At 68.0% G+C, this 111216-nt stretch carries 114 protein-coding genes, 4 tRNA genes and 1 other RNA gene (2 of these 119 running past the window's edge); 51 read left to right on the forward strand and 68 right to left on the reverse strand.

Annotation, left to right across the window (positions count from 1 at the left end):
* The 4 genes from HSO01S_RS00260 to HSO01S_RS00275 all read left to right on the forward strand — a co-directional run.
* Positions 1-71, forward strand: the 3' portion of a protein-coding gene (locus HSO01S_RS00260) for a GAP family protein (RefSeq protein WP_066038589.1). Its footprint begins 598 nt before the window's first position; only the last 71 of its 669 coding nucleotides appear in the window; the start codon falls outside the window, past its left edge; it ends in the stop codon at positions 69-71.
* 106 nt (positions 72-177) lie between these two features.
* Positions 178-927: a DNA repair protein RecO gene (gene recO, locus HSO01S_RS00265; RefSeq protein WP_066038590.1), complete on the forward strand. Its 750-nt coding sequence runs from the start codon at positions 178-180 to the stop codon at positions 925-927.
* Between the two features lie 25 nt (positions 928-952).
* Positions 953-1744, forward strand: coding sequence for an isoprenyl transferase (locus tag HSO01S_RS00270; RefSeq protein WP_066038591.1), 792 nt, complete (start codon positions 953-955; stop codon positions 1742-1744).
* 56 nt (positions 1745-1800) lie between these two features.
* Positions 1801-2472 (forward strand): DsbA family oxidoreductase, encoded by a 672-nt coding sequence (locus HSO01S_RS00275; protein ID WP_066038592.1) that lies wholly within the window; start codon positions 1801-1803, stop codon positions 2470-2472.
* 204 nt (positions 2473-2676) lie between these two features.
* On the opposite strand, the gene HSO01S_RS00280 is transcribed toward HSO01S_RS00275, so the two are convergent.
* Positions 2677-3198, reverse strand: coding sequence for an aminoacyl-tRNA deacylase (locus HSO01S_RS00280; protein WP_066038593.1), 522 nt, complete (start codon positions 3196-3198; stop codon positions 2677-2679).
* Positions 3199-3279: 81 nt separating this feature from the next.
* On the opposite strand from HSO01S_RS00280, the gene dusB reads away from it, so the two are divergent.
* The 6 genes from dusB to HSO01S_RS00310 all read left to right on the forward strand — a co-directional run bounded on the left by dusB (position 3280) and on the right by HSO01S_RS00310 (position 10015).
* A complete protein-coding gene (gene dusB / locus HSO01S_RS00285) occupies positions 3280-4473 on the forward strand; it encodes a tRNA dihydrouridine synthase DusB (protein ID WP_066038594.1) in 1194 nt (397 codons plus the stop codon).
* A 16-nt stretch (positions 4474-4489) separates the two neighbouring features.
* Positions 4490-5779 (forward strand): deoxyguanosinetriphosphate triphosphohydrolase, encoded by a 1290-nt coding sequence (locus tag HSO01S_RS00290; protein ID WP_066039093.1) that lies wholly within the window; start codon positions 4490-4492, stop codon positions 5777-5779.
* Positions 5780-5783: 4 nt separating this feature from the next.
* On the forward strand, positions 5784-7838 hold the full coding sequence (gene dnaG, locus HSO01S_RS00295) for a DNA primase (RefSeq protein ID WP_066038595.1): 2055 nt from the start codon (positions 5784-5786) through the stop codon (positions 7836-7838).
* Positions 7839-7915: 77 nt separating this feature from the next.
* Positions 7916-8905 (forward strand): ATP-binding cassette domain-containing protein, encoded by a 990-nt coding sequence (locus HSO01S_RS00300; RefSeq protein WP_066038596.1) that lies wholly within the window; start codon positions 7916-7918, stop codon positions 8903-8905.
* The gene (locus HSO01S_RS00305) at positions 8902-9891 is read left to right on the forward strand and encodes a D-isomer specific 2-hydroxyacid dehydrogenase family protein (protein WP_084361178.1); all 990 of its coding nucleotides are present in this window, start codon (positions 8902-8904) and stop codon (positions 9889-9891) included. Before HSO01S_RS00300 ends, HSO01S_RS00305 begins: the two co-directional genes overlap by 4 nt.
* Positions 9892-9942: 51 nt before the next feature.
* Positions 9943-10015, forward strand: a tRNA-Asn gene (locus HSO01S_RS00310).
* Between the two features lie 66 nt (positions 10016-10081).
* Here HSO01S_RS00310 and HSO01S_RS00315 read toward each other — a convergent pair.
* The gene (locus HSO01S_RS00315; RefSeq protein ID WP_157078817.1) at positions 10082-10309 is read right to left on the reverse strand and encodes a hypothetical protein; all 228 of its coding nucleotides are present in this window, start codon (positions 10307-10309) and stop codon (positions 10082-10084) included.
* A 130-nt stretch (positions 10310-10439) separates the two neighbouring features.
* Here HSO01S_RS00315 and HSO01S_RS00320 point away from each other — a divergent pair, with 130 nt between their 5' ends.
* On the forward strand, positions 10440-11156 hold the full coding sequence (locus HSO01S_RS00320) for an AzlC family ABC transporter permease (RefSeq protein ID WP_066038598.1): 717 nt from the start codon (positions 10440-10442) through the stop codon (positions 11154-11156).
* The gene (locus HSO01S_RS00325; RefSeq protein ID WP_066038599.1) at positions 11153-11458 is read left to right on the forward strand and encodes an AzlD domain-containing protein; all 306 of its coding nucleotides are present in this window, start codon (positions 11153-11155) and stop codon (positions 11456-11458) included. The genes HSO01S_RS00320 and HSO01S_RS00325 overlap by 4 nt, the downstream gene beginning before the upstream one ends.
* Positions 11459-11540: 82 nt before the next feature.
* Here the strand turns inward: HSO01S_RS00325 and def are convergent, their stop codons facing one another.
* Entirely contained in the window at positions 11541-12107 is a 567-nt protein-coding gene (gene def / locus HSO01S_RS00330; RefSeq protein WP_066038600.1) for a peptide deformylase, read from the reverse strand.
* A gap of 42 nt (positions 12108-12149) precedes the next feature.
* Between def and HSO01S_RS00335 the strand changes: the two genes are divergently transcribed.
* The 3 genes from HSO01S_RS00335 (at position 12150) to HSO01S_RS00345 (ending at position 14600) form a co-directional block, all read left to right on the forward strand.
* Positions 12150-13064, forward strand: coding sequence for a DMT family transporter (locus HSO01S_RS00335; RefSeq protein WP_066038601.1), 915 nt, complete (start codon positions 12150-12152; stop codon positions 13062-13064).
* Between the two features lie 74 nt (positions 13065-13138).
* Entirely contained in the window at positions 13139-14422 is a 1284-nt protein-coding gene (locus HSO01S_RS00340; RefSeq protein ID WP_373280195.1) for a glycosyltransferase, read from the forward strand.
* A 104-nt stretch (positions 14423-14526) separates the two neighbouring features.
* Positions 14527-14600: transfer RNA gene (locus tag HSO01S_RS00345), tRNA-Ile, on the forward strand.
* A gap of 15 nt (positions 14601-14615) precedes the next feature.
* On the opposite strand, the gene HSO01S_RS00350 is transcribed toward HSO01S_RS00345, so the two are convergent.
* Complete coding sequence (locus HSO01S_RS00350; RefSeq protein WP_066038602.1) at positions 14616-15389, reverse strand: potassium channel family protein; 774 nt, start codon at positions 15387-15389, stop codon at positions 14616-14618.
* 119 nt (positions 15390-15508) lie between these two features.
* Here HSO01S_RS00350 and HSO01S_RS00355 point away from each other — a divergent pair, with 119 nt between their 5' ends.
* The 6 genes from HSO01S_RS00355 (at position 15509) to HSO01S_RS00380 (ending at position 22027) form a co-directional block, all read left to right on the forward strand.
* Positions 15509-16018: a hypothetical protein gene (locus tag HSO01S_RS00355; protein WP_066038603.1), complete on the forward strand. Its 510-nt coding sequence runs from the start codon at positions 15509-15511 to the stop codon at positions 16016-16018.
* 23 nt (positions 16019-16041) lie between these two features.
* Positions 16042-16770: a DUF6199 family natural product biosynthesis protein gene (locus HSO01S_RS00360; RefSeq protein WP_505688196.1), complete on the forward strand. Its 729-nt coding sequence runs from the start codon at positions 16042-16044 to the stop codon at positions 16768-16770.
* A gap of 137 nt (positions 16771-16907) precedes the next feature.
* Positions 16908-17309 carry a hypothetical protein gene (locus HSO01S_RS00365; protein ID WP_066038605.1) on the forward strand — a complete coding sequence of 134 codons (402 nt, stop codon included), beginning with the start codon at positions 16908-16910 and terminating at the stop codon, positions 17307-17309.
* Entirely contained in the window at positions 17306-18316 is a 1011-nt protein-coding gene (locus HSO01S_RS00370; protein WP_066038606.1) for an AAA family ATPase, read from the forward strand. Before HSO01S_RS00365 ends, HSO01S_RS00370 begins: the two co-directional genes overlap by 4 nt.
* Before the next feature lie 106 nt (positions 18317-18422).
* Positions 18423-19670, forward strand: coding sequence for a DUF58 domain-containing protein (locus HSO01S_RS00375; protein WP_157078819.1), 1248 nt, complete (start codon positions 18423-18425; stop codon positions 19668-19670).
* Positions 19667-22027, forward strand: coding sequence for a transglutaminase TgpA family protein (locus tag HSO01S_RS00380; RefSeq protein WP_066038608.1), 2361 nt, complete (start codon positions 19667-19669; stop codon positions 22025-22027). The genes HSO01S_RS00375 and HSO01S_RS00380 overlap by 4 nt, the downstream gene beginning before the upstream one ends.
* Here the strand turns inward: HSO01S_RS00380 and HSO01S_RS00385 are convergent.
* Positions 21983-22534 carry a PadR family transcriptional regulator gene (locus tag HSO01S_RS00385; RefSeq protein WP_066038609.1) on the reverse strand — a complete coding sequence of 184 codons (552 nt, stop codon included), beginning with the start codon at positions 22532-22534 and terminating at the stop codon, positions 21983-21985. The genes HSO01S_RS00380 and HSO01S_RS00385 overlap by 45 nt on opposite strands.
* Before the next feature lie 186 nt (positions 22535-22720).
* Between HSO01S_RS00385 and HSO01S_RS00390 the strand changes: the two genes are divergently transcribed.
* Positions 22721-23227, forward strand: a complete 507-nt coding sequence (locus HSO01S_RS00390) for a DUF3145 domain-containing protein (RefSeq protein WP_066038610.1) — start codon at positions 22721-22723, stop codon at positions 23225-23227.
* A gap of 117 nt (positions 23228-23344) precedes the next feature.
* Here the strand turns inward: HSO01S_RS00390 and HSO01S_RS00395 are convergent, their stop codons facing one another.
* The 6 genes from HSO01S_RS00395 to aceE all read right to left on the reverse strand — a co-directional run bounded on the left by HSO01S_RS00395 (position 23345) and on the right by aceE (position 31089).
* Entirely contained in the window at positions 23345-24583 is a 1239-nt protein-coding gene (locus HSO01S_RS00395) for a beta-ketoacyl-[acyl-carrier-protein] synthase family protein (RefSeq protein WP_066038611.1), read from the reverse strand.
* A gap of 112 nt (positions 24584-24695) precedes the next feature.
* On the reverse strand, positions 24696-24944 hold the full coding sequence (locus tag HSO01S_RS00400) for an acyl carrier protein (RefSeq protein ID WP_066038612.1): 249 nt from the start codon (positions 24942-24944) through the stop codon (positions 24696-24698).
* 74 nt (positions 24945-25018) lie between these two features.
* Complete coding sequence (locus HSO01S_RS00405) at positions 25019-26023, reverse strand: beta-ketoacyl-ACP synthase III (RefSeq protein WP_066038613.1); 1005 nt, start codon at positions 26021-26023, stop codon at positions 25019-25021.
* 47 nt (positions 26024-26070) lie between these two features.
* Positions 26071-26988 (reverse strand): ACP S-malonyltransferase, encoded by a 918-nt coding sequence (locus HSO01S_RS00410; RefSeq protein WP_066038614.1) that lies wholly within the window; start codon positions 26986-26988, stop codon positions 26071-26073.
* 87 nt (positions 26989-27075) lie between these two features.
* Positions 27076-28317: a PucR family transcriptional regulator gene (locus HSO01S_RS00415; RefSeq protein ID WP_245635836.1), complete on the reverse strand. Its 1242-nt coding sequence runs from the start codon at positions 28315-28317 to the stop codon at positions 27076-27078.
* A gap of 45 nt (positions 28318-28362) precedes the next feature.
* Complete coding sequence (gene aceE / locus HSO01S_RS00420; protein WP_066038616.1) at positions 28363-31089, reverse strand: pyruvate dehydrogenase (acetyl-transferring), homodimeric type; 2727 nt, start codon at positions 31087-31089, stop codon at positions 28363-28365.
* 205 nt (positions 31090-31294) lie between these two features.
* Between aceE and HSO01S_RS00425 the strand changes: the two genes are divergently transcribed.
* Positions 31295-31768: a peroxiredoxin gene (locus HSO01S_RS00425; RefSeq protein ID WP_066038617.1), complete on the forward strand. Its 474-nt coding sequence runs from the start codon at positions 31295-31297 to the stop codon at positions 31766-31768.
* Between the two features lie 76 nt (positions 31769-31844).
* Here HSO01S_RS00425 and HSO01S_RS00430 read toward each other — a convergent pair whose 3' ends face one another.
* Positions 31845-32549, reverse strand: a complete 705-nt coding sequence (locus HSO01S_RS00430; protein WP_066038618.1) for a hypothetical protein — start codon at positions 32547-32549, stop codon at positions 31845-31847.
* Between the two features lie 46 nt (positions 32550-32595).
* Between HSO01S_RS00430 and HSO01S_RS00435 the strand changes: the two genes are divergently transcribed.
* Positions 32596-32668, forward strand: a tRNA-Val gene (locus HSO01S_RS00435).
* Between the two features lie 36 nt (positions 32669-32704).
* The gene (locus HSO01S_RS00440; protein ID WP_066038619.1) at positions 32705-33562 is read left to right on the forward strand and encodes an SDR family NAD(P)-dependent oxidoreductase; all 858 of its coding nucleotides are present in this window, start codon (positions 32705-32707) and stop codon (positions 33560-33562) included.
* A 76-nt stretch (positions 33563-33638) separates the two neighbouring features.
* On the opposite strand, the gene HSO01S_RS00445 is transcribed toward HSO01S_RS00440, so the two are convergent.
* Positions 33639-34925 carry an ATP-binding protein gene (locus HSO01S_RS00445; protein WP_066038620.1) on the reverse strand — a complete coding sequence of 429 codons (1287 nt, stop codon included), beginning with the start codon at positions 34923-34925 and terminating at the stop codon, positions 33639-33641.
* Positions 34926-35113: 188 nt separating this feature from the next.
* Here HSO01S_RS00445 and HSO01S_RS00450 point away from each other — a divergent pair, with 188 nt between their 5' ends.
* From HSO01S_RS00450 to rnpB, 5 genes are all read left to right on the forward strand, one after another.
* Positions 35114-35671 carry a hypothetical protein gene (locus HSO01S_RS00450; RefSeq protein WP_066038621.1) on the forward strand — a complete coding sequence of 186 codons (558 nt, stop codon included), beginning with the start codon at positions 35114-35116 and terminating at the stop codon, positions 35669-35671.
* Between the two features lie 62 nt (positions 35672-35733).
* Positions 35734-36651: an SDR family NAD(P)-dependent oxidoreductase gene (locus tag HSO01S_RS00455; RefSeq protein WP_066038622.1), complete on the forward strand. Its 918-nt coding sequence runs from the start codon at positions 35734-35736 to the stop codon at positions 36649-36651.
* Positions 36652-36660: 9 nt separating this feature from the next.
* Positions 36661-37479, forward strand: coding sequence for a Nif3-like dinuclear metal center hexameric protein (locus tag HSO01S_RS00460; protein ID WP_066038623.1), 819 nt, complete (start codon positions 36661-36663; stop codon positions 37477-37479).
* 85 nt (positions 37480-37564) lie between these two features.
* Complete coding sequence (locus HSO01S_RS00465) at positions 37565-38299, forward strand: zinc ribbon domain-containing protein (RefSeq protein ID WP_066038624.1); 735 nt, start codon at positions 37565-37567, stop codon at positions 38297-38299.
* A gap of 57 nt (positions 38300-38356) precedes the next feature.
* Positions 38357-38716: RNase P RNA component class A (rnpB, locus tag HSO01S_RS00470), an RNA gene on the forward strand.
* A 100-nt stretch (positions 38717-38816) separates the two neighbouring features.
* On the opposite strand, the gene ppgK is transcribed toward rnpB, so the two are convergent.
* From ppgK to panB, 3 genes are all read right to left on the reverse strand, one after another.
* Positions 38817-39596 (reverse strand): polyphosphate--glucose phosphotransferase, encoded by a 780-nt coding sequence (gene ppgK / locus HSO01S_RS00475; protein WP_066038625.1) that lies wholly within the window; start codon positions 39594-39596, stop codon positions 38817-38819.
* Positions 39593-39787: a hypothetical protein gene (locus HSO01S_RS00480; protein WP_066038626.1), complete on the reverse strand. Its 195-nt coding sequence runs from the start codon at positions 39785-39787 to the stop codon at positions 39593-39595. Before HSO01S_RS00480 ends, ppgK begins: the two co-directional genes overlap by 4 nt.
* A 112-nt stretch (positions 39788-39899) precedes the next feature.
* Complete coding sequence (gene panB, locus HSO01S_RS00485; protein WP_066038627.1) at positions 39900-40733, reverse strand: 3-methyl-2-oxobutanoate hydroxymethyltransferase; 834 nt, start codon at positions 40731-40733, stop codon at positions 39900-39902.
* 137 nt (positions 40734-40870) lie between these two features.
* Here panB and HSO01S_RS00490 point away from each other — a divergent pair, with 137 nt between their 5' ends.
* Positions 40871-42760 (forward strand): alpha/beta hydrolase, encoded by a 1890-nt coding sequence (locus HSO01S_RS00490; protein WP_218003753.1) that lies wholly within the window; start codon positions 40871-40873, stop codon positions 42758-42760.
* 287 nt (positions 42761-43047) lie between these two features.
* On the opposite strand, the gene HSO01S_RS00495 is transcribed toward HSO01S_RS00490, so the two are convergent.
* Positions 43048-44805, reverse strand: a complete 1758-nt coding sequence (locus HSO01S_RS00495; protein ID WP_066038629.1) for an NAD+ synthase — start codon at positions 44803-44805, stop codon at positions 43048-43050.
* A gap of 56 nt (positions 44806-44861) precedes the next feature.
* On the opposite strand from HSO01S_RS00495, the gene HSO01S_RS00500 reads away from it, so the two are divergent.
* Together HSO01S_RS00500 and HSO01S_RS00505 are read left to right on the forward strand one after the other, a co-directional pair.
* Positions 44862-46199 carry a glutamine synthetase family protein gene (locus tag HSO01S_RS00500; protein ID WP_066038630.1) on the forward strand — a complete coding sequence of 446 codons (1338 nt, stop codon included), beginning with the start codon at positions 44862-44864 and terminating at the stop codon, positions 46197-46199.
* Positions 46200-46296: 97 nt separating this feature from the next.
* Positions 46297-49302, forward strand: coding sequence for a bifunctional [glutamine synthetase] adenylyltransferase/[glutamine synthetase]-adenylyl-L-tyrosine phosphorylase (locus HSO01S_RS00505; protein ID WP_066038631.1), 3006 nt, complete (start codon positions 46297-46299; stop codon positions 49300-49302).
* 527 nt (positions 49303-49829) lie between these two features.
* Here HSO01S_RS00505 and HSO01S_RS18090 read toward each other — a convergent pair.
* On the reverse strand, positions 49830-51110 hold the full coding sequence (locus tag HSO01S_RS18090) for a tyrosine-type recombinase/integrase (protein ID WP_084361179.1): 1281 nt from the start codon (positions 51108-51110) through the stop codon (positions 49830-49832).
* Positions 51111-51383: 273 nt separating this feature from the next.
* Between HSO01S_RS18090 and HSO01S_RS18525 the strand changes: the two genes are divergently transcribed.
* From HSO01S_RS18525 to HSO01S_RS00525, 5 genes are all read left to right on the forward strand, one after another.
* A complete protein-coding gene (locus HSO01S_RS18525; RefSeq protein WP_157078820.1) occupies positions 51384-51674 on the forward strand; it encodes a hypothetical protein in 291 nt (96 codons plus the stop codon).
* Positions 51675-51838: 164 nt separating this feature from the next.
* Positions 51839-52189 carry a hypothetical protein gene (locus HSO01S_RS00515; protein WP_066038633.1) on the forward strand — a complete coding sequence of 117 codons (351 nt, stop codon included), beginning with the start codon at positions 51839-51841 and terminating at the stop codon, positions 52187-52189.
* A 138-nt stretch (positions 52190-52327) separates the two neighbouring features.
* Complete coding sequence (locus HSO01S_RS00520; protein ID WP_066038634.1) at positions 52328-52597, forward strand: hypothetical protein; 270 nt, start codon at positions 52328-52330, stop codon at positions 52595-52597.
* The gene (locus HSO01S_RS18530; protein ID WP_169799911.1) at positions 52594-52761 is read left to right on the forward strand and encodes a hypothetical protein; all 168 of its coding nucleotides are present in this window, start codon (positions 52594-52596) and stop codon (positions 52759-52761) included. The genes HSO01S_RS00520 and HSO01S_RS18530 overlap by 4 nt, the downstream gene beginning before the upstream one ends.
* 1 nt (position 52762) lies before the next feature.
* Complete coding sequence (locus HSO01S_RS00525) at positions 52763-52984, forward strand: hypothetical protein (RefSeq protein ID WP_066038635.1); 222 nt, start codon at positions 52763-52765, stop codon at positions 52982-52984.
* Between the two features lie 123 nt (positions 52985-53107).
* Here HSO01S_RS00525 and HSO01S_RS18935 read toward each other — a convergent pair whose 3' ends face one another.
* The 4 genes from HSO01S_RS18935 to HSO01S_RS18535 form a co-directional block, all read right to left on the reverse strand.
* Positions 53108-53791, reverse strand: a complete 684-nt coding sequence (locus HSO01S_RS18935) for a DUF3800 domain-containing protein (RefSeq protein ID WP_169799916.1) — start codon at positions 53789-53791, stop codon at positions 53108-53110.
* A 73-nt stretch (positions 53792-53864) separates the two neighbouring features.
* Positions 53865-54086, reverse strand: coding sequence for a hypothetical protein (locus HSO01S_RS00535; protein WP_157078822.1), 222 nt, complete (start codon positions 54084-54086; stop codon positions 53865-53867).
* A 224-nt stretch (positions 54087-54310) separates the two neighbouring features.
* Complete coding sequence (locus tag HSO01S_RS00540) at positions 54311-55141, reverse strand: hypothetical protein (RefSeq protein WP_157078823.1); 831 nt, start codon at positions 55139-55141, stop codon at positions 54311-54313.
* A complete protein-coding gene (locus tag HSO01S_RS18535) occupies positions 55138-55287 on the reverse strand; it encodes a hypothetical protein (protein WP_157078824.1) in 150 nt (49 codons plus the stop codon). The genes HSO01S_RS00540 and HSO01S_RS18535 overlap by 4 nt, the downstream gene beginning before the upstream one ends.
* 1409 nt (positions 55288-56696) lie before the next feature.
* Between HSO01S_RS18535 and HSO01S_RS00550 the strand changes: the two genes are divergently transcribed.
* Positions 56697-56876: a hypothetical protein gene (locus HSO01S_RS00550; protein WP_157078825.1), complete on the forward strand. Its 180-nt coding sequence runs from the start codon at positions 56697-56699 to the stop codon at positions 56874-56876.
* 132 nt (positions 56877-57008) lie between these two features.
* Here HSO01S_RS00550 and HSO01S_RS00555 read toward each other — a convergent pair whose 3' ends face one another.
* Together HSO01S_RS00555 and HSO01S_RS00560 are read right to left on the reverse strand one after the other, a co-directional pair.
* Positions 57009-58247: a Fic family protein gene (locus tag HSO01S_RS00555; RefSeq protein ID WP_066038641.1), complete on the reverse strand. Its 1239-nt coding sequence runs from the start codon at positions 58245-58247 to the stop codon at positions 57009-57011.
* Positions 58248-58468: 221 nt separating this feature from the next.
* Positions 58469-58966, reverse strand: coding sequence for a hypothetical protein (locus HSO01S_RS00560; RefSeq protein ID WP_066038642.1), 498 nt, complete (start codon positions 58964-58966; stop codon positions 58469-58471).
* Positions 58967-59097: 131 nt separating this feature from the next.
* Here HSO01S_RS00560 and HSO01S_RS00565 point away from each other — a divergent pair, with 131 nt between their 5' ends.
* A complete protein-coding gene (locus HSO01S_RS00565) occupies positions 59098-59733 on the forward strand; it encodes a hypothetical protein (RefSeq protein WP_157078826.1) in 636 nt (211 codons plus the stop codon).
* Between the two features lie 13 nt (positions 59734-59746).
* Here HSO01S_RS00565 and HSO01S_RS00570 read toward each other — a convergent pair whose 3' ends face one another.
* From HSO01S_RS00570 to HSO01S_RS00705, 28 genes are all read right to left on the reverse strand, one after another.
* Positions 59747-62392, reverse strand: coding sequence for a fibronectin type III domain-containing protein (locus HSO01S_RS00570; RefSeq protein ID WP_066038644.1), 2646 nt, complete (start codon positions 62390-62392; stop codon positions 59747-59749).
* 31 nt (positions 62393-62423) lie between these two features.
* Positions 62424-62744: a hypothetical protein gene (locus tag HSO01S_RS00575; RefSeq protein WP_066038645.1), complete on the reverse strand. Its 321-nt coding sequence runs from the start codon at positions 62742-62744 to the stop codon at positions 62424-62426.
* A gap of 3 nt (positions 62745-62747) precedes the next feature.
* Entirely contained in the window at positions 62748-63110 is a 363-nt protein-coding gene (locus tag HSO01S_RS00580; protein WP_066038646.1) for a hypothetical protein, read from the reverse strand.
* Positions 63107-63562 (reverse strand): hypothetical protein, encoded by a 456-nt coding sequence (locus HSO01S_RS00585; protein WP_066038647.1) that lies wholly within the window; start codon positions 63560-63562, stop codon positions 63107-63109. The genes HSO01S_RS00580 and HSO01S_RS00585 overlap by 4 nt, the downstream gene beginning before the upstream one ends.
* 28 nt (positions 63563-63590) lie before the next feature.
* Positions 63591-64394: a hypothetical protein gene (locus tag HSO01S_RS00590; RefSeq protein ID WP_066038648.1), complete on the reverse strand. Its 804-nt coding sequence runs from the start codon at positions 64392-64394 to the stop codon at positions 63591-63593.
* A gap of 25 nt (positions 64395-64419) precedes the next feature.
* The gene (locus tag HSO01S_RS00595) at positions 64420-64899 is read right to left on the reverse strand and encodes a hypothetical protein (protein WP_066038649.1); all 480 of its coding nucleotides are present in this window, start codon (positions 64897-64899) and stop codon (positions 64420-64422) included.
* Positions 64900-64909: 10 nt separating this feature from the next.
* Positions 64910-65779 (reverse strand): hypothetical protein, encoded by an 870-nt coding sequence (locus HSO01S_RS00600; protein ID WP_157078827.1) that lies wholly within the window; start codon positions 65777-65779, stop codon positions 64910-64912.
* The gene (locus HSO01S_RS00605; protein WP_066038651.1) at positions 65776-66903 is read right to left on the reverse strand and encodes a hypothetical protein; all 1128 of its coding nucleotides are present in this window, start codon (positions 66901-66903) and stop codon (positions 65776-65778) included. The genes HSO01S_RS00600 and HSO01S_RS00605 overlap by 4 nt, the downstream gene beginning before the upstream one ends.
* Before the next feature lies 1 nt (position 66904).
* Positions 66905-67705 (reverse strand): hypothetical protein, encoded by an 801-nt coding sequence (locus HSO01S_RS00610; RefSeq protein WP_157078828.1) that lies wholly within the window; start codon positions 67703-67705, stop codon positions 66905-66907.
* On the reverse strand, positions 67698-70574 hold the full coding sequence (locus HSO01S_RS00615) for a phage tail tape measure protein (RefSeq protein ID WP_066038653.1): 2877 nt from the start codon (positions 70572-70574) through the stop codon (positions 67698-67700). Before HSO01S_RS00615 ends, HSO01S_RS00610 begins: the two co-directional genes overlap by 8 nt.
* A 31-nt stretch (positions 70575-70605) precedes the next feature.
* On the reverse strand, positions 70606-70935 hold the full coding sequence (locus HSO01S_RS00620) for a hypothetical protein (RefSeq protein WP_066038654.1): 330 nt from the start codon (positions 70933-70935) through the stop codon (positions 70606-70608).
* A 32-nt stretch (positions 70936-70967) separates the two neighbouring features.
* A complete protein-coding gene (locus tag HSO01S_RS00625) occupies positions 70968-71441 on the reverse strand; it encodes a hypothetical protein (RefSeq protein WP_066038655.1) in 474 nt (157 codons plus the stop codon).
* An 87-nt stretch (positions 71442-71528) separates the two neighbouring features.
* Complete coding sequence (locus tag HSO01S_RS00630) at positions 71529-72029, reverse strand: phage tail tube protein (RefSeq protein ID WP_066038656.1); 501 nt, start codon at positions 72027-72029, stop codon at positions 71529-71531.
* Complete coding sequence (locus HSO01S_RS00635) at positions 72026-72418, reverse strand: hypothetical protein (protein WP_066038657.1); 393 nt, start codon at positions 72416-72418, stop codon at positions 72026-72028. Before HSO01S_RS00635 ends, HSO01S_RS00630 begins: the two co-directional genes overlap by 4 nt.
* Positions 72415-72834 (reverse strand): PDZ domain-containing protein, encoded by a 420-nt coding sequence (locus HSO01S_RS00640; RefSeq protein ID WP_066038658.1) that lies wholly within the window; start codon positions 72832-72834, stop codon positions 72415-72417. Before HSO01S_RS00640 ends, HSO01S_RS00635 begins: the two co-directional genes overlap by 4 nt.
* Complete coding sequence (locus HSO01S_RS00645; protein WP_066038659.1) at positions 72831-73271, reverse strand: hypothetical protein; 441 nt, start codon at positions 73269-73271, stop codon at positions 72831-72833. Before HSO01S_RS00645 ends, HSO01S_RS00640 begins: the two co-directional genes overlap by 4 nt.
* A 9-nt stretch (positions 73272-73280) precedes the next feature.
* Positions 73281-73685 (reverse strand): DUF6093 family protein, encoded by a 405-nt coding sequence (locus tag HSO01S_RS00650; RefSeq protein ID WP_066038660.1) that lies wholly within the window; start codon positions 73683-73685, stop codon positions 73281-73283.
* Complete coding sequence (locus tag HSO01S_RS00655; RefSeq protein WP_066038661.1) at positions 73685-74077, reverse strand: Gp19/Gp15/Gp42 family protein; 393 nt, start codon at positions 74075-74077, stop codon at positions 73685-73687. Before HSO01S_RS00655 ends, HSO01S_RS00650 begins: the two co-directional genes overlap by 1 nt.
* Positions 74078-74095: 18 nt before the next feature.
* Positions 74096-74449 carry a hypothetical protein gene (locus tag HSO01S_RS00660; protein ID WP_066038662.1) on the reverse strand — a complete coding sequence of 118 codons (354 nt, stop codon included), beginning with the start codon at positions 74447-74449 and terminating at the stop codon, positions 74096-74098.
* Between the two features lie 17 nt (positions 74450-74466).
* Entirely contained in the window at positions 74467-75423 is a 957-nt protein-coding gene (locus tag HSO01S_RS00665) for a major capsid protein (protein ID WP_066038663.1), read from the reverse strand.
* A 49-nt stretch (positions 75424-75472) separates the two neighbouring features.
* On the reverse strand, positions 75473-76192 hold the full coding sequence (locus tag HSO01S_RS00670) for a hypothetical protein (RefSeq protein WP_066038664.1): 720 nt from the start codon (positions 76190-76192) through the stop codon (positions 75473-75475).
* A gap of 70 nt (positions 76193-76262) precedes the next feature.
* Positions 76263-77549, reverse strand: coding sequence for a VG15 protein (locus tag HSO01S_RS00675; RefSeq protein ID WP_066038665.1), 1287 nt, complete (start codon positions 77547-77549; stop codon positions 76263-76265).
* Positions 77524-79044 carry a phage portal protein gene (locus tag HSO01S_RS00680; RefSeq protein WP_066038666.1) on the reverse strand — a complete coding sequence of 507 codons (1521 nt, stop codon included), beginning with the start codon at positions 79042-79044 and terminating at the stop codon, positions 77524-77526. Before HSO01S_RS00680 ends, HSO01S_RS00675 begins: the two co-directional genes overlap by 26 nt.
* 14 nt (positions 79045-79058) lie before the next feature.
* Positions 79059-80675, reverse strand: a complete 1617-nt coding sequence (locus HSO01S_RS00685; protein WP_066038667.1) for a hypothetical protein — start codon at positions 80673-80675, stop codon at positions 79059-79061.
* Positions 80675-81049 (reverse strand): hypothetical protein, encoded by a 375-nt coding sequence (locus HSO01S_RS00690; RefSeq protein WP_157078830.1) that lies wholly within the window; start codon positions 81047-81049, stop codon positions 80675-80677. The genes HSO01S_RS00685 and HSO01S_RS00690 overlap by 1 nt, the downstream gene beginning before the upstream one ends.
* Positions 81050-81869: 820 nt before the next feature.
* On the reverse strand, positions 81870-82268 hold the full coding sequence (locus tag HSO01S_RS00695; RefSeq protein ID WP_066038669.1) for a hypothetical protein: 399 nt from the start codon (positions 82266-82268) through the stop codon (positions 81870-81872).
* An 8-nt stretch (positions 82269-82276) separates the two neighbouring features.
* Positions 82277-82672: a DUF3307 domain-containing protein gene (locus tag HSO01S_RS00700; protein WP_066038670.1), complete on the reverse strand. Its 396-nt coding sequence runs from the start codon at positions 82670-82672 to the stop codon at positions 82277-82279.
* 375 nt (positions 82673-83047) lie between these two features.
* Positions 83048-83120 (reverse strand) — tRNA-Trp (locus tag HSO01S_RS00705).
* 369 nt (positions 83121-83489) lie between these two features.
* On the opposite strand from HSO01S_RS00705, the gene HSO01S_RS00710 reads away from it, so the two are divergent.
* Entirely contained in the window at positions 83490-84359 is an 870-nt protein-coding gene (locus tag HSO01S_RS00710) for a hypothetical protein (protein WP_157078831.1), read from the forward strand.
* A gap of 86 nt (positions 84360-84445) precedes the next feature.
* On the opposite strand, the gene HSO01S_RS19695 is transcribed toward HSO01S_RS00710, so the two are convergent.
* The 7 genes from HSO01S_RS19695 to HSO01S_RS00730 form a co-directional block, all read right to left on the reverse strand.
* Positions 84446-84673 carry a helix-turn-helix domain-containing protein gene (locus HSO01S_RS19695; RefSeq protein WP_373280196.1) on the reverse strand — a complete coding sequence of 76 codons (228 nt, stop codon included), beginning with the start codon at positions 84671-84673 and terminating at the stop codon, positions 84446-84448.
* Positions 84639-85379 carry a hypothetical protein gene (locus HSO01S_RS00715; RefSeq protein ID WP_157078832.1) on the reverse strand — a complete coding sequence of 247 codons (741 nt, stop codon included), beginning with the start codon at positions 85377-85379 and terminating at the stop codon, positions 84639-84641. The genes HSO01S_RS19695 and HSO01S_RS00715 overlap by 35 nt, the downstream gene beginning before the upstream one ends.
* A gap of 75 nt (positions 85380-85454) precedes the next feature.
* Complete coding sequence (locus tag HSO01S_RS18540; RefSeq protein WP_157078833.1) at positions 85455-85958, reverse strand: hypothetical protein; 504 nt, start codon at positions 85956-85958, stop codon at positions 85455-85457.
* Positions 85959-86014: 56 nt separating this feature from the next.
* On the reverse strand, positions 86015-86245 hold the full coding sequence (locus HSO01S_RS00720; RefSeq protein ID WP_066038673.1) for a hypothetical protein: 231 nt from the start codon (positions 86243-86245) through the stop codon (positions 86015-86017).
* Positions 86245-86418 carry a hypothetical protein gene (locus HSO01S_RS18545; RefSeq protein WP_157078834.1) on the reverse strand — a complete coding sequence of 58 codons (174 nt, stop codon included), beginning with the start codon at positions 86416-86418 and terminating at the stop codon, positions 86245-86247. The genes HSO01S_RS00720 and HSO01S_RS18545 overlap by 1 nt, the downstream gene beginning before the upstream one ends.
* The gene (locus HSO01S_RS00725) at positions 86418-87185 is read right to left on the reverse strand and encodes a hypothetical protein (RefSeq protein WP_157078835.1); all 768 of its coding nucleotides are present in this window, start codon (positions 87183-87185) and stop codon (positions 86418-86420) included. Before HSO01S_RS00725 ends, HSO01S_RS18545 begins: the two co-directional genes overlap by 1 nt.
* Complete coding sequence (locus HSO01S_RS00730; protein ID WP_245635837.1) at positions 87182-87382, reverse strand: helix-turn-helix transcriptional regulator; 201 nt, start codon at positions 87380-87382, stop codon at positions 87182-87184. The genes HSO01S_RS00725 and HSO01S_RS00730 overlap by 4 nt, the downstream gene beginning before the upstream one ends.
* A gap of 98 nt (positions 87383-87480) precedes the next feature.
* Here HSO01S_RS00730 and HSO01S_RS00735 point away from each other — a divergent pair, with 98 nt between their 5' ends.
* On the forward strand, positions 87481-88128 hold the full coding sequence (locus HSO01S_RS00735; RefSeq protein WP_066038675.1) for a helix-turn-helix domain-containing protein: 648 nt from the start codon (positions 87481-87483) through the stop codon (positions 88126-88128).
* Entirely contained in the window at positions 88103-89191 is a 1089-nt protein-coding gene (locus HSO01S_RS00740) for a tyrosine-type recombinase/integrase (RefSeq protein WP_066038676.1), read from the forward strand. Before HSO01S_RS00735 ends, HSO01S_RS00740 begins: the two co-directional genes overlap by 26 nt.
* Positions 89192-89206: 15 nt before the next feature.
* On the opposite strand, the gene glnA is transcribed toward HSO01S_RS00740, so the two are convergent.
* The 3 genes from glnA to HSO01S_RS00755 all read right to left on the reverse strand — a co-directional run bounded on the left by glnA (position 89207) and on the right by HSO01S_RS00755 (position 91960).
* A complete protein-coding gene (glnA, locus tag HSO01S_RS00745; protein ID WP_066038677.1) occupies positions 89207-90631 on the reverse strand; it encodes a type I glutamate--ammonia ligase in 1425 nt (474 codons plus the stop codon).
* Between the two features lie 187 nt (positions 90632-90818).
* A complete protein-coding gene (locus tag HSO01S_RS00750; protein ID WP_245635839.1) occupies positions 90819-91229 on the reverse strand; it encodes an RDD family protein in 411 nt (136 codons plus the stop codon).
* An 8-nt stretch (positions 91230-91237) separates the two neighbouring features.
* Entirely contained in the window at positions 91238-91960 is a 723-nt protein-coding gene (locus tag HSO01S_RS00755) for a DUF4191 domain-containing protein (protein ID WP_066038679.1), read from the reverse strand.
* A gap of 156 nt (positions 91961-92116) precedes the next feature.
* Here HSO01S_RS00755 and HSO01S_RS00760 point away from each other — a divergent pair, with 156 nt between their 5' ends.
* A complete protein-coding gene (locus tag HSO01S_RS00760) occupies positions 92117-93595 on the forward strand; it encodes a hypothetical protein (protein ID WP_066038680.1) in 1479 nt (492 codons plus the stop codon).
* Between the two features lie 32 nt (positions 93596-93627).
* Here HSO01S_RS00760 and sucB read toward each other — a convergent pair whose 3' ends face one another.
* The 3 genes from sucB to HSO01S_RS00775 form a co-directional block, all read right to left on the reverse strand.
* The gene (sucB, locus tag HSO01S_RS00765; RefSeq protein WP_066038681.1) at positions 93628-95154 is read right to left on the reverse strand and encodes a 2-oxoglutarate dehydrogenase, E2 component, dihydrolipoamide succinyltransferase; all 1527 of its coding nucleotides are present in this window, start codon (positions 95152-95154) and stop codon (positions 93628-93630) included.
* An 84-nt stretch (positions 95155-95238) separates the two neighbouring features.
* Positions 95239-96612 (reverse strand): dihydrolipoyl dehydrogenase, encoded by a 1374-nt coding sequence (lpdA, locus tag HSO01S_RS00770; RefSeq protein WP_066038682.1) that lies wholly within the window; start codon positions 96610-96612, stop codon positions 95239-95241.
* 90 nt (positions 96613-96702) lie between these two features.
* Positions 96703-98256 carry a leucyl aminopeptidase gene (locus HSO01S_RS00775; protein WP_066038683.1) on the reverse strand — a complete coding sequence of 518 codons (1554 nt, stop codon included), beginning with the start codon at positions 98254-98256 and terminating at the stop codon, positions 96703-96705.
* 202 nt (positions 98257-98458) lie between these two features.
* Between HSO01S_RS00775 and HSO01S_RS00780 the strand changes: the two genes are divergently transcribed.
* From HSO01S_RS00780 to HSO01S_RS00800, 5 genes are all read left to right on the forward strand, one after another.
* Positions 98459-99394 (forward strand): proteasome assembly chaperone family protein, encoded by a 936-nt coding sequence (locus HSO01S_RS00780; RefSeq protein ID WP_066038684.1) that lies wholly within the window; start codon positions 98459-98461, stop codon positions 99392-99394.
* A 125-nt stretch (positions 99395-99519) separates the two neighbouring features.
* A complete protein-coding gene (locus HSO01S_RS00785) occupies positions 99520-100872 on the forward strand; it encodes an MFS transporter (protein ID WP_066038685.1) in 1353 nt (450 codons plus the stop codon).
* 182 nt (positions 100873-101054) lie between these two features.
* Positions 101055-102374, forward strand: coding sequence for an RNA polymerase sigma factor (locus HSO01S_RS00790; protein WP_066038686.1), 1320 nt, complete (start codon positions 101055-101057; stop codon positions 102372-102374).
* A gap of 4 nt (positions 102375-102378) precedes the next feature.
* Complete coding sequence (locus HSO01S_RS00795) at positions 102379-103701, forward strand: MurT ligase domain-containing protein (RefSeq protein WP_245635840.1); 1323 nt, start codon at positions 102379-102381, stop codon at positions 103699-103701.
* Entirely contained in the window at positions 103698-104441 is a 744-nt protein-coding gene (locus tag HSO01S_RS00800; protein ID WP_066038688.1) for a type 1 glutamine amidotransferase, read from the forward strand. The genes HSO01S_RS00795 and HSO01S_RS00800 overlap by 4 nt, the downstream gene beginning before the upstream one ends.
* Positions 104442-104480: 39 nt before the next feature.
* On the opposite strand, the gene HSO01S_RS00805 is transcribed toward HSO01S_RS00800, so the two are convergent.
* Together HSO01S_RS00805 and HSO01S_RS00810 are read right to left on the reverse strand one after the other, a co-directional pair.
* Positions 104481-105377 carry a cell wall-binding repeat-containing protein gene (locus HSO01S_RS00805; protein ID WP_066038689.1) on the reverse strand — a complete coding sequence of 299 codons (897 nt, stop codon included), beginning with the start codon at positions 105375-105377 and terminating at the stop codon, positions 104481-104483.
* 385 nt (positions 105378-105762) lie between these two features.
* Complete coding sequence (locus tag HSO01S_RS00810) at positions 105763-107850, reverse strand: DNA gyrase/topoisomerase IV subunit B (RefSeq protein WP_066038690.1); 2088 nt, start codon at positions 107848-107850, stop codon at positions 105763-105765.
* 206 nt (positions 107851-108056) lie between these two features.
* On the opposite strand from HSO01S_RS00810, the gene HSO01S_RS00815 reads away from it, so the two are divergent.
* Positions 108057-108287 (forward strand): DUF7455 domain-containing protein, encoded by a 231-nt coding sequence (locus HSO01S_RS00815; RefSeq protein WP_066038691.1) that lies wholly within the window; start codon positions 108057-108059, stop codon positions 108285-108287.
* Positions 108288-108356: 69 nt separating this feature from the next.
* Here the strand turns inward: HSO01S_RS00815 and HSO01S_RS00820 are convergent, their stop codons facing one another.
* Positions 108357-110861 carry a DNA gyrase/topoisomerase IV subunit A gene (locus tag HSO01S_RS00820; RefSeq protein ID WP_066038692.1) on the reverse strand — a complete coding sequence of 835 codons (2505 nt, stop codon included), beginning with the start codon at positions 110859-110861 and terminating at the stop codon, positions 108357-108359.
* A gap of 84 nt (positions 110862-110945) precedes the next feature.
* Between HSO01S_RS00820 and HSO01S_RS00825 the strand changes: the two genes are divergently transcribed.
* On the forward strand, positions 110946-111216 hold the 5' portion of the coding sequence (locus tag HSO01S_RS00825) for an alkaline phosphatase family protein (RefSeq protein WP_066038693.1). Its footprint extends 878 nt past the window's final position; 271 of the gene's 1149 nt are visible here — the first part of the coding sequence; the start codon lies at positions 110946-110948; its stop codon lies off the right edge, out of view.

Below are 111216 nucleotides of genomic sequence, written 5' to 3' on the forward strand. Positions count from 1 at the left end.
CGCTGATCATGGTGGTGCTGTTCGTCATCCTGGGCGCGCTGCAGCTGGGGAAGGCCTTCGAGGCGTTCTGAGCGGAGGCGTTCTGAGCCGCGGCGTTCTGAGCGGCGGTGCTCAGGGCCGGCGTTCTGAGCCGCGGCGTTCAGCCGGCGTGGTGTTCACGCGGGGGATACTTGAGGGGTGCCCACCTACCGAGACGAAGCCGTGGTGCTCCGCACCCACAAGCTCGGTGAGGCCGACCGCATCGTGACGATGCTCACGCGTCAGCACGGCAAGGTGCGCGCGGTCGCCCGGGGGGTCCGGCGTACGGGCTCGAAGTTCGGCGCCCGGCTCGAGCCGTTCATGGTGGCCGACGTGCAGTTCTACGAGGGCCGCTCGCTCGACACCATCACCCAGGCGGTGACGATCGGCTCCTACGGCGCCGAGATCTCGGCCGACTATGCCAGCTACACCGCCGCGACCGCGATGGTCGAGACCGCCGACAAGCTCACCGAGGAGGAGCCCTCCCTGCAGCAGTACCTGCTGCTGGTCGGAGCCCTGCGCTCGCTCTCCCGCGGAGAGCACGGCTCGACGCTGACGCTCGACTCCTACCTCCTCCGCGCACTGTCGATGGCGGGCTGGGCGCCGAGCTTCCACGACTGCGCGGTCACCGGCGAGGCCGGACCGCACTCGGCCTTCGTCGTGCAACTGGGCGGGGTGGTCAGCGACGACGTCGCGCCCCCCGGCACTCCGCGGCTCGACGTCAGCACGCTCGAACTGCTCTCGGCTCTGCTGACCGGCGACTGGGCGGTGGCCGACGCGAGCGATTCGGCGATCCGCTCCCGGGCCAGCGGTATCGTGGCCGCGTACACCCAATGGCACCTGGAACGCGGGCTCCGCTCCCTCGAGCACGTCGAACGGTCGCAGAAGACGAAGCCCCAGTCCCCGTGAAAGCAGTGAAGGCAGTGCACTCCTCGTGAAGACCCCCGCCGAACCGTTCCGCCCGCTCGACTGGACCGGGCTCCAGCCCCCCGCCGTGCCGCTCGCCGCCGTGCCCGAGCACGTCGCGATCGTCATGGACGGCAACGGCCGCTGGGCGAACCAGCGCGGGCTCACCCGGGTGGAGGGCCACCGGGCCGGCGAGGCGGCGCTCTTGGACGTGGTGGCCGGCGCCATCCAGATCGGGGTGAAGCACATCTCGGTCTACGCCTTCTCGACCGAGAACTGGAAGCGTTCGCCCGACGAGGTGCGCTTCTTGATGGGGTTCAACCGTGAGGTGCTGCACCGCAGGCGCGACCAGCTGAACGAGTGGGGCGTGCGCATCCGCTGGGCCGGTCGGAAGCCCCGCCTCTGGGCCTCGGTGATAAAAGAACTGCAGTTCGCCGAGCGGATGACCGCGGCCAACTCGACCCTGACCCTCACGATGTGCGTCAACTACGGCGGCCGCAACGAGATCACGGATGCGGTGCGCGCGATCGCCGACGAGGTGGCGGCCGGGCGCCTCCGCCCCTCCGCAGTCTCGGAGAAGCTGATCCAGCGCCACCTCTACGTTCCCGAGCTGCCCGACGTCGACCTCTTCGTGCGGAGCTCGGGGGAGCAGCGGACCAGCAACTTCCTGCCCTGGCAGTCGGTGTACGCCGAGATGGTGTTTCTCGACCGGCTCTGGCCCGACTTCACCCGGGTCGACCTCTGGCAGGCGATCGAGCACTACGCGGGGCGCAACCGGCGGTTCGGCGGGGCGGTCGACACGCCGACGGCTGCGGAGTAGACGCAGCGACGTAAGCGCATGGAATAACCGGGCTCGTTCTGCGTGTTGTCCTCTTCGTGAGTGAATCCATCAAGATCGACGTGTGGTCCGACGTCGCCTGCCCCTGGTGCTACATCGGCAAGCGCAAACTCGAGAACGGCCTGGCGGCGTACGCCACCGGCGAGAACGCGCTGGAGGTCGAGGTCGAGTACCACTCCTTCGAGCTGTCGCCGGACACCCCGGTCGACTTCGAGGGCACCACCACCTCCTACCTCGCCGAGCGCAAGGGGATGCCCGTCGCCCAGGTCGAGCAGATGCTCGAGCGGGTCACCGGGATCGCGTCGGACGTCGGTCTCGACTACGACTTCGGCCACGTCAAGCACACCAACACGGTCAAGGCGCACCAGCTGATCCACTACGCCAAGGCGCACGGGGTGCAGCTCGAGGCCAAGGAGCGGCTGCTCAAGGCCTACTTCGTCGAGGGCCGGCACGTCGGACGGGTCGAGGACCTCGCCGACCTGGCCGCCGAGATGGGCCTGGACCGCGACGACGTCGTGCGGTCGCTGAACGCCGACGAGTACCTGCCCGCGGTGCACGCCGACCAGCAGCAGGCCGTGGCCTACGGGATCCAGGGCGTGCCGTTCTTCGTGATCGACGGCCGCTACGGCGTCTCGGGCGCGCAGGAGGCCGCGGCCTTCGTGCAGGTGCTCGAGCAGGTCGGCTCCGAGCGCGTCGAGGTCGGGCAGTGACGGCGGATACGGGCGCCACTGTGTCCGCGCCGATGAGCGGTGGCCTGACCCTGCTCGGCGCTCAGGGGGTCGTCTGCGAGGGCGACGTCTGCGCGGTCCCGGGTGCCGAGGACGTCAGCGCCGAGTAGCTGCGCTGCTCGGGTATTCGCGGTGTCGTCAGCGCCGAGTAGCTGCGCGGCTCGGGCGGTCGCCGTCGCGGGCTCCTCAGCGCGGAGTGATCGGCTCCGAGATGTCGGCCACGACCGCCCCGAGCTTGTCCGCGAGCACGTCGGCGTCGACGTAGGCGCTGTGCCCGTGGGCCCCCGCGCCCATCGCCACCCGGCGGCCGGAGAACGCCGCATCCTGGTAGACCGGCCACGCGGTCGTGCTGCCGAGCGGCGTGATCGTGCCGCGCTCGTAGCCCGTGGCCTCCTTGGCCACGTCCTGGTGCGGCATCGAGAGCTTGTTCACGCCGACCAGGGCTCGCAGCTTCGGCCAGCTGATCTGCCGGTCGCCCGGGATCAGCGCGAACAGGAAGCCGCCGTCGTGGCGCTTGACCACGAGGCTCTTCATCACGTCGCCGGGCTCGAGGTCGAGAAGGCGTGCGGCTTCCTCGAGGGAGCCGGCCGCCGGCCGCTCCACGATCTCCACAGGAATGCCGCGCGCGGCGGCGTCGCGCCGCACCCGCTCGGTGCCCTCGGCTTCGCCCGCTGTCTCGTCGGTCCGCGCATTCGTCTCGTCGCTCACAGGACCATTGAACCCGATCCTTGTCCACAGGATTCCCGCGGCTGACCACCGCGCCCCATCCGTCTGGGAGAATTGACCACGATGTCCATTACAGCCCCCGTCGTCCAGGCCCCGCCGAAGCTCTCGATCGGCCCCATCGGGCTCGACGTGCCCGTCGTCCTCGCGCCCATGGCCGGGATCACGAACACCGCGTTCCGCCGCCTCTGCCGCGAGTTCGGCGCCGGCCTCTACGTGAGCGAGATGATCACGAGCCGCGCGCTGGTCGAGCGCACGCCCGAGACCATGCGGCTGATCCAGCACCACCCCTCCGAGACCCCGCGCTCGATCCAGCTCTACGGCGTCGACCCGGCGACCATGGCCGCCGCAGCGCGCATCCTGGTCGAGGAGGACCGCACCGACCACATCGACATGAACTTCGGCTGCCCGGTTCCCAAGGTCACCCGCAAGGGCGGGGGAGCCGCGCTGCCCTGGAAGCTCGACCTGTTCCGCGAGATCGTCGAACAGGTGGTCGAGGCGGCGGGCCCCGTGCCCGTCACGGTCAAGATGCGCAAGGGCATCGACTCCGACCACCTCACCTACCTCGAGGCCGCCAAGGCGGCCGAGGGCGCCGGTGCCGCCGCCATCGCGCTGCACGCGCGCACGGCCGCCGACTTCTACAGCGGCCAGGCCGACTGGTCGGCGATCACCCGCCTGAAGGAGACGATCTCGAGCATCCCGGTGCTCGGCAACGGCGACATCTGGTCCGGCGAGGACGGGGTGCGGATGATGGACGAGACGGGCTGCGACGGCGTCGTCGTCGGTCGCGGCTGCCTCGGCCGGCCCTGGCTGTTCGGCGATCTGTCAGCGGCGTTCCGGGTGCGCTCGGGCGAACTCTCGGCTGCGGAGGCCGAGACGCTCCGGGCTGCTCCCTCGCTCGGCGACGTGGCGAAGACGCTCCGGCGGCACACCGAGCTGCTGGTCGAGTTCTTCGGCGACGAGGATCGCGCGTGCCGCGACATCCGCAAGCACGTCGCCTGGTACCTCAAGGGCTACCCCGCGGGGCACGAGGTGCGTGCCGCGCTCAGCACGGTCACGAGCCTGGCGGCGATGGACGAGATCCTCGCCTCCCTCGACTGGTCGCTGCCCTACCCGGGTGTCGACGCCGAGGGCCCGCGCGGTCGCGCCGGCAGCCCGAAGAACCCGTCGCTGCCCGAGCACTGGCTCGAGTCCCGCACCCTCGCCGGGGCCGGCCGCGCCGACCTGGCGGATGCAGAACTGAGCCACAGCGGTGGCTGAGGCGTTCGAGAACCTGATGACCTTCGCGCCGACGAAGGGGTACACCGACTCCGACGCGGAGCGGCTGCTGCCGGAGGAGCACTACACCAGACGCAGCGACTTCGCGCGCGACCGCGCGCGCATCCTGCACTCCTCGTCGCTCCGCCGGCTCGCGGCGAAGACGCAGGTACTGAGCCCTACGGTCGTCGCCGACTTCGCGCGCAACCGGCTCACGCACTCGCTCGAGGTCGCACAGGTCGGACGCGAGCTCGCGACCAGCCTCGATCTCGACCCGGATGTCGTCGACTCGGCCTGCCTCGCCCACGACCTCGGCCATCCGCCGTTCGGTCACAACGGCGAGCGCGCGCTCAACGACTGGGCCGCCGACATCGGCGGGTTCGAGGGCAACGCCCAGAGCCTCCGCATCCTCAGCCGGCTCGAGCCCAAGGTCATCTCGGCCGACGGCGCGAGCTACGGCCTCAACCTCACCCGGGCGAGCCTGGATGCCAGTTGCAAGTACCCGTGGACGGCGGACAGCCCGGTCGCCGATCCCTCGGGCCGGCTGAAGTACGGGGTCTACGCCGACGACGTCCCGGTCTTCGAGTGGCTCCGCCGCGGGGCTCCGGAGCGGAAGCTCTGCGTCGAGGCCCAGGTGATGGATCTGTCGGACGACATCGCCTACTCGGTGCACGACTTCGAAGACGCTGTGCTGAACGGCTACATCGACGTCGAGGTGCTGGGGGCGCGCGTCGATCACGCGGCACTGGTGCGCAGCATCCACGCCCGGGCCGGCGGCGGCTACGACCTCGACGAGCTGACCGAGGCCTTCGACCGCCTCGACTCGTTGCAGGTCTGGCTCTCGGAGTGGGACGACTCGCGCGCCGACCACGCGCGGCTGAAGAACCTGACCAGTCAGCTGATCGGCCGGTTCGCCGGTGCGGCCACGCGGGCGACGCGGGCGGCCTTCCCGGCGCCGAGCATCACCCGGTACGGCGCCGATGTCGTGGTGCCGCGAGAGGTGCAGGCCGAGATCGCGACGCTCAAGGGCATCGTGTCGGTGTTCGTGATGTCCAACGACGCACGGAAGCCGATCTACCAGCGCCAGCGCAGCCTGCTGCTCGAGCTCGCCGACGCCCTCTGGGAGTCGGACGGGCGGGCGCTCGACACGGCCTTCGCGAGCGACTGGCGCGGCGCGGCCGATGGCACCGAGCGCAAGCGGATCGTCGTCGACCAGGTCGCGAGCCTGACCGATCAGACCGCCCTCGCCTGGCACGCCCGCCTGTGTTCGGATGCGCGTGCCGAGGCGCCCGCGCGGAACGTATCCTGAGACCATGGCAGGACTGATCCGTCGGAGCGACATCGACGAAGTCCGCTCCCGAATCAACATCGCCGACGTCGTCGGAGACTTCGTCACCCTGAAGAGCGCCGGCGTCGGGTCGATGAAGGGGCTGTGCCCCTTCCACGACGAGCGGTCGCCGAGCTTCCACGTGCGTCCCCAGGTCGGCTACTACCATTGCTTCGGCTGTGGCGAGGGCGGCGACGTCTTCACCTTCCTGCAGAAGATGGACCACGTCACCTTCTCCGAGGCGGTCGAGCGCCTGGCGGCGAAGATCGGCTACCAGCTTCACTACGAAGACGGCGGAGCCGCCGCCGACCAGGGCAACCGGGCCCGACTGCTGGCCGCCAACGAGGCCGCCCGGGAGTACTTCGCCGAGCAGCTCACCGCCCCGGGTGCGGACGCGGGCCGCCAGTTCCTCGGCGAGCGGGGCTTCGACGCCTCGGTCGCGGCCCACTTCGGGGTCGGCTACGCACCGCAGGGCTGGGACAACCTGGGCAAGCATCTCAAGGGCCGCGGCTTCACCGAGCAGGAGCTGACGGCCGCGGGGCTGCTGAGCTCCGGCGACCGGGGCACCTACGACCGGTTCCGCGGGCGGCTGATCTGGCCGATCCGCGACCAGACCGGGCTGACCGTCGGCTTCGGAGCGCGGCGGCTGTTCGACGACGACAAGGGCCCGAAGTACCTCAACACCCCCGAGACGACCGTGTACCACAAGGCGCAGGTGCTCTACGGGCTCGATCTGGCCAAGCGTGACATCGCGCGGAGCCGCCAGGTCGTCGTGGTCGAGGGCTACACCGACGTGATGGCCTGCCACCTCGCGGGCGTGACCACCGCGGTCGCGACCTGCGGCACCTCCTTCGGCGTCGATCACATCAAGATCATGCGCCGCGTGCTGTCGGACGACTCGGCCGGCCTCGGCGAGGTGATCTTCACCTTCGATCCGGATGCGGCCGGCCAGAAGGCCGCCCTCCGCGCCTTCAGCGAGGAGCAGCGGTTCGCCGCCCAGACCTACGTCGCGGTGGCTCCCGACGGCCTCGACCCGTGCGACCTGCGGCTCGCGAAGGGCGACGACGCCGTGCGCCGGCTGGTCAAGGGCAAGAAGCCGATGTTCGAGTTCGTGATCAAGCAGAAGCTGTCCAACTACGACCTCGAGACCGTCGAGGGCCGGGCGGCCGCACTCCGGGAGGCCGCGCCGATCGTGGCCGACATCCGCGACCCCGCCATCCGACCCGGGTACACCCGGCAGCTGGCCCGGATGCTGGGCCTCGAGCTCGGCGAGGTGCAGCGCGCGGTCGCCGCCCGCGGGGGGTCGAACGGCTCGAACGGTTCGAACGGTTCGGGCAGCTCGAACGGTTCCGGCCACTCGAACGGCGCGAACGGTGCCAGCTACTCGAACGGCTCGGGCCACAACTCCGGCAGCTCGCAGGGCGGGCGTGGATCCCAGGCGGCGCCCGGCTCGCAGGGCGCGACCGCTGTCGTCGCCGGCCGCGGCCAGGTCTCCTCGATCACCGACGTCGCGCCTCCCGTCGGCATCGCCGGCCCGGGGGAGTCGGTCGAGCTCGCCCGCCCGAGCGTCTCGATCACCCAGCTGCCGTCGACCACGGCGGTGCGCACCGAGCGCGACGCGCTGATGGCGCAGCTGCAGGCGCCGACCGTGATCGGTCGCGAGCTGCTCGTCCAGGCGAGCGCCTGCGGTTTCAGCCATCCCGCCCTGGCCGCCATCCGCGACTCGATCGGCCGCAACGTCGACGCGTTCGAGCGCCAGGACTGGGTGATGGTCGTGCAGGCGGACGTGCCCGAGGAGTACCGGTCGCTGGTCGAGCAGTTGGCCGTCGCGCCACTGCCGGAGCGGCCGGAACGGCAGCCCGAGCTGTACCTGAAGCGCATCACCAGCTCCCTCATCCAGCGCCACCTGTCCCGCCGCAAGGAGGAGCTGCTCGGTCGCCTGCAGCGCACCGACGCGGTCGCCGACCCGGAGGCGTACCGCGAGGTGCAGCGCCAGCTCGTGCAGGTCGAGGCCGATCGGCGGATCCTGCTGCAGGAGTGACCGCGCTCCGCCCGGAGTGACCGCCACACGCGGGCGGCTCACAGCCGGATCCAGGACTCCGGTTTAGGCTCGCAGCGATGGCTACCCGAAACGTGCTGACCGCGTCCGACGTGACGATCGAATACCCCTCCCACAGCGTGAGCGCTGCGCACACGGCGGTGAAGGGCTTCACCCTCACCATCGAGCCGGGGGAGATCGTGGGGCTGGTGGGGTCCAGCGGCTCCGGCAAGTCGACGATCGCGCAGGTCGCCTCCGGCCAGGCGGCGATCCGGGCGTCGAAGGACGGCTCGCCCCGCATCATCGGGGGCAGCCTCGAGGTTCTCGGCTACGAGATGCGCGGCATCCGGCGCTCGAAGCTGAACACCTTCACCCTGGGTGTCGGGTACGTGGCTCAGGATGCGGGGTCGAACCTCACCTCGAACATGACGGTCGCCGAGCTGGTCGCCGAACCGCTCTTCCTCCGCGACAAGCGCTACGACCGGCGTGAGGCCGGGCTCAAGGCCGCCACCCTCGTCGACGCCCTGCTGCTGCCCGTCGGCACGATGCTGAAGCAACCCCACGAACTCTCCAGCGGCCAGCGGCAGCGGGTCGCGATCGCGCGCGGCCTCATCCTCGACCCCGTCCTCCTGATCGCCGACGAGCCGACGGCGGGCGTGGACGTGTCCGTGCGCGGCGCGGTCATCGACGTCATCGCCGGGGTGCAGCGCGCCCGTGGCGCGGGAGCCCTGATCGTCAGCCACGACCTGGATGCGCTCCGCCGCACGGTCGACCGCATCGCGGTCATCCACGAGGGGGTGGTCGTGGGGCTGGGGACGATCGACGAGGTCCTCGGCGACCCGCGGCATCCGTATGTCAGGAGCCTGGCCCGGGAGGTGCTGGGTGAGGAGCTCGAGGACGACGACGAATTCGAGGATGACGAGGCCGAGGACGACGAGGCCGAGGACGAGTTCGAGGAAGAGCTCGCCGACGAGCGAGAGGATCGACTCGACCGCGAGGCGGACAGCGCGGCAGGCGGCGCGGCAGAAACCGTCTCCGGCACCGAGCTCGACGAGGAGACGGCCCGATGACCGCCCGCCACCGCGAGGTTCTCGCGACGCCCCCCACGGCCGTTCCCGTGGCTGAGCGGCCGGAGTCCGGCCCCATCGCGGTGCTCCCGCGCGAGAAGCCGCTGTTCGTCGAGGCCGTCGAGGGCGCCGGGGGCACCGTCGCCCCGCTCTCGGACGAGACGCGCGGCCTGATCTGGCTGAGCAGCGGCCGTGCCGACGAGTTCGAGCGCATCCTGGAGGACCACCCGCGGATCGGCTGGATCCAGCTGCCGTTCGCCGGTGTCGACGCGTTCCGCGAGGTGCTCGTGCGCCAGGCCCGCCCCGGGCGGCTCTGGACGAGCGCGAAGGGCGCGTACGCGCAGCCCGTCGCCGAACACGCACTCACCCTCGCTCTGGCTCTCCTGCGCGTCCTGCCGACCCGGATCGCCGCCCGGAGCTGGGGCGAGAAGGCCGGCACCTCGCTCTACGGCCTGCACGTCGTGATCATCGGCGCCGGCGGGATCGCGCTGGAGTTGCTGCGGCTCCTGGAGCCGTTCGGCGTGCGGACGACGGTCGTCCGCCGCCGGGCCGAGCCGGTCGCCGCCGCCACGCAGACCGTCCCGGTCTCCGTGCTGCGGCATGTTCTGCCCGAGGCAGACCTGGTCGTGGTGGCCGCGGCGCTCACCGAGGGCACCTCGCGGCTGATCGGTGCCGCCGAGCTGGCACTCATGCCCGAGACGGCATACCTCGTCAACATCGCCCGCGGCGGCCTCGTCGACTCCGACGCGCTCGACGCCGCGCTCCGCTCCGGAACGATCGCCGGGGCCGGTCTGGACGTCACCGACCCGGAGCCTCTTCCGGACGGTCATCCGCTCTGGACGGCTCCGAACATGATCATCACCCCGCACACCGCCGACACGCCCGAGATGACCGCGCCGTTGCTGGCCGAGCGCATCCGTCACAACGTGCGCGCCTTCCGGGAATCGGGGGATTTCGCGGGTCTGGTCGACCCCGACGCGGGCTACTGATCGAAGCGGTGCCAAATCGGTGATAGTCTTTTCAAGCTGTTTCCGCAGTAATCCTCGATAGCTCAATTGGCAGAGCAGCCGGCTGTTAACCGGCAGGTTCTTGGTTCGAGTCCAAGTCGGGGAGCGAAGGCCTCGCGGCTCCACCCGCGGGGCCTTTCTTCTTTGTAGGGCGTCTTCCTCTACTGCCGTCTCAGGGCCGCGCCGTGCTCGTCTCCACCACGGTGATCGAGAATCCGCTCCCCGGGCCGATCAGCAGCAGATCGACGCCCGAGCTGTGCAGCAGCGGGACGAGCTCGGTGTCGCCGCGAGCGATGATGTCGCGGGCGTGGGCGGCGAAGATGTCCGCCATCGTCGTGGTCGCCCGGAAGGTGCGGCCGCCATGGTGCACCACCCGCCTGTATTCGTAGTCAATCGCCATTGATCGTCAACTCCATCAGTCGTGATCCGCACCCTACGCCCGCGGGTTCGCGGCGCACAGGGCTTGCGCGGGACGCGTGCGTGGGTGGCCGGACGGGGCCGGCACCGTGACGCTCTGCCATGATCGAAGGATGGCCCGAGCCCGTAGCCCCGAGGAATCCGCGGCCCTCCGTGCGGCCTGGGCGGTGGGCCTCGCGACCGCCGTCTACGGGGTCTCGTTCGGCGCGCTGGCGGTGCTCTCCGGGCTCGACATCTGGCAGACGATGTTCCTCAGCCTGGTGATGTTCACCGGCGGCTCGCAGTTCGCCCTGATCGGCGTGCTCGCCTCCGGCGGGCTCGCGGCCGGGGGAGCGGCGATCACGAGCGCCGCTCTCCTCGGCACGCGCAACGTGTTCTACGCCATCCGGATGTCGCCGGTGATCGGCCCCGGGTTCCTCCGCCGCGCAGCCGCCGCACACCTGACGATCGACGAGTCGGTCGCCGTCTCGGCCGCGCAGCCGACGCCGGCCGCCCAACGGCTGGGGTTCTGGGCCACCGGCATCCTGATCTACCTGGGCTGGAACCTCACGACCCTGATCGGGGCGCTGATCGGAGACCTGATCGGCGACGTGAGCGCCTACGGGCTGGATGCGGCGGCCGCGGCCGCCTTCCTCGGACTGCTGTGGCCGCGGCTGAAGGCCCGGCAGACCCAGGCCGTCGCGGTGGCCGCCGCAGTGGTCGCGACGCTCCTGACACCCGTGCTCGTGCCGGGCCTGCCGGTTCTCGTGGCCGGCGCCGTGGCGGTGGTGGTCGGCGGTTTCGACCTCTTCGGGACGAGCCGGAAGCGCGCCGAGGGAGGAGCCGCATGAACGCCTGGACCGTGATCATCACCGCTTCGGTGATCTGCCTGGCGCTCAAGGTCTCGGGCTATCTCATCCCGGCGCGCGCGTTCGAGCATCCGACGGTCGCCCGCACGGCGAACCTGCTCACGGTCGCCCTGCTGGCCGCGCTGATCGCGGTGCAGACCCTCGGGGCCGGCCAGGCCGTGCAGGTGGATGCGCGGTTGCCCGCGCTGGTCGTGGCCGCGGGGCTCTACGCGCTGCGTGTGCCGTTCGTCGTCGTCGTGATCGCGGCCGCGGGGGTGGCGGCGCTCATCCGCGCCGTGACCTGACTCCGGCGGCGCTCATCCGCGCCGTGACCTGACTCCGGCGGCGCTCATCCGGGCCGTCACCTGAGTCCGGCGGCGGAGGTCGTCAGGGCTCGACGTCGTCCTGTCCCGGCACCCAGGCCAGTCCGGGAACACCCCAGCCCTTCTTGCGCTCGATCTTCGCCGCGACCTTGCCGTAGACCCGGTCGATCCGGTCGACGTAGAGCAGCCCGTCGAGGTGGTCGAACTCGTGCTGGAAGATGCGGGCGAGCCATCCGCTGGTCTGGATCTCGTACGGCTCGCCGTCGAGATCGGTGGCCCGGAGGATGGCGGACTCGCCGCGCACGAGCGGGAAGCGCTCGCCCGGGAACGACAGGCAGCCCTCGGACTCCGTGTCGGGATCGGCGGGCTCGACCGAGGTCGGCGTGATGAAGAGCTCGGGATTGATCGCGACACCCCGGTACTCCACGTCGTCGTCGTCGGTGTAGCCGTAGACGAAGAGGCGAAGCGGGACGCCGACCTGAGGTCCGGCGAGCCCGACGCCCGGGGCGGCATCCATGGTCTCGAACATGTCGGCCACGAGCGTGCGGAGCTCGTCGTCGATCGTCTGGACGGGGGCGGCGGGGGTGTGGAGCACCGGATCCCCGGAGATCCGAATCGGGAGAACGGCCATTCGCTAAGCCTAACGGCGGGGGCTGCGGGGTAATGTCGACGGGTGCCACCTGAACTCCTGCAGCTCGGCGACCCGGTCGCTCTCGATCCCAAGCAGTTCATCGGCATCCCGATCGCACTCGTGGGCGCCGTCTTCCTGAGCTTCGGCGCGCAGTTCCAGCACCGCGGCGTGGCCAAGGTCGAGGCGAACACGCACGCGGCCCAGAAGGGCCTGAACGTCCGTCAGCTGCTGGCGCTGCTCAGCCGCCCGTCCTGGGTGATCGGCACGCTGATGCTGGGGCTCGCGATCGTCTTCCAGCTCACCAGCCTCGGCTTCTCGCCGATCATCGTGGTGCAGCCGCTCGGCGCTGTCGCCCTGGTGATCACCGCGGTGCTGAACTCCCGGGTCAGCAAGATGTCGCTGAACCGCAGCTCGGTCATCTCGATCACGCTGTGCGTCGGCGGTGTCGCCGCCTTCGTGCTGGTCGCCGCGTTCACCGCGGTGGACAAGCCGGTCACCGCGGAAGACCTGGTCATCATCCTGATCATCCTCGCCGTGGTGCTGGTGCTGTTCGGGCTGACCTTCGCGTTCTTCGGCCGCACCTTCAAGGCGATCGCGTACATCGTCGGCACCGGCGTGCTCTACGGCTTCGTCGCCACCCTGGCCAAGGTCGTGATCAGCCGGGTGTTCCAGTCGGAGATCGACTTCCTCACGGTGCTCGCGCTGATCGGCCTGCTCGCGGCCGCCGCGCTCGGCGGGTACTTCGTGCAGAACGCCTACGCTTCGGGGCCACCGGATCTCGTGATCGCCGGACTCACCGTGATCGACCCGCTCGTCGCGGTCGGCATCGGCATCCTGGTGCTCGGCGAGGCCTCGCAGGCTCCGCCGTGGGCCATGTTCGCGTACCTCGCGTTCGGGGTCGTGGCGATCCTGGGAGTGTTCGGGCTGGCGCGTTACCACCCTCAGGCCCAGCGCTAAGCTAGTTTGTTCTCAATCGACGACCATCCAGTCGACGATCCCGACGCAGTCGATGACCACAGAAAGACGACGGTTTGACCAACTCGCACGATCCGCACCCCGGCGACGCCGACGCGACCACCGGCGACGGGACGGCCCGGCCGCTGCGCATCCTGATCGGTGCCGACACCTTCACCCCCGACGTCAATGGCTCGGCGCGGTTCGCCGAGCACCTCGCCTCGGGCCTCGCCGGCCGTGGTCATGAGGTGCACGTCGTCGTGCCCTCGGCGAAGCTCCCCGTAGGCACGCGCACGGAGGTGTTCGACGGCCAGGAGGTCATCGTGCACCGCCTGTACAGCTGGCGCTGGTACCCGCACGACTGGCTGACCTTCGCCCTGCCGTGGCGCATCAAGCAGAACAGCGCGCGCATCATCGACGAGGTGAAGCCCGACGTGGTGCACTTCCAGTCGCACATCATCGTGGGCCGCGGTGTCTCGACCGAGGCCGAGAAGCGTGGCATCCGCATCGTGGGCACCAACCACGTCATGCCCGAGAACATGCTCGCCTTCACCGGTATCCCGAAGTTCCTGCAGAACTGGGCGATCGGGCTGGCCTGGGCCGCCGCGCGCCGCTCCTTCATCCGGGCGGATGCGGTCACCGCGCCCACCCGGCGCGCCGCCGACTTCTTCGAGGAGGCGACCGGGATCGGCAACGTCTACGCGATCTCCTGCGGCATCAACGCCTCGAGCTACACGCCGGACTTCGAGCCGCGGAAAGAGAACCGCGTGCTCTTCGTCGGCCGTGTCGCCGGTGAGAAGCACATCGACGTGCTGCTGAAGGCGATCGCGCTGCTGCCGGCCGACCTCGACACCAAGGTCGAGATCGTCGGCGGGGGAGACCAGCTGAAGAACCTGCAGGCCATGGCCCAGCAGCTCGGCCTGGGCGATCGCGCCACCTTCACCGGCTACGTCACCGAGGAGGAGTTGCGGAAGGCCTACACGCGCTCGACCGTCTTCGCGATGCCGTCGATCGCCGAGCTGCAGTCGATCGCGACGATGGAGGCCATGGCGAGCGGTCTGCCCGTCGTCGCGGCCGACGCGATGGCGCTGCCGCACCTGGTGCACGACGGCGAGAACGGCTTCCTCTTCCGCCCGGGAGAGGAGCGCGACCTCGCCGACAAGCTCGAGCGAGTGCTGCGGATGCCCCAGGACGAGCTGGCCCGCTTCAAGAACGAGTCCCTCGCGATCGTCGCGGCGCACGACATCGACCGCACCCTCACCACCTTCGAGCACATCTACCGCGGGGAGCCCGTGACCGACCCGCTGGTCGTGCCCCATGCGAAGGTGCCCGACCGCGGTCAGGGCGACTCGGCCGCCTGAGGTCCTGCGGCGCGGTCTCTGCTCGTGTCGTGGTCAGGCGCGGGGGACCGCGCCGCCGAGGCGGTATCGTGGTGACGCGGTCGCTCCGGTGCGCCCGTCGTTTCGGGGCGGTAGCTCAGCTGGTTAGAGCAGCGGACTCATAATCCGTCGGTCACGGGTTCAAGTCCCGTCCGCCCTACAATGAAAGCCCTGATCAGAAGGACACTTCGGTTTCCTCGCGTCCGGGCTTTTCCCTTGCGTGGGGCAAATGTGGGGCTGCATCCATTCGAGATTCGAGCAGCGCCCGAAGTTCGGAGATCTCTGCGGTGAGTGCGCGCATGTCTCGACGGGTGACGGCGGCGTCCTCCTCGTCGCGGTGGGCGACCTTCTCGACAATCCATGATGCGATCGTCGCCGTGACCACACCGAGGAGAGCGATGCCACCGAGCATGAGGCCTACCGCGATAAGGCGGCCCTCGAAGGTCACGGGGAAGTAGTCGCCGTACCCGACTGTGGTCACCGTCACGAACGCCCACCAAAGAGCGTCACCAAACGTGTTGATGATGGAGCCGGGGGAGCCGCGTTCGGCGTCGAGCATGGCGAGCGACGCGACGAACACGAGCAGCGCCGATGCACCAGCCACGTACACGACGACGCGGCCTCGGAAGGCTCTCCCTGCGGTCCTATTCAGGATCGTCAGGAGAGTGACAAGCCTGAGCAGTCGAAGCGGCCTCAGCATCGGCAGCACCACGATCAGGAGGTCGAAGATGTGCCTGGAAAACCAGCGCCATCGGTTGTCTGCCAGGACGAGGTTGACGACGTAGTCGACTAAGAAGATCAGCCAGGTCGCAGTGATGAGCGTGTCCGTAAGTTGCTCCGCGGGACCGGTGAGGTCGGCGATGATCTCCCAGGCATAGGCGATCAGGAACAGGAGAGCGATCCCGGCCAGCGGCCATTCCGTGAGACTGCGCCATCGTTCTTGCGTCATGCGGGAACTTTAGCGGCCCTGTGCGGGACCCTCCCTACTTCGGGGTCGCGGGCGGATGGGGGGCGGATGGGGAGGGGTCCCCATCGCCCGCTTCCTCGTCAGACCCTAGGGTCGGGAGCATGACCACGAGAACACGCGGGGCCCGCACGGTCGGGGGGATCCTCCTGGCGCTGGGCGTGGTCGGGGTGATCGGCGCTGCGGTGCTCGCGATGGCCCCGGGACTAGGACTCCCGGCGGCCGAGCGCTTCGGTTCCGCCCTCACCGTCGACCTGCCGGCTGGCGAGCACGCTGTGTACGTCACACCTTCCGACGAGTGGGGGTCGATCTCGTGTACCGGCTCGATCGACGAGGGCGAGGAGCTTCGGCTTCGCACGGGCATGACGCAGCAGGGTCTGTTCGTGCCCGAGCGATGGGATGCCCAGGGCAGCTTCGCGATGCAGGAGGCCGGAACCCTCGTGCTTTCCTGCGACGGCCCCGTGGCCGAGGGCCGCTTCACCATCGGACCGGTCGTCGGGCTCGTCGGCTTGGTCGGCCCGGTGCTGCTCGCGGTGCTGTCGATCGTCGTGCTCACCGGAGGAATCGTGCTGCTCGTCGTCGCGGCGAACCGCCGCCGACCGTCGAACAAATAGGCCGCTGAGAAATAGGGGGAATGATGCTGTTGGTCTTTGCTGTGCTTGCCGGGTTGGCGGGGGTGTGGTGCCTCGTGGCGCCGCCCCGCGCGATGCTGTTCGGATCGCGCTGGCAGCTGCGCGACGGACAGGATGCGGAGCCCAGCCGGCTGTGGGTGCTCGTCAACCGGGGCTCGGGCGTGGTCTGGCTGGTGATCGCGGCGGTCCTGGTGACGGTGCACTTCGTCACCCAGGGCCAGGGCGACAGCCGGGAATCGCTGAAGGAGGCCTGGGGCATCGGGCGGTACCTGCCGGGCGACGAGCTCGCGATCGACCTCGACCCCGAGGTGCAGCCGGTCGCCGACGTCGAGTCGACCCTCGCCGGGTACTCGGGGATCGAGCAGGGCCTGACGGTGTGGCGCGCCGCGGTCGCCGGCGAGGACCCCGTGGGGGATCTGGGCGGCGACGTGGCCGACGGCGACGTCGTGTTGGCGGTGTGGGCGGGTGGTTGCCGGCCCGGCCCCGTCCTGGTCGAGGAGACGGATTCGACGGTCACCGTCTCGGTCACCGGCGTGGGCTTCGAGGTCTCGGGGAGCCCGGTGGTCTGCGGGAGCGCCGCATCCCGGTACGGCGAGCCGAAGGCCGAGGACCTCTTGATCGTGCGCGTACCGCTCTCGGCTCCGCTCGGCGATCGCAAGCTGATCACCCCGGATCCGCCCGTGCGCGAACGCGACCCGGCACCGATCCCGGGTCTGCCCGCCACGAACGGGTAGTCGTCGGGCGCGCGCCGAGCGGGCCCCGGCACGGCCGCCGATCGCATGCAGATGCTGGGAGTCGGCGCGACGGGTCGCGCATGTCGGACGCTGCGCTTATCGTGGGTCTACGTCAACGACGCGACCCGAGGAGCAGTGTGCGCGGCAACAACGATTCTCAATTCGACTCCCGGTTCGATGCGGCCTTCCAACCCGGCTTCGAACACGCCCCGAGCGATGCGGCGTTGTATGACGCCTTCGCCCAACTCGGGTCGACCGATCCGGATGCGGATGTGCGCGCCGAGACGGCCCCGTACCGCGTGCGGCCCCTGATCGACCGCTTCGTGGTCGCGCTCTGGATCGTGGGGGCGGGCTTGCTCGCGCTGGGCCTCGCCATCAGCCTCTCCGGCAACTCGATCTACTCGGGCAGCTTCTCCTCCGCCCCGAGCGAACTCCTGATCGCCCTCTCGCAGCTCTCGCAGTGGATGGTGCCCATCGGCCTGGCCACGCTGGTCGGCACCCTGTTCCTCCTGGCCGGCCGATGGGAGCGACGCCGATGAGCACTCCTCCCGCCACCGCCGCCGACGCGCCCCTGTCCCTCGCCGAGTTCGAGGAGCACACCGGCGCGATCCTCCGCAACCTCGAGTCCGTCATCGACGGCAAGACCGAGGCCGCGACCCTCGCCCTGATCGTGCTGATCGCCGAAGGCCACCTCCTGGTCGAGGACGTGCCGGGCGTCGGCAAGACGACGCTCGCGAAGGCTCTGGCGACCAGCATCGGCTGCTCGGTCGCGCGCATCCAGTTCACGCCCGACCTCCTTCCGTCGGATGTGACCGGGGTCTCGATCTACAACCAGGTCGACCACGCCTTCGAGTTCAAGCGCGGAGCGGTCTTCGCGAACATCGTGATCGCCGACGAGATCAACCGCGCCTCGCCCAAGACCCAGTCCGCCCTGCTCGAGTGCATGGAGGAGGGGCAGGTGTCGGTCGACGGCACCACGCATCCACTCGACGCGCCGTTCATCGTCGTCGCGACGCAGAACCCGATCGAGATGGAGGGCACCTACGCCCTGCCCGAGGCGCAGCGCGACCGCTTCATGGCCCGCATCTCGATGGGGTACCCGGATGCGCAGGCCGAGTTGCAGATGCTGCACCACCGCGAGAACGGCAGCCCGCTCGACGCCCTGCGACCGGTGGTCGACAAGCAGCAGCTCGCCGAGCTGATCGCGACGGCGCGCTCGATCTACGTCAGCCGTGCGGTCGAGTCGTACGTCGTCTCGCTCGTGCAGGCGACCCGCGGCCACCCGGAGTTCCGCCTGGGCGCGAGCCCGCGCGGCACCCTGCACCTGGTGCGCGCTGCGAAGGTGCTGGCGGCGCTCAGCGGGCGTGAGTTCGTGGTGCCCGACGACGTGAACCAGCTCGTCGTGCCGATCCTGGCGCACCGGATCGTGGCGACGCGGCGCGCCGCGAGCGACGCCCGGGGCGGCGGCTCGGAGGCGATCGCCACGGCGCTCCGCGCGATCGTGGCGGCGACCCCGGTTCCGCTCAGCAGGACGCGGCAGTCTTGACCGTGTCCTCTCGCTGCACGGTGCCCGGCCGCGCCATCGGTCTTGGCAACCCCGGCGGCGCCGACGATCTCGGCAACCCCGAGCGCGGGGCCGGCCGACCGTGAGCGTGCCCCGCAGCCGAAGCCGCCTCCCGCGCCCCACGGTGCGCGGCTCGGGGCTGCTGATCGCCGCGGTGGTCGCGTTCGTGCTCGTCCCGATCGTCCGCCGTCAGGAGGTCGCGTACCTGGCCTGCTTCCTGCTCGCCGTGCCGGTCTTCTCGCTGCTCTGGGTCGCCTTCCGGCCCTTCGCCCTGTCGGTGCGGCGTCGGTTCACCCCCGAATCCGGAACGGTCGGCGAGACCGTGGAGGCGACGATCTTCGTGCAGAACCAGGGGTCGTTCCGCACCCCCGCCACCGTGTGGGTCGACCGCGCCTCCGCACCGCTCTCCTCGAGCGAGCCGGCGACACTGCCTCCCCTCCCGGGCACCGGTTCGGCGCTCATCGACGACGCGCCGATCGAACGGATCCGGTACCGCATCGACACCAGCCGGCGAGGGGCGCACGAGATCGGTCCGTTCGAGCTCAGCGTCACCGACCCCTTCGGCTGCGCCACCCGGAAGCGCGAGTTCGGCGGCACGGACACGCTGCTCGTCACGCCGATGGTCTTCGAGCTCGCGCGGATCGACCTGCGGCTCGCGACCGGCGACGGCGCCGAACAGGTCTCCCGACGGCTCGTCGGCGCGGGGGAGCAGGACGTCATCGCCCGAAAGTACCTCCCCGGCGACTCCATGCGCCGGGTGCACTGGCCCGCCACCGCCAAGCACGGCGAACTGATGGTGCGGCAGGACGACCAGCGCAACGACCAGGATGCGGTGCTGCTGCTGGACGCCGCCTCCTTCCAGGAGGGCCCCGCGTTCGAGTGGGCGGTCAGCGCGATCGCCTCGGCGGCCCTGCACCTGATGAACGAGGGCTTCGGCGTGCGCCTGGTCGGCCACGCGCGGCCCGGCTCCGGGCTGCCGGGCGACGAGGTCTTCACGGCACCGTTCGGGGCCTCGCGCGTCGTCCGCGACCTGGCGCTGGCGACCACGGCCGGGGTACATGATCCGGCCGATTTCCGCCTCGCCGTCGACGAGGCCGCTCTCACGTCACCGGATGCGCCGCCGGTCTTCGCGGTCGTCTCGGCGACCGCGGGAGGCGCGGATCGCATCCGTCCGCTCGCGGGCATGTCGTCGCATCCGATCGCCTTCGTGGTGGGAGAGCCTTCGGGCACCGCCGCCGAGCTGCGTCAGGCGGGCTGGACCACGGTCGAGTGCTCGTGGACCGACCATCTGCCCTCGCTCTGGAAGGCCATCGGCGACGCGAGGGGGATCGGATGAGCCCGTCGCTCCGCGTCACCGCCCGCCGTGCCGGCAAGACCGGTGCGTGGAAGAGCACGCTCGCCGTCGCCGTCTGCATCGGCGCGGCCCTGCTCGGTCTCGCGCCGATGCTGCAGGGCGCCGGCTGGTGGTTCCAGACCATGACCATGGTGACCGTGCTGCTGGCCTCGATGGCGGTGCTCCGCGCCCGCGGAGCCGCCGAGGTCACGGTCGTCGCCGTCTCCGCGATCATCTGGGGCGCGCTCGTCGTGCTGCTCTACGCCGGGGACTCGCTCTGGTTCGGGCTTCCGACCCTCGCGACGATCGGCGACATCTCCAACGACCTGGCCGCGGCTCGCGAGTCGATCGCGGTGCAGGAGATCCCGGCGATCGCCGACGGCCCGATCACCCAGTTGATCGTGATGGCGGTCGGGCTGATCGCCGTCATCACCGACGAGCTCGCCACCGGCCTCCGCACGCCGGTGCTCTCGGGCATCGGCCCGCTCGCCGTGCTCTCGATCGCCCCTTTGGTGCGCCGCACCGAACCCGACGTTCCGGTCTACGTGCTGGCCGCCGTCGCGTTCCTCGGCGTGATCTGGTTCAGTTCGCGGATCGGCGGGCGCTCCTTCGGGGCCGAGACCCGGCCGGACGGCGCGCGATCCCCGGCGCTGCCCGTCGCGTCTCCGGTCTCGAAAGGCACCGGCCGCAATCCCGGCCTCGCGATCGCGCTCGGCGCCGCCGCGGTCGCCGCGATGGTCGTGCTGCCGCTCGTCACCCCCGGTCTCACCGCGAAGTCCCTCGCCGACGACCCCGCGGCCAACCGCTTCCCGTCGGTCTACGCCACGGGCGTCGACCCCACGATCCAGCTCGGCCGCGATCTCCGCCGCAGCGACGCCGTGCTCTCCCTGACCTACTCGACGGATGCTCCCGACGGCCTGTACCTGAAGATGGTCACCCTCGGCGACTTCACGACCGGAACCTGGGAGCCCGAGAGCGCCTACGACGGCGTCGGCTACGACGGGCAGGATTTCGGGACGCCGCCCGGCCTCGCCGCCGACGTGCCCACCGAGGATTCGACCACCAGCATCTCGATCGCGGGCCTCCGCAGCGACTGGCTGCCGATGCCGTACCCGACCCGTCAGGTCGACGAGCTGAGCGGCGACTGGCTGCTCACCCCCTCGACCTTCACCATGACCGACCTGCAGGGCGACACCCGTGGCCTCAACTACCGGACCACGAGTCTCCAGGTCAGCCCCACGGCCGAGCAGCTCGCGGCGGCCGGGGCGGTGGTTCCGGATGCGGTGCGCGACTTCCTGCAGGTGCCCGCCGACCTGCCTCCCGTGATCGCGCAGACCGCGGCGGAAGTCACCAAGGGCGCCGCCACGAACTACGACCAAGCCGTCGCGCTGCAGGAGTACTTCCGTTCGCCGCAGTTCCGGTACTCGCTCTCCGCACCCGAGTCGGGAGGCTACGACGGCGACAACGCGCAGATGATCGCGGCGTTCCTCCAGGCGAAGGAGGGGTACTGCGTGCACTTCGCGGCCTCGATGGCGGTGATGGCCCGCACCCTCGGGATCCCGTCGCGGATCGCGGTCGGCTACTCACCCGGCCAGAACGCCGACAGCACCGCCGACGGCCTCCCGGTCTACGAGGTCTACACCGACCAGCTGCATGCCTGGCCCGAGCTGTACTTCGACGGCATCGGCTGGCTGCCCTTCGAGCCGACGCCGGGCCTGGACATCACCCCGCCCGACTACAGCCTCCCCGACTACGCCAAGGCGGGGGCCGCCGGAGCCGCGAACGTCCCGCTCCCGTCGATCACCGCGACCGGCACCGCCAACCAGGATCGCGCCGACACCGACGGCGGGCCGGCCGCTGCCACCGGTCAGGCGGCCGTCCTCGAACAGGTCCGGGGGTGGGGCGTGTTCGCCCTTATCCTCGGGCTGGCGACGGCGATCGTGCTGCTGCCCTGGGCCGTCCGGTCCGGGATCCGGCGGTCCCGGTTCCGGCGGCTGGCCACCGACCCGCTGCCGGGCACCCTGGCCTGGTCCGAGTTCGAGGCAGCGCTCGACGACCACCGCATCCATCGATCGGCCGGCGAGACCGTGGCCGACGTGGAGCGGCGCCTGCTCGCCGACCTGATGCTCCCGGCCGAACCGCTCGAGCGGCTCCGTCGTCAGGTCGAGTTCGAGCAGTACGCGCCCGAGCTCGGGGTCGACGACGAGACCCGGCAGCGGTTGGCCGCCGAACTGCGCGAACTGCTCAGCTCGCTCGACGCGCAGTCGGAGTCCGGGACGCGGCTCCGCGCCAGGATGCTGCCGGCCTCGCTCTGGTCACGCCGACGGACGCCGGCCGCGGCGGGGACGCTCGTTCCGTAGCGGGCGCGCCAGAGCGGCCAGGCCGCCGGGGAGCGACTCGAGGTCGTCGAGCCAGCCGAGGGCCGCGACGGCGAGCCGGGCTTGCGCCCGGGTCGCCGCATCTACACCCTCACCCTCGCCTTCATCGGCGGAAGCGGCCTCGGTCAGCCAGGTGTCGCGGTAGCGCTGGACGAGGGGCATGGCTCCGTCGCCGCGCAGGCTCGTCGCGAGCAGGAGCTTGAAGGTCATGTCGGTCCAGGGCGTGAGCGACCCGGCTTCCGGGAACGCCAGCCACTCTTCAGCCTCGGAGACACCGGCGGGGGAGAGGCCGTAGAGGGGAAGACCGTCGTCGGTGCTGCCGGAGACCTCGACGAGCCCGGCCGTGCAGAGCCGGTCGAGGGTCGAGTAGATCTGGCCGACGTTGATCCGCCCGGCGCGGTCGGTGCGCTCCTCGAGCTCGGAGTGCAGCTGGAGGCCGTAGGCCTCGGAAGCGGTCAGGACGGCGAGGATGCCCGCTCGAATCGACATCCGCTGCCCGCCTCTCAATTACTCGCTCAGTATAGGTCTGGGAGTCTCCGAAACAGGGATGACACGGTTGTTATTCAGACCTCCCCTCGGTCATAATGGGGACACAACTGCATAACATCTGTCGCCAGACAGCACTCCCGTTCACAGGTCGTTGGGGAAGACGTACCTCACGAATAGGAGAGAAAAATGGCGGCAACCGTTGCACGCGGGGTGGTCTACGTCCACTCCGCGCCCCGCGCGCTCTGCCCCCACGTCGAGTGGGCCGCAGGTCGCGCTATCGGTCGTGCAGTGAACTTCGACTGGATCGAGCAGCCCGTGCTGCGCGGATCCCAGCGGGCGGACTTCTTCTGGGAGGGCGCACCCGGGACGGGTGCTGCCATCGCCTCCGCGCTGCGCGGCTGGGAGCATCTCCGCTACGAGGTCACCGAGGATGCCAGTGAGCAGCACGACGGCGGCCGGTGGATGCACACCCCCGACCTCGGGATCTTTTACGCCCAGCTCGACTCCGCGGGCAACACAGTCATCCCGGAGGACCGCATCCGGAACGCCATGGAGACCGCCGGCACCAACGCCCTCGAGCTGCACCGCGAGCTCCGCCTCGCCCTCGGCCAGGCCTGGGACGACGAGCTCGAGCCCTTCCGCTACGCCTCCGACATGTCCCCCGTCATCTACCTCCACCGCGGCGTGGGCTAACCCACCCCACACCCACCTCCTCACCGAGAAGTCAAAAAAACGTCCAAACCCGTGAGTTTGGACGTTTTTCTGACTTCTCGACGAAGTGGGCGTGGGGTGGTGAGGGGGGTGGGGGTGTCAGGCCGTTTTGAACGCCACGACGGCGTTGTGACCGCCGAAGCCGAACGAGTTGCTGATCGCCAGGAGGTCGCCCGCCGGCAGCTCGCGCGGCGAACGGACCACGTCGAGCGGGATGTCCGGGTCCTGCTCCGAGAGGTTGATCGTCGGCGGCGCCACACGCTCGTGCAGGGCGAGGATGGTGAAGATCGCCTCGATGCCGCCCGCGCCACCCAGCAGGTGACCGGTGGAGGCCTTGGTGGCCGAGACCGGGATGTCGTGCAGGCGGTCACCGAAGGTGTGCAGTAGCGCCTTGTACTCCGCGATGTCGCCGACCGGGGTCGACGTGGCGTGGGCGTTGATGTGCGCGACGTCGTCGAGCGAGAAGCCGGCGTTCGCGACGGCGCCGATCATGGCGCGCGCGGCGGCCGAACCCTCGGGGTCCGGAGCGGTGATGTGGTACGCGTCGCTGGTCACGGCGCCGCCGAGCACCTCGGCGTAGATCTTCGCACCGCGGGCCTTGGCGTGCTCCTCGGTCTCGAGCACGAGCGCCGCACCACCCTCGCCGAGCACGAAGCCGTCACGGGTGAGGTCGTAGGGGCGGGATGCCGTGGCCGGGTCGTCGTTGCGCTTGGACAGCGCCTGCATGGCCGCGAAGGCGGCGATGGGCAGCGGGTGGATGGCCGCCTCGGAGCCGCCGGCGATGATGATGTCGGCGAAACCGGCCTGGAGGTGGTCGTAGGCGTTGACGATCGACTCGGTGCTCGAGGCGCAGGCCGAGACGACCGTGCGGGCGCCGGCGCGGGCGCCGAGCGACATCTCGATGGCGGCCGCGGGGCCGTTCGGCATGAGCATCGGCACCGTCATCGGGAGCACCCGGCGCGGGCCCTTCTCGCGGAGGGTGTCCCAGGCGTCGAGCAGGGTCCAGACCCCGCCGATCCCGGTGGCCCAGTCGACGCCGAAGCGCTCGGGAACCACCTCGGGGGAACCGGCATCCGCCCACGCCTCGCGAGCCGCGATCAGCGCGAACTGACTGGAGGGGTCGAGCCGCTTGGTCTCGATGCGCTCGAGCACATCCGTGGCGTGCACCCGGGCCTGAGCCGCGAAAGTCACCGGCAGTTCGAGCTCGGAGACCCAGGGCTGCTCCAGCGTGGTCGCTCCCGACTCACCGGCCAGCAGGTTCTTCCAGCTCTCGACGGCGGTGCCGCCGAGGGGTGAGGTGGCACCGATACCGGTGACGACGATCTTCTTCGTGCTCATGGTGAAACTTTCTGTGGGTGGTCAGTCCAGGTGCGCCCGGATGGCGCAGTTCGGCCGACAGGATCGTGAGCGTGGTCGCGATCCTGCCGACCTGCCGCGGGTGGGGAGGGCCTCAGCCCTGTGCTGCGACGATGAAGGTGACGGCGTCGCCGACGGTCTTGAGGTTCTTGACCTCTTCGTCGGGGATCTTGACGTCGAACTTCTCCTCGGCGTTGACGACGATGGTCATCATCGAGATCGAGTCGATGTCCAGGTCGTCGGTGAAGGACTTGTCCAGCTCGACAGTGTCGGTCGCGATGCCGGTCTCGTCGTTGATGAGCTCAGCCAGTCCGGCCAGTACTTCTTCGGTGGACAATGCCATTGTTCTCTCCTTGGGGGTGTCGTGTGACCGAGACTTAGTTTAGTCGGGCCGGGGATGTCGATTCGTGCGACCCGCTAGGGCAGGACGACGACCTGGGCGCCGAAGACGAGTCCGGCTCCGAAGCCGATCTGCAGGGCGAGACCGCCCGAGAGCTCGGGCTGCTCCTCGAGCAGTCGGTGGGTGGCGAGGGGGATGGAGGCGGCCGAGGTGTTGCCGGTGGTCGCGATGTCGCGGCCGATGGCGACCGACTCCGGCAGCTTCAGCTGCTTGGCGAACTCGTCGATGATGCGCATGTTCGCCTGGTGCGGCACGAAGGCGGCGAGGTCGTCGACCGTGACGCCGGCGGCCTCGAGGGCCTGGTTGGCGACCTTGACCATCTCCCAGACGGCCCAGCGGAACACGGCCTGGCCGTTCTGGCGGAGCGTCGGCCACTCGGACTCCTGGTCGCGGAACGCGATCGACGTGCCGGTCATGTAGATCTCTTCGCGCTTGGTCGCGTCCGAGCCCCAGATGGTGGGGCCGATGCCGACGGTGTCGCTCGGGCCGACGATCGCGGCTCCCGCGCCGTCGCCGAGCAGGAAGGAGATCGAGCGATCGGCCGGGTCGACGTACTCGGAGAGCTTCTCGGCTCCCACGACGAGCACGTACTCCGCGAGCCCGGCGCGCACGAGCGAGTCGGCCTGGCCGATGCCGTAGGCATAGCCCGCGCAGGCGGCGCTGATGTCGTAGGCCGCGGCCTCGGGGGCACCGATCCGGGCGGCAAGCAGGGTGGCGAGCGACGGGGTGATGACCGGGTTGCTGATCGTCGAGACCAGGATGGCACCGATCTGCGAGGGCAGGATGCCGGCGCCCTCGATCGCCTCGAGCGACGCGGCCTCGGCCAGGTCGACGGCGAAGACGTCGTGCGAGGCGCGCATCCGGGTGATGATCCCGGTGCGCTGCCGGATCCACTCGTCGGAGGAGTCGATCGGGCCGACCAGGTCGTCGTTGGGTACGGTCAGGTCGCCGCGGGCGGCGCCGATCGCGTGGATGCGCGTGTACTGCGCACCGGTGGACTGCTTCAGGGTGGGCTGGGTCATGGGTGTCCGAGGGCCTTCCGGAGGGATGCGGGGTGGTCGGCGGTCGCTCAGGCGGCCTGGTCGAGGAGTTCGAGTGCGGCGGGCAGGTCGTCCGGGGTCTTCACGGCGACCGCGGGCACACCCTTGAGGCCGCGCTTGGCGAGCCCGGTCAGCGCACCGGCGGGGGCGACCTCGATCAGCCCGGTGACACCGGCGGCGGCGAAGGCCTCCATGTCGAGGTCCCAGCGCACGGGGGACGAGACCTGGCCGACGAGCAGCTCGACGAAGCGCGAGCCGCTGTCGACCAGCGAGCCGTCCTTGTTCGTCCAGATCGGCAGCGTCGGGTCTGCGGGCTCGAGCGTGGAGGCCACAGCGGCGAGACGCTCGACGGCCGGGGTCATGTACTGGGTGTGGAAGGCGCCGGCGACCTGCAGCGGGATGACCCGCACGCCGCGCGGGGCGCTCTCGGCGAGGCGGGCCAGTGCATCCGGAGCCCCCGCGACCACGATCTGGCCGCCGCCGTTGTAGTTGGCCGGCACGACGCCGACCTCCTCGAAGAGGGCGAGCAGCTCGGTCTGGTCGCCGCCCACCACGGCGCTCATGCCGGTGGGGGTGAGTGCTGCCGCATCCGCCATCGCCCGGCCCCGCTCGCCGACGAAGCGCAGGGCCTCGTCGTCGGTCAGGATGCCGGCTCCCGCGGCCGCGGTGATCTCGCCCACGGAGTGCCCGGCGATGCCGCCGACCCGCTCGCGACGACCGTCGGCGAACAGGGCGCGGAGGGTGAGGATGCCGGCCGCCACGATCAGCGGCTGCGCGATCGCGGTGTCGCGGATCGTGTCGGCGTCGCTGAGGGTGCCGTGCTGCACGAGGTCGACCCCGGCGGCGGCGCTCATGCCTTCGAGCAGCTCGCGACCCGAGAAGTCGATCCAGGGGCTGAGGAAGCCCGGGGTCTGCGACCCCTGGCCGGGGCAAACGACGACGATCATTAGTTCAGTCTCCCAAGAGTTCGGTCGGCGGTGGTGTCGAACGCGCTCAACAGATGAGCGAATTCGTTGTGAGATGTCAACAGCGGGTCAGCGGCGATGGCCCGGGTTGTCGTGGTCGTTCATCGAGCCCAGGATGAGCGCCGACTGCAGGATGAGGGCCTCGCGCGCGCCGGTCGCGTCCCAGCCGATCACCTGGGTGACCCGCTTCAGGCGGTAGCGCACGGTGTTCGGGTGCACGAACAGCTCGCGGGCCGTGGCCTCGAGCGAGCGGCCGTTGTCGAGGTAGCACCAGAGCGTCGTCATCAGTTCGGGCGACTGATCCTGGAGCGGCCGGTAGACCCGGTTGACGAGGGTGGAGCGGGCGAGCGGATCCCCGGCCAGCGCGCGTTCGGGCAGCAGGTCGTCGGCCAGCATCGGCCGAGGCGCGTTGCGCCAGGCCTTGGCCACGGCGAAGCCGGCGAGGGCGGCCTTGGCGCTGCGGGAGGCGTCGACCAGGCTCGGCACCTCGTGACCGAGCACCAGGTAGCCGGGGCCGAAGCCCGGCTCGAGCTTCGTGGCGATCTCGAGGAAGGAGAGGACCTCGTCGGGGGCGACGACGGCCTCGTCGGGGGAGACCGAGGGGTCGGCCGCATCCACGGGAGGCCCGCCGATGCCGTTGACCGGATGCGCGCGCCCGATCACGAGCACGAGCCGGCCGCCCTGCACGCCGATCAGCAGGTCGGCGTTGAGGTGCCGGGCTGTGCGGCGCAGCTGGTCGACGTCGAGCTGGCGCGGGGTGGTGCCCACGAGCACGCTCACCTCGCCGTGGCCGTGCCAGCCGAGCGCCGCGATGCGGCTCGGCAGCTCGTCGTCGTACTCGCCGCTCAGGATGCTGTCGACCACGAGGGCTTCGAGCCGTGCGTCCCACAGACCCCGAGCCTCGGCGGCCCGCGCGTAGACGTCGGCCGCGGCGAACGCGATCTCGCGGGAGTAGAGCAGGATGCCCTCGCGGAGCGACTGGTCGCCGCCGGCCACCCGCTCCTCGACCACCTCGACCACGACCCGGATCAGCTGCAGCGTCTGCTGGAGGCTCACCGAGCGGAGGAGCTCCCGGGGTGCGGAGCCGAACACGTCGGCCGCGATCCACGTGGTCGTCGTGGGGTCGTCGTACCACTGGATGAACGACTTGATGCCCGCTTGGGCGACGAGGCCCACGGCCGAGCGCCGCCCTGGCGGCATGTCGCCGTACCAGGGCAGCGTCGCATCCAGTTTCTTGATCGTCGCGGTCGAGAGCTCGCCCTGGATGGTACGGAGCCACGCCAGGGTCTGCGCCTTGGTCTTAGCGGGCACCAGTGCCCCCGACCGCGATCAATCGAGTGGTCATTGCGACCGGATTCAGCTCTCGCCGCCCGCCGAGCCGGAGGTGCCGGCCGTGACGTCGTAGAGACGGTACTTCTCGATCGCCCACGAGGGGGCGTTCTGGTCGACCTCGCCGCGGGCGGCGAGCTGCTCCAGGACGCGGACGACGACCGAGGGGCCGTCGATCTTGAAGAACCGGCGCGCGGCGGGCCGCGTGTCCGAGAAGCCGAAGTCGTCGGCGCCGAGCGTCGCGAACTCGCCGGGCACGAACTGACGGATCTGGTCCGGCACCGCGTGCATGTAGTCGGTGACCGCGACGAACGGACCCGGTGCATCCTGGAGCTTCGTGGTGACGTAGGGCACCTGACGCTCCTCGGTGGGGTGCAGGAAGTTGTGCGACTCGGCGTTCAGGCCGTCGCGACGCAACTCGGTCCACGACGTCACCGACCAGACGTCGGCCGACACACCCCAGTCGTTCGCCAGCAGCTCCTGCGCCTCGAGCGCCCACGGCACCGCGACGCCGGAGGACAGGATCTGCGCCTTCGGGCCTTCGATGGTGCCGGACTTCAGGCGGTAGATGCCGCGCACGACGCCGTCGACGTCGAGACCCTCGGGCTCGGCCGGCTGCACGTGCGGCTCGTTGTACACCGTGAGGTAGTACATGACATTCGGGTCGGGGTGCGTGCCGCCGTACATCCGCTCGAGGCCCGAGCGCACGATGTGGTTGAGCTCGTACCCGTAGGCCGAGTCGTAGGTGACCACGGCGGGGTTGGTCGAGGCCAGGAGCAGCGAGTGCCCGTCGGCGTGCTGCAGGCCCTCACCGGTCAGCGTGGTGCGGCCTGCAGTGGCGCCGATCACGAAGCCACGCGCCATCTGGTCGCCCGCCGCCCACAGGGCGTCGCCCGTGCGCTGGAAGCCGAACATCGAGTAGAACACGTAGATCGGGATGAGTGGCTCGCCCTGGGTGGAGTAGCTCGTGCCCACCGCGGTGAACGCCGCGAGCGCACCGGCCTCGTTGATGCCGACGTGGATGATCTGGCCCTGGGGGCTCTCCTTGTACGCCAGCAGCAGCTCGCGGTCGACGGAGGTGTAGGTCTGGCCCTTGGGGTTGTAGATCTTGTTCGACGGGAAGAACGCGTCCATGCCGAAGGTGCGCGCCTCGTCCGGGATGATCGGGACGACGCGGTTGCCGAAGTCCTTCGCCCGGGTGAGGTCTTTCAGCAGTCGCACGAAGGCCATCGTGGTGGCGATCTCCTGGTTGCCCGACCCCTTCTTCAGGGTCTGGTACGAGGAGTCGTCCGGCAGCGTGAAGTCGGTGTACTTCGTGCGGCGCTCGGGCAGGTAGCCGCCGAGCGCACGACGGCGCTCCTGCAGATACTGGATCGCCTCGTCCTGCTCGCCGGGGTTGTAGTACGGCGGGAGGTAGGGGTTCTCCTCGAGCTGCGCATCCGAGATCGGGATGTGCATCTGGTCGCGGAAGGTCTTCAGGTTGTCGAGGGTCATCTTCTTCATCTGGTGCGTGGCGTTGCGGCCCTCGAAGGCCGGGCCGAGGCCGTAGCCCTTGATGGTGTGCGCCAGGATGACCGTCGGCTGGCCCTTGTGCTCGGAGGCCGCCTTGAAGGCCGCGTAGACCTTGCGGTAGTCGTGGCCGCCGCGCTTGAGGTTCCAGATGTCGTCGTCGGAGTACTCCTTGACGAGCTCGAGGGCGCGCGGGTCGCGGCCGAAGAAGTTCTCGCGCACGTAGGCGCCGGACTCGGCCTTGTAGGTCTGGAAGTCGCCGTCCGGAACCGTGTTCATCAGGTTGAGCAGGGCGCCGTCGGTGTCGCGGGCGAGCAGCTCGTCCCACTCGCGGCCCCAGACGACCTTGATGACGTTCCAGCCCGCACCGCGGAAGAAGCTCTCGAGCTCCTGGATGATCTTGCCGTTTCCGCGGACCGGGCCGTCGAGGCGCTGCAGGTTGCAGTTGATCACGAAGTTCAGGTTGTCGAGGCCGTCGTTGGCCGCCACCTGAAGCTGACCGCGGCTCTCCACCTCGTCCATCTCGCCGTCGCCGAGGAAGGCCCAGACCTGCTGGTCCGACGCATCCTTGATGCCGCGGCTGGTGATGTACTTGTTCAGCTGCGCCTGGTAGATCGCGTTGATCGGGCCGAGACCCATCGAGACCGTGGGGAACTGCCAGAACTCGGGCATGAGCCGCGGGTGCGGGTAGGAGCTGAGGCCGCCGCCCGGGTGCGACTTCTCCTGGCGGAAGCCGTCGAGCTGGTCGGTGGTGAGCCGGCCCTCGAGGAATGCGCGGGCGTAGGTGCCGGGGGAGGCGTGGCCCTGGATGAAGATCTGGTCGCCGCCGGACGGGTGGTCCTGGCCGCGGAAGAAGTGGTTGAAGCCCACCTCGTAGAGCGCTGCGCTCGAAGCGTAGGTGGAGATGTGGCCGCCGACCGCGATGCCGGGCCGCTGTGCCCGGTGGACGGTCATGGCCGCGTTCCAGCGGATCCACGCACGGTACTTGCGCTCGAGGGCCTCGTCGCCCGGGAACTCCGGCTCGTTCTCGGGAGCGATCGTGTTGATGTAGTCGGTGGTGGGCACCATGGGCACGCCGAGATGCAGCTCTTTGGAGCGCTTCAGCAGGCTGAGCATGATGTCGCGGGCCCGGCCGTGACCCTGGGCCGCGACGAGCGCGTCGAGCGACTCGTTCCATTCCGCGGTCTCTTCGGGATCGGAGTCGGTGTGTCCTGCGGAATACGGATCCTGGTCGTTGACAGTCACGGCGACCTCTCTTCTGTTGTTTACAGATCGTTTCGTGTCGTGCGCCCGTGCGGTGGTGGGCCCGGAACGCCAGGGACAAGCCTAGTGAGTTAAACCGTGAGTCCGCGCTCGGCGTGACAACCCGGCGCGGTTGATGTACCGCGTATGGGGGACTAAGATTGCTACGTTTGCCCGGCAGACGACCGGCAGTGAAAGGAAGCCACTCATGGCTTTGGAGAACGACACCCTCGCTCCCGACTTCGACCTCCCGAACCAGTACGGGGAGCGCGTGCGACTCAGTCAGTTCCAGGGCAAGAAGCCCGTCGCGCTCGTCTTCTTCCCGCTCGCCTTCTCGGGGGTGTGCACGAGTGAGCTCTGCGCCCTCGAGGACAACCTCGCACTTTTCAAGGCCGCCGACGTCGAGCTCATCGGCATCTCGGTCGACTCCAAGGCGACGCTGCGTGCCTGGAGCGAGAAGGAGGGCTACGACTTCTCGCTCGTCGCCGACTTCTGGCCGCACGGCGACGTCGCCAAGGACTACGGCGTCTTCCTCGAGGAGAAGGGGTTCGCGAACCGCGCCACCTTCCTGATCGACCAGAACCGGATCATCCGCGCCTCCTTCATCACGGCGCCCGGTGAGGCGCGGTCGATCGCCGCGTATCGGGCGGCGCTGGAAGAACTGCAGCCCGCGCGGGTCTGAGCTTTCTTGCTCGGCGGCTCGGCGGCTCGGGGGCTCGGGGCTCGGCCGTGTCTCGTTCGAGGCCGGGTCCTGCCGTCTAACCCAGCAGGCTCACGCCGCGCGCGATGACGAGCGCGAGCAGCGCGAAGCCGGCGAAGGCCTCCAGGCCCATCAGCAGCTTGGTGCGGTGGGTCAGCGGCATCACATCGGTGGGACTGAACGCCATCGAGTTCGACAGCGAGAAGTAGAGGTAGTCGACGAAGCCCGGCCGCCAGTTGCTGCGGATGGACGAGTGCACCGAGACCTCGCTGACGGCGTCGTGGTCCTCATCCTGCGGGAAGCGGAAGTCGGCCGGCGGCAGATCACGCCGGCGGCGCTGGGTGCGGGCGACGGGGCCGCCGCGATCGAGCTCCCAATAGAGCAGGGCGAAGCCGATCACATTGGTGAGCCAGATCTGCAGGGCGCCCAGCAGGAGCGTCGGGCCGTCCTCGGTGTTCTCGACGAGTTTCAGGATGAGCACCACCAGCAACACCTGGTTCGTCGCGCCGATCACGAGCACGAGCATCATGCCGAACCGGCGGGACCAGACGGTCTGCTTCACGAGGCGATGCGGGTTGATCACGATGACGGCCAGCAGCAGCGCCAGGCACACCGGGATGACCAGGTAGCGGGTGAAGCCGAGCAGGCTGTCCGGCAGCAGGGCGTAGCTGGCGATGATCGCCAGGACCCCGACGGCGGCGGGCCATCGATGCTCGGCCTGGGCCTTCTCTTCGGCGACGCTCTCGCCCTCGTCCTCCGACACCAGAGCAGTCTAGGCCGGTATGCTGGTGTCGCCTCGTGCGGCACGAGGGCCTTTAGCTCAGTTGGTAGAGCGCCACGTTTACACCGTGGATGTCATCGGTTCGAGCCCGGTAGGGCCCACAGGTGAGTGTCGGGGGCGCCGGGCAGGATGGGCAGATGGAAACTTCTGCCTCGCCCCGCGTCCTGCTCGTCACCGGAACCTCGTCGGGGATCGGGCTCTCCGTCGCTGTCGCCGCTGCCGCGGCGGGCTGGACGACGGTCGCCACGATGCGCGACACCGGGCGCGCTCAGGCGCTCCGGGCGGCCGCCGAGGCCGCGGGGGTCGAGCTCGACGTCCTGGCGCTCGACGTGACGGACACCGCGTCGGTCGGCGCCGCCGTCGCGACCGTCCAGGAGCGGTACGGACGGCTCGACGCCCTCGTCAACAACGCGGGCGCCGCGATGGTGGGCACGCTGGAGACGCTGGAGGTCGACGACTTCCGGCGGGCGATGGAGATCAACTTCTTCGGTGTGGTGCAGCTGACGCGGGCGGTGATGCCGCTGCTGCGTGCATCCGGTGGTCGCGTGGTCACCGTGTCGAGCGTCGGGGGCATCGTGGGTCAGCCGTTCAACGACGCCTACTGTGCCGCGAAGTTCGCGGTCGAGGGGTTCCTCGAGAGCCTGCAGCCGGTCGCCCGCACGGTGGGCGTCTCGGTGTGCGTGGTGGAACCCGGCGCGGTGGCGACCGAGTTCGTCGCGAACGCCAAGATCGACCCGGCCGAGGCTCTCGCCGAGGCGGGGCCCTACGCTCCGGCGCTCGGGGCGTACCTCGAGCGCACCCGCACGGCCTTCGACCCGGCGAACGCCCAGACGCCCGAGCAGGTCGCGCGGGTGATCGTCGAGCTGCTCGACGCCGAGGAACCGCCGTTCCGGGTGCAGACCTCGGAGTCGGCCGGCGCGTTCGTGGGGATCAAGCTCGCCGATCTCGACGGTTCGGCGGTGACCGGGCTGACCGCGGGGTGGGTCGCGAGCTGAGCCACGGCCACGGACGCGGGGGCTACGGACACGGGGGCTACGGACGCGGGGGCTACGGCCAGCCCAGGAGCAAGCCTCAGAGCCGGGCGATGAGGTCGATGTCCTCGAGGAACGCCCCTGCCACCTCGGGCGAGACGGTGGCCCGGGTGTCGGCGATGGCGGCCCGGTAGTCGTCGGTGCGCGGACCCTCGGGCGCGCTCCCGGCGCCCTCCGCATCCACCGCCTGCTCGAGCGCCCGCTGCGAGGCCTTCTGAGCCGCGTACTCGATGTCGGCGGGGGAGAAGCCGGCCGTCGCGGCGACCAGGGCCTCGACGTCGATCCGGTCGAGCACCGCATCCGGGATGTAGCGCGACCAGATCGACCGCCGGGCCTCCTCATCCGGCAACCCGATCGGGATGACGTAGTCGAAGCGGCCGTGGCGGAGGAACGCCGAGTCCAGCGACCGGATGAAGTTGGTCGCGCAGACGAGCAGGCGGTTCGGCTGGTCGCGGAAGGTCGGGATGATCTTCAGCAGCTCGTTCGTCACCCCTTGCATCGCCGACGGCGGTTCGCCCCCGCGCTGCACCGCGATCTCCTCGACCTCGTCGATGAAGACCACGGCGTGCTCGAGGTCGGCGATCTTGAGGAACGTCTCGCGCAGCGCCCCGGCCAGCCCCGCCGGATCCGACGCCAGCCGCGACGGGAACACCTCGACGAACGACCACTCGAGCCGCGAGGCGATGGCCCGGGCGAACGTCGTCTTGCCCGTGCCGGGCGGCCCGAAGAGCACGACGGCGCTGGGGGCCACGACGCCGAAGCGCTCGGCGAGATCGGAGCGGGCGAGCGGCATCACGAGGCGGCGCTCCAGCAGCTCCTTCTCGCGCTGCATCCCGCCGATCGACTCCCAGAGCCCTCGGGGCAGCACCCGGCCGCCGAGCTCGCTCAGCGCGTTCAGCTCGTCGCGCTGCACGGGGATGCGGCGCTCGAAGTAGAGCAGGTTCTTCTTGGCCGTGAAGCCCTGCTCGGCGAAGGCGTCGACCGGCAGCCCGGTCTCCGGCAGCAGCACCGAGAGCTTCGTCAGCCCGAGCGGCGCCATCCGCTTCTCCAGGGCGGCGAGCAGACGCCCGCCGACCCCCTGACGCCGGCTGCTCCCGGTGGTGGCGAGGAAGACGATCCAGCCCTGGGCGTGCGCGGCCCGGCCCACCGCCGCACCCACCACCCGGTCGTCCTGCACGGCGACCACGGCGTGATCCTGCTGGCAGGAGGCGAGCACCTCCGAGAGCCCGTAGACCGGCTCGGCCTGCGTCGACCGCATCTCCTCCCAGAGGTGCAGGATGTCGTCGATGTCATCGGGGTGGAAGTCGCGGATGCGGAGCTGTGCCATGGGGTCGCCTGTCGGTCGACGGATCTCGTCGTTCCTTCGACTCTCGCGTCCCAGATGGCCCCGCGGGGCAGGTCAGCGGTCAGAAGAAGCCGCGTATTTCTGATCCTGGCGAATTTCCCCTCCCATTACCACCGGGGCGGGAATCGTGCTCGGACCGGGCTTCCACGTTCAGTGCCTAGGGTCTCGGGATGACACGCACGAAGACGAACGGAATCCGGATCACGGTCCTCGCCGCCTGCGCCGCCGCCGCTCTCGCGGTCAGCGGATGCACCGCCTCCGACGCCGAATCGGCGCCCTCCGCGGGCCCGACCGAGACCGTCAGCCCGACACCCACGCCCGACCCGACGGCAGCTGCCGAGGCCGCGGCTGCGGCCGATGCGGCACTGCTGCCCATCCCGGCCGACGACATCACCGCCTGGGCCAAGCAGGCCGTGCCCGGAAGCGAGGTCGAGGGCTACCTGGGGACGTTCTCGGGCTGGATCAGCGAGAGGTCCTCGCCATCGCAATACAGCACCTTCAGCAAAGCCGAGCCGGGGGAGTACGTGATCACGATCGCGTGCCGCGGCGAGGGAACGCTCACGCTCTCGATCCGTTCGGTCGACGATCAGCCCATCGGGGATGCCGTCGAGTGCACAAACAGCACGATCGCCTTCGACCGCCAGTCGACTGGCGACGGTGTGGGCTTCCGCCTCACGGGGGTGGGGGCACCGAGCATCTACGCGATCTCGTTCCAGCGGGTTCCCTAGGGCAGAGCCGCGCCGCGCATCCACCCCTGCCCGCGCCGCGCGGGCCCGCCTAGGCTGAGGCCATGAGCGAGAACGCACGCACTGTCGTCATCACGGGAGCGAGCTCGGGCATCGGAGCGGTCGCCGCCCAGCACTTCGCCGAGCAGGGCGACCGGGTGGTCGTCGTGGGCCGCAACGCCGAGCGCACGAAGGCCGTTGCCGACCGGATCGGCGCCGAGCATCTGCTGGCCGACTACGCCCGGCTCGATGATGTGCGCGCCCTCGCGACCGCGATCCTCGACCGGCACGAGCGCGTCGACGTGCTGCTGAACAACGCGGGCGGGCTCGTCTCGAAGCGCACGATCACGGTCGACGGCCACGACCTCACGATGCAGAGCAACCACCTCGCGCCCTATCTGCTCACCCGGCTGCTCCTGCCCGCCCTCGAGCGCTCGGCCCAGGGCGGGGGTACTGCCCGCGTGGTGTCGACCGCGAGCGCCGCCAACCTCGTCGGGCACCTCGACCTCTCCGACCTCGACGGCTCCCGGAAGCGGTGGAACGGCGGTTGGCGCGCCTACGGCACCTCGAAGCTCGCCGTGATCCTCTTCATCCGCGAATTCGCCCGCCGGGCCGCCGCCGAGGGGACCGGCGTCGACGCCTTCTCCGTTCATCCCGGGGCCGTCGTCACCGGGTTCGGCCGCAGCTCGGCCTTCATCCGCATCGCCACCACCCTCAGCGGCGGCCGCTGGGGCGCCACGGCCGAGGTGGGCGCCGCGCCACTGATCGCCCTCGGTTCGCCTACGCCGATGCCCGCCGCGAGCGGCGCGTACTTCGACCGGATGCGCCCCAACGGGCGGATCGCCCGGCAGGCGCACGACGAGCACCTGCAGCGCGGCCTCTGGGCCGAGTCGGCCCGCCTCACCGGGCTGCCCGAGGACGATTCGCCGGCCTCCGGCCCGCACGATCCCGCGGCCGAGAGCGCCGGGCAGGCGGGGAAGTAGGCTGGAGCCGTGCCTCTCACGCTCTCCGAGTTCAACGCCGTCGTCGAAGACCTCTGGCCCACCGGTTCCGCCGAGGGCTGGGACGCACCCGGAATGCTGAGCGGCGCGGGCGACGACCCCGTCCGGCGCGTGCTGCTCGCCGTGGACGCCGTCGCGGCCACGGTCGACGAGGCGGTGGCGGCCGACGCCGACGTGCTCCTGGTGCACCATCCGCTACTCCTCCGCGGCGTCACGAGCGTCGCCGAGTCGGGCTACAAGGGCCGGCTCCTCGCCGGCCTGATCCGCGCCCGTTGCGCCCTCATCGCCGCGCACACCAACGCCGACATCGTCGAGGAGGGCACCTCGGCCGTGATCGCGGCCCGGCTCGGGCTCCAGGATGCGCGGCCGATCGAACCGGGAGACCGGGACGGCACGGGCATCGGCCGCGTCGGGAGGCTGCCCGAACCGATCGCACTCGGGCGGCTCGCGCTCGCCCTCGGTGAGCTACTGCCCGCGACGGCCGGCGGCATCCGTGTCTCGGGCGACTACGACCAGCCGATCTCAACCGTCGCGCTCTGCGGCGGCGCGGGCGACTCGCTGCTCTCGTCACCCGCCGTCCGCGGAGCCGACGTGTACATCACCTCGGACCTCCGCCACCATCCGGCCTCCGAATCGCGCGAGCAGTCGCTCGCCGGTGGCGGGCCCGCCCTGATCGACGTGTCACACTGGGCCAGCGAGTGGCTCTGGCTCGACATCGCGGCCCGGCAGCTCGCCGAACGCCTGCCCGGCGTGGAGTTCGTGGTGAGTGAGCTCCGCACCGATCCGTGGGACTTCGTGATCACGCAGTGAGCAGTGCCCGGCGAACGAGCCGGGCCCGCCCACGGCACGACGCCGAATCTCCCGCGACCATCCGCATCCGACCGAAGGAACACCGATGAAGGCTCCCGCCCTCGAACAGCGCAAGCTCCTCGATCTCCAGGCCGCCGACAACCGCGTGGCGCAGATCCAGCACTCGCTGCGCACGCTGCCGCAGGAGACGCGGCTCGCCGAGCTGCAGCGCGACTCCGCCGCTGCCCGCCAGGAGTTCGGTGGCGTCAACGGCGAGCTCGAGGATGCGAAGGCCGAGATCGCGCGGGTCGAGGGCGACATCGACACGGTCTCCGCCCGCGAGAAGCGCGACCGCGAGCGCTTGCAGGCGAGCTCGTCGTCGAAGGACATCCAGGGGCTCGAGCACGAGCTCGCCTCCCTCGCGGTGCGTCGGTCGAACCTCGAGGACATCGAGCTCGCCGTGATGGAGCGGGTCGAGGAGATCGAGGTGCGGCTCGCCGCGATCACCGCCCGCCGGGACGACATCGCCACCGAGGAGCGACTGCTCGCTGCTCAGCGCGACGAGCAGAAGGGGCGGCTGCTCGCCCAGCTCGAGGTCGCCCGCTCGGAGCGTTCGGCGATCGCCGGCGGCATCACGCCCGAGCTCCTCGCCCTCTACGAGCGCCAGCGCGAGCGCTACGGCGTCGGAGCGGCGCTGCTCCAGCGCGGGGTGTCGATGGGCACGAACGTGGCGCTCACCGAGTCCGACCTCGCGCAGATCCGCGCGGCCGACCCGGACGAGGTGCTGATGGACCCGGAGGGGAACTGCATCCTCATCCGGACGGACGAGTCCGGGCTCTGAGTCGTCAGGCCCTGAGTAACTCGGCCTCCCCGGTTTCGCGTAAGCTTGGCCCCGTGAATGGGCCGGCAGACGGTCGCGTCGTCGCGCAAGCGGCGCCGAGGAACGTCCGGGCTCCACAGAGCAGGGCGGTGGGTAACACCCACCCGGGGCAACCCGCGAGACAGTGCCACAGAAAGCAGACCGCCACGGGCTCCGGCCCGCGGTAAGGGTGAAACGGTGGTGTAAGAGACCACCAGAGGCTGCGGCGACGCAGTCGGCTCGGTAAACCTCGCCCGGAGCAAGGTCAGACAGGAAGCGTTAACGCTGCTCGCTCAGTTTCCGGGTAGACCGCTCGAGGGCTGCGGCAACGCAGCTCCTAGATAGATGGCCGTCAGGGAGCGATCCCGACAGAACCCGGCGTATCGCCGGCCCATTCACACAGCCGGCCCACCGCATCCATCGGCCTTCGCCGACGCGCCGGCCACAGCATCCGCCGGGCCACCGCATCCGCCCCGAACAGAGCGGATGCGGTACCGGGCTACTGCAGGAAGGTCGCCCGCATCGTCGACAGGCTCGCCGCGCCCAGGATGCCCGCGTTGTTGCGCAGGGTGGCCGGCACGATCGGCGTGTCCAGCTTCAGCAGCGGCAGGAAGTCCTCGTAGTTCTTCGACACGCCGCCGCCGACGATGAACTCGTCGGGGGAGAACAGGCGCTCGAGGGTCTCGTAGTAGACCTGGAGCCGCTCGGTCCACTTCTTCCAGCTCAGGTCTTCGCGCTCCTTGGCGGAGTACGCGGCTTTCGTCTCGTAGTCCACGCCGTCGATCTCGAGGTGCCCGAGCTCCGCGTTCGGGATGAGCACGCCGTCGTTGATCAGCGCGGTGCCGATGCCGGTGCCGAGCGTCGTGACGATGATCAGCCCGCCCTTGCCCTTCGCGGCGCCGTACTTGACCTCGCCGAAGCCGGCCGCATCCGCGTCGTTGACGAAGGTGATGTCGCGGCCCAGCGTCTTCTCGAAGAGCTTCTCGGCCTCGAAGCCGATCCACTTCTTCGACACGTTCGCCGCCGACATGGTGACGCCGTGGCGCACGACGGCGGGGAAGCAGATGCCCACGGTGGCGCCCCCCGGGATCTCGCCGAGCGAGCCCACGAGCTCGAGCACCGTCGCCGCGATGTCGTCGGGCTTGCCGCCGGCGGGCGTCGGGATCTTCTTGCGGTCGGTGAGCAACTCGCCCGCCGTGACGTCGACGATGGCGCCCTTGATGCCGGTGCCGCCGATGTCGATGCCGACAGCGACGGTGTTCGGGGTGTTCGCCGTCATCGGTCGCGCTCGTCGGAGGCGTCGTCCTCGGCCCACTTCGCGCTGTTCGCGCGGAGGGTCTCGAGAGCGTGCTCGGCCTCCTCGTGCGTGGCGAACGGTCCGACGCGGTCGACGACCGACGACACGTAGCCCTTCTCGACCTGGCCGGTCTTCATGTTGTACCAATACTGGGTCGACGGGTCTTCGCTCATGGTTCCTCCGTGATCTCGTGCACGTGCGCGGCTGTATCCGCACACGATCCTATTGCGGTGGCCCGTCGCCGTGCGGTGGCTGCGGGGCCCTGGCAGGTCCGGGTCCGGACCGTCACTCGTAGCTGTGCTCGGGACCGGGGTAGCTGCCGGCCTCGACGTCGTCGCGGAACGCGGTGACCGCGCCCGTGAGCACTCCGCGCAGGTCGGCGTACTGCTTGACGAACTTCGGGATGCGCCCGGTCGAGAACCCGGCGAAATCGGTCCAGACCAGGAGCTGGCCGTCGACGTGGGGGCCGGCTCCGACCCCGATGGTCGGGATGCGGAGCGCTTCTGTGACGCGGGCGGCCGCTTCGGAAGGCACCAGCTCCAGCACGACCGCGAAGGCTCCGGCCTCCTCGACCGCCTTGGCGTCGGCCAGGAGGGCGGCCTCGCCCTCGCCCCGGCCCTGGATGATGTGGCCGCCCAGGCCGTGCTCGCTCTGCGGCGTGAAGCCGATGTGCGCCATGACCGGGATCCCGGCGTCGACGATGCGGCGGATCTTGTCGGCGCTGCGCACCCCGCCCTCGAGCTTCACGGCGTGGGCGCGCGTCTCCTTCATGAACCGCACTGCCGTGTGCAGGGCCTCCTCGGCACTGTTCTCGTAGGAGCCGAACGGCATGTCGGCGACCACGAAGGCCCGCTTGACGGCACCCGCGACGCCACGGGCGAGCGGAATGAGCTCATCCACCGTCACCGGCAGGGTCGTGTCGTAGCCGAGCACGTTGTTGCCGGCCGAATCGCCGACGAGCAGGAAGTCGATGCCCGCCTCGTCGAAGATCTGGGCCGAGAGCATGTCGTAGCTGGTCAGGCCCGTGATACGGATGCCGTTGTCTTTCGCGTTCTGGAAATGCCGGGTGCGGACCCGCTTCGGAACGGCATTGTCGGACGTCGGCGTCGGCTCTGGCATGTCACCAGTCTAGTTCCGCGGTCGGATGCGGGGGATGCGTTAGGTTGGGGGCACGTCACACCCGAAGTGCGTGAATCGTGACCCCGAATCGAAGGGACGTCGTGGGCCGTCGAACAATTGCGCAATGGGCGATGGGTGTGGCCGTTGTCGGCCTCCTGGTCGCCGGGCAGGCGCCGATCGCGAATGCCGCCACCACTGCCGAGCGGTCCTGCGCCGAAGGGCTCCCGGCCACGGCCGTGTGCGGCACCCTCACCGTCCCCGAGAGCCGAACCGTGGGCGGCGGTCGCACGATCGACCTTCCGTACACGATCATCCCGGCCTCGACGCAGCCCGCGACCGGCACCCCGATCGTCACGATGGCGGGGGGTCCCGGCCAGGTGACTAGCCGGGTCGCCGAGACCCTCGCCGCCGACCCGCGGATCGGCGCATCCCGTGACGTCGTCGTGCTGAGCCAGCGCGGGGGAGCCGACACGAGCACCTCGCTCGACTGCCCCGGCGCCACCTCGGCCTACGTCGACACCTTCACCACCGACACCTCGCCCGCGGGGGAGATGTCGGCCGTGGGCCTGGCCCTCAAGAACTGCCTCGCCGACTTCGCGTCCGGGGGCGGAGACGCCACGGCGTACACGAAGACCGACACGGCGCTCGACGTCATCGACCTCCGCCAGACCCTCGGGTACCTGTCGTGGACGCTGTACGGCGACAGCTGGTCGACGAAGGTCATGCAGATCGCCGCGAATCGCGACCCCCAGGGCGTGGACGCCGTGGTGCTAGATGCGTTCACCCCGGTCGACCGCAACATCAAGGGCGATGCCTACCAGGCGCTCTACGACACGCTCGGCGTGGTTTCGGCGCGATCCGAGGGTGCGTACCCGGATCTCAACGCCGACCTCGCGACGGCCACCGACCTCTTCAACGACAAGCCCGGACACGGCCTCCTGACGAACCCGGTCACGGGTCAGCAGCGGTACTACTCGCTTACCGGTTCCGACGTGGTCACGATCGTGCAGCAGGCGCTCTACGACCCCGCCACCGCTCCGGCCGTCCCTTTCCTCCTGCACCAGCTGGCCGCCGGGAAGATGGATGCGATCAGCACGTTCATCCCGGATGCGCTGAAGCACCTCACCGACACCAGCCTCGGCCAGTACTGGGTCGAGATGTGCCGCGACGAGAAGCCGTACTGGTCGCCCGACCCGGTCCTCCCGACCCCGGAGGGATCGGATGTGTCCGTTCCCACCCCGCTGCCGGTTCTCACCTACTTCACGGCCGCCGACGAGCTCTGCGACGTCGCGGGCATCCCGGCGTCGAGCCCGGACACGCGGCAGTTCCAGCCGCAGGGGATGCCGGCACTGATCTTCGCGAGCGACACCGACCCGCTCATCCCGCTCGCCGCCGTGCAGAGCGGTGGCCCGGCCTTCCCGAACAACCAGCTGGTCACGATGCAGTCGGCGGGCCGCGGCGGGGTCGTCTCCGACCCGTGCGCGCTCGACCAGCTCGCCACCTGGCTCGCGGCACCCGGTGCCGGCGTGCAGGCGGTCTGCTCGGATCTCACGAGTACGTACCCCGTGCCGGCGCCGGACCAGGTGCATCCGAGTTCGCGGTTCTCCTCGGTCGTGTCGGCCGTGGATGACCGCAACCTGTTCGAGCTCACGATCCCGCTGATCTTCGGTGCGTTCGTGGTGCTCTGGCTGGTCGGCTGGCTGATCGCGGTGCTCGTGCAGGTGCTGCGCCGGGAGCCCTTCGGGCTGCTGATCGCGAGCGGCATCGCGCCCGTCACCGGCGCGGTGTTCCTCCTCGTCGCCTGGCTCATGGTCAGTGCCACGCTCGCGCAGTACCCCGGCTTCACGCTCGTGGGCGTGCCGCCCATGCTGCCCTGGGTCGGCATCCTGCTCGGAGTCGGCTTCCTCGGCCTCATCCCCGTCTGGCGCCTCGGCAACCGCCCCGCGGCGGCCCTGGCGGCGGCGGCCACCCTCGTCTGGCTCGCCATGATCGTCTGGTTCGTCTGGATCGCGGTGCTGCCCAGCTAGTTGCCGCGCCGGTCCCTGCCCGGCGCGGGCGACATGCGCCGGTGCGGTTGCGGATCCCGGCCTGCGGTCGTGATCCGCGGCCACGCCGGCGCCTTGGGTCGTCGAAAAAGGCCCCTTACGTTTGCAGATCACTCCGGCCGTCCCAGGCTGTGCGGGACGGGGATGCGCGCTGCAGGCCGCGCTCGACGACCCAGCGCGGGGGCGCGGCCGGGGCTCGCGACCGCAGGCCGCGAGTCACGACCGCACCCACGCATGTCGCCCGCGCCGCAGAGGCGGCGGCGCGGCAGCTAAACAGCGCTGGGGCGGTAGGTGATCGGCAGGCGGCGGTCGCGACCGAAAGCCGTGCGGGAGATCTTCGGGCCGATGGCCGACTGGCGGCGCTTCCACTCGGCACGGTCGACGAGGGTCGTGATGCGGGTGACGGTGGGCTCGTCGAAGCCGAGCGCCACGATCTCGGAGATGCTCAGGCCGCCGTTGATGTAGGCCTCGAGGATGGCGTCGAGCACGTCGTAGTCGGGCAGGGAGTCCTGGTCGGTCTGGTCGGGCCGCAGTTCGGCCGAGGGCGGCTTCGAGATCGAGTTCTCCGGGATCGGCGCCACCTCGCCCCGCCGCTCGGCGAAGGAGTTGCGCCAGCGGGCCAGCTCCCAGACGAGCATCTTCGGAACGTCCTTCAGCGGACCGAACCCGCCGACCGAGTCGCCGTAGATCGTCGAGTACCCGACCGCCAGCTCGCTCTTGTTGCCGGTGGTCAGCACGAGGTGCCCCTCCTGGTTCGACAGCCCCATCAGGATGACGCCACGCGCTCGCGCCTGCAGGTTCTCGGCGGCGATCTCGGTGAGCCCGAGCTGCGTCTCGAACGGGATGACCAGGTCGGCGATGGCCTCGGTGCGGTAGTGCAGGCCGATCCGCTCGGCGAGGTCGTCGGCGTCCGACCGCGAGTGGTCGGAGGAGTACCGCGAGGGCATCGAGACCCCGAAGACCCGGTCGGCCCCGATCGCGTCCGCCGAGATCGCGGCGCAGACCGCCGAGTCGATGCCGCCGGAGAGCCCGAGGATGACCGACGGAAACCGATTCTTCTCCACGTAGTCGCGGAGTGCCAGCACGAGCGCGTTCCAGATCTGCTCGAGGTCGTCCGGCAGCTGCGCGATATCAGCCGCAATCGGTGCTTTCTCGGCCACCGCAGCGGCATGGTCGGCCGGCACGTCGAGCTCGATGCGCTGCACGTCCGGCGGCAGCGGGGTGTCGGTCGCGCCCTCGGCGTCGACGTCGACGTCGACGAAGAGCAGGTGCTCGGTGAACTGCGGCGCCCGGGCGAGGATCGCGCCGTCGCGGTCGACCACGACGCTGTCGCCGTCGAAGACCAGGTCGTCCTGACCGCCGACGAGGTTGACGTACGCCACGATCGTGTCGGTCTCGGTCGCGCGCCGGGTCACCAGCGGCAGCCTGACCTCGTCCTTGTCGCGCTCGTAGGGCGAGCCGTTGATGACGACCAGCAGCCCCGCATCCGCGTGCAGCACCCGTCCGACGGGCCCGCCGTCGCGCCACAGGTCTTCGCAGATGATCAGGGCCACGTCGACCCCGTTCATCCGCAGCACGAGCAGTTCGTCGCCCGGGATGAAGATGCGGTACTCGTCGAAGACGGAGTAGTTCGGCAGGTGGTGCTTCGCGTAGCGCGCGACGACCCGGCCGCCCTGCAGCACGCTCGCGGCGTTCTGGGCGATCGCCGTCGGGGCGTTGCTCGTGCCGAACAGCCGCGGCTCGAACGGGCCGTCGGGGTGGCCGACGATCACGGGCACGTCGCCGAGCCCGGCCTCGGCCAGTTCGGCGGCCAGCCGCTCGATCCGCTCGTGCGCGGCGGCGAGGAAACTCGGCCTGAGCGCCAGGTCTTCGATCGGGTATCCGGAGATCGCCATCTCGCCGAACGCGACCAGATCGGCGCCCCCGGCCACGGCATCCCGGACCCAGTGGATGATCGACCGGGCGTTGCCGTCCAGGTCGCCCAGAACGGGGTTGGTTTGGGCCAACGCTAAGCGAAGTCTCGGCATAGCCACTAGCCTAATAGGGGCATGAAGCAATGCCGGAGAGAGGGTCTGTTCCACCGATGGATAAGCAAAGGGACTTCGTTCTCCGCACGATCGAAGAGCGGGGCATCAAGTTCGTGCGGCTGTGGTTCACAGACGTCGTGGGCACCCTGAAATCCGTCGCCATCGCCCCCGCCGAGGTCGAGGGGGCCTTCGCCGAGGGCCTCGGTTTCGACGGCTCGGCCATCGAGGGCCTGACCCGCTCGTTCGAGGCCGACGTGCTCGCGCATCCCGACCCGACGACCTTCCAGATCCTGCCCTGGCGGGGCGAGATCGACCCCACCGCCCGCATGTTCTGCGACATCACCACGCCCGACGGCCAGCCCGCCGTCGCCGACCCGCGCAACGTGCTGAAGCGCACCCTCGCGAAGGCGGCCGACCGCGGCTTCACCTTCTACACGCACCCCGAGATCGAGTTCTACCTGCTCAAGTCGTCGCACTACGGGCCGGACGGGCCCGAGCCCGTCGACTCGGCCGGCTACTTCGACAACGTCCCCGGCGGCACGGCGCACGATTTCCGCCGCCGCTCGGTGCGCATGCTCGAAGACCTCGGCATCTCGGTCGAGTTCAGCCACCACGAGGCCGGCCCCGGCCAGAACGAGATCGACCTCCGCTACGCCGACGCGTTGACGACGGCCGACAACATCATGACCTTCCGCACGGTGATCAAGGAGGTGGCGATCGAGCAGGGCGTGTACGCGACCTTCATGCCGAAGCCGCTCTCCGGCCACCCGGGCTCGGGCATGCACACGCACCTCTCGCTCTTCGAGGGGGATGCGAACGCCTTCTACGAGGCCGGCGCCGAGTACCAGCTCTCCAAGATCGGCCGCAACTTCATCGCCGGTCTGCTGCGGCACGCTCCCGAGATCACCGCGGTCACGAACCAGTTCGTGAACTCGTACAAGCGTCTCTGGGGCGGCGACGAGGCCCCGAGCTTCGTCTGCTGGGGCCACAACAACCGCTCGGCGCTCGTGCGCGTGCCGCTGTACAAGCCCAACAAGGGCCAGTCCTCGCGCATCGAGTACCGCGCGATCGACTCGGCGGCGAACCCGTACCTGTCGTACTCGCTGCTGCTCGCCGCGGGCCTCAAGGGCATCGAGGAGAACTACGAGCTGCCGCCCGAGGCGGAGGACAACGTCTGGAGCCTCACCGACGCCGAGCGCAAGGCCCTGGGCTACGACCCGCTGCCCGCGTCGCTCGACCGCGCCATCTCGCTGATGGAGGAGTCGGAGCTCGTCGCCGAGACCCTCGGCGAGCAGGTCTTCAACTACGTGCTGCTGAACAAGCGGCAGGAGTGGAAGGCCTACCGCGCGCAGGTCACGCCGTTCGAGTTGCAGTCGAACCTGGAGATGCTCTGAGCTGACGGGACTGCGTTGACGGTCCGGCCTGCGGCCGGCACCTAGTCCCGTCGTTCTGTCGGCCCGTCGTCCCGCCGAAAGATGATCTGGTAGCACCATGCCGCGTTCGCAGAACTCCCTCACCGAGCTCGCCCGGGTCGGCTTCGCCCGGCTCGGCTGGGCCGCGGACGAGCTGCGCGCGCTGACCGAGTCGACCGGGGTCGGGACGGATGCGCTGCTGGGGTCGTTCCAGACCGCAGCCGACCCCGACCTGGCGCTGGCCGGCATCCTGAAGCTGCAGCAGCGGTCGCCCGAGGTCGCGCTGACGACCCTGCAGGACGACGCCCTGCGCACCCGCGTCGCCCGGGTGTTCGGCGCCTCGGAGGGTCTCGCCGACTTCTTCTGCCGCCATCCGCGTCAGCTGGCCGAGCTCGGAACCGATCGCCTCGAACTGCCGACCGCCGAAGGCGCCCGGGACGAGATGCTCGACTCGGTCGGTGCGGTCGACGGCTTCTCGACCCTCGTCGGTGAGGATGCCTGGACCGCGCTGCGTGTGCGGTACCGCACCCTGCTGGCCGTCGTGACCGCGTTCGACCTCGAGCAGGGCAATCCGGTCGCCGGGCTCGACGGCGTGGCGCTGGCCCTCGCCGATCTCGCCGCCGCGGCTCTCGAGGCGAGCCTGGCCGTCGCCCGCACCCAGCTCTCGACCAAGGGCCACGGCCTCTGGCACTTCCCGGTCGCCGAGGTCGCGGCGACGCGCTTCGCCGTGATCGGCATGGGGAAGGCGGGGGCGGGCGAGCTCAACTACGTCAGCGACGTCGACGTCATCTTCGTGGCGGAGGGGTCAGAGGGCGTGGGGGATGCGGAGGGACTTCCCTCCAGCACCGCGATCGAGATCGGCACCCGCCTCGCGATGGTGCTGATGCGCGGGATCAGCGAATCCGGGATCGAGCCCGGCCTCTGGGAGGTCGACCCGAACCTCCGGCCCGAGGGCAAGGCGGGGGCGCTCGTGCGATCGCTCGAGTCGCACGCCGCCTACTACGACCGGTGGGCGAAGAACTGGGAGTTCCAGGCGCTGCTCAAGGCACGGCCGATGGCCGGCGACCTCGCGCTCGGCGAGGACTACACGCGGATCGTCGCCCCGAAGGTCTGGTCGAGCGCCTCGCGCGAGAACTTCGTCGAGTCGGTGCAGCGGATGCGCGAGCGCGTCACCTCGAACATCAAGGCCTCAGACGTGGAGTACCAGCTGAAGCTCGGCCCCGGCGGCCTCCGCGACATCGAGTTCACGGTGCAGCTGCTGCAGCTCGTGCACGGCCAGGTGGATGAGACGGTTCGGCAGCGCGGCACCCTCGCCGCCCTGGGCGCGCTGGCCGACGGCGGGTACATCGGCCGGGTCGAGTCGGTGGAGTTCGCCCAGGACTACCGCGTGCTGCGCCTGCTCGAGCACCGGATGCAGCTGCGGCACCTGACCCGCACGCACCTGATGCCGCGCGACGAGTCGGAGCAGCGCGTGCTGGCCCGGGGGAGCGGCCTCGCCTCCAGCGCCCAGGACCTCATCACGCGCTGGAGCGACATCAAGGTGCGGGTGCGGAGCCTGCACGAGCGGCTGTTCTACCGCCCGCTCCTGGCTGCGGTCGCCGCGCTCTCGCCGGACGAGCAGGCGCTGACCAGTGCGCAGGCCGAGGCTCGGCTCGCGGCGATCGGCTTCCTCAACCCGGCCGGGGCGCTCAACCACATCCGGGCGATGACCGCGGGGGTCTCCCGGCGGGCCGCCATCCAGCGCACCCTGCTCCCCGTGATGCTGCAATGGTTCGCGAACGGCGCCGACCCCGACTACGGGCTGCTGGCGTTCCGGCGGCTCTCGGACACGCTGGGCGAGACCTACTGGTTCCTGCGGATGCTCCGCGACTCCTCGGGTGCCGCCGCACGCCTGACGCAGGTGCTGTCGGGCTCGCGGTTCGTGGGGGAGCTGCTGGAGCGCATCCCGGAGGCCGCCGCCTGGCTCGAGAACGACGAGGAGCTGCGGCCGCGCGCCCTGGCCGTGCTCGAGGACGAGACGCGCGCGATCGTCGCCCGGCACGAGTCGCCGGATGCTGCGGCGATGGCCCTCCGCACGGCCCGCCGCCGCGAGGTGCTGCGGCTGGCGATCTCGTCGATCCTCGGGATGTGCACCGTCGAGGAGCTCGGCCTCGCGCTCACCGACATCACGACCGTGCACCTGCAGGGCACGCTCAGCGTCATCCGTCAGTCGGCCGCGCCCGCCTCGGGCGACGGCATCGAGTTCGCGATCATCGGCATGGGGCGGTACGGCGGCGGCGAGCTCGGCTTCGGGTCGGACGCCGACGTGCTCTACGTCTACCGCGCCGTGCGGGTCGACAAGGCGACCGCCCAGTCGGTGGCGCAGTTCATCGTGAACGAGCTGAACCGCCTGACCGAGGATGCGCGCCTGCCGCTCGACCTCGACATCGACCTGCGGCCCGAGGGCAAGAACGGCCCGGCCGTGCGCTCGCTCGAGTCGTACGCGAACTACTACGAGCGCTGGTCGCTGACCTGGGAGGCGCAGGCGCTGCTCCGTGCGAACGGGGTGGCCGGCGACCGAGCCCTGATCGAGGATTTCCACGCCCTGGCCGACACCGTGCGGTACCCGGCGGCCATCTCGGAGACCGAGGTGCGCGAGGTCAAGCGGATCAAGGCGCGCGTCGAGAAGGAGCGCCTGCCTCAGGGCGCAGACCCGGCGCGGCACCTGAAGCTCGGCCGTGGGTCGCTGAGCGACGTCGAGTGGTACGTGCAATTGCTGCAGCTGCAGTACGCCCTGCGCATCCCGGGACTCCGCACGACGTCGACGCTCGACGCCCTCGCGGCGGCCGAGGATGCGGGCCTGATCAACCACGACGACGCCCGCAAGCTGCGGGAGGCCTGGCTCTTCGCCTCGCGCGCCCGGTCGGCGATGACGCTCTGGACCAACAAGACCTCGGACGTGCTGCCCGCGGACCGCCGCCAGCTCGAAGGGGTGGCGCGCCTGCTCGAGTACCCGCCCGGCTCGGCCACCCGCCTCGAGGAGGACTACCTCGGCGTCACCCGTCGCTCCCGCACGGTCTTCGACCGCCTCTTCTACGGGCAGTAGTTGTTTCCGCGCCGCCGCCTCTGCGGCGCGGGCGACATGTTCGCGTGCCGTCGCGAGGCCCGGCCTGCGGTCGCGCCTCGCGGCGACGCGCTCACCCTGGGTCGTGTCACGTACAGCCCGTCACCTCCCAGCCAGTCCCGCGAGCCGTCACAAATCGCCCCATAGAGTGGGCGGAAGGGCGGTTTGTGACGGCTCACCCGAGACGGGCCGTGCTCGAGACGACCCAGGGTGAGTGCGCGGCCGCGTGAGCGACCGCACGAGAACATGTGGCCCGCGCCGCAGAGGCGGCGGCGCGGACGCAGAAGGCCGCATCCCCGTCGGGGATACGGCCTTTTGCGCGACTAACAGCTACACGCCGTAGTAGAGCTCGTACTGATGAGGTCTACCCGTGAGCGCTTGTAGATGAGCGCCTCCCTTGTGATTGCTGGGATCTGGTGACTGTAAGAGATTGGCCGTCGTCGTCGGGTTTCGGGGATTCTGCGGACTTTTTGCGGACCTGGCGGGGTCTTGGTCTAAGGACCAACATGTCACCCGGCGCTTTGGGCCTCTCCCACGAGCGTGAGGTCAGGACGGACTTGAGGCACCTCCAGCCGGGTGGCAGATCTCTTCATCGCGGCCTCCATTCTTGTCCTGCTGTCGCGGCTCTTGTAGACGCGGGTCATTTCGAAGGACGAATGTCCGACCATCTCGCGGATTAGGTCTTCAGGGACGTCAGCTTCGTACAGCATGTCGACCGCCGTGTGGCGAGCGTCGTGGAAGCGAACCTGACGAACGCCAGCCCGGTCGAGTAGCTCGTGCCACATGTCGGAGTGCACCCGGGGGTCGATGGGGGAGCCGTCTGATCGATGCCACACGAGATCATGGGGATTGTCCCCGCAATCTCGCGCGATGTGTTCATCGAGAAGTTCGCCGAATCGTCCGACTGCTGGAACTAAGCGCCAGCCCGCCCGCGACTTGGGGCGGCTGAGCCATAGGCCTCCAGTCAGATTGTGCGATTCCCAGTCGGCCGGGGCGGGGACCTTCCGCTGCGGGCACTCTGCACCTCGAGTTGCGCCGCAGTGTGTGTCGCAGCCGTGTCGCCAAGAGAGTCTTTGCAACTGCCACGAGATCTCGATAAACCCGTGGTCTACGAAGCCGCGTTGCAGCCCGAGCAATTCGCCTTGCCGAGCGCCTGTGAACAGAGCCGCGTACCAGAGCGAAGCAAGATCACTATGTTCGGCCTCGCGTAACACCTGGTGACACTCTGGAAGCGTTAGAGCTTGCTGAGGGCTCCGAGACTTACGTGGCGCTGGCACTAGCTTTGCCACGTTCACATCGACCAGTTCGTCTCGCTGCGCTGCCGTGAGCGCCACGGACAGCACCCGGTGAGCTTGATTTGCTGTAGTAGCGGAGAGCCCCGACTTGACTATGGCCGTGGCCATCCCTCTCACGTCTCGAGCTCGAAGATTTCGCAGTGGGATGTGCCCAATCGCCGGCACGATTTGGCGCGCAACCACGCTCGAATATCCCGAGAAAGTCTTCGGCCGCACGACCTCAGATGCAATGTCAGATAGCCACTCAGAAAGCCAGTCTTCGACCGTCAGTGCCGCAAGCTCTTCCCGGAAGGGGCGGTGGACTCTTTGTACCGGCGAGACGATTGGGTTCTCGCGCAGATAGTTGCGCACTTTCGCGAGGGCGGTGTCTCTATCCTTCGATCTGAATACCTTCCGTTGACGTTGTCCATCTCTTGAGGGCAGTTCAAACACCGCAGTCCAGAGACCTCGTGAATTCAAAAAAATCGACCCCGTGCCGCGCTCTCTTCTAGTCATGGCGCCGACGCTATGTGCCCTGCATTCACGGGGCAAGAGGCTATTTCGAGCCCGCAACCCCGTATGGCTTGCGGTTCTGGCCGTACGGCGTTAGGCCGGCCGCGCGCGCAGCGCGCGCTCCGAGAAGAGGAGCACCGTGGGCGGCCTGGGGGTGCCGGCGGCGAACGTGAGGCCTGCGGCGCGCTGATCTGCGCGAGCGGATGCGCGGTTGTCTCTTTAGACGTGCGGTCTAGGAGTAGACGCCGACCATTCGACCCGCACTATGCTCGACGGATGCGTAAGGTTGCCCGCCGGGGGCTAATTCCACTCGTCATCGTCGCTTCTCTCGCGGGGTGCGCCTCGCAGAGCCCCTACGTATCGGAGGTGCGTTCGTCATTGAACGTGCCCGCGTCCGTCACAGACGATCAACTAGAGCAGGCACGCACGACCATCTGTGATGCAGTCTCGGAAGGCACCTCGACCGGGGACATGGGCACCTACCTTGACGCTGTCGGCAACTTCGCGGAGCCGTTCGACGATGAGGGCAAGGTTCTGGACGTCGCGCAACACCACTGCGACGATTAGAAAAGAGTGGGGCGGGAGAGGCAATCCCCGGCGCGGCCGCCCAGTGACGAGTTCACACCTCCAAGTGCCAGGTTGTCGCATTCAGCGAACGCTCCGGTCACCGCGCTTTGGGTGAAGCGGACTGTGCGAGGATCACGGCAGGTCTGCTGCAATAAGCTTCCGGCATGCCTAGCGCTGACGAGACACGCCCCGAGCTCCCAGAGCAATACGAGGTTCCCGCTGCTCGCTTCGACGCTCAGCACAAGCAAGACGCCAAGCTCGCCCGCGGCCCGCTGAGCCGTGGCGCGCGATACAGCATCGCCATATTGGTGGCGGCCGTCCTAAGCGGGACCGGGTTCTTCCTCAGCAACCAATTTGCGTTGCTGACTCGATTCTGCGTCGGTAGCTCGTTCGAATGCGTAGGAATCCAGGAGACGCCCGCCTCCAACCTATTCGCGGGAGTCGGCTACGTGGGCCTGGCCGTCGTGACCGCCATGATCATTGCTTACATTGTTCGGTCCGGGCGTGACCGATGAGCATTCGGCTTCCCGCTGCATTCGTTGGTGACTCAGTCGGTCTCATAGCCCCCCTGTGACAACCGTTTGGCGTGTTGTCGGTCGTCCTGCTTACGATCGTCCTGCGCGGGCCGGCGCGCTCCTGAGAGAGGAGCACCCGTGGCCGACTGGCACCCCATCCACACCGTCCGCGCGCACTCCTGGATCTTCCCGAGGCCTGGCACCGACGAGCCCCTCGCCGAGATCCGCCACCTCCCCGTGAAGGTCGGCGACCGCCGCGTGTGGACCTTCAGAGCGGTCACCTGGGCTGAGCCGCGCGAGCTCATCGGCGCCGGGTACTTCGACACCCTCCGCGACGCGGCATTCGCCTGCCATCGCTACGCCCTTCACGTCGCGATTCGGCCGCAGCTAAACGAGACGATCCGGTGAGTAGAGTCGAGCGCATGATCGTGCGCGGCGTGACCCAGAAGGACGGCGAAGAGGAGCCGTTCGTCGAGATCGTCGTCGAAGCGGCGGACTACTTCGCGGGCAAGGCCGAGGTCCTTCGACGGCTCCCGGAAGGCTGGACCCTCATCCACCACCGGAAGGAGTGACGTGCTGTTCCTCGCGCGCGGCATCGAAGACGACCACTACTGGGTCGTGCGCGAGATCGACGGGGCCCTCGTCGAGACGCCGTGGCGAGTCGAGCACGAGACAGCCGGCTACGTCCTGAGCCACGCCGACGACGCCTCGCAGTCGCGGCGTGGGTTCGAGCTGGGCGCGTTCGAGACTGCGGAGCAAGCCATCGCCGCCCTAAAGGACAGCGGCTTGTTCTAGCAGAAGAGCAGGGAACTCGCGGTCGACCAGTGGGCCGAGGTGTGTTAATGTCGGGCTAAAGGTCCCACCCCGCTGATAAGAACCCCTGGGTTCTGCCGAGAGGCTAGGCGGGGTGGTCATTTTCTACCAGTAGCGTGTGTGCCCGCGCTGGAAGATGTCGAACGTCGTGTGCTTGCCGGGCAGCTTCTTCAGCCAGGAATCGTCCTTCGACTCGAGGCTCCTAAATAGAGACCAGGCGTAGTAATCGGCGATCTGCCCGTTGAGGTCCTCCTTGACCGGTTTGAACATGATGTAGTGAGAACGTCCTATCGCGTTCAGCGACGGCTTCACGGCCTTGATGAACGCGGACCTGTGCTTCGCCGACAAGGCCGAATCAAACATCAGGATGATGGGCTCCGCCATGGGATTCACTGCCTTCAGCAGGTACTTCGCCAACGCCCCGCCTATCAGGGAGTAGAAGACTTCCGGCGCATGCTTGGAAGGGTGAGCAAGGTGCTTGTCGGCGTAAATGCTGTGCACCTGGCATCCGTGCCCATTGCAAAGCGATTCGATTACACGGTTGCGTGTTCCCGCGGAGTTCTGGGTGGCGTGGAACGGGATCTGATCAGCGAGTCCTCGTCCGAGGAACTCGTATTTGAGTGCAGCCAGCCTGGACGCACACTCGGCGGGGTCGACCGTCAGGAAGGCTGAAAGGACGTAATGGTCCGTGCCGGACCCGGTGAAGTCGAGGTTCCCTGACTCGTCGATGAAGACGTACAGGGGAAGCGTGGGATGGATCGGTGAGCCCTTCTCGACAGCAGTGAACAGATACTATTCGACGCACGACGAAAGAGCCCCCGCGACCCTCTCCGAAGAGACGGCCACAGGGGCTTGGCTTAGGTCACCGCCAGTCGGTAGAGCCGGCCTTCGGCTCGAGGTGACGCGCGAGATCGACGACGGCCTCGGAGAATCGTGACTCACCGGTGGTGATTCGATTGAGCTCTTGCCCGATCGACAGCAAGGCGTAGACCTTCGCCGCTTCGATCTTCTGATCAACCGTCACGATGTCTTCGTCGCGGGGCATCATGTCTCCGGCTGCGTGCCAGGGGTATTCCATGCTCACTACTCACTCCTCTTATCCGTCCCGCCGAGCCGACGGGTGGACCTACCGTATCTGCACCGGCCGACATCCTCGGAACGACGAAAGACCCCCTCGAAGCCGACCCGAAGGCCAGCCCCGAGGGGGTCACTATTGCAGTTCCGCACCGACATGATGCGCCCGGGGTAGGGAAGAATCCATTATCCGCCTGGGTGCGGATGCCCGGTGGTTAGTGTCGCTGGCTCCGATCAGATAACCGCAGCGAGCCCGTCCGGAGTGATTGAGGCTGAAGAGATGTAGAACTCCGAAAACGTCGGCCCAAGCGGAGGCCGGCCTCGGAGCTCGAATAGGCGATCCTGGTCGGATGACCGCATCCCGTGCGCCCACATGAAAAGACTCGCGCCCGCTGGTCGGGCCGCGAGAACCATAGCGTCTTGATTGACAGGGCGGTCGCTGAGATGGCGCAAGATGGAGGGACTTCCGACCCCAGGAGAGTCTGCAAGTTGCAGACGCTCGAGGCCGACAACGGTGGCCGTGACTACTGCTTCAAGCGAGTCAGCATCTTCGGGAGCTACGACCCCCACCGACGCGTCGATGGGTGCCCAAACACAGTTCTGTTGGGCTTCTACCGCCACACCAATCATGAAGGGTTGCGCTTGGCGCAGGATCGCGTCGTAGATGGCGTGGTGGAAACGAATCTGATTCGAGGTCATCCCCGTCACGAGGCGCGCGTAGTAGGCCCCGTCGTCGTTCTTCCCTAACGGCGTCCGCGATGCGATGAGCAGACCGGCAAGGTACTCCTGCTGGACGTCATCCGATATCCAGGAACCTTCGTTGAGTACCTCGTAGAACACCCGAGGCGGCACGCTCTGACCGTCGTCGGGTGCGTCCGCCCCTACGCGACGGGCCACCTTCTCTCCGATGGAGAGCACGTTGTCCATGCGGCTTTTCGTCCACTCGCCGAATGACGCCCCGACCGCTTTTATGGCGGGGCCTGCGACCCAATAGAGGCCGAGGGCCCCTGCTCCGAATGTGAGGTTGTCGCCAGCCATTCCGAGCAGTTCGAGGCCGTCGCTCAACGGTTTTCCAGGTGAGTGCGGGCCCGCTGCATGGCGCTGCGTAGACGGTCGAGGTGGCGCTGGTGCAGCTTGTGAAGCCGTTCAGCACGCCACGCGTGCCAGCGGATAGAGACTTCCGCGTCGATCCAAGATGTGAGCATGCTCATGAGAGAAGTATTCACCCCCTCTGCAAAGAATGAAGACCCTCGATGAGGGCACCTGGCCGGCACCCGTTCTGAAGCTATGCAGCTAGACCGAGGGCAGTAAGATCGTAGATCGTTGGCAGAGCCAGGTCATAGGTGCCCACGACAGCCGGAACAATCGCCTGTAGTTGACCGTTCGTTGCGCCGGCGGGAACCGTGAAGTACACGAGCTGAGTCGAGTCCGGGATCTGAGGACCCGTCCCGGACGGGCCCTTCAGGGGGATGGTCAGATCGACAACGTTCGCGCCGTGGTACGTCGAGTAGATCAAGCGGAATGCCCCACCGCCCTGCCCCGTGCGGGAGCGGAGGACGCACATCATCTTGTGTCCGGGCACCACGAGTTACATGTTGTTCGAGTAGTAGAGCGTGGTTGCTGCGGTTGATGAGACGGTCCAGCGCTGCCAGTTGAATCCGCTGCCGCTGTCGAGTAATCCCGATGGGACGATGCTGGCGGCCGCGGATGTGGCGGTGAGGCCAACGGCAAGTCCTGAAGATGGGGTGCCGCCCCATACTTCCGTCGGTCGCATCTCGGTATGTACCGTGCTGTTGAGCGCTCTGAAGCACGAAGAAGCCCCCGCAGCACTCCGTGAAGGCGACGGGGATGGTTGGCCGACAGTGATTTGGATGGAGTGGGAAGCAATCGAGTAGCCACTCCGACAGGTAGGCATGCTACCCAGGTAGGACAGACTGGCCGGTATTCGTCCAGGCACGCGATGCATGCGTGTGCAAGCTTCGTGGTCGCCCATCCCGTCGAGCCCCGGAAACAGACTCAACTCGATATTCGATGAGGTCGGCGTGCTGAGCGGAGTCCAGAATCACCGCTGGCATCGGGAATTCAAGCACTCCGCCCGGCTGTACGACGACAGGCAGCGCTGGGTACTCGATGACCCGCCCACCCAGAATCACCAAACCCGTTGGATACAAGAGGAGGCCTGCCCGATTGATCGCGCCGGCTCTCGTAAGGCATAGCGGGAGTCTTCCCACGTTGTAGACGACTAGTACGTGCCCGTAGGCCTCGTCGCCAGGCCCGGCAGATTCATAGACGTCAAGCACCGGTTTCGCGCGTGCGGAAAGTGAATGGACCAGTGCAACCAGAGCCACCGCAAGCGCGCCTGCTGAAAGCCCGACTGTCACGATCTCCAATGAACTCACCCCTTTGATTACGCGGGAACGTATCTGCTGGTCCCGTTTCTAGTTTGCCGGCGTCGGGCACGTCAATTCTGGCCTAGTGGGACACTGCCACAGACCGTCTGCCATGGCGTTGTCATCAGTCGTCACCACACACAAGCCGCCCATATCCTATTGATGCCCCGGTTCCATTCACCCCTGACCAAGCAGTCGGGCCCGACAACAACATGAATTTTGCAGTGCAAATGCCAGGCGAGATCGACGGCACCCTCGTCGAGACACCCTGGCGTGTCGAGCACGAAGCCGACGGGTGCAGGCTCAGCCACGCCGACGACGCTGACGAGACGCGGCAGGTTTACGCGCTCGGGGCGTTCCTCACCGCCGAGGACGCCGTCGACGCTCTGCGGCGCGCTTTCGACCTCTGAGCGCGCACATGCAGCATCGTGGCGGGCTACCCGACCGAGACGAGCTGAGAAGCGCGCTCCGCAGGCTCTTCTCTTCCATAACGTAGAGCCCCAGGCCGGCCAGTGAAGGCCGAACCTGGGGCTCAAGGGTCGCTACTCTTCCCCAAGCTTCTCGAGCACGGGGAAATAGGCACCAAACTCTGGTCGCGGGGTGAATGCATCCATCCGCCAGATCGACGATTCAAACTTATTTCCGCCCACGTCGGTGATGAGTTCAAGCTCCAAGAGCTTGTTCATGTCGCGACGGAAGAGCCGATCGGTGGTGCCGTCGTACATCTCTGCGATCGCGGGGGTGAGATACCGGATCTCCTTGCGGGTGAGCGGCTTGGAATCCGGCATCGCGAGCACGACCGCGCGACGTCGACGCGCGATGTCGGTGGATGGTTCGGCTTGGAACCTCTCGTGGACGTAATTGATCCAGGCGACGCGACGCTGTTGCGCTTGCACGGTGCGGACCTGCTCGCGCAGCTGATCACGGAACCCGAGAGCGCTATAGGCGATGAATCCCGCCACGTCATTCGCCTTCGAGGCAGCGTCGAGGCGCTCGTAGTAGCGAGTTCTGGTCCGGTTGTAGTAGTCCGACAGGAGATTGGTGCTGATCCACGGGACAAGCCCGCTGTGGGCGAGGATCGCGCACTCGATGAGTCGAGCTGCGCGGCCATTGCCATCGCCAAACGGGTGAATCCATGCGATGTACAGATGAGAGAGAGTGGCCGCGAAGAAGGTGAGAAAGAATGCTTCGTCGGTGCTGGTTACGGCTGCGCGGCGTGCGTCGGACATGATCTCGTTGACCCACCGGCAAAGTTCCTCCATGAGGTACGGAACGTCTTCTGCTGGGGCGCCGCGATAATTTCCAACCACGATCGGAATGTCTCGGTATTCGCCCGGTGAAACGTGGTCCGGAACCTCGAGGTCTTTGAGCAGCGCGGCGTGCTTCGCTTTGATCCATTCGGGCGTGAGCTCGAAATCGTCGCCTCTACCTTCGTTGACCTCCTGACGGATAGTTTGCAATGCATCGAGTACGTTGCGCACCTCTTGCTCGAGGTACTGCTGAGACTCGGGCAGACGACGCTTATTGACAAAGATCTCTTCTACTTCATCTTCACTGAGCGTGTTGCCCTCGATAGCAGCCGATGCCAGGGCTCCGCGTCGCATGTAAACGCCAGCAAGATCCCAAGCAACACGCGGCTGAAGAGGAGTTCCGACCAGATGCTGACACTTCGAATATGCCTCGCCGAGATGAGCCCAAGTGATGTGTCGGAGAGCGTCCGTCTGGAAGTTGTAGGTAAGCCAAGGGTGGGAGTCCACATATGTGCGGTCAGTGGTGAACATAGCCGAACCATACACTAAATACCCCCTTGTTTTGTCCAAGAGATTGTCCGGTACGCTGTCCGCGTAGTGCAACCAGAAGAAGCCCCCGCGGCCTTCTTCTTTGAGAGGGCGACGGGGGCTTGCTGTTGCAGTTCCGCACCGACATGATGCGCCCGGGGTTGGGATGAATCCAGTATCCGCCCGCGGGAGTGGTGGTGCACTTACCTTGTTGATGGTGACGTTCAGTCACCATCGAGCGTGGCGCGGATCTGACCACGTTTGCTGTAGACCCGCTTTCCGGTGGCGAGGTCAACGAAGACACGGAGCTCTCGCACGTCTTTGCCCTTCGCATGCTGAGCGATCGCTGCAGATCGCACGTAGAAGGTCGCCCTTGTTCCCGCTTCCAGCATGTGCGGCAGCGCCGGGTTCGGCATGTGGGGATCGGGGGCGACGCCGACGAGCTTGCCGCCATCGGGTAGCTCAACGGCCCAGCCTGTCACCTGCACGGGTGCCGCGCCCGTGTTGCGGACCTCAATGCCTACGTACGGCCCGAGTGCCGCTTCATCCGTGAAGCGCCACATGCCCGAAGCTGCCGTCACCCGCACCCGGTGGGCGCCCCGCGTGCGGACAACGATCTGCCAGACCAGCGCCGCGATTCCAGTAGCGGCACCGATGGCGGCGACCACGAGGCTCACGATCGAAAGGATGAACGCCGGCAGCGCGTAGGGGTCGGGTTCCATGGCGAGACTCTACCAACGACGAAAGACCCCCTCGAAGCCGACCCGAAGGCCAGCCCCGAGGGGGTCTGAGGTGGTGCAGTATTCCGGTCTTTAGTTGCGTGTGCACCGCCCACTTGGCCAGACTCGTGGTCATGTCACGAGAGCCCAGCTCAGAAGAGGTGAAGCGCTACTCAGAGATCCTCGCGGACGTAAAGGTGCGGCTGCGCCTCGCCGCGATCTTCTTCGACGCGATCGAACCGGACCGGCTCAACGTCGAGGTAGCGGCGCTCCAGCTGCGGATTGCCCTTGAGAGCATCGCGCTTGGCTCGCTCGTGTCGAATGCCTCCATGATGGACGAAATGCGGGGTGCTATCGAGAAGAAGGACCCGGAGCAGGCTCGCAAGTTGCTGCGGAAGGTGAACCGTCACTACTGGCCGACCCCGGTCACGAAGACCTACATAGGCCCCGGCACATCGTCCAGCCGACTTGAGGATGTGCCAGAAGGCTTCGTGCGCGAGGAGGACTACGGACGATGGCTCGGCAAGACCAGCGAGTGGCTTCACGGGCGAAGCACCTGGAAGCCCCCGCTCGATGTGAGCCGGGGCATCTCGGATATGCGGCAGCTCCACAACCAACTCGTTCGACTCCTCGACAACCACATCGTTCGCCTGGCGAACTCGACGTGGATGATGACGGGGCAAATGGATAGTTCGCCTACAGGCTTGCACGCGCAGGGAGAGGGCACAGTCCAAGTTGCTCTATTCGAGCGACGAGGCGATGCCCCCTAACCGCGTGTTTCTCTCAGGGCGTTTCGTAGTACGTCTTCTGGTTGGCCTCACCAGCGTGCCGCGCCGTATCGCTGAGCGCGCCCGGGAAGATGACGAGCTCGGCGATGTTCCCCGGCGCGCTGCTCCCCGCAGAGCCCGCGAAGGCGAAGAACGACGACAGGCCGCCGCTTCGGCTGACTGCGCCGATCGCGCCTACGTCCGGGTTTAGCGTCCCCGTGCGGGTGTAGCTGTTCGACTGCCCCGCGGCCGCGTCGACGTACGTAGCGAACGCTGATCCTGTGTCCACGGCGGAGAACTGATGCTGAACTGGGCTGAGTGAAGCATCGAACCCGGCCGGACCAGCAGTGCTCACGTTGATGATCGTGGCGTTCGCCGCGTTTCGAATGAAGCGGGTGAGGACGCCGGAACCAGCCACGAGCGGCGAGTACTGCGAGGCGGTCTCATCGCTCCTGTTCTCGGAGAAGATCCGGCCCTGACCACCGTTGGCGACCAGCAGGTAGGTGGCCGATCCGAGAGCGTAAGCGAGGGCGGCGCCCACGAGCGCGCGCGTGCCGTCGAACTGCGGCCCCTTCGTAATGAGCGCCCCGGCCGTAAACAGCGGCGGCTGAGCGGCAGCGGTAGGGGCGGTGAAGTGGTGCGCGCCGGCGGACTGGTCGTACCACTTCACGACATACCCGCCCGCACCAGCAAGCCAGGCGATGGCGGTCGCGTCGTCGGGGTTGCTCCCTACGAAGCCGATGTCCATTTCTGCGTTGTCGCTCGAGCGGCGGAGCCGGTACGCGGGTCCGCTGTAGCCGGCGACAACCTTCCGTCGGGAGAACGCCAGCGCCGGAGCTACACCGACTGCAGTGGACAGCAGCGGGGATGCGATGGTGCTGATCGTCTGGGTGGCAGAGTAGGCGCCGGTCCCGATCGCGTTGACGGCGGCGATCTGCACGTCATACTGGGTCCCATCGGCAAGGGAGGCGATCGTGGCCGTGAGCAACGCGGTGGCTGGCCCTGTGAGCCATGCGGTGTCGCCGGTCTTCCGGTAGCGCATCTGGTAGCTGATCGCGCCGGTGGACGGGTTCCACGCGGCGTCCGCGGTGCTCTTGGTCGCGTTCGACAGGGCGAGCCCGGTCGGCGCGGCTGGCACCGTGTCGGCTGCGGGGGGAAGCCAGCCGAGTTCGATCATCCGCTCGTAGATCAGGCGCGCGTAGATGCCGAGTGCTGCGGTCGTGAGGTGGATGCCGTCGATGCGGAGCTGGTGCGGGATGTTCCCGGCTGCGATGTCGGAGAGGTCTTCCGCGTCGGGGGTGAGTCCGGCGTCGGCGAGGCCGTAGCTGATCAGGTAGGAGCGGACGTCGATGACTCGGCGTCCGTAGGTGGCGATCAGCTGGCCGATCAGCGCGGTCTTCGCGGCCGAGGGAGACCCGACCGGGGTGGTGATCAGGAACCGCTTGGACGCCGAGGTGAGCGCGTTCTCGGCGGCCTTGAGGTCGGCGAGCCCGCGAGTGGTCCACCACGTCTCGGAGATGTAGTTCTCGAGGAAGTCCCACACCTGGATGTCGTTCTTGTCCGCGTCGGCGGTCGCCCAGTAGAACGCGGACGGTCGTGTCGCGGCGATGGCCGTGCCGGCGGTGGTGCGGGTGAAGGTGTAGTAGTCGTCCGAGAGGTGCGTGGTCGGGTTGCCGGACGGCTTCACGATCGCGAGAGTGCCCGGGATGCGCTTCGCACCGACCACCAACGTTCCGGTCACAGACGTCGGACCCTGAAGAAGGGGCCAAGAGAACCCATCGCCGATCACCGAGAGCGCGACCGTCACGGGCGTCGCAGTGGCCGAGATCTCGCCGCCTGCCGGGAGCGCCTGGTAAGGGAGCCCGCCCTGGCGAGCGACGATCCCGATAGAGGATTCTCCGCCGATCCCTCGGTTCTTGACCGTGCGCCCGGAGAGAGCGGACAGTTGCGCCGGCCACGGGGTCTGACCGCCGACTCCCTGAGTGATGGAGGTGCCGTAAGGAGTGATCGCTGGCCCGGCAGTGATCAGGCCAGATGCCGCAGCGGCCACCGCGTCATCCACTCGAGCGACGATGGTGCTGTCGTTCGCGATTGCCTCGGAAACAAGTGGCCCGACCGACTGCTGAATCGTGGAGTTAAGTGCATCTCGTGAGGGCCCGGCGCCGGTGAGCATCCCGGCGACCTGGGCGTTGTTCGTGCCACCGAACGCTGCCGCTTCGTCACGTGCCTGCTGGGCGTCGTCGACCAGGCCGGCGGTCTCATCTCGGAGCTCGCGGGTCTGCTCGAGGAACGTGGGCCCGAACTCGGGCGGTTCCACGACGTCGACGAGGAGGATCGATGCCGAGTCCGTCCACTCCACGGTTGCAGCAGCACCCGGCTTGAACTGGAACGCCTGCGGGCCGGCGCCCCCAACGACACCGCCGCGCCCGTTCGTGAAGACGTGACGGACCACCCACGAGACCGTGGTGCCGTCCGACGCCGTGTCCTCCAACCCCGTGACGGTGACCTCACCATTGACGAACTCGAAGTTCTTCGCGATCGGCCAGTTCACCGTCGAGTCCTTCGCGAACTCGAACGCCGGATACACCTCGACGTAGGAACGCTCGGTCGGGGCGACACCCGGGCCGATCGTGGAACTGAAGTGGATAGCGTGCACGGTCACAGGAGGCCGCCTCTCAGGTCAGAAGGTTGGATCAGGCGGCGTGCTTGGCGCCGACGCGCTGTACGGCGCCGGCAGCACCAGTCGGCTTCCAGATACCGAAGTGCAGACCCACGGCGATCAGGAAGGAAGTCACGGCAAGCACCAGGCCGGTACCGAGGTCGTAAGAGGTTCCCGAGGTAATGGCATTCAGGAACTCCGTGCCGAGCCCGGTCACCGCGGCGAGGCCAGCGAGGATGATCGCCTTCACGCCCGGGTCGGTGACGACCTTGGTGACGAGGCCGACGATGAGCGGCAGGATCGTCGAGACGATTAGGCCAACGATGAGGACGGGAGGAAGGTCGAAAGTGATCATGTTCTACTCCAGGAGGTTGGGGTTGAGCTCGGGGTGACGTCGAATCCACTGAGGCGGAATCGTGTCTTCGACCTCGCGGATGTCGGCGGGGTCGAGGTTGGGGCCGCGCGGGTCGCCCTGCCACTGGTCGGCGATGGCGCGGAGGATGCGGGCAAAGGCGGAGGCGCGCTTGACTGCGGCGTTCTCGACCTCGTCGAGGCGCGTGTAAACGCGTTCGAGCTCGGTCTTCACTCGGGCGTCGATGCGGGTGTCGAGCGCGGACTTAGCGTCCGCCTTCGTCTTGCCGCGGGTGCCGAAGTAGGTCACGAGTCCGCCGAGGACGAGTGCTGCAGCGCCGACGAAGGCGATGACGATTTCCGGGGTCACTTCTGGGCTCCCTCAGCTCGACGCTCTTTCAGCTCCTCGCCGAGCAGATTGAGGCGGAAGAATGCCAGCGGCAGACCCCACGTGAGCATCCCGACCACGAACAGGTTCGGTGTTGCTGACTCGGAGAAGATCAGGATGGTCGTGACGTACCCGGCCACGAGGGCAACGAGCAAGATCTTCCCGACCATCTCGACGGGCCAGAGCCGGGGGAACGCTACGCCCGCCAGGCAGACTGTCGCGATGATCGTCATGAAGACGCCGAGGGTGTCGACCACGAAGGGAGCGAAAAGCCGGTTCAGGATGGTCGACCCGTACATGATGGCCTGCAACCCGGCGAAGATCGCGATGATGTCGTAGAGCGGCAACCACACCCGCTTCAGGTTGCGGTACTTCCACTCGTCCGGCGGGATGGCTCCGCGGGCCCAAATGGACGCAGCGATGAGTCTGCGCATCGTTCCCCCTCTCAGGGCTTGAGGGGGTTCAGGCCGCGGTCTGCAGCGGGATGATCGACTTGATCTGCTCGAGGAAGTTGGTCGTGACCGACTCGAGCTGCACCGTCTGCGACCCGCCATGGAGCGCGGCGAAAGCGACGAACTCGTTGCCGTGCACGGGGATGTAGAGCTTCTCGTCGGGGCGGTCGGGGAAGGCCCAGCGGAGGGTCTTCATGGCGACGCCGACCATGACGGCGCCCGCGTCGGAGACGGGGATCTCGCGCCAGGTGTCGCCCTCGAGGATGGCGAGGATGCCGGGGCGGTCGGTGTCGGCGTAGAGGATGGGGACGGACATGTCGTTCTCCAATGCAGTGGTGAGTGGTTTCGGTTCTTCGACGGGGACGGGTTCGAGCTCGGCGAGCGCGGTGATCCCGACGATGGGGTTCCCGCCGTAGTCCTCGGTCCAGCCGAGGTACCCACCGCGGCGAGCGCGTGTGATCGAGGCGATGCTCTGCGTCGACACGGATGCGGCACCGGCGTAGTCGGTGGTGCGGCACATGCCGTCTCCGAGGGAGATGACGATGTGGCCGGCGGTGTTGCCGGAGGGGCCGGTTTCCCAGTAGCAGGGGACGCCGGCGGGCGGGTACTCGTCGCCGGGGTGCTGGTGCTGGGAGTAGTAGTAACCGTCCTTCGCCTCGGTCCAGGCGCCGTTCGGCGGTCCGCCGTTGTTGCCGAGCTTCGACCCGGGGCGTCCCATGGCGAAGTCGACGAAGTCGAGGCAGAGCCCGGAGCCGCGCCAGCGCGTGGTGCTCATGGCTCGGGCGATTGATGCGGTGGGGTCGACGATTGTCATCGCGAGTTCCTCTCGGTTGCGGGCGTTACTGCATACCCATGGCGATGGCGAAGTTCACGCCGCGGACGCCGACGTCGTTGGTGGTGTCGACGCGGCGGGCGCGGACCTCGACGTAGCCGGCGTGGAGGGACCAGACCATGAAGTCGGAGACCTTGTCCCAGGCGATGTCGCCGGAGTACATCGGCGCCACGGTCACCCAGTCCGGCGTGACCCCTAGGGGGTGAGCAACGGAAACGATCGAGGCAGCATCCGTGGTCGCGGCCACCATCTTGCCCCACGTCACACCGCGCAGCTTCCACTGGGTGCCGTCCCACTGCCGGCGGAACGCGCCGTTGTCGGTGTCCTGCCACACCAGGCCGGGGAACTTCTCCGCGGTCGGCAGGGCGGCCCGCTCGCCGGCCGTACCGCCGCGGTGGGACCACCCCTGCTTCGCGAACTGGGCGACGTTCGTCAGCTGCTCGGGGCCGAGCATCGGGTCTGCGTTGTCGTAGTCGGGCATCAGCATTGCGTTGCTCCTATGCTCGCCAGCGGATCGTCAGAGCGCCGCTGTTTCCGTCGTTGGCGGCGGACCAGATGTGGTACCCGCCGTGGTTCGTGCCGAGGCCTCGAGCGGCGCCGGTCTTGAGCGCATCCCCGAACGAGTTCGGGAGCGCCTTGTCGCCCGTCCCGCCCGGGACAGCGACAGCGGACGTGATCGAGGGCGGGCCGCTTTTGTCGGTCATCGTATGAAGGCCGATCGTCGGGTTGCCGCCCTGCGTCTGCACCGAGTTCACGAACACCGACACGGACAGGATCTCCGCGTTGTCGGGGATTGTGTCGGCGATGCCCGAGTAGAAGAACGCACCGATGTTGCTGTCCGAGCTGTACACGCGCGGGTTGAACCAACGCGACCCATAAGACCCGGAGTCGAACGGGAAGAACGTCTCCTGCCGTTCCACAGGTCCTCCGTCGGAGGGAACCTCGATCGGGCCGGGCTCCTCTGCTTCGGATGCTGGTTCGCCGTTCACGACACCGGCGGACCAGTCGATGATGACCCGGTCGCCGATGACGAGCTCGTCCGCGGAACTCAGGTACGGGAGCCGGTAGAACGCCCCGTTGTCGCCGGTGATGAGGACCTGGCCTGCGTCCGGCGCTTCCGCGACGACACCCCACGGGGAGCGGGCGACGGGGCCGAGGCACACCGGCTGTCCACCGACGTAAAGGAGCCACGCTTCCCACCCAACGGTGGGCCAGCCAATGAGGGGGGCGTCCTGGGTGCCCCCATTGATGTTGAACCGCCCCGTCGCGTTGACGACGTCGATGCTGGTGCACATGGCGCGCGTGACGTTCGCGAGTTGCCTCTGCGCGCCCGCGTCGGCTTTCGCCTGATCGGTTGCTCTGGTCATCGGATCTCCGCGGCTGCCAGTTCGTACGTCCACGCCGACGTCGGGGTCAGCGGGGCGGTGATCTTCGTGATCTCTCCGTCGACCTCGCGGGTGATGATCCCGCCGGCCTTCTCCTGGGCGCGGACGTAGTCGCCGAGCTCGAGGTGCGGCTGCGGGAGGGCGGTGATCTTCACGATCTTCGACTGCCGGGTGGACACGCGAGCGAGGATCGAGTCGGCGGCGTCAGCGAGCTTCTGCTGCGTGTCCCATAGCGGAGACGAGATTTTGTAGACGCGCCGCCCGTAGGGTCCGGTGACGCGCAGCGGGTCGCCCGGGTCGAGGATCTCACGCACCACGAACATGTCGTTGCCGCCAACCGAAGACGACACCTTCACGCAGTTGTACAGCTCGCTGGTCAGGGAGTCGTCCATGTCGATGACACCCTCGAAGGTGAACACCGGCTCGGTCGCCGTCAGCCATGTGTCCTTCGGCCGGCCCGTGAGAGTGCCAAGCCGCGTCATATGAGGGACGCCGCCGAGATTCGCGAACAAGGTCGTGAGTGTGTTCATGCGCTTGTCGTCGTACGCAGTCAGCGACGACGGGATGGTCTGGTCCGGGAGCAGATCGGAGACGACGATCGGCATCTCCGCGACCCGCTGAATTTCTTTCCACGTCGAACCAAGGCTCTCCGGGCGCGGGTAGTCCGGATAGACGAAGTCGTTTCCTTCGATCTTCGCGAACCGGTCCTGCAGATCGATCTGCGCCGACCACCCGATGACCTGCGCGCGCGACGGGTAGAACTTGAAGTACTCCCGCATCGACGGGACCTTCTCGATCCGCAACTGCCCGATCGTGGTCGCCCACTCCTGGTTGCCCTTCCGGTCGATGCGGTCGATGCGCACCTCCTGCCCGTACGGGGCAAGGACATCGCCCTTCCCCTTCGGGATCAGCGAATCGGAGTCCTTCGCCAGGAACACATTCCCCGAGCACTGGATGACCTGGTCGCCGTTGAAGTTCAACGTGCCACCACGCTCCGCCAGCGGGACTTCACCGCGGGACTGGCCGTCGTAGAACGCGTACGCCCTGTACTCCGCCTTGTGGGACGTCTGCAGCAGGTCAACGAGCTCAGGATCGAGGTTCAGCACGTCACACTCCCGGGGGGTTACGGATCGCGTCGAGCCACGTCGGGTAGGCGTCGATCATGTCTTGCCACGTCGGGAACGCATCGATGTACCGCTGCCACGGCACGCCGGCCATGCCCGCCTCGGTGATCGGCGACAACTGGTCGCCCTTCACCGCGAGCTCTGCGGACGTCCCGCCGAACTGGAAGCCGCCGAGGTGCTCGGAGTCCATCAGGTTGTGCTGGACCGAGGCGTAGAAGAGTGTCGGGAACGCGGGGCGCACGAACGGCGCCACCCGGAACAGGACGAATGACCCATCGAGGATGCTCACCAGGGCGTCGACTTGCTCCTGGGTGTCCGCTTTCAGGGACAGGTCCACGCCTTCGTACAGCCCGTCGGGGCCGGCGAGAGCGACGATGCGGCCACCGACGTTGTGACGCTCGACGCTCCTGGCTTTCGCGAGGCTCCCCGCGAACGTGTCCGCCATCTCGACGGCGATCGCGTTCTCCGGGTCGTACGGATCGGAGACCCACACGACGTTTCGCTCACCCCAGACGGTCGTCGTGGCCTGGCCGGTGCGACCGAGCTTGAACCCGTTGTCGTCGAACATGTCGGCGAAGTAGGTGAGCTCGATCGAGTGCGGTGCCCACAGGTCGCGGGTCGTGTAACCACCGGCCGCGAACGCTCCCACGGTTCCGGGCACCTCGGCGAGAACGTCCGCGGCACGCCACACCGTGACGGTCGCCGTGTCCGGGTGAAGGGACTCGAAAGTCACCTTCACCCGGGGCGACGGGAGGTACGAGGCCTCGAGCACTGGCTCAAACATCGGGCAACCATCCGTTCCCGTACGCGCGCGCCTCGCTCGCGTTCGCTGCGACGATCTGCTCCTGGATGATCGCGGTGATCTGCCGACCATCGACGTCCATCACGAGCGTCGCGCCGGCCAGAGAGACCTGGGGTGCGACGCTGACCTGTGTGCTACTCATGCCGGCGGAGGCGGGGACGCCGCCAAGGCGTTGCAGGGCCTCCCATGCGATGTCGCGGTTGCGCGCCTCCATCCCGGGCCGCCCGGAGATGAACGCTTCCCACCCGACTTCGGGCTCCGCGAACTTGTACAGGCTGCCGGCGCGGCCGTTGTACATGCCCTCGCCCGCGAACCCGCCATTGGCGAACGCTTCCGCCTCACGCAGGCCCTTCGCGGAGTAGTCGTAGAAGCCGCCGTCCGCGTTCCACGTCTGCTGCGGGATACCTCCCACGCTGCCGGAGTTGACCGCGTAGGACACCGCGATGGTGGCCTCGCGCGAGTTGATCCAGTCGGTCAGGGTCAGGACGTCGTCGCGCGCCTGCGCGGTGTTCGCCGCGACCTCGATCGCCTTGTACGACGGAATGCCGTAGACAGTGTCTGCGAGAGCCTGCGCCGCATCTGAGTTTCCAGTAAGCGATGTCAGCGTGTCGACGAACGTCTGCCGTCCTGACTGCAAGGTAGCGAAGTACTTGTCCGAGGCGTCCTTCGCGGACATAGTCTTCAGGTCCAGCTCAAACTGAGCCTGCGCTGCCTTTTGGCTAGAGTCGGCAAGGTCTGCGAACATGGCCGCATTGGCCGTGCCCTGCTCGGTGCCTTCCTGGATCGAGAAAATGTACCCTTCGAGGCTGCCGTTTGCCTTCTCGTACTCGTCCTGCTGACGCTTCACCTCATCAGAGATGCCCGCCAGGGCGGCCTGATAGTCAGCGTTTGCCCGGACCGCGTCCTGTCCAATCCCGTTGGCCTCGTTGATCTTGTCAATGAGTTGGGTCAGCGTGTCGAGCAGACCGGAGGCGGCGTCGTCCTGGCCGATGTACGCATCCGCGGCGTCCTGAACTGCATCGCGGTTCTTCTCCGTGGAGGATGTGCTCTCGTCCTGAGCTGCAGCGGAGTCCTGGTAGAGCGACTTCGCATTCTCTAGGGCCGTGGACTGCGAGCCGAGCGCTCCGAGCACCAAGCGGGACGAGGTGGTGTACTCGTCTGTCGTGACGCCGATCTGGTTGGCTCGACTCTGCCAGTCGCCTTCGTCGCCGAAGATGTTGTCCGGGTCGAAGGTCTTCTCGTTGACCTCGTCGATGGCCTTCTTGTTGCCTTCGATGGCCGACGTGAGGGTGCCGATGCTGATGCCCAGCTTGCTCGCCGCCTCGGACGCCGATTCCTGCTCGGAGAACGGCCCCCACCCGCCCTTCGCGGCCAGGTTCGAGGCGATGATCGCACGCGTGTTGCCGGTGACGGCGCCGGTGACGGTGTCGAGGCTCGAGGCCATGTCCTTTGCCTGCGAGGCGGCCTCTCCCTGCTGGGAGGCGAATGCTGCGAGTGCCGTGACCCCGATGCCGAGGGCAACACCCCACGGCCCGAGGAGGAATCCGCTCACCTTGCCGAGAGCGCCGCTGAGCTTGGTGAGCCCGAGAGCGTTCAGTGCGTTCCTGAACTCCACGACCTTCGGGACGGCGATGAGAGCCGCCCCACCAGCCAGGAGAAGCCCGCTGGTTACAGCGGCCGCGCCGAAGACGATGTTCGAGAAGACGGGGTCGAGCCCGTTGAAGGCGTTGATGAGATCGGTCGCTGACTGCACCATCTGGCGGAGGGTGTCGTTGGCGCCGGACCCGGTCTGGATGAGTGCCGTGTCGAACGCCCCGGAGAGCCCTTCGACGTCGCCCTTCAGGTTGTCGAGGCGCGCGGCCGCAGTCTCAGCTGCGTACCCCTGATCGTTGGTCGAGTCGATCCACCCCTGGATACCGGCTGACCCCTCTTTGTAGGCGACCGTCGCGGCCTGGATGCCGTAGGAGCCGAAGATGGTGGTGTTGTACGAGTCCTTCTCGGCCTGGGTCTTGCCCTGCAGCGACGCCTGGTACTCGCCGATGAACTGGGTGAGGGTCTTCGTCTTGCCGCTCTGGTCGTACAGCGACAGCCCGAGCTCGTCGAGAGCCTTCTGCGCCACCGACGAGGGCCCCTGGAGCGACTGCAGCATCGACTTGAACTGCGTGCCCGCCTCAGCACCCGTCAGACCGTAAGACGCCATGGCGGCGAGGAACCCGGTGGTCTCCTCGATCGAGAATCCGGTGTTGTTCGCGACCGTACCGACGTTGTTCAGGGCCTCGCCGAGGTCGTGCACGGAACCCTGCGCCTTGCCGGCGCCAGCCGCGAGAAGGTCCGCGACGTGCCCCATGTCGGAACCCTTGAGCCCGAACTGGGTAAGCGCGGACGCACTGGTCTCGGCGGCCTCCGCTACCCCCAGGCCGCCAGCTGCGGCCAGGTTTAGGGCGCCAGCGAGACCGCCGGACAGGATGTCCTTCGTCGAGATACCGGCCTTGCCCAGTTCCTCGACAGCGTTCGCCGCTTCCGTAGCGGAGTAGACCGTAGAGGCACCCGCGTCGAGCGCCGCCTGCCGGAGCGCCGACATGTTGGACTCGGTCTCGTGCGTCGCCGCGTTCACCTGTGACATCGCCTGGTCGAAGTCCGCGAACTTCGTCACCGCGAGCGTCAGGCCGGCCGCCATGAGGCCACCGGCGAGGAGCATCGAACCGCCGAGGAGGTTGAACGCTTCCCTCTTCTGAGCGAGCTTCTCGGCCTCTGACCCCGCCTCGCGGGTCTTCGAGGCCATCCGCTCGACACCACTGACGTAGTCGTCGACGATCGCGGTGTACTTGACTGCGTTGGTCCTGGTACCCAAGAAAGGCCTCCTCTTGAGTCGGACGCGGCGTCTACGCCGGCGGTTTGCTGCGGTAGCGCTTCACCACGGTCATGTGCTTGCCGTTGAGGTTCTCGTCGGGGTTCTCGGCCTTGAAACGGTCCAAGGCGTCGAGTTCGGCTTTCTCTACCCAGTCCGTTTCAAGCCCGGCGCCGACGAAGTAGAACTCACCGGCGGCGTTGGCTGGGTTCGCCTCGTTCGACATGGCTTCCTCGAGCGGGAAACCGTGGCGGTTCCGGAGCTCGTCTCGGCGGGACGCGAGCGCGAGGTCGATGTCCTGGCGGGTGAAGTCGGGGTCGTGCACAGTCACCGACTTCACGAGCAGGCCGGCGTCGTCGTACATGTACGTGGTGGCCTCGCGCCGAGGCCGGCCGGTCAGTCGGCTGTGGGAAGTTCCGAGCTCGCGGGCGAGTCGGAGTTCTTCCCGGAGGAGTCCTCCGACAGCAACGCTTTTTTTGCTGCCTTCACCCGCTCATTCGGGGTGTAGTAGTTGACGCCCCAGAAGACGGTCGCGAGCATTTCGAGGTCGCGACCCTTGAACTTCGCTAGGGCCCGCTGCCACTGCTCCTCGCTGAGTTCACGAACGGTCCCGTCGCGGAGCACGCGTCGGATGTAGTTCGCTGCGATCTTCTTGGAGGCAGCGTGCGCGTTGAAGCCCGTGCCGCTGTCGACCCTCGATCCCATGCGGGGAGGGTTCGTGGCGGTGAGGTCGTTGTACTCGTCGCCGGGCATTTGGAGCAGCCGGAACGTGATGAGGGTCTTCCCGAGCATCACGTCGAAGTCGACGTGCTCGGAATCTTCTCCGCCTGCCTCGTCGAGGATTGCGTCGAAGTCGTCTTCGTTGATCATGGTTGCCACCAGATTTCTGCCACCGGTACGGTTTGGAGCCCCGCCGGGCGCTCCGGTGGCGTGTTACGCCCGGCGGGAGTTGATGGGTCAGGCGACGAGGGTCTGCGCCTCGAGGTACCCGCCCGGCTGCACGTACAGCGACTGCGAGGTCGTGTAGAGGCCGTCGGTTGCCGGCGCGTCCTTGCGCTGCCGGCCACAGGTGACCTTGACGGTGTCGACCTTCTGGCCGACCGCCCACTCGGTGGCGTTCGGGAGGATGTCGCGGTACACGATCGTGCCGGAGACGCCGAGCTGCAGAGCCGCCTTCGCAACGTCCGCGACGGTCCCGAATACGTACTTCAGGGCGATGGGCCCGTACTTGGACGAGCCCGGCTTTGAACCCTGCACGCCCTGGGTGAGGCGCGGGTCGTTGACCTCGGTCTCCGCGATCGGGAACGACCACCCGTCGGGGGTCAGCGAGTACGTGATCAGCTTCGTGGTGTTCGCGGTCAGGACCGCGACGGACAGCGCGTTGTTGCCGTCCGGCACGAACGCGATCCGCAGGTTGTCGGTGGTCTGGACGGAACCGGGGGTGGTTTCAGTCGTCATGCTTTCTTCTCCTCTACAGGCGGTGCCACCGGACCTTCATGGGATTCCGTCGCCTGTACCGGCTCGGGAGTGCCAGCGCCATCGGTGACGCTGGAGTTCTTGGGGGCGTGATGCTCCTCGACGAGGGCGATCAGGTCGGCGCGGGACTCCGCAGCCGACGTGTCGAGCCCGAGCTGCTCGGCGTAGGTGCGCCACTCGGATTCGCCGGAGCCGGCGCCGGACTTGGGCGGCTCGATGGTCTCGGCGGCGATCACGGGGGGCCGCTGGTAGAACGACGTTCCCTCCTCGAGGGCGGTGTAGTCGTCGGGGTTCTGCTCGAACACGATCAGGGGGATGTCGTACTCGTTGCGGGTGTACCGGTCGAGGACACGCTTGTACTCGGTCGTCATGATGTGGCCTTTCGTGAGGTGAGGATGTAGTCCTCGTCAGCGAAGAAGAGGATCGGGGCGACGTCTTTGGCTCGGGTCGGCTCGTCTGCGCCGTCGAAGACGATGGGTGCGCAGTCGCGACCTTGGACAGTCGGTTTCTGACCGAGGAGGAGCGGGCGCACGACATCCGAGGTGCGGCGCACCCCGTTGGCGGTGGTCGCGACGATGCGCAACGCGATGTCGTAGGTGGCGTCCGAGTCGACGCGCTGACGCGCGGTGTACCGGTTGGATGTGAGCTCGCGGAGCGCCATCGCGAGAACGACGTAAGTGCCCTCCCGGACAGCGCCACCGTCGTCGAGGACCGTGTCGACTACGGTCAGTCGGCTGTCGGCCCGCAGCAACGCCTCGACGGCTTCGTAGTGGTCGGCGTCGCTCATACGTTCCTCGCCCTCTCGGACTGTTCGATCGCTATCCCGACCCGCTTCTCGAGCTCGGTCTCGACGAACTTCGCGGTACGAGTGATGGAGTCTCGGCCGCCGCCTGGCACTGGGCCTTCGAGAATTCCGAGGGAGGGCTGCAGCCCGCCGGAACCGGTCTTGCCTCCGCGGTCGAGGTTCGGGCCGATCTCTCCGCTGTACGTTCCTTCGCCGCCGACCGTGCCGACGCCTGTGAGGTCGAAGTCGATCGATCCGGCGTAACCGCGCGTGCGGCGTCCTGCCGCCTTGCGGGCGTCCGCGGTCCAGAACTTCTTGCCCTCGAGGCCTGTCTGCTGAACCGACTTCTGAACCTCTTTGGGCACGAGGTCTGCCAGGCCGGTGAGGTCCGCCGCGTACGCGAAGATGCTGCTGGCGTCGGCCCCGATGTCATCCGGCACGGCGACCTCCTAGGAGTACTCCTCGACCCGGTAACGGCGCGACGCGGCGAACGATTGCGCCCCTGCGAGTCCGGCGACGCGAACCTTCCGACCGACCAGCGACGGATCGTGCAGGGACGTGACCCACTCGAGGACGTCCCCGGGTCGGATCGCAGCGGACGCCGCGGACACGGGGAAGCTCGCGGTGGAGTCCTGGGAGATGATCAGCTGCGAGGCCGAGTCGAAGTCTCTCTGGATCGCGTTGACGCCCTTGGACTTGAACGGGCCCTCGTAGATCGTCTGCCCGCCGGCCACGTCGTTCTGGAGCGTGTCGTCGTTCCACTGCTTGGTGCCGCCGCGCAGCACCTTGCACGTGTCGGTCATCTGCGACTCGGCCTTCCGGCGGGCCTGAGCGGCTTGACTCGCGGTGACCATCAGCGTTCCATCTGGAGGGAGTAGATCCCGCCCTCGACGACCTGCGCGCGCGGGCCGAGGCGACGCTTCTCATCGTCGGTGAGGTACAGCTGCCCCGACGAGATCGTGGTGTCGATGGTCTCGTTGTAGGTGTCATCGCCCCACTGGCGTCGCCCGTCCGGGTTCCGCAGTTTCCGCTCGACCATCGACGCGAGCACGTCGACGACGTCGGCCTCGTCGAGGTGACCCGGGAGGCTGTCGTCAAGTTCCATACGGGCTTCGACGCCGGGGATTTCCGCGCGGACGATGTTCCAGGAGCGGTCCAGCCATGTGGCGGCCGCGGTGAGTTCATCGGCGGTGAGGGGGCGCTCCATGCCCTTCTTGACGTCTTCGACGCTTGCTGGGTTCGTCATGACGCGCCCCCTCTCCTGCTACTTGGTGACGACCGACGACTCGCCGGTCTCGATGTTGCGGCGGATACGGACGACGGTGCCGTCCGGCTTCGTCGCGTCGTACTCCTCGAAGCGGTCCTTCTTGGTGTCGCGCTTCGGCTTCTCGGCCTGCTTGACGGGAAGGACCCCGTTGACGGTGCCCTGCTTCAGCGCCTCCTGGGAGGGCTGCGGGATCACCGTGGAGGCGATCTCGGTCGGGTCGGTGGTGTCCGCCGGGGCATCGCCCGGGGCCACGGTCGACGGCTCGGTGACGTTGTCGTCGAGCCGCGTCTCGGTCGGCGTCTCCGCCTCGGTGGTTTCGGCGGGCTTGTCCGCCGTGGTGCGTGCTGCCATGATCGTTTCCCTTCTGGTCAGCCGTTGAGGATGCCGGTGAGGCGGGCTGCGGCCTGGCCGCCGAACACGCCGAGCCCGCAGTAGAACTCGATGCGGGTGCGGTAGACGGGCTGCGACTGCAGGAGGCCGAGGTCATCGACCATGACCCCGCCGTTCGTGAGGCCGGTGACGCCGCGGTCGGTCTCGTCCTGACCGAACTTCACCGCGTAGATCGAGGACGCGACGGACGAGGAGCCCTGCGTCTCGGTCTGCGGGAGGATCGCGGTCCCGGAGAGGTTCGCTCCGGGGTCGAGGACGGGGATGCCGTTCCACTGCAGGACGCGCTTGCCGGTGGCGTCCTCGCGGACGGTGTCGGTTCCGCCGATGCGGCGGCCGGCGGACCGGATCTTGGCCTGCAGCGCCGCGTTGGCGTAGATGGCGCCGTTCTCCGCGCTGATGCCGGGGACGGCGGCGAGGAGGTTGTCGAGCGCGTCGAAGAACGCGTACGAGTCGGTGCCGCCGTTGCCGACGACGGGGATGCCGTTGGTCGCAGCGGAGATGACCTGCGCGCCGGTTAGGCGCTTCTTCAGGCCATCGAAGGCCTTGGTGTCGACGGTGACGTCGCCGTTGAAGAAGGTGTCCTGGAACTTGTAGGACGCCGCCTTGACCTTCAGCGCGGTCTGGACCGCGCGCTGGTCGTTGAGGTTGCCGCGGGTCTGGACGATGAACCGGTCCACGTCGGCGTCGCCACCGAGGATGACCAGGGACTCCGTCTTCTGGTTCACGGTACCGGTCGACTCGGTGTAGGCCTCGTTGACGGCACGGAACGCGACGCCGGGGAGGGTGGCCTCCTCGTTGTACGCGTACGCGTTGCCCTCGATGGGCATGAGCGGGAGACGGTCGAGAACAGGCGACACCTGCACGAACGTCTCGATGACGCCGCGCTGCAGAGAATTCTGCGACAGGAGCGCGGACTGAGGGAGAGTGACAGCCATGGCGGCTGCCTCCTTTCAGGTTGGGCTCCTCCGCGGGGCAGGGAGCGATCTATTTCTTGGAGCTGTCCGCGTAGGCCGCCGCCATTCGCGGAGTGCCGGGCAGGACGTTTTCCGGCTTGTTGCCGGAGCCTCGGGCCCCGATGCCGGCGGATCGCCAGTCGGGGGTGTCGTCGTCGGGGTTCTTCACCAGGTGCGGCTTCTTCTGCGCGAGAGCTTCGAGGAGCTTCTTCACCGCGGCCGTGTCGACCTCGTCGTTGTCGTCGACGTCCACATCGGCGAGGGCGTCGGAGTCGAGGAACGCGAGCGCGTCCTTCGGGTCGTGGAAGCCGAGCGTCGCGGCCTGCTCACGCACCGCACCGGCGCGGAACTTCGCCGCGGTCTTCTCGCGGGCGTCAGCCTCGATCTCCTTGCGGAGCCGCTTCTCGATCGAGGCCTCGTCGGGGGCCTTGCCGGCGTTCTTCTCGTCGACGATCGCCTTGATCTCGTCGGGGGTGAGGCCGAGCTCGGAGTAGGCCTTGAGGTCAGCGCTGGCGGCCTTCAGCCGGGCCTTCGTGCGCTCGAGCGCCTGGACGCCGGGGGCGCCGAGCTTCTCGTCGCCGTCGCCGCTGTCTCCGTCTCCGGAGTCGCCATCGCCGCCCGCGCTGTCGCCCGCGTCACCGCCGGCGCCGCTGCCGTCACCTCCTGCATCGAGGAAGCGGAGCCTGGGCCGGTTCGGGACCGGGGAGAGGATGCCTGCGTAGGCGGGGGTGGGGACGGTGCAGATGGACATGCGGTATCTCCTTGCGAGATGGTGAGGTGGCCCCCTTGCGGGGCCGGTGATGTGCCGCCGGGTGGCGGGGTCAGAGGATGCCGAGGAGCTTCGCGAGAACACGGACTTGCTCCGGTCCTGAGGCGAGCTTCTCGATCTGTCGGCGGTAGTCGCTTTCGACCAGGGCTTTGAGCTCCGGGGTCAGCGGGTTGCGGAGGCTGTTCGCCGCGAACGGGTTCGAGCCGCGCTTGACGGCCTCCATGCGGAGGTACGCCGTGTGCAGTTTCCGTTCGGCCGCGGTCTGTGTCGCGGGCTCGAGCGGGTTCCGCACACCGGTGCGGATCGCCTCCCGGTACGCGATCGTGGAGCCCTTGCGGGTGCCGCCGCGCCCGAGGGCGCCTGCTGCGAGGTCGCCGAACTCGGATGGGACGTTCCCGCGCAGGTTGCCGCCGGCGACTTGCTCGCCGGTGATGAACCCGTTCTTGCCCATCAGCTCGATCGCCTCATCGCGCGTCCGAGCGGACAGGTAGATGTCGTCGATGGTCATGTCTGCAGGCGAGTCCCACTTCCGGGACTGCCACCCGCGGTTCCGGCCCGGGGTGCGTTTCAGTGCGGCGTCAGAGAGTCCGCGGGAGCGGACGTTCACGACCCGGTACATGTCGGCGCCGTCACGGATCGCCTGCGCGTCGTTCTTGCCGAAGAGTCGGTTCTGCTCAGCCTCCGGCATCCCGTGGAACATGGCGTACGGGTCCGTGGTGAAGTCGCCTGCCATCGACTCCGAGGAGGGGATGTGGCGGCAGTCGCAGTCCCGGTGCGCTTGGAAGCCCTGGTTCCAGCGGAACCATTTGCCTGCGAGCATGATGCAGAACTTGCAGGACGGCGGGTTCAGCATCCGCACCCAGCCCTGAACCTTCGGGCGAGCCGTGATGTCAGCTGCGACAGCCTGCCGGTTCGCCGACCGCACCGCGTCCAGGACGGCTTCTTGGAGCCACTGGCCACCGGCCGCTAGCGCAGCTCGGGAGGTTGCTCCGGAGCCGACGACGGTTTTGCTCTTGTACACCGCTCCTTGGAGCAAGTTCTCGAGCGGCCGCCCGTCATCCGTGGTCCCTTCGAAGCGGGCCGGGTTGACCCTGACCTGCGCGGGCGCGTCCTGCCCCGTCTCGGCGAGCACGAGGGGGACGTACGCCAGCCCGGACTCTGCAGCTTGACGCTGCCCGCCGAGGACCGTCGCGAACAGGTCAGCGGCGATATCCATGTAGGACAGGTCGAAGTTGTCGCCCATCCCCCGCCGCCAGATCCGGCCGGCCTCCGAAGCGGTAGCGACGGAGATGAGCTGCTGATCCTGGTAGTGGTCAACCGCCGTCTGCGGGAGCGCCATCGGTGTCCACCTGGGTCAGTTCGAGGGGCTGCTGGAAGGACCGTGAGGCTGCGAGAAGCCGGTTGGAGTACGACTCCTCCTCGGCCATCTCCATCCACCGGTCGACCTTCTGCTTCGTCGCGCCCGGGATCATCTCGAACGCGGCCTGCTTCGGGAAGTCGATCGACACGAGCTTGACGACCGCGTCGACGATCTGCGCGAACGAACGCGCCTCCGCGTCGGCCCACACCGTTTCCGAAGTGGTCGAGAAGTCGTCGCTGTTGCCCATTGCGTACCAGCCGAGTTCCGCGAGGTCCTCGTTGCCTTCACCCGCTGCGAGCTCGAGCTCCTGCACCAGCGAGGCCAGGGTCGACTCGGCGCCGGCGAGGGCATCCCCGGAGATGTTGGACATCTGCGACAGGAGGTACTGCGGCGGGATCTGAGCGATCGCGAAGAAGTTGACGACGAACTCCTTGTGCATCGTCACGTAGTTCGCGAGGTTCGACTCGGGCAGGTCGAAGACCTTCGTCTCGCCTCCCGGGAATGCGAGCAGGCGGTCGACGCCCACACGGCCCGGGTTGTTGAGAATCGGGACCGCGTTGCCGTTCGCGTCGACCACAGGCTCGCCGGTGTTCGGGTCGCGCTTGTAGAGGAAGTTTCCGTCCTTGTCGGTGGCGCGCGGGTCGAACCCGGTGACGATGCGCTGCCGGTACGCGGAGAACTGCATCGCGAGGAGCATGTTGAAACGGATCGTGTTGATCGCGTTCTGCGCGGGGATCAGCGAGTCGATCGCCGACCACGGGCGACCCTTCGAGTCCGGCTTGTAGTCGTACAGGGCGAACGGGGGCCGGCGCATCGGGTGGCGTCCGAAGAAGACGATCTCCCAGTTGCCGTATTCCCCCACTCCGCCCTTCTCGAACCGCGTGATGGTCTTCGCGTCGTAGACGATCGCGACGGATCGGGTGGTCGTCGTGTTGCCCGGCAGAACGAAACCGCTCGGCAGCGTGAGCGGCGAGGTGAGCTCGAACGTTTTCACCACCCACAGGGGCGTGAACGGGTCGTCGGGGTCCATCTCCACATGGATGCTGCCGAAGTCCTCGGGGCGCACGATCGGGCGCTTCTTGTCCGCCTTGTTCGGCCACACCGACGCGACCCCGCGCCCGTGGAGCATCATCGACGAGTAGATGAGCGCCTGCCGGCTGTCCATCTTGTTCGCCTGCCACACGCCGTTCCAGATGGCCTCGTCAGCCTCGTCGCCCTTGGCGGTGCGGAACGAGTCGACGCGCATCCGCTGGATCGGCGCACCATGGGCGATACCGATCCAGTTAGCGACCGACTGCTCCCGCAGGTCCATGTACTCCGCGTTCACGCCCTCAGGGGCGAACGGGAGGGCGTGCTCGCCGCGGATGTAGTCCTCGCGCAGATTGACCGCGGTCTGCTTCTTCGAGATCTCAGAGAGCCCGACAGCGAGACGCTCCCGAGCTTCCTGCTCCTGAGCGGCAGTGATGCGAGCCATGCTGCCCCCTAGAGCTAGTTGAATCCGAAGAAGGTCGTCGACACTTGCGGGGTCTTCCGCTTGCCGAGGTCGCCGGCGGCGATCGCGTCGAGGACCGCCTCGTGCGCCAGAGTCGACGACATCGAGAGGTCGATCTTCTGCTGGTCCGAGGCCTTGCCGAGGATGTACGTGTTGCCGGTCCGGGCCCGCTCGACCGCGTTCCGCATGTGGATCGCCGTGAACTGGCAGTCGTCGTGACTGAACTGCGACGTCTCGTTGATGATGTCCGTCTTGATCCGCTCGAGCGCCGCGTGCATCGGCTTCACCCGGTACGTGGGCCACTCGATGACGACCTTGTCGCCGTACTTGCCCTGCAGGTGGCTGATCTCCGACCCCCACAGCGGCGGGTCGAGGTAGGCGCGCACCACGTCGTAGTTCGCGAAGATCTCGTCCCACGCGGCCATGACCTCGGCGCGCGGCACCCGGTGCGCCGGCCAGACGGCCGGGTTCCAGATCGTTCGCCTCGAACCGTTGTGGTACACCGGCGTGAACTGGTGCTGGTCGAAGGTCTCGAGCCGGATGCCTGTCCAGTCGTCGACGTCCGAGCCGTCGAACCCGGCACACACCGGGACACCCTTCGGCCGGTCGCGGACCTGCAGTTTCGCTTCCCACTGGCCCGGCTGCAGCCAAGCACCGGAACCCATCGATGGGATGTTCCCGAAGAACCGGCCCGCCTGGTTCGGGTCGCGCTTGATCAGCTTCGCGGCATCCGACTCGATCCGCTCGAGGTTCACCCACCCTGAGACACGAACCCCGTTGCGGTTCAGCTTCAGCGCGGAGTCGCCGTAGACGATCTTGTGGATGCGCTGCCGGTCGGCCTTGTTCGTGTACGACAGGTTCACGGGGGCGCGGGTGTGGTCGACGTAGACGTCAGATTCGCCCGACTCGGCGAGTTGCTGAGCGACGCTGTTCTCCGCGAGGTTCCAGCCGTTCGTAATCAGCACCGCACGGCCACCTGTGCCAGCGAGGCCGCGGTACTGGGTGTCCGCCAGCCATTCGAGTTGCGAGCCACCAGGCCACGTCCCTGGCTCGTCCTGAGGGACGAACGTGACGCGGGCGCCGAGTCGAGACAGGGCCTTCGACGTGACCGGCTCGATCCACCCGCCACCAGGCAGGTTGATGCGAGTCTGACCCGTGTCCGGGATGACATCAGCCAGCGGGCCGAGGTCGATCATCGGAAGCAGCGCCTTGTAGACGTTGTCGGTCTGGTCCTCAGACGAAGCCGTCGGCTGAATGATCGCAGTCGGCCACGGTCGGCCCACCGGCTCCCCGTCAGCATCCCAGCCGGCGAACACGACGGGCCCGACAGCCTCAGCGCAGATCATGGCCGCGATGAACGGGGACTTGCCCCACTTCTGCGGCCTCACCAGCATCGAGCGGGTGTGCTGCCACGCTGTTTCCCAAGCGTGCGGGTTCGCGTCCGGCTTCAGCCGGTAGTGGTGAACGAGGAACGTCCACATCTCATCCGTGAGCAGGTACGGGTCGCCCGCGAACTCCCGGTCAGGGATGACGCAGTGCTCCTCGATCCACTCACCGACCTGCCACCCCAAGGACGGGAACTCACCGGCGTACTCGGGGGCACGCCACGGCATCAGCCGACGATCTTCAGGGCCGCACGCTTCGTGCCCGCCCGCGTCTGCTGCTCCGGACGCTCGTCGCGCTTCTCGCTGACCTCATCGCCGACGACCTCCCACAGAAGAGAGCGCATCGCCTTCGGGTTCAGCCCCAGCCGGTCCTCGAGCTGCCGGACCTCCGCGAGGATCGTGCCCTTCGCATCCGGCACCTCGACCTCAGAGAGCAGGAGCGCGTACCGCGCGACCGTGCGCGTCCACCCCATCCGCTCCCACGCCACCGACTGCGGGGTCTGCCAGAGCTCGACCCATGTCTCCGGCTCATCGACAGCCGAGATGGGCCATGCCGGCGCGTCACCAGTTCGACCCTCCGCTGGCAGCAGAGTCTTGCCCACTGCAGCGTTACGGCGACGTCGAGTAGCAGGATCTTTCGCTGCGGGACCAGGCATGAGATGACCTCCAGAAGCCTTGCGCTTCGATGACCCGGGGCGGCCTTGCGCCGCCCGGTTTGCGCCCGGACCGAGAACCCTCAAACCCGTACACAGCTTTTTTCCCATCACCGGCGGGGTTCTGTCCGACCGCGTCGAGGGGGTGCCCCCCAGGGGTGAGGTTGCCTCACCTGTGGGCTTTGCGCCCGGCTTCTGAGAGGTTGCAGTGCACGTGTTCTGGTCCCGTGTGGGCTGTGCGTTCGTTGTTGTGTCCTAGGTGCCAGTCGGAGCCGGTGGTGATGGGGTGACCGCATTTGGCGCAGGGGATGTTGCCTCGGGCTACCTTGGGTGCCCACTGGGCTCGGAGTCTGACGTGTGTGCTGTCGTATCCGCGTTCTGTTCGTGTGCCGCGTCGTCGTTCGTGTGTTGCGCGGTGGTGGGGGCAGCGGGTGCCTTGGGTCTTGTCGAACAGTTCGGGGCATCCTGGTTCGCCGCATACCCGGTAGGTCATGGCTTCCGCCTGTCGGTGCGTGCGTGTCGCGTCTGTCCTCGGTCACGTCGTTGTGGTCGGGGTGTGGCGGGTGGGAGTGGGGCTTGGGTGGGGAGCGTGAGGGGGGGGTTCGCTCAGGTGCCGGGGGTATCTGTTCCAGAGGGCCCTGCTGGTTCCGGAGAGGGGGTGGGGGTCTGCCAGTCGTAGAGCGGGGCTCCGAAGCCGTCGTATCCGATGACGTCGCCCACTCCGCACCGAGCGCATCCATCACGCCGGGTGGGAAGTCGCTGTCAGTGCTCATTTGCGGTCGTAGTATCCGAGGTCGTAGAGGCGGTCGACGAGCTTGGCCTCGAGGTCGGAGTGAAGGTGCGCGTAGACCTCGTTGTAGTGGGTGAGGATCAGGTCGGTGCGGATCTTCTTCGGCAGCGTTGATCCGTAGATGGCTGTCGCTGCGTGGTGCACCTCGTGGCCGACGACCTCAGCGCTGAGCGCGCCACGCCAGAGTCGGATGATGACGAGGGTGACGCGACCCGCTGAGTAGTAGGCCTGCGTGACTGCTGCGGCATCGGAGTTGTCGTTGCCGTTGAACCGGGTGGACGCTTCGCGCATCTCGTTGAGCTCGTCGTAGACATAGACGCGCACCCATCGACGTTCGCCAGTGCGGCGCGTCGACAGGCGGATCAGCTTGGCACTCATGGTGACGCCTACAGCCAGAGGATCGAGGCCGTGTTGATGACCAGGTGCACGGTGTTGTCGACGATGATCATCAGCCATGTCGACAGCCAGACAGGGGTAGAGGCGGCGTATCCGCCGTTGGCTTTTGCCTCGGCCCACGAGTACCGGAAGGACTTCGGCGCGACCTGGTTCAGCACCCATATCAGCTGCTTGACCAGGCGGAAACGATCGATGACTACGTGTGTGGAGCCGATGACCAGAAGCGCCACAACCGATGGTTGCAGGATGACTGCGTACATCGCCGTGTAGACGCTTCCGTGGATGACGGCCGGAAGCCACCGCGATGTCTTGGTATTGGCCATCCAGTTGTTCTGGAAGACGTAGTCGCCTAGCAGGTGCGCGAGCACGATACCGATGGCAGTCACATTGGCTCCTACACGGGTCGACCAGGACGGTGGTGGGCGAGCAGGTGCACCTACGCCAGCGGGCGATCATGGGGCCCTTCGCGGAAGGAAGTCACAAGGACCGCGTTGACTCGCCCACCTGTGTGCCCCGATGGGGAGGGGTTCGCGTTCTCGTCACCGGTGGGTTCGTATTGGGCCGGCCGGTGTGGACCGCGATCTTCTCAGCAATCCTGCGGGGCGCTTGTCGAGTGGTGTTCCGGTGAGGAACGCGAAGCTGTTGGGCTCGGACGCCAGCTATCCGACGACGTCCGAGGTACATTCGCGGCCGGTGCGCGCCTGGCTTGATGCAGCGTCTACGTGTGCCGTTCGACGCTGCGCGGGTACCAGGTCCCGTCGCATACCCGGCAGGAGTCGAACCTGCGACACCCCGGGTTGGAGCCGGGTGCTCTGGCCTCTGAGCTACGGGCATAAGCCGATCGCCCGAGCATCACGCCCGTACACAGCGACCGGTCGTAAAACGGAAAAAGCTCCGCGTTAGCGAGGGCCCTTCGTGAAGGCAGAGCTGGGGGAGCGCTAACTCCATGGGCGGGAACGCACTGCCGGGAATGGCAAAGGTCGGCGTCGGCGACCCAGCCATAGATCGCCTACGGCAATCGTAGGGACGTACTGGTGCATCGCTCTACCGGCAGCGCCGATTCGTGCCAAACGTCTGTGGCGCGATCTGCCACATGGTCCCCGCAAGCGCCGGTTGGAATCGAAACGATAGGCTCAGTTACAGGGGGTTCGGCGTACGCACGAAGCTGTGACAACGCGTCGACAGGGGTTCGAAAGGTACACCGTGAGAGAGACATCCATCGGGCTCGGAAGTATTCAGTTCCTCTTCACGGCCCTGCTCGTTTGCGTGCTCGTCTATCTGGCGCTCGGAGTCGGTGTAATCGCACTGGCTTGCTGGGCAATCTTCCATCTGGCTACGACCCGGTCAGCGGCCGTCGTGGTGCGAGCCGGGTCTGTCGCGGCGGGTGGGGTCGACGCGCAAGAGCGTGTCAAAGAGGTGACGAACATTCCAGCGCTCATCGCCGCAGGTCTCGGAGCGGTTGCTGGCGTGACGTTCCTGGTGGGCCTAACCTCGTGGCTCGGTGTCGCCCTAAGCGTGCTGGCTGCACTTGCCGCTGCCTACGCGCTTGTCGCTTCCACAGGTGCCTCAAGGGCTACCTCATTCGCGATGAAGGGCACGCTTGTGATGGGTGCTGTTCTAGCGCTTATTGCTCTCACGAACACGTGGACAAACGCCCCGATCACCCTCTACGGAGATCCCGCGGGGGAGCAGCAGGGCACGTTCACGACCATCGCTGAGTTCCAGGCTGAGCTACCCTGCATCGACGAGCCTCGCGTTCCAGCCGCAGGCGAGCAGAAGCTCTTCAAGATGGAAATTTCGTCCTTCGTCGCGACTGCGAGTTGCTCGATCTCAGACGACAAGGATGCGCGTGACGTCATATTCGTTCAGGCATCGAGCGCAGACGATCTGGAAAGAATCTTTGCCTCAGGCGTCATAGAAGCCGGCAAGCTCCATGACAACCAAATCTGGGTTGAGCGAGACGGCGCGATCGCGGTAGTCACGTCAGATGAGGCGTCGGGAGATCTCGCCCAGGACGCAGGGACGACATGGATCAGTCTCCGGGACGAGAAGCCTCGGCGATCGCAAGACTGAGACCACCGCACCACGGCACACCCGCGAGAACGACTGTCGCCCGCCGGCCTCCCAACTCGTCGTCTTTCGCGTCGCACGAGCTCGACCTACCGCTCCCATCTTGTCCGCACCTCTGGCTCGGCCAAGAGCACTGCCCTATATCTACTGAACAGGTCAGTTGCCCTGATGTACCGGCGCCCCTGAACACGCTGAGCGGGCAGCCCCATCCGAAGCCACCGCTCGATGGTGTCGCGGGACCGCCCGATCTCCCGAGCGGCCTCCGCGATTGTGAACCAACCATCAAGCTGCGGTGAAGAGATCCGCATACGCCCCATAGTCCTTCGGATCGACAACCCAGCGGCAGTGCCCGCACACCACCTGCATGTCTGTACTGTCACCGGCCGGTGGCAAGACTTTGACCTCCTTGCGCCCACACACGGGGCACTCACGGTTCACGGCCGCGATCACCGCACGCGGCTCGATCGGCCAGCGACCCATCAGCGGAAACACACCCGGGGCATCGTTCCAACCCCAGCAAAGGTCGTCATGGAACTCCCTCACGACGGGCAGGTATGCAATCGACTCAAGGTGCGTCGAGAACCAGCCCGCCATCTCGCGAACTAGATCGTGCGCGACTGCCACTGTCACCGGACGGAATCCCTGAACCTCTAGGAAGTTCGCCCAAACCGCCGGCCTCGGCTGTCGCACTCCCAACTCGCCCCCGATGACCTCCGTCCACGACACCAGCTTCGCGTACAGCGTGTCAGCATCATCTAGCGCCGCCACCGAGATCGGCAGCTGCGGCTCCGACCGCCCAGCCCTCGGCATCCCATCGCTCGAGCCTGCGCTCGGAATGACGTTAGCGCGGATGTTGGCCACGAGCCCCGGAACGATCGTCAACGCGTGGGAGAGGCGATAGAAGCACGAATCGCACAACAACCCATGCCGGGCTCCCATCACCAACGGCTCGTCCGACTCCTCGGCGCCGCGAAGCACACACCCCCGCACGCACGGCATCTCACTCGACTCAGATCTCGTCACTTCAATTCCTCCTCTGTCTCACACATGAACGAACCCTCTGCTTTCCCTCTGATCAACTCGACCGCCGGCCCGCAGTCACGACGCAACCCTTCCCGACCCAGGCACTACAACCGGCCACGAGGTCACTTTCGCCTCAGCTATCCCTTGCCTGTCCTTGCCTGTCCTGTCCTTGCCTGTCCTGTCCTCCTGCGACCCCGTGACGTCACGCGTGACATCCGCTGTGACGACCTCCGTGACTTTCGTTTTCCGTCGCTCTCTCTCGTTCCTTTTTCGCGTCCGATTCCCCGCCCGACGCGCGTTCACGACCTCTGCTAGTTCTTGTCCCATGAGCTCCCAATTCGGAACGAAGACGGTCCCCTCGTCGGGCGCCCACAGGCCCGCCTTGATGAGCTCGGCTGTCGTGGCTGAGTCAACGCCCTCAGGGTGGAGGAACCGCATCGCTCTGGGTGGAATCTTGCCGTCGGTGCCGGCTTCGTTGCTCCACATGAGCGATCCGGTGAAGGTCCGCCACGCGCGATCGGAGAGCCCATCCATGCGCGGGTCCGTGAGCCACCGTCCGGGCAGTCGTGCATCGGTCACCCGGTCACCTCCTCTCAGGGGGCAGGTGACCCAAATGGGTCACCTGCCCCGGTTGATTACTTCCGAGAGGCCCACTCGGTGAAGAAGTCCTCATCGACGTAGATCTCGGCGACGTAACTGAGGATGTCGTTGACCAAGTCGGGTTCAGGCGTGCCGGTCTTTTGGATGGTCTCGAGGTGGTGATCGATGATCGACAGGACGCCGATGAGAACGGTGCCGGCGGTAGTGTCGGATGAGCGCTCATCGGCATCCACGATGGAAGCGATGATCTTGGGATAGGTGAGCATTAGAGGCCTTCCTGGCGGACGATGGAGATGAGGTAATCGCGGCCGACTTCCTCGACCTCGGCGGATGCGAGGAGGAGGTGGCGGGCGCATAGGCTGGTCTTGATGTCGTCGGGAATTTCGCGCTGGCATTCCTCGCCGCGCGTCACGACCGTGCATAACTGCTTCCGGGCCATCAGGCAGCCACCGCCTCGGTCGCGTTGAGCTTCTCGCATTCGATCGCGAGCCACGAGATGTCGTTGCAGAGCGAACGGGCCACGAACACGTCGAGCTCGTTGCTGGCAACCTCAACCTCGACCTTCCACGGTCCGGCCGTCTCGCGGACCATCGCGAGTTCGTAGCCGGCCAGGTGCTTGATGGTGTCGGACCGGTGGATTACCATCGGCGTTCCGAGTTCGGTGGTGTCGTCGTACTCGTGCCAGGTTTCGGCGCAGCGGTCGTCGGTGCAGGCTGTGACCCGCCAACCATCACGGTCAAGCCACTTCGTGTCCGAGGTCCAACCCAGCCAGCCGGTCTGAAAGACTTCGCTTCCATCGCTCGAGTCGATGCGAATCTTGAGCTTGTCGAAGGCGGCGCACCAGGCCCGGCCGGCGCAGAAGTTCTCAACAGCGACTCGGATTCTCTCCAGGCCAACCGCATCCAAGCCGTCGGATGCGGTCACGATGATCTGCTCGATCCGCGTGTTGATAGTCAACACGCATCCCGGCAAGAACCAAGTTCCGTCGTCGTTGCGTTCGGGAGCGCAGATCCTTTTCGTCGAGACCTTTAGGACGATTTCGTAGTTGGCGAAGCGAGCGGCGAAGTCGACCTGCTCGGGGGTCATAGTGCTGGAGCCGGTGGTGGGTGATACTTTTGACACAATCTCTTCCTTCCCAGGTTCTGATTCGTTCCCCGGGGCTGTTGGCGCAGCTGCCGGGGATTCTTCTTTGGTGCGGATGTTCACGCTGAGGCCTGCTCGAACTGCGCGGTGATCCACGCGTCGATATCGGCTTGCCTGAACATGCGCCGGCCTCCGATGAGGGCGGACTTCGGGGCCTGCTTAGTGTGGATCAGCCACCGAAGCTGGGGTTCGGTCTTTCGCAGCTGCTCAGCCGTCTCTGCGAGAGTGCAGAGACGGATTGAAGGTGTCGTGTCCTGCAATTTCTGTCTCCTGACTGTTGCGCTATTGCAACGCGGTGCTCGATGAACAACAGAGTACGACTGGACACTGATGCTGTCAACTCACTACGATGCCAAATATGCAACAGCCACCAGCGACGACGTTCGACCTCCGATTTGGTCGGGCTCTGGCCCAACTGCGAGAGATGCGAGGCATGTCTCAGAGGGCGTTTGCCACCCGCCTTGAACAGCTGGGACTTGATCTCGACGCATCAGCTATCTCGCGTATCGAGCAGGGCAAGCGGGCTGTCAAGTTGAGCGAGGCCGACATAATTGCCGATGCCCTGGATGTCGATCTCAGCTTCATGACGCAGGGGGAGAAGACCCCGCCTCAGGAGTTGCGGTCGGCGCGCCGGTTTGCCGAGCAGGCAAGACGCGAGCTTGCGGAGCCCATCCAGCGGTTCATGATCTCGTATGGTCACGTGGCCGAATTGCTTCGCGAAAATCCGGACTTGCTGCCGCTTGTCATGGACAAGACGGGCAGCACCATCAGTTCCGCTGACGAGTACTTCCCGTGGGTGAAGGGCCGCATTAGCGAGCTTCGAGAAGAGACCCTTGGAGGAGAACACTTCGACGACATCGGTTCCATATACCTCGATGACGAGCGCGAGGTGGCAGACCTAATCGACCTGCTCGGGCACTACGCCCGTTCCCTCGTGATACTTCCGAAGGAACTGGAGCACTACCAAGGCAAGAGAGACGATGGCGAGCGTCAAGAGGAGGGCTGACGGCGTCTGGCGGGCCCGTTACCGAGACCAGTCTGGAAGAGAGCACTCGAAGCACACAGCGACGAAGCGCGAAGGCCAGGATTGGCTCGATGGCGAGGTCGCGAAGATGCGGACCGGCACGTGGGTCGACCCGAAGGCTTCGAAGGTCACGGTCGGCGAGTGGTGCGACACATGGTTGGCCGGCTACGGAGGCCGTGAGTCGACGATACGTCAGGCCCGGTCGCACCTGAAACACATCCGGGCGGAGTTTGGTGCGATGCCGCTCGGGTCCGTTCGGCCGTCGCAGGTACGTACATGGACCGAGAAGCTGAAGGCCCAGGGGCTCGCGACATCGACGATATACGGACTGCACTCGCGCCTCGCGCACATCTTCGCGGACGCCGTTCACGACGGCCTGGTGCCTCGCTCACCGGTCAGCCGTCGCACGTCACCGGAGATGGCGAAGCAGCGGCCTTACGTCGCGACGACGGACCAGGTGTGGGCGCTCTACGACGCGATGCCGGACGGGATGAAGCCGGTGGTGCTGCTGGGCGCGTTCGCTGGGCTGCGGGTCGCGGAGATCGCCGTGCTGCGCCTGGTCGACGTCGACTTCATGCGAGGCGTCATCTCGCCAGCTATCCAGTACCCGGCCGAGCCTCTGAAGACCGAGACGTCAAGTACTCCGATCCCGATACCGCACGAGCTATCGCTGATGCTGAACCAGGTGCCGGCCAAGTGGGGGAGTGACACGCTCGTCGTGGGCGCCTACGGTCGAGCGGTCGCACCGTACACGCTCGAGACGGCGTTCCGGTCGGCGCGCGTGACGATCGAGGGTCTACCCGAGGGCTTCCGCATTCACGACCTGCGGCACTACTTCGCGTCGCTGCTGATCGCGGCAGGCCTCGACATCAAGACGGTGCAGAAGCGGCTGCGTCACGCCTCGGCGAAGACCACGCTCGACACCTACGGGCACATGTGGCAGGACAAAGACGAGTCCGCACGAGCTGTCGTCGCGGATGTTCTGACAGCTCGTGCGGACTTTTTGCGGACTGAAGACCGTCCGACAGGGTCTGATCCCCGCTAGTTAGCGGGGTTCTAGCTACACGCCGTAGTAGAGCTCGTACTCGAAGGGGTGCGGGCGCTGGGCGATGGGCTTGATCTCGTTCTCACGCTTGTACGAGATCCAGGTCTCGATCAGGTCGGGAGTGAAGACGTTGCCCTTGGTCAGGAACTCGTTGTCGGCCTCGAGCGCGTCGAGCGCCTCACCGAGCGTCGCGGGAACCTGGGGGATGTTCTTGGCTTCCTCCGGGGGCAGCTCGTAGAGGTCCTTGTCGACGGGCTCGTGCGGCTCGATGCGGTTGATGATGCCGTCCAGGCCCGCCATGAGCTGCGCCGCGAAGGCGAGGTACGGGTTGCCCGAGGCATCCGGTGCACGGAACTCGATGCGCTTGGCCTTCGGGTTCGTGCCGGTGATCGGGATACGGATCGACGCCGAGCGGTTACCGGCCGAGTAGACCAGGTTCACAGGAGCCTCGAAGCCCGGCACCAGACGGTGGTACGAGTTCACGGTCGGGTTGGTGAACGCGAGCACCGCGGGAGCGTGCTTCAGCAGGCCGCCGATGTACCAGCGGGCCAGGTCGCTCAGGCCGCCGTAGCCGGCCTCGTCGTAGAACAGCGGCTTGCCGTCGTTCCAGAGCGACTGGTGCGTGTGCATGCCCGAGCCGTTGTCGCCGAAGAGCGGCTTCGGCATGAAGGTGGCCGTCTTGCCCCAGAGGTTCGCCGTGTTCTTGACGATGTACTTGAACTTCAGGATGTCGTCGGCCGCGTGCACCATGGTGTCGAAGCGGTAGTTGATCTCGCCCTGGCCGGCGGTGCCGACCTCGTGGTGGGCGCGCTCGAGGATGAGACCGGCGTCGATCAGCTTCAGCGAGATGTCGTCGCGGAGGTCGGCGTGCTGGTCGACGGGGGAGACGGGGAAGTAGCCGCCCTTGTAGGGGGTCTTGTTGCCCAGGTTTCCGCCTTCTTCGACGCGGCCCGTGTTCCAGGCGGCCTCGGAGGAGTCGACCGAGTAGAAGCTCGAGTTCTGCTTCACTTCGTAGCGGACGTCGTCGAAGATGTAGAACTCGGCCTCGGGGGCGAAGAACGCGGTGTCGGCGATGCCGGTCGAGGCGAGGTACTTCTCGGCCTTCTTGGCCACCTGGCGCGGGTCGCGCGAGTAGATCTCCCCGTTGCGGGGGTTGTAGATGTCGAAGACCAGGATGAGCGTGCGCTCAGCGCGGAACGGGTCGACGTAAGCCGTGGAGACGTCAGGGATGAGCTGCATGTCCGACTCGTGGATCGACGCGAAGCCGCGGATCGACGAGCCGTCGAAGAGCTGGCCGACGGCGAAGAACTCCTCGTCGACGGTGGAGGCGGGAATGTTGAAGTGCTGCTGCACACCGGGGAGGTCGGTGAAGCGGATATCAAGGAACTTGACGTCGGTGTCCTTGATGAACTTGAGCACCTCAGAAGAATCACTGAACATGTGAGGAATCTCCAAATGGCTTGGAACTGGAAAAACTACAAGGGTGTAGCCCTCGTCAGGCTAGCCGCAGGGCATTACTCGGCGGTGTCACGATTGTTTCCGGGATGTTACGTCTCCTGATGACCCGCCGATTACAGGTTCGACCGATCGCGCACGTCTCCGCGACGGTCGCGCGTGTCAGCGTCGGTCAGCGCTTGACCAACACAGTGCCGGCGAACACGTCGTGGAGGCCGCGCTGATCCGAGTCCCAGATGACGGCGGGCACGACGAGCATGAGCAGGATGGTGCGGAGGGCCGGGCGCCACCAGCCGGCGTAACCGCCGTTCAGCCGCACCACGCGCATCCCGAGCAGCAGGTGGCCGAGGCCGCCGCCGAGCGTGCTCATCAGCACGACCTGCTCGATGAAGAAGATGATGCTCGACGCGAACGGGTTCTCGAAGAAGAACGCGAAGTAGATGACGTAGCAGAAGGCGAAGTCGATCAGCAGAGCGGCGATCCGGCGACCCGCTCGGGCCACGGAACCCCTGCCCTCCCGGTTGAGACCGAGGCGCTGCCCCGGCCACTCGCTGGGCGCTGCGCTGCCGGAGGAGGTCGTCACGCCGCGGCTCAGCGGCCGCGCTGCGGGCGCATCCGCATCGGGTCGATGCCCTTGGGGATGGGCAGCGGCGAGGATTTCAGCGACGTCAGCCGGTTGCTGACGGCGAGCACCTCGGGCTTTGTGAGGGTCGGCTTGATCCGCGCCATCTTGGGGGCGACGCGGTGCAGCGGAAGCGACTCAGGGTCGGGACCGACCGAGAGGAAGGTGACGGGCACGTTGGGGAGGATGCGGAGGACCTTGCGACGCTCGTCTTCGAGCATGCGGGTCGTGCGCGAGCGGGGGCCCTCGCCGATCAGCACGACACCGCCACGGCCGACGGCGCGGTAGACCGCATCCTGCGTCTTGCCGTTGACGGCGACGGGCATCTCGCTGCCTGTCCAGCTGCGCTTGAGCGAGCTGCGGAGAACGGCGCCCACGGCACCGGGCTGCCCCTCGATCTGCTTGTAGGCGGCACGCTCGGCGCGGCGACCGAGGATGATCAGGGCCACCAGGAGGCCGGCAAGCACACCCGCGAGGATCCACATCACCAGCCCGAACACGTTGTCGCGCGACAGAATGAGGGCCAGGGCGACACCGAGGAGCACCGGGACGGCGAAGCCGGCCAGCATGATCCAGATCGCCTTGGAGTCGTAGCGGCGGGTCATGTTGAAGACCTGCACCATCTGCTTCAGACGGCCCGGCTCCTTCGGGTCCTTCGGAGCTTTGGGTGTTGAGTCGGTCTTGCGTGCCATGACTCCAAGGATACTTCGTCGCGCCGGTCGTGGTGTGCATGTGCTGTGACTGTGGATAACCGCTTCCGGTCCTCCACAGAGGGGCCGCCCCGACGGGTTCTCCACCGGTCGGTGGCGAGCGGATGCACGGGGTGCGGATGCGGGCACGATCGGTGCATGGACCCTCCCGCTTCCCCCGTCGCCAGCCCTCCCGTCAGTCGTTCCGTCAGCGTGTCGGCGGCGCACCTGGTGCAGGGGTTCGTGCTGCTCGAGGTGGTCGGCGTGGGGGAGCGGGCCGCTGTGTACCTGGCGCGTGCGGAAGGAGGTGCAGTCAGGTCATGGATGCGGCACGGTCGGCATGCTCGGGAGTCGGGGGACGGGCCGATCAGCGTCAGTGTGCGGCGGGACGTCGTGCTGAAGGTGTTCGCGCCGGGGTTCGGGCCGTCCGCGGCCGAGCGAGAGGTGCTCGCCGAGCGGCCGATCGCGGCGATGCCTGTGCTCCTCGGTGAGACGCGGGCTCGGGACGGGTGCGCGGTGCTCGTGATGACCTTCTGTTCCGAGCCGTCCCTGCGCGTCCGTGGCCACGCGGCTTTCTTGGACGGCGTGCCGGGTGCAGCACTCGGCAATGCGAGCGACGGTGATCGCTCATCGGGAGCGGTAGGTGCGCTGGTGGAGGAGTTGCACCGAGCGGGATGGGCTCACGGCGGGATCGACGACTCGAGCGTGTTGGTCGCGGAGGACGGTCAGGTCGTGCTGGTCGGGTTCACTCAGGCCTGCCCTAGAGGTGACCAGGCGTTCGACGCGACTGTGCTCGCAGATATCCGGGCAGTGCGCGAGCTCGGCCTCGACCCGAAGTCGGCGCCGCAGCGGGCTGCAGCGGCGAGCGGCATCGGGGCGGGACGTGAGGTGACGGCGGGGGGCGGGGTGGGCAGGCGTCAGATCGAGGAGTGGGCGTGGGATGCCGAGGCGGAGGTCGTCGGTGACGGGGAGGAGGTGCGGTTCCTCGAGACGGTGGAACCGGCGTTCCTCGCAGCCCGGGAGAGCGTGTCGGCGCTCCGCGGACTGCTCAGCCGCCGGGGTCGGTCGCTGGTGCGCGGCCGCGGGCGACGGTTGGCCGTAGGGGCTGGCGCAGCCCTCATCGTTCTGGCCGCCGCGTGGCTCACGCTCCCCTCGGACAGTGACGAGCGGGAAGCCGGCCCGGTGCCGTCGTCCAGCGTCGCCGAACCATCGGCCAACGAGAGAATCCATATCGATGCGGGTGAGAGGCAGGCTGCGACTACGGGAGAAGGCGCCCCTGACGACGCCTCGAACGCGGTGGTCGCCGGAGACGACCCGGTGGCGGCAGCGGGGGAGTTGCTGCGGGTGCGGGCCGCGTGCCTCGCGGGCGGGAACGGTGCCTGCCTGAGCGATGTGGACCAGTGGGGATCACCCGCCGAGGAAGCCGATCGTGCACTGCTGTCTGATGCCTCGGGTAGCCATGGCGCAGTGGCCGATGGATCAGAGGCCGGAGCGCACTCCGCGATCCGGCTCGTTCAGCGCGTCGGGGGAGTTGCTCTGCTGGAGGTGACGGGCGGGGGAGATGCGAAACCGGTCCCGCTCCTGGTGATCAGGGGCGGGACCGGTTGGCGCATCCGTTCGTTCGGGGGCGACCCGTGAGGGCGGCCGCCGTCGGAACGGCTGCCGGGAGCCTAGAGGCCCAGGTCGTTCTCGAAGTCCGCCTCTTCGAGGCGCTCCTTCACCGCGCTGAGGAAGCGCGCGGCGTCGGCTCCGTCGACGATGCGGTGGTCGTAGCTCAGCGCGAGGTAGACCATCGAGCGGATCGCGATTGCCTCGCCACCGTCGACCTTGACCACGGCCGGCTTCTTGGCCACGATGCCCGTGCCCAAGATGGCGACCTGCGGGAGGAAGACCAGCGGGGTATCGAACAGCGCGCCGCGCGAACCGGTGTTGGTCAGCGTGAAGGTGCCGCCGGCCAGCTCGTCGGGCTTCAGCTTGTTGTCGCGGGTGCGAGCAGCGAGGTCGGCGATCTGGGTCGCGAAACCGGCGATGTCGAGGTCGCCCGCGTTCTTCACCACAGGGGTGAGGAGGCCACGCTCGGTGTCGACCGCGATGCTGATGCTTTCGTGGTCGGGGTAGACGATCGTGTCGCCGTCGACCGTGGCGTTGATGATCGGGAACGCCTTGAGCGCCTCGGCGGCGGCGAGACCGAAGAAGGGCAGGAAGGAGAGCTTCGTGCCGGTCTTCTCCAGGAACGCGCCCTTGACCTTGTCGCGGAGCGCGGCCACCTTCGTGACGTCGACCTCGACCACGGTCGTCAGCTGGGCCGAGGCCTGCATCGACGCGACGGCACGCTCGGCCACGACCTTGCGGAGGCGCGACATCGGCTGGGTGGTGCCGCGGAGCGGCGAGGTCTCCAGCGGAGTACGGGCGGCGGTCGCAGTAGGAGCGGCAGCGGCCGGAGCAGCGGCCTTCTCGGCAGCGGCGAGCACGTCTTCCTTGCGGATGCGCCCTCCGACACCGGTACCGGTGACGGTCCCGAGGTCGATGCCCTTGTCATGAGCGAGCTTGCGCACCAGCGGAGTGACGTAGCCGGCGTTCGATCCGCTCGCCGCCGGAGCAGCAGCGGCGGGCGCAGCAGCGACCGGAGCCGAAGCGGCCGGTGCAGCAGCGGCCGGGGCCGGAGCGGCAGCAGCCGGAGCAGCAGGAGCCGCGGCGACAGGAGCGGGCGCCGGAGCGGCCGGAGCCTCCTGCACGGGAGCCGGCGCGGCCGGTGCGGGCTGCTCGGCGGGAGCTGGAGCATCCACCGACGGCTGCACGACCTCGCTCGGCGCTTCCTGCGACGGAGCGGCCGGAGCCGGCTCCTCAGCGGGAGCCGGAGCAGCAGCAGCGGCAGGTGCCGGAGCGGCAGGAGCCTCGGGGGCAGCAGCCTCGGCCGGAGCGGCCTCGGGAGCCGAACCGGAGTCGGCGCCGGCGCCGGACCCGTCGCCGATGGTCACGAGGGCGGTGCCCACCTCGACCGTCTCGTCTTCCTGAACGAGGATCGCTTCGATCACCCCCGCCACGGGCGAGGGGATCTCCGTGTCGACCTTGTCGGTCGACACTTCGAGAAGGGGCTCGTCGACCTCGACGCGATCGCCGACGTTCTTGAGCCACCGGGTGACCGTTCCTTCGGTGACACTCTCACCGAGTGCGGGAAGGTTGACGGATTCGCTCATGACCTTTGTCTCCTTATGGAACCGTTCGTTGTCGAGCCTAGTGGGCCGACGTGGATGTTGCTCTGGCCGGGGCGCGGCGATCGGTCAGATCGCGTGCAGCGGCTTTCCGGCCAGCGCGAGGTGCGCTTCGCCGAGGGCTTCGTTCTGGGTCGGGTGCGCGTGGATGAGCGAGGCCACGTCTTCGGGGTAGGCCTCCCAGTTCACGATCAGCTGACCCTCGCCGATCAGCTCGCCGACTCGGGCGCCGATCATGTGGATTCCGATCACCGGGCCGTCGTTGACCCGCACGACCTTGACCGAGCCGGTCGTGCCGATGATGTGGCTCTTGCCGTTGCCGGCCAGGTTGTAGTCGTACGCCGTGATCTTGTCGGCGCCGTACTTCTCGGCGGCCTTGGCCTCCGTGAGCCCGACCGACGCGACCTCGGGGTCGGAGTAGGTGACCTTGGGGATGTTGACGTCGAGCACGACCTGGGGGTTGAGGCCCGCGATCTCCTCGGCGACGAAGATGCCCTGCTGGAAGCCGCGGTGCGCGAGCTGCAGGCCGGGGACGATGTCGCCGACGGCGTAGACGCCGGGGACGCTGGTCTCGAGGCGGTCGTTCGTGATGACGAAGCCGCGGTCGACGGTGACGCCGGCCTCTTCGAAGCCCAGGCCCTGGGTCGCGGGGCCGCGGCCCACGGCGACGAGCAGCAGCTCGCCGTCGAAGGTCTTGCCGTCTTCGAGGGTGACGACCACGCCGTTCTCGTCCTGCGTGACGCCGGAGAACCGGGTGCCGAGGTTGAAGGCGATGCCGCGCTTGCGGAAGGCGCGCTCGAACTGCTTCGAGATCGCCTCGTCCTCGTTCGGCACGAGGTGGGGCAGCGCCTCGACGATCGTCACGTCGGCGCCGAACGACTTCCAGACGCTGGCGAACTCGACGCCGATCACGCCGCCGCCGAGGATGACGACCTTCTTGGGCACGAAGTCGAGCGCGAGCGCCTGCTCCGAGGTGATGACCCGGCCACCGATCTCGAGCCCGGGAAGGGTGCGCGAGTACGAACCGGTCGCGAGCACGATCTTCTTGCCGGTGATCGTGTCGTCGCCGACCTGCACGGTGGTGGGGGAGGTCAGACGGCCCTCGCCGGGGATCGTCGTGATCCCGCGGGCCTTGACCAGGCCCTCGAGGCCCTTGAACTTCGACGAGACGATGCCCTCGCGGTAGGCCGTGACCGCCGCGATGTCGATGCCGCCGAAGGTGTTCGTGACGCCGTACTTGGCCGACTCGCGCGAGACGTCGGCGACCTCGGCCGAGTGCAGGAGCGCCTTCGTCGGGATGCAGCCCCGGTGCAGGCAGGTGCCGCCGACCTTGTCCTTCTCGATCATCGCGACCGTGAAGCCCAGCTGGCTGGCGCGCAATGCGGCTGCATAGCCGCCCGAGCCACCGCCGAGAACCACAATGTCAAAGTTCTGATCCGACACCTAGCAACTCCCTCGTGCATCGAGATCCGTGCGGAATCGTCGTACAGCCGCACGGGAGATGGGCGAGATTTTTTCGCCCATACGACCTTACTACGCGCGGGAGTACGCCTCGGCAAGTCGGAGCAGAGTGCGCACGGTCGCCCCGGTCGGGCCCTTCACCGTGTAGCCGTAGCCGCCGTCCTTGTTCTGGGCGGCGCCGGCGATGTCCAGGTGCACCCACGGGATCGTGCGTCCCTCGGCGTTCTTCCCGACGAACTCCTGCAGGAAGACGCCGGCCACGAGCATCCCGCCTGCCGTGTTGCCGGGCTTGACGTTGGCGATGTCGGCGATGTCCGACGCGAGGAGGGGGCGGAGCTCGGCGGGCAGCGGCATCGGCCAGAGCGTCTCGCCGGCCTCGCCGGCGGCCTCGAGCACGCGTGCCGTCAGCTCCTCGTCGCCCATCGTGGCGACGTAGCGGTTGCCGAGCGCCACGACGGCGGCACCGGTCAGGGTGGCGACGTCGATGATCGCGTCCGGGTTCTCCTCGCCCGCGGCGACGATCCCGTCGGCGAGCACGAGCCGGCCCTCCGCATCCGTGTTGAGCACCTCGACCGTGCGGCCGCCGTGGATGGTGAGCACGTCACCGGGCCGGATGGCCACGCCCGAAGGCATGTTCTCGGCCAGGCAGAGCCAGGCCGTCAGGTGCACGGGCAACTCGAGCTCGGCGGCCGCGACGACGGCCGCGAGAACGGTGGCGGAGCCCGCCATGTCGTACTTCATCCCGATCATCGAGACCGGGGGCTTCAGCGACAGCCCGCCGGTGTCGAAGGTGATGCCCTTGCCGACGAGCGCGATGTGCTTGGTGGCGCCGGCGGGCGAGTAGTCGACCCGCACCAGGCGCGGCGGGCGCTCCGAGCCCTGGCCGACACCGACGATGCCGCCGAAGCCATCGGCCTTCAGCGCGTCCATGTCCCAGACCTTCACGTCCAGCCCGCGTTCGCGGCCCAGCTCGACGACCTGGTCGGCGTAGTTGGCCGGGTACAGGTCGAGGGCGGGCACGTTCACGAGGTCGCGCACCAGCGAGACGGCGTCGACGGATGCACGGGCCCGGGCGAGTGCGGATGCTCCGGTCTCCTCGCTCAGGCCGGTCACGACCGCGATCCGCCGGGCACGCGGCGCGGCGTCCTCGGCATCGGCACCGGACGAGACGTCTGCAGAAGCTCCGTCGGAATCGGCAGCCGAAGAAGAAGCAGTCCCGGTCCCGCGATACGCGGTGTAGTCGTACGAGCCGAGTCCGGCGCCCTCGATCACGGCCTCGAGCTCGGCGGCATCCGCCGGCTCGAAGGCGAGCACGACGTCCGAGCCCGACGGAGCCCGGCGCCCCGCGGTGCCGGCGGCGTAGCGCAGATCGTCGACCGTCGCCGTGCCGCTGCCGAGCCCTACGACGGCGACGCTCTGGGCGTCGATACCGGCCGGGGCGGGCAGGCGCACGAAGTCGTCCTTCTTCGCCGCGAAGCCGATCGCCTCGAGCATCGGCGCGAGCTCCTCGCCCCCGGGGCCGCGGACGACCAGGCCGTCGTCGGTCTTCGCCGCGGCGAGCACCAGCACCTCCCCGTCGGTGAGCGGGGCGTCGGGGGAGCGGAGGGAGAGATCGGCCGTAGTCATTCCGACATGCTAACGACTTCGCCCGAAGCAGTCCTGAGCGCGACCGGCCACCGCGACCGGCCACCGCGACCGGCCACCGCGACCGGCCACCGCGAACGGCCACGGTGCCGCCGACCAGCCCCGCGCCTATTCCCGATTCCTGTTCGCTCTCGGCATGCGACTCGCTCCGGCACGCGGGAGGGCCCCGGTTTAGAGTTGACGCATGGAAGATCCGAGTGGACTGTATGACGTCGTGGCCGACGCCGGCGTCGTCCCCGACGGCCTGAACCTCGTCGCAGCCCTCACCGGGTTCACCGACTCCGGCGGAGCGGTCTCCCAGCTGGGCGAGTACCTGCTCGACACGCTCGAGAACACCGTCGTCGCCGAGTTCGACGCCGACATCCTGCTCGACTACCGTGCCCGGCGCCCGATCATCACCTTCGATCAGGATCACATCAGCGAGTACCAGCCGCAGACTCTGCGTCTGCACCTGATGTCGGACGAGCTGGGCCAGCGCTTCCTCTTCCTGCACGGTTTCGAGCCCGACTTCCAGTGGGAGCGGTTCACCGCCGCCGTGATCGAGCTGGTTCAGCTCTTCCACGTCAAGACCACGACCTGGGTGCACGCCATCCCGATGCCCGTGCCGCACACCCGCCCGATCCAGGTCACCGTGAGCGGCAACCGCATCGAGATCATCGACGCGCTCTCCGCCTGGCGGCCGAGCACCCAGGCGCCGGCGAACGCCCTGCACCTGGTCGAGTACCGCCTGCAGGAGCTGGGGCATCCGATCACCGGCTTCGTGCTGCTCGTGCCGCACTACCTCGCCGACACCGAGTACCCCGCGACGGCGCTCGTGGCGCTGGAGAGCATCAGCTCGGCCACGGGCCTGATCTTCCCGACCGACCGCCTCCGTGAGGAGAGCCGCGGCTTCGTCGCCAAGATCGATGAGCAGGTCGAGACCAACGCCGAGCTCGGCCGACTCGTGCACACGCTCGAGGAGCGGCACGACGCCTACATGGAGGGCGCGGCCCTCCGCTCGCCGCTGACCGACGTCGACGGCGAGCTGCCCTCGGCCGACGAGATCGCCGACGAGCTCGAACGCTTCCTCGCGGGCAACCGTCCCGGCGACGACTTCACCGACGGCGACCGCCCGGCCTGATCCAGCGGCACTCCGCCCCGCCTGATCCAGCTGGGCCCCGCCTGGCCTGATCCAGCGGCCACTCGGCCTGAGACGCGACCCTCCCGAAGAAACAGCACCCACCCCCAGGCGTACGCTGGAGTGATATGAACTCCCGCCGCTCCTGGATCATCTTCGCGGTCGGCGTCTTCGCCTACATGGCGGCGGTGATGCAACGTTCCACCCTCGGCGTCGCCGGAGTCGACGCGGCCGAACGCTTCGAGACCACGGCCGCCCTGCTGTCGGGGCTCGCGGTCGTGCAGCTGATCGTCTACGCGGCCCTGCAGATCCCGATCGGCCTGCTGATCGACCGGGTCGGCCCGAAGCTCCTCATCTCCGGCGGCTCGGCGGTCATGGTCGCCGGCCAGCTGGTGCTGGCGTTCGCCCCCGACATCCAGATCGCCATCCTCGGCCGCATCCTCGTCGGGGCGGGCGACGCGGCGGTCTTCATCTCCCTGATCCGCCTGATCAACTCCTGGTTCCAGGGCCGCACGGTTCCCCTGCTCTCGCAGTGGACGGGCAACATCGGCGCGCTGGGGCAGATCCTCTCCGCCCTGCCGTTCGCGGCGATCCTGCACTCCGCGGGCTGGACCCCGGCGTTCACCGCGGCGGCCTCGCTGTCGTTCGTAGCCTTCGTGCTCGCGGTCGCGTTACTCAGCGACCGGCCGGCCGGCGTGCCCGAGCCCCCGCGGGTCGCCTCGATCCGGGATGCTCTGCATGGCCTCGGCCAGACCCTCCGCCGGCCCGGCACCCAGCTGGGCTTCTGGTCGCACTACGTCACGCAGTCCTCCGGCACCGTGTTCTCGTTGTTCTGGGGCTTCCCCTTCCTCGTCTCGGCCGTCGGCATCAGCCAGCAGGTCGCCTCCCTGCTCCTGGTGCTGATCGTCGTGACCGGTCTCATCGCAGGGCCCGTCCTCGGCATCCTGACCGCGCGGTTCCCGCTCCGCCGGTCGAACCTCGTGCTCGGGATCACCGCCCTGCTCGGTCTGGTCTGGGCGGCCGTGCTGCTCTGGCCGGGAGTGCCGCCGTTCTGGTTGATCATCGTGCTGGTCGTCACGATGGGCGTCGGCGGGCCCGGTTCCCTAATCGGCTTCGACTTCGCGCGCTCGTTCAACCCGATTCGCTCGCTCGGCTCGGCCAACGGCATCGTGAACGTGGGCGGGTTCACCGCGAGCTTCGTGATCATGTTCCTGATCGGCGTGATCCTGGACGGCCTCTTCGACAGCGGTTGGAGCGCCTCGCTCTACGACCTGGCGGCGTTCCGGGTCGCCTTCTCCGTGCAGTACGTCGTCATCGGCTTCGGCGTCGTGATGCTGCTGTTCGCCCGTCGGCGAACACGGCGCAAGCTCGAGGAGGACGAGGGAATATCCGTAGGCCCCATCTGGGTTGCACTCTTCAGAGCCTGGAGGAACCGGGCCGGGAGGCGTCGGGGGCGCGGCGCGAAGCGGCGTCCTGTCTGATGCATCCGTGCAATAATTGACGAGAAGACCCGTTCCTGTGTATGGGAGCAGTCGAGTTCCCGGCTGCGAGAATCCCGCACTTGACATGGGTCTTAGTAATGTCCAAAAACATCTTCATGCGCGGGAATCCTGCGGAGGATCACGAGCCTTCCGCTCCGGTGCATGGCATGAAAGGTGAACCAATGGCCACCCCCAAGTCCGCAGACACTCTCGAGAAGGCAACGGCGCCCGACGAGGTCGAGACGGCAGCCCCGGCAGCCGCGAAGCGCGCGCCGGCCAAGAAGGCTCCCGCCAAGAAGGCCCCCGCCAAGGCCACCACCGCCAAGGCGGCGCCCAAGCGCGCCACGAAGGCGAAGGCCAAGGCCGACGACGACGAAGAGATCGAGTCCACCGACGAGGTCGAGATCGACGAGGCGGCGACCGATGACGTCGTCGAGGTCGCCGACGAGACCGAGACGCCCGACGCGACCGACACCGACGAAGAGACCACGAAGGCCCCCGTGGCCGAAGAGGCGCTGCCCACCGGCGCGCTGGTGCTCTCGCTCGTCGACGACGAGGACGACGTCCCCGTCTACTCCTCCACGATCACGGGTGCGACCGCCGACCCGGTCAAGGACTACCTGAAGCAGATCGGAAAGGTCGCGCTCCTGAACGCGGCCGAAGAGGTCGAGCTCGCCATGCGCATCGAGGCGGGCCTGTTCGCCGAGGACAAGCTGGCCAACAGCGACAACCTGAGCCCCTCCGCCAAGCGCGAGCTGCAGTGGGTCGCGAAGGACGGGCAGCGGGCCAAGAGCCACCTGCTCGGCGCGAACCTCCGTCTGGTCGTCTCGCTCGCGAAGCGCTACACCGGTCGTGGCATGCAGTTCCTCGACCTGATCCAGGAGGGCAACCTGGGCCTCATCCGTGCCGTCGAGAAGTTCGACTACACGAAGGGCTTCAAGTTCTCCACCTACGCCACCTGGTGGATCCGGCAGGCCATCACGCGTGCCATGGCCGACCAGGCCCGCACCATCCGCATCCCGGTGCACATGGTCGAGGTCATCAACAAGCTGGCCCGCGTCCAGCGCCAGATGCTGCAGGATCTCGGTCGCGAGCCCACGCCCGAAGAGCTGAGCCGCGAGCTCGACATGACCCCCGAGAAGGTCGTCGAGGTGCAGAAGTACGGCCGCGAGCCCATCTCCCTGCACACCCCCCTGGGTGAAGACGGCGACAGCGAGTTCGGCGACCTGATCGAAGACACCGAGGCCGTCGTCCCCGCCGACGCGGTCGGGTTCACCATGCTGCAGAAGCAGCTGGAGTCGCTGCTCGACTCGCTCTCCGAGCGCGAGGCCGGCGTCATCCGCATGCGCTTCGGTCTCGGTGACGGGATGCCGAAGACGCTCGACCAGATCGGCGACACCTTCGGCGTCACGCGCGAGCGCATCCGTCAGATCGAGTCGAAGACCATGGCCAAGCTCCGCCACCCGTCGCGTTCGCAGTCGCTGCGCGACTACCTCGAGTAGGCCGGTGGCTCCGCGTTTGTCGACAGCCCGCACCGCGGCAGCCGTCCTCGTCGGGCGTGCCGTCCGTGTGGCGGCGCGCCTGCGAGGCGGCGGCTCGGCGATCCCCGGCAACATCGCCCTGAAGATCGATCCCGGTTTCCTCGAGCGCACGATCGCGCGCATCCCCGACGGGGTGGTCGCGGTCTCCGGCTCGAACGGCAAGTCGACGACCACGAACATGCTGGCCGCGATCATGCGTCGGCACGGGCTCAAGGTCTTCACCAACCCCTCGGGCGGAAACCTCCCGCAGGGCATCGCCTCGGCGCTGCTCTCCGAGGTGTCGACCGGCGGACGGCTGGATTCGGACATCGCGATCCTCGAGGTCGACGAGGGCTACGGCACCAAGCTCGCCGAGCTGCTGAAGCCGCGGACGGTGCTGCTCCTCAACATCCAGATCGACCAGCTGAACCGCTACCACGAGCCGGATCGCGTCGCCGCGATGCTCGGCAGGGTCGCGGCCTCCTCCACCGAAGGCCTGATCCTCAACCGGGAGGACAACTTCCTGGTCGATCTCGACACCCGCATCCCGGGTCGTCCGGGCCGCGCGGTCTCGTTCTTCGGCGGCGTGCCGTCGCTCGTCGAGCCCGCGGGCCACGGTGTCGCCTCGGCCGACCGCTTCGAGGAGTCGGCGGCGGCACCGGGCTCCCGCCCGGCCACGGTCGAGGTGATCGCGCTCGACGGACCGCGGGCGACGCTCTCGATCGAGCTCCCGGGTCAGGATGCACGCACCGAGATCACCGTGAAGCTCCCGTCGCGCGGGCTGCACTACGCCCTCGACGCCGCCGGAGCCGCAGCGACGGCCCTCAGTGTGCTGGGCGACCGGTTCCGGCCGGAGCTCGTCACCGAGGCGCTCGACACGCTCGAGACGGTGTACGGCCGCGGTGAGCTGCTGGTCGTCGACGGGGAGCAGATCGAGATCATCATGATGAAGAACCCGGCGAGCCTCCAGCTGAACCTGGACTCGCTGGAGAGTGCTCCCGAGCAGGTCTTCCTGGCCGTCGACGAGGGCACGCCCGACCCGTCGTGGATCTACGACATCGACTTCTCGGCCCTCGACCACGTCGACGGCATCACGGGCTCGAAGGCGTGGCAGTTCGCGGTGCGCTTCGGGTACCTCGGCATCCCGGTCGGCGAGGTCGAACTCGACGTGCGCCGGGCGCTGAAGGCGTTCCTCGCGTTGCCGGCACCCGCGACCGGACACAAGGTGATGATCCTGAACTACGAGCAGATGATGCTGATCCGCAAGATCCTGGGCTTCAAGGAGCTCGAGGGCGGGGGAGTCGCGTGAACGCCAAGGCCCTGCAGATCCTCCACCTCTTCCCGCGCCTGCTCGAGCTGAACGGCGAGAGCGGCAACGTCGAGATCCTGCGGCTCCGCTCGGAGTGGCGCGGGCTGCCGGTCGAGGTCACGACCTACGACGGTGGCAGCACCGACGGATTCGATGACGCCGACCTGGTGTTCATCGGGAGCGGGCCGGTCTCGGCCGAGCTGATCGCGCATCCGCTGGTCACGGCGATCGCGCCGGCACTCCGCGAGCTCGCCGCAGACGGGCGGCCCTTCCTCGCGGTCGGCGCCGGGTTCCAGCTGCTGGGGCAGACGGTGACGCTCGAGAACGGCGACGTGCTCGAGGGCGCCGGGGTCTTCCCGGTCACGACGCGGCACGGCGGCACCCGGGTGGTCGGCGACTTCGTCGTCGAGTCGCCTCGCCTCGGGCCGGTCGTCGGCTTCGAGAACCGCGGCTCGTTCGTCGACGTCGGGCCGCACACCACGCTCGGCCGGGTCGTCTATGGCCGCGGCAACACCGAGACGCCGGGCGAGGAGGGCTTCTGGGAGGACAACCTGCTCGGCACCCACATGCACGGCCCCATCCTCGCCAACAACCCCGGCCTCGCCGACTCCCTGCTCGACACGGCCCGCGCCCGCCGCGGTCTCGCCTACGTCGACGCCGCTCCCGAGTCCCTCCACGCCATCGACGAGCGCGCCCGCCAGGCCCGCGGCACCATAGCGGCCACCCCCCTCAGCGAATAGAGGGGGGTCGTACCGGCAGTTCGGGGGCGTGACCCGCCGCTAGCACCTCGTGAGGGACTCGACTGCGGGGGTGAGGGACAGGGGGCCGCCGAGGAGGACTACCGAGCGGGTGCCGAAGCGGGCCAGGCGGTCGAGTACTCGGCCGGGGACGCAGGTCGAGGGGACGATGTAGAGCGGATGCCGTTGGGTGCCCGCGAGGACGCCTCCGGCCAGTGCGTCGGGGAAGTTCGTCCCGGTCGCGAGGTACACCGTCTCGAAGTCGCTCAATGTCTGCTCGTTGACGACGGCGGACACCTCGTAGCGATCGGCCCCTGCGAATCGTGTCACCGTGCCGACGCCGGCGAGCGAAGCCTCGATACCGGGGGAGAGGGAGGCGGGACCGCCGGTCAGTGCGACCCACGAGGTGTGCAGACGGGAGAACAGGCCCAGGGTCTCTGAGTCGGCCGCGGGCAGCGCCCCGTTCATGAGCACCAGCGGTGCATCCCAGGCGACGGCGGCGGGCCCGGCGGAGAGCGCGTCCGGGAACGTGGTGCCCGTGGCCGAGAACACGGTCGATGCCCCGGAAGAGAAGACCGTGGCCGCCAGGCGACGGCTCACGTCGTAGCGATCGGCGCCGCTGATCCGTGCCACCGGGAAGGTCGGGCCCAGGATGCTGCGCACCTCCGTCACGATCGTCTCGGGAACCGAGAGCGGACCGCCGACGATCACGACCCGTTTCGGTGCGAGCGACGCCAGCTCGACGCCGATCGTGAACGTGATGCCGGTGGGCGGTACGAGCAGGAGCACCCCCTGCTCGTGCACCACCGCAGGCCCCGCGCTCAACGCGTCCGGGAAGTCGTTGCCCGACGCCAGGTACACCACGTCGGCCCGAGTCCTGGTCGCTTGAGCGATGTGCACCGCCACGTCGTAGCGGTCGGCCCCGGTGATGCGGGTCACGGAGATGGCGGAAAGCGCCGCATCCTCGTCACTCGCTGCCCTGGCCGGCGGTGTGCCCGGCGGCAGGACCCCTGTTGCACTGAAAACGGCGACCGCCGAGAACACGGCGATCCCCGCGACGAATGATGCCCGAACACGCATGTGAGCTCTCTTCCCCTAGGGCTCCCCACCCAAGGCGGCCCCCCGGAGCACCCCCACCCTAACTCGCCAACCCAAAATTGTCGAGCATTGCTCGGTAAAACAAGCCGCACCAGCGAGTCACCATCGCAACGGGCCCTTTTCGACGACCCAGGGTGAGCGCGTCGCCGTGAGGTGCGACCGCAGGCCGCGCCTCACGACGGCTCGCGAACATGTCGCCCGCGCCGCAGAGGCGGCGGCGCGGTAACTACACATCTATGCGATCGCGCGAGAGCTTGTCCGAGCCCTGGATGATGAACTCCTTGCGGGGCGGCACCTCGTCGCCCATCAGGAGCTCGAACATCCGCTCGGCGACGGCCGCATCGGCCACGCCGACGCGGCGCAGGGTGCGGTAGCGGCGGTCCATCGTGGTGTTCGCCAGCTGGTCCGCATCCATCTCGCCGAGGCCCTTGTAGCGCTGGATCGGGTCCTGATAGCGGCGATTCGACTTCTTCAGCGCCGCCAGCACGCCGTTCAACTCGGCCTCGGAGTAGGTGTAGATCGTCTCGTTCGGCTTCGAGCCGGGGTTGATCGCGACCACCCGGTGCAGCGGCGGGACGGCGGCGTAGACCCGGCCGTCCTCGATCAGGGGCCGCATGTAGCGGAAGAAGAGGGTCAGCAGCAGGGTGCGGATGTGCGCACCGTCGACGTCCGCGTCGCTCATCAGGATGATCTTGCCGTAGCGCGCGGCCGACAGGTCGAACGACCGCCCGGAGCCGGCACCGATCACCTGGATGATCGAGGCGCACTCGGCGTTCGAGAGCATGTCGGCGATGGACGCCTTCTGCACGTTCAGGATCTTGCCGCGGATCGGCAGCAGCGCCTGCGTCTCGCTGTTGCGCGCGAGCTTCGCCGTGCCGAGCGCCGAGTCGCCCTCGACGATGAACAGTTCGCTGGCGGCGACGTCGTTGCTGCGGCAGTCGACGAGCTTCGCCGGGAGGGAGGAGGACTCGAGCGCGTTCTTGCGGCGCTGGGTCTCCTTGTGGGCCCGCGCCGAGATGCGCGACTTCATCTCGGCCACGACCTTGTCGAGCACGAGCGCCGACTGTGCCTTGTCGTCGCGCTTCGCCGAGGAGAACCGCTCGGCAAGGCCCTTCGTCAGCACCTGGGAGACGATGTTCCGCACCGCGGGGGTGCCGAGCACCTCCTTGGTCTGGCCCTCGAACTGCGGCTCGGGCAGCCGCACGGTGAGCACCGCGCTGAGGCCGGCGAGCACGTCGTCCTTCTCCAGCTTGTCGTTGCCGACCTTGAGCCGCCGGGCGTTCGCCTCGACGGTCTGCCGCAGGAACTTGAGCAGCCCGGTCTCGAAGCCGGCCTGGTGCGTGCCGCCCTTGGGCGTCGCGATGATGTTGACGAAGCTGCGGAACGCGGTCTCGTAGCCGATGCCCCAGCGCAGGGCGATGTCGACGGTGCAGTCACGCGTGAGCTCGGTCGGGATCATGGCCCCGCCGTCGGTCAGCACGGGCACGGTCTCCTTGAAGTGGCCCTCACCGGTGATCCGCCAGATCTCGGTCAGCGGCGCGTCGGGCGCAAGGTGCTCGACGAACTCCGAGATGCCTCCGTCGAAGCGGAACGACTCGGTGCGCGGCTCCTCGCCGCGCTCGTCGTCGATCGTGATGCCGAGCCCCGGCACCAGGAACGCGGTCTGCCGCGCCCGCACGACGAGGTCGTCGGTCTGGAACTCGGCGCCCTTGGTGAAGATCTGCCGGTCGGCCCAGTACCGCACCCGGGTGCCGGTCTTCGCCTTGGCGACCTTGCCGACAACGCGGAGTTCGCTGGTCTTCTCGAACGGCGTGAACGGCGCATCCGGACTCGGCTCGCCACCCTTGTCGTCGAAGATGCCGGGCTCGCCGCGGTGGAAGGACATCGCCCAGGTCTTGCCGTCGCGGTCGACCTCGACGTCGAGCCGCTCGGAGAGCGCGTTGACGACCGAGGCGCCGACGCCGTGCAGACCGCCGGACGCGGCGTACGAGCCCGAGCCGAACTTGCCGCCGGCGTGCAGCTTGGTGAAGACGACCTCGACGCCCGAGAGGCCGGTCTTCGGCTCGATGTCGACCGGGATGCCGCGGGCCGTGTCGCGCACCTCGACACTGCCGTCGCCGCGGAGGATGACGTCGATCTGCGAGCCGTGCCCGCCGAGCGCCTCGTCGACCGCGTTGTCGATGATCTCCCACAGGCAGTGCATCAGGCCCCGCGAGTCGGTGGAGCCGATGTACATGCCCGGCCGCTTCCGGACGGCCTCGAGTCCTTCGAGGACGGACAGATGACGGGCGGAGTAAGCGGACGGTGCAGCCACCGGGTCTCCTTCGAGGTACGGGTCACGAGGGCGGGCGGCCCCGATCTCCAAGGCTAACCGCCGCCGCGCGCCCACCCGCGCACGACACCCGTCCGCCCTCCCCGGTACGCGCACAGCGAAACACAGGCGATTGAGACATCGCACCCATGGAAGAGTGCTTTGATGGCTCTACAGCCAGTGCATGACGAGTCGCTAAGGAGCAGAAGATGCAGTCAGTTGCAGCAGAAACCGGCGCTGTCTCCGATCTGGAGAACGCCTACCAGCTCACGACGGCCGACCGTTGTGACAGCTGTGGGGCTCAGGCCTACATCCGCGTGGACATGCCGTCCGGTGCCGAACTCCTGTTCTGCGCTCACCACGGCCGCAAGTACCAGGAGAAGCTGTCCCAGGTCGCCACGGGATGGCACGACGAGTCCGCCAAGCTCCTCGACAGCTAAGCCCAGCCGCCCGCTTCCGATCGGCGGGCACGCGGCGAGCAGTCCGGCACGCAAGCGCCGGATGCCGCTCTAACCGCGACCCGCTCCGATCGAACCCACGACGCCGCTCAGAACCGTCCCCGACGCATCCCGTCGGGCTCCCACCTCGGGAAGGTTCCGGGCGGCGCCGTCGTTTCCGACGGCGAGCGCCGGTGCCGGGCCTGCCCAGGCGACCGTCAGCAGGTCCTCGCCCTTCAGGAAACGGTGGGCCCGCACGCCCCCGGTGGCGCGGCCCTTGGGCGGGAACTCGGTGAACTCCGAGACCTTGCCCGTGCCGGGATCCGTGCCCGGCAGCGTGGACGTGCTCCCGGCGATCGTCACGACGACCGAGTCGCCGTCGTCCGGCACCGAGCCGAACCAGATGACCTTCGCGCCGGCGCCGAGGTTGATGCCGGCCATGCCGCCCGCCGCAGCGCCCTGGGGCCGCACGCTCGCCTGGAAGAAGCGCAGCAGCTGCGCATCCGAGGTGATGAACACCAGCTCGTCCTCCTCGGAGTGCTGGGCGACACCGACCACCGCGTCACCGGGCTTCAGGGCGATCACCTCGAAGTCGGGCTTCGCCGGGTAGGCGCCGGGGGCGACGCGCTTGACGATGCCCTGCTCGGTGCCCAGGGCGATCGGCACGGCCGAGGTCAGCGACACGAGGCCGACGATCTTCTCGCGGCGGGAGTCGATGCCGACGTAGTCGCCGATCCGCACGCCCGCGCCGAGCTGGACCGAGTTGATCGGCACGGCCGGCAGATCCATCACGGGCATCCGGATGAGGCGGCCCGTGTCGGTCACCGCACCCACCTCCGAGCGCCTCGTGGTCTCGACCTCGCTGCGGATGGCGTCGTGCTTGCTGCGGCGCACGGTGGCCGTGGGGCCTGCGGAGCCGACCCCACCGGCGACGCCACCAGCAGCATCCTCCGAAGTCTCCTCGCGGTCGACCCTCACGACCCGCCCCGTGGTGCTGAGGTACACGGTGCACGGCACGTCCGCGACCTCGAGCACCGGTTGCGCACGCTTGGATCCGGTCGCGAGCGACGGCTTGGCCTCGGTCAGCAGGGTGCGCCGGGGCGTGCCGTACTTCTCGGCGACCTCGTCGAGCTCGTCCGAGACGGTCTTGCGGATGAGCGCCGGGTCGGCGAGGAGGGCTTCCAGCTGCGCGATCTCCTCGCGCAGGCGGTCGCGCTCGGCCTCGAGCTCGATCCGCGAGAAGCGGGTGAGCCGGCGCAGCCGGAGCTCGAGGATGTAGTCGGCCTGCAGCACGCTCAGCTCGAACACGTCGATCAGGCGGGTACGGGCCTGATCGGTGTCGTCGCTCGTGCGGATCACCTGGATGACCTCGTCGATGTCGAGGATCGCGATCAGGAGGCCCTCGACCAGGTGCAGGCGCTCGCGCCGGCGCTCGAGGCGGAACCGGGTGCGCCGGGTCACGACGTCGATCCGGTGGTTCACGTAGACGACCAGGAGGTCGCGGAGGCCGAGGGTGAGCGGGCCGCCGTCGACCAGGGCGACGTTGTTGATGTTGAAGCTGTCCTCGAGCGGGGTCAGCTTGTAGAGCTGCTCCAGCACCGCCTCCGGGTTGAACCCGGTCTTGATGCCGATCACCAGGCGCAGGCCGTGCGTGCGGTCGGTCAGGTCGGTGACGTCGCTGATGCCCTGGATCTTCTTGGAGGTGACGCCGTCCTTGATCTTGGCGATCACCTTCTCGGGCCCGACGAGGTACGGCAGCTCGGTGACCACGAGGCCCGTCTTCCGGGCCGTGAGGTTCTCGACCGAGACCTTGGCGCGGGTCTTGAAGGCACCACGGCCGCTCTCGTAAGCGTCGCGGATGCCGGCGAGCCCCACGATCGTGCCGCCGCCGGGCAGGTCGGGGCCCGGGATGAACGCCATCAGGTCGTCGAGCGTCGCATCCGGGTGCTCGATGAGATGGCGGGCACCGGCGACGACCTCGATCAGGTTGTGCGGCGCCATGTTCGTGGCCATGCCCACGGCGATGCCGCTGGCACCGTTGACCAGCAGGTTCGGGATGGCCGAGGGCAGCACGTCCGGCTGCATGAGCTGGTTGTCGTAGTTGGGAACGAACTCGACGACGTCCTCGTCGAGCTGGTCGACCATGAGCATCGCGACCGCATCCAGCCGCGCCTCGGTGTACCGCGCCGCGGCCGGCCCGTCGTCGGGGGAGCCGAAGTTGCCGTGCCCGTCGACCAGGGGGATGCGCATGGTCCAGGACTGCGCGAGCCGCACCAGGGCGTCGTAGATGGCGGTGTCGCCGTGCGGGTGCAGCTTGCCCATCACCTCACCGACCACGCGAGCGCTCTTCACGTGCCCACGGTCGGGCCGGAGGCCCATCTCGCTCATCATGTAGAGGATGCGCCGCTGGACGGGCTTCAGGCCGTCGCGCGCGTCGGGCAGGGCCCGCGAGTAGATGACCGAGTAGGCGTACTCGAGGAAGGAGTCCTGCATCTCGGTGGAGACGTCGACGTCGAGGATCTTCTCCGTGCTCGCGCCGGAGTCGGTCGCCGTGGGCTCGTTCGTCGCTGGTGTCATACCTGGATTTCCGGGGGAGCGTCGCGCATCCAGGCCCCGCAGGAGGCGGAGCGCGACGAGGGGTCGTGTGCCAGAATTGGCCGAATGTCACCAATGCTACCGACGCGGGCGGCCGACGAGCTGTCGCTGGCCGACGTGTTGCCGAGTTGCGTGCGCTCGCTCGCGGGCGAGCCGAACCGGCTGGGGCTCCCGCGGGCCGATCGGGTTCTCGTCGTGCTGGTCGACGGGCTCGGCACCGCGGCCCTCCGGGCTCGCGCCGGCCACGCCCGGGCGCTGATGGCGGGCCTGACCAAGCGCACCACCCTCTCCAGCGGGTTCCCGACCACCACGGCAGCCGCCCTCGCGAGCCTCGCGA

The sequence above is a fragment of the Herbiconiux solani NBRC 106740 genome, from assembly GCF_001571005.1.
Lineage (GTDB): Bacteria > Actinomycetota > Actinomycetes > Actinomycetales > Microbacteriaceae > Herbiconiux > Herbiconiux solani.

What these genes read in the sequence shown, in the direction of transcription:
- HSO01S_RS00610 (WP_157078828.1), bottom strand. Translation starts at nt 67,705, where the DNA reads ATGTTTGAGCCAGTGCTCGAGGCCTCGTACCTCCCGTCGCCCCGGGTG.
- HSO01S_RS00780 (WP_066038684.1), top strand. Translation starts at nt 98,459, where the DNA reads ATGGAAGATCCGAGTGGACTGTATGACGTCGTGGCCGACGCCGGCGTC.
- HSO01S_RS00555 (WP_066038641.1), bottom strand. Translation starts at nt 58,247, where the DNA reads ATGTTCACCACTGACCGCACATATGTGGACTCCCACCCTTGGCTTACC.
- HSO01S_RS00550 (WP_157078825.1), top strand. Translation starts at nt 56,697, where the DNA reads ATGCCAGGCGAGATCGACGGCACCCTCGTCGAGACACCCTGGCGTGTC.
- HSO01S_RS00455 (WP_066038622.1), top strand. Translation starts at nt 35,734, where the DNA reads ATGAGCGAGAACGCACGCACTGTCGTCATCACGGGAGCGAGCTCGGGC.
- HSO01S_RS00405 (WP_066038613.1), bottom strand. Translation starts at nt 26,023, where the DNA reads ATGACCCAGCCCACCCTGAAGCAGTCCACCGGTGCGCAGTACACGCGC.
- HSO01S_RS00495 (WP_066038629.1), bottom strand. Translation starts at nt 44,805, where the DNA reads ATGCCGAGACTTCGCTTAGCGTTGGCCCAAACCAACCCCGTTCTGGGC.
- HSO01S_RS00450 (WP_066038621.1), top strand. Translation starts at nt 35,114, where the DNA reads ATGACACGCACGAAGACGAACGGAATCCGGATCACGGTCCTCGCCGCC.
- HSO01S_RS00740 (WP_066038676.1), top strand. Translation starts at nt 88,103, where the DNA reads ATGGCGAGCGTCAAGAGGAGGGCTGACGGCGTCTGGCGGGCCCGTTAC.
- HSO01S_RS00665 (WP_066038663.1), bottom strand. Translation starts at nt 75,423, where the DNA reads ATGGCTGTCACTCTCCCTCAGTCCGCGCTCCTGTCGCAGAATTCTCTG.
- HSO01S_RS00625 (WP_066038655.1), bottom strand. Translation starts at nt 71,441, where the DNA reads ATGATCAACGAAGACGACTTCGACGCAATCCTCGACGAGGCAGGCGGA.
- HSO01S_RS00720 (WP_066038673.1), bottom strand. Translation starts at nt 86,245, where the DNA reads ATGCTCACCTATCCCAAGATCATCGCTTCCATCGTGGATGCCGATGAG.
- HSO01S_RS00790 (WP_066038686.1), top strand. Translation starts at nt 101,055, where the DNA reads ATGGCCACCCCCAAGTCCGCAGACACTCTCGAGAAGGCAACGGCGCCC.
- HSO01S_RS00575 (WP_066038645.1), bottom strand. Translation starts at nt 62,744, where the DNA reads ATGATCACTTTCGACCTTCCTCCCGTCCTCATCGTTGGCCTAATCGTC.
- HSO01S_RS00680 (WP_066038666.1), bottom strand. Translation starts at nt 79,044, where the DNA reads ATGGCTCGCATCACTGCCGCTCAGGAGCAGGAAGCTCGGGAGCGTCTC.
- HSO01S_RS00410 (WP_066038614.1), bottom strand. Translation starts at nt 26,988, where the DNA reads ATGATCGTCGTCGTTTGCCCCGGCCAGGGGTCGCAGACCCCGGGCTTC.
- HSO01S_RS00585 (WP_066038647.1), bottom strand. Translation starts at nt 63,562, where the DNA reads ATGCGCAGACTCATCGCTGCGTCCATTTGGGCCCGCGGAGCCATCCCG.
- HSO01S_RS00390 (WP_066038610.1), top strand. Translation starts at nt 22,721, where the DNA reads ATGGCGGCAACCGTTGCACGCGGGGTGGTCTACGTCCACTCCGCGCCC.
- HSO01S_RS00815 (WP_066038691.1), top strand. Translation starts at nt 108,057, where the DNA reads ATGCAGTCAGTTGCAGCAGAAACCGGCGCTGTCTCCGATCTGGAGAAC.
- HSO01S_RS00385 (WP_066038609.1), bottom strand. Translation starts at nt 22,534, where the DNA reads ATGTCGATTCGAGCGGGCATCCTCGCCGTCCTGACCGCTTCCGAGGCC.
- HSO01S_RS00565 (WP_157078826.1), top strand. Translation starts at nt 59,098, where the DNA reads ATGTCACGAGAGCCCAGCTCAGAAGAGGTGAAGCGCTACTCAGAGATC.
- HSO01S_RS00785 (WP_066038685.1), top strand. Translation starts at nt 99,520, where the DNA reads ATGAACTCCCGCCGCTCCTGGATCATCTTCGCGGTCGGCGTCTTCGCC.
- HSO01S_RS00595 (WP_066038649.1), bottom strand. Translation starts at nt 64,899, where the DNA reads ATGCTGATGCCCGACTACGACAACGCAGACCCGATGCTCGGCCCCGAG.
- HSO01S_RS00660 (WP_066038662.1), bottom strand. Translation starts at nt 74,449, where the DNA reads ATGGCAGCACGCACCACGGCGGACAAGCCCGCCGAAACCACCGAGGCG.
- HSO01S_RS00635 (WP_066038657.1), bottom strand. Translation starts at nt 72,418, where the DNA reads ATGACGACCGAGTACAAGCGTGTCCTCGACCGGTACACCCGCAACGAG.
- ppgK (WP_066038625.1), bottom strand. Translation starts at nt 39,596, where the DNA reads ATGACGGCGAACACCCCGAACACCGTCGCTGTCGGCATCGACATCGGC.
- HSO01S_RS00670 (WP_066038664.1), bottom strand. Translation starts at nt 76,192, where the DNA reads ATGTCCATCTGCACCGTCCCCACCCCCGCCTACGCAGGCATCCTCTCC.
- def (WP_066038600.1), bottom strand. Translation starts at nt 12,107, where the DNA reads ATGGCCGTTCTCCCGATTCGGATCTCCGGGGATCCGGTGCTCCACACC.
- HSO01S_RS18525 (WP_157078820.1), top strand. Translation starts at nt 51,384, where the DNA reads ATGCGTAAGGTTGCCCGCCGGGGGCTAATTCCACTCGTCATCGTCGCT.
- HSO01S_RS00630 (WP_066038656.1), bottom strand. Translation starts at nt 72,029, where the DNA reads ATGACGACTGAAACCACCCCCGGTTCCGTCCAGACCACCGACAACCTG.
- sucB (WP_066038681.1), bottom strand. Translation starts at nt 95,154, where the DNA reads ATGAGCGAATCCGTCAACCTTCCCGCACTCGGTGAGAGTGTCACCGAA.
- HSO01S_RS00600 (WP_157078827.1), bottom strand. Translation starts at nt 65,779, where the DNA reads ATGACCAGAGCAACCGATCAGGCGAAAGCCGACGCGGGCGCGCAGAGG.
- HSO01S_RS18545 (WP_157078834.1), bottom strand. Translation starts at nt 86,418, where the DNA reads ATGGCCCGGAAGCAGTTATGCACGGTCGTGACGCGCGGCGAGGAATGC.
- HSO01S_RS00650 (WP_066038660.1), bottom strand. Translation starts at nt 73,685, where the DNA reads ATGGTCACCGCGAGTCAAGCCGCTCAGGCCCGCCGGAAGGCCGAGTCG.
- HSO01S_RS00620 (WP_066038654.1), bottom strand. Translation starts at nt 70,935, where the DNA reads ATGTACGACGACGCCGGCCTGCTCGTGAAGTCGGTGACTGTGCACGAC.
- HSO01S_RS00300 (WP_066038596.1), top strand. Translation starts at nt 7,916, where the DNA reads ATGGCTACCCGAAACGTGCTGACCGCGTCCGACGTGACGATCGAATAC.
- HSO01S_RS00775 (WP_066038683.1), bottom strand. Translation starts at nt 98,256, where the DNA reads ATGACTACGGCCGATCTCTCCCTCCGCTCCCCCGACGCCCCGCTCACC.
- HSO01S_RS00590 (WP_066038648.1), bottom strand. Translation starts at nt 64,394, where the DNA reads ATGACAATCGTCGACCCCACCGCATCAATCGCCCGAGCCATGAGCACC.
- HSO01S_RS18535 (WP_157078824.1), bottom strand. Translation starts at nt 55,287, where the DNA reads ATGAGCATGCTCACATCTTGGATCGACGCGGAAGTCTCTATCCGCTGG.
- HSO01S_RS00675 (WP_066038665.1), bottom strand. Translation starts at nt 77,549, where the DNA reads ATGGCGCTCCCGCAGACGGCGGTTGACCACTACCAGGATCAGCAGCTC.
- HSO01S_RS00685 (WP_066038667.1), bottom strand. Translation starts at nt 80,675, where the DNA reads ATGCCGTGGCGTGCCCCCGAGTACGCCGGTGAGTTCCCGTCCTTGGGG.
- HSO01S_RS00505 (WP_066038631.1), top strand. Translation starts at nt 46,297, where the DNA reads ATGCCGCGTTCGCAGAACTCCCTCACCGAGCTCGCCCGGGTCGGCTTC.
- HSO01S_RS00760 (WP_066038680.1), top strand. Translation starts at nt 92,117, where the DNA reads ATGGACCCTCCCGCTTCCCCCGTCGCCAGCCCTCCCGTCAGTCGTTCC.
- HSO01S_RS00465 (WP_066038624.1), top strand. Translation starts at nt 37,565, where the DNA reads ATGAAGGCTCCCGCCCTCGAACAGCGCAAGCTCCTCGATCTCCAGGCC.
- dnaG (WP_066038595.1), top strand. Translation starts at nt 5,784, where the DNA reads ATGGCAGGACTGATCCGTCGGAGCGACATCGACGAAGTCCGCTCCCGA.
- dusB (WP_066038594.1), top strand. Translation starts at nt 3,280, where the DNA reads ATGTCCATTACAGCCCCCGTCGTCCAGGCCCCGCCGAAGCTCTCGATC.
- HSO01S_RS00820 (WP_066038692.1), bottom strand. Translation starts at nt 110,861, where the DNA reads ATGACACCAGCGACGAACGAGCCCACGGCGACCGACTCCGGCGCGAGC.
- HSO01S_RS00500 (WP_066038630.1), top strand. Translation starts at nt 44,862, where the DNA reads ATGGATAAGCAAAGGGACTTCGTTCTCCGCACGATCGAAGAGCGGGGC.
- HSO01S_RS00480 (WP_066038626.1), bottom strand. Translation starts at nt 39,787, where the DNA reads ATGAGCGAAGACCCGTCGACCCAGTATTGGTACAACATGAAGACCGGC.
- HSO01S_RS00445 (WP_066038620.1), bottom strand. Translation starts at nt 34,925, where the DNA reads ATGGCACAGCTCCGCATCCGCGACTTCCACCCCGATGACATCGACGAC.
- HSO01S_RS00560 (WP_066038642.1), bottom strand. Translation starts at nt 58,966, where the DNA reads ATGGAACCCGACCCCTACGCGCTGCCGGCGTTCATCCTTTCGATCGTG.
- HSO01S_RS00355 (WP_066038603.1), top strand. Translation starts at nt 15,509, where the DNA reads ATGACCACGAGAACACGCGGGGCCCGCACGGTCGGGGGGATCCTCCTG.
- HSO01S_RS00320 (WP_066038598.1), top strand. Translation starts at nt 10,440, where the DNA reads ATGGCCCGAGCCCGTAGCCCCGAGGAATCCGCGGCCCTCCGTGCGGCC.
- HSO01S_RS00350 (WP_066038602.1), bottom strand. Translation starts at nt 15,389, where the DNA reads ATGACGCAAGAACGATGGCGCAGTCTCACGGAATGGCCGCTGGCCGGG.
- HSO01S_RS00360 (WP_505688196.1), top strand. Translation starts at nt 16,042, where the DNA reads ATGCTGTTGGTCTTTGCTGTGCTTGCCGGGTTGGCGGGGGTGTGGTGC.
- HSO01S_RS00655 (WP_066038661.1), bottom strand. Translation starts at nt 74,077, where the DNA reads ATGACGAACCCAGCAAGCGTCGAAGACGTCAAGAAGGGCATGGAGCGC.
- HSO01S_RS00395 (WP_066038611.1), bottom strand. Translation starts at nt 24,583, where the DNA reads ATGAGCACGAAGAAGATCGTCGTCACCGGTATCGGTGCCACCTCACCC.
- HSO01S_RS00755 (WP_066038679.1), bottom strand. Translation starts at nt 91,960, where the DNA reads ATGGCACGCAAGACCGACTCAACACCCAAAGCTCCGAAGGACCCGAAG.
- panB (WP_066038627.1), bottom strand. Translation starts at nt 40,733, where the DNA reads ATGCCAGAGCCGACGCCGACGTCCGACAATGCCGTTCCGAAGCGGGTC.
- glnA (WP_066038677.1), bottom strand. Translation starts at nt 90,631, where the DNA reads ATGTTCAGTGATTCTTCTGAGGTGCTCAAGTTCATCAAGGACACCGAC.
- HSO01S_RS00400 (WP_066038612.1), bottom strand. Translation starts at nt 24,944, where the DNA reads ATGGCATTGTCCACCGAAGAAGTACTGGCCGGACTGGCTGAGCTCATC.
- HSO01S_RS00440 (WP_066038619.1), top strand. Translation starts at nt 32,705, where the DNA reads ATGGAAACTTCTGCCTCGCCCCGCGTCCTGCTCGTCACCGGAACCTCG.
- HSO01S_RS00290 (WP_066039093.1), top strand. Translation starts at nt 4,490, where the DNA reads ATGACCTTCGCGCCGACGAAGGGGTACACCGACTCCGACGCGGAGCGG.
- HSO01S_RS00370 (WP_066038606.1), top strand. Translation starts at nt 17,306, where the DNA reads ATGAGCACTCCTCCCGCCACCGCCGCCGACGCGCCCCTGTCCCTCGCC.
- HSO01S_RS00735 (WP_066038675.1), top strand. Translation starts at nt 87,481, where the DNA reads ATGCAACAGCCACCAGCGACGACGTTCGACCTCCGATTTGGTCGGGCT.
- HSO01S_RS00640 (WP_066038658.1), bottom strand. Translation starts at nt 72,834, where the DNA reads ATGAGCGACGCCGACCACTACGAAGCCGTCGAGGCGTTGCTGCGGGCC.
- HSO01S_RS00380 (WP_066038608.1), top strand. Translation starts at nt 19,667, where the DNA reads ATGAGCCCGTCGCTCCGCGTCACCGCCCGCCGTGCCGGCAAGACCGGT.
- HSO01S_RS00305 (WP_084361178.1), top strand. Translation starts at nt 8,902, where the DNA reads ATGACCGCCCGCCACCGCGAGGTTCTCGCGACGCCCCCCACGGCCGTT.
- HSO01S_RS00425 (WP_066038617.1), top strand. Translation starts at nt 31,295, where the DNA reads ATGGCTTTGGAGAACGACACCCTCGCTCCCGACTTCGACCTCCCGAAC.
- HSO01S_RS00325 (WP_066038599.1), top strand. Translation starts at nt 11,153, where the DNA reads ATGAACGCCTGGACCGTGATCATCACCGCTTCGGTGATCTGCCTGGCG.
- HSO01S_RS19695 (WP_373280196.1), bottom strand. Translation starts at nt 84,673, where the DNA reads ATGGGGCGTATGCGGATCTCTTCACCGCAGCTTGATGGTTGGTTCACA.
- HSO01S_RS00695 (WP_066038669.1), bottom strand. Translation starts at nt 82,268, where the DNA reads ATGAGTGCCAAGCTGATCCGCCTGTCGACGCGCCGCACTGGCGAACGT.
- HSO01S_RS00515 (WP_066038633.1), top strand. Translation starts at nt 51,839, where the DNA reads ATGCCTAGCGCTGACGAGACACGCCCCGAGCTCCCAGAGCAATACGAG.
- HSO01S_RS18090 (WP_084361179.1), bottom strand. Translation starts at nt 51,110, where the DNA reads ATGACTAGAAGAGAGCGCGGCACGGGGTCGATTTTTTTGAATTCACGA.
- HSO01S_RS00315 (WP_157078817.1), bottom strand. Translation starts at nt 10,309, where the DNA reads ATGGCGATTGACTACGAATACAGGCGGGTGGTGCACCATGGCGGCCGC.